The organism is Streptomyces sp. L2 (genome assembly GCF_004124325.1).
GTDB lineage: Bacteria > Actinomycetota > Actinomycetes > Streptomycetales > Streptomycetaceae > Streptomyces.
The window spans coordinates 5,645,315-5,756,226 of the sequence record NZ_QBDT01000001.1; the positions used below are offsets into that span (position 1 = coordinate 5,645,315).

The following is a 110,912-nucleotide window of genomic DNA, read 5'->3' on the forward strand; positions in this document are numbered from 1 at the left end:
TCCAGTCGCTCGCCGCCCCGCCAGGCGAGGCGGTAGGCGACCAGGTCACCGAGGACCGAGGCGGTGGCGGCGGACAGGATGAGGGCCAGCACGTCGGGCACCTCGTGCGGGACCTGGCCGGTCGCCGCGCCGGTGCCCGCGGCCGCCGCCGTGGCCGCGGTGATCACGAGGACACCGCTCGGCAGCACCGGCACGAACACGTCGAGCAGCACCGACACGGCCACCATGGCGTAGATCCATGGTCCCGCGGCCAGTGACCCCAGGCTCTCCCACACGACGACTCCCCGTTGACTCCCCCGATGACAGCCATACAGCGTACGCCCGGGTTGTGACAGGAAGTGTGCGGGGGGCCGGTGCGATCGGGGCGCGGGGAACAGGCGCTCACCGCGCTCACGGGTCCCGTGCACGACGGCGCCCTTCTCCGGTGGTTGGAGAAGGGCACCCGTGGGGATGTGCGGGTCAGGCCGCGACCGGGGTCTGGTCCGCGACCGGCTGCTGGTCGGCCGCCGGCCGCGCCGTCGACGTGCGCTGGGTGACGAACCGGTCCAGGCCGAGGGCGCCGGAGCCGGTGAAGACCAGCAGGAAGAAGGACCAGCAGAACAGGACGGACATCTCACCGCCGTTCTGTATGGGCCACAGCGCGTGCTGCTGATGGACGTCGAAGTACGCGAACGCCATCGAGCCCGAGGCGAGCAGCGCGGCGCCGCGCGTGCCGAGGCCGAGCAGGACGAGGGTGCCGGCGACCAGCTGGATCACGGCCGCGTACCAGCCGGGCCAGGTGCCGGCCTCGATCGTGCCGCCGTGGGTGCCCATGGCGCCGCCGAGGACACCGAAGAGCGAGGCGGCGCCGTGCACGGCGAACAACAGGCCGACGACGATGCGGAACAGACCGATGGCGTACGGCTGAGCGGTGTTGAGGCGTGCGGTCATGAGGGGAGGTCTCCTCTTCGGTGTCGGACCGACCGGCCGGGGGCAGCCGGTCGTGGGGGCGGCGGTACCGAATCGGAGCCCAGGCTAGGCAGACCTAATTCATACTTGCAAGTTCAAGTTCTAGCCATGGTGTATGCCTGCCTCTGCGGTGCCTTGCCGGTGCCGATCGCCCTCTGTACGGACATCGAAGCCCAAGTCCCTTGTGCCGGACTTAACTTGAGACTTGAAGCGCTTTGTCGCGCAGAAGCCCGCGCCTCCCGGGGCGCGGGCGTCCGCAACGCGGGGCGCGCGCTCAGCAGTTCGCCAGGTATCCCTGCAACGCGCTCTTCTCGGCGGGGTCCACGGAGAGGTCGTAGTAGTACTTCACCTGCACCCAGGCGCGGACGTACGTGCAGCGGTACGCCGTGCGGGACGGCATCCAGGTGGCCGGGTCCTGGTCGCCCTTGGACTGGTTGACGTTGTCGGTGACGGCGAGGAGCTGGGGCCGGGTGACGTCGTTGGCGAAGGCCTGGCGGTGCGCGGTGGTCCACTTGCTCGCGCCGGAGTCCCAGGCCTCGGCGAGCGGGACGAGGTGGTCGATGTCGACGTCGGACGGCGAGGACCAGGTCGCGCCGTCGTACGGCGAGTACCAGCTGCCGCTCGTCGGGTAGCAGGACGAGTTGGTCGTGACGTTCGAGCCGTCGCGCTTGAGGATCCACTCGCGGGTGTTGCAGGTGCCGGAGATGGTGATCCAGGTGGGGAACTTGCTGCGCTCGTAGCCGGTGCGGTTCTCGGCGGCCACGGTGAGCTGGGAGAGGTAGCTCCGGGCGGTCGCGCCGCTGACCGGGGTGGGCAGGGCGGCGGAGGCGCTGGGGGAGTTGAAGAGGGCGGCGGAGGCGATGAGTCCGGTGAGGGTCGCGAGTATGCTGAGCCGTCGACGCGCGTAGACTTTCCGCATGTGAACTTCCTTGTGGGGTGGGGGTTTTGGCTGCGGGCAGGGGAATGCTCGCGGTGTCGTGTGACCGGGGAGTGAGCGCTCGGTTAGACGCTAGTGACGCGTTCATGACACGACAAGGTTCACGGCGGAACTTTCGCGTCCCTTACTATGGAGGCGCAGAAGGGGAGTAGCTCTTCGCCGGACCGTCGACATACTGCTCAGCCAGCCTGAGCCGGCGCCCGGAGGCGGATCCCGCGCGGACCGCCCAGCGAGACCTTCGGCAAGCAGTGCACACCCGTGCCTCCATGGCGCGAGTGCCGAGTGCGCTGCCGTGCCGAGGTGTCTGAGGACGAGCTACAGCACTCTCGGTGGGGCGGCCCCGACCGATTGAGGAACCTTGATCAGCATCACCGTGACGGCGCTCGTGTTCGGCGTCATCTTCCTCGCCGAACTGCCGGACAAGACCGCGCTCGCCGGTCTCGTCCTCGGCACCCGCTACCGCGCCTCGTACGTCTTCGCGGGCGTCGCCGCCGCCTTCCTGCTGCATGTCGTGCTCGCCGTCGCGGCGGGCAGCGCGCTGACCCTGCTGCCGCAGCGGCTCGTGCACGCGCTGACCGGTGTGCTCTTCCTCGCCGGTGCGGCGGTGCTGGCGCTGAAGCGGGGCGAGGAGGAGGAAGAGGTCCGCAAGCCCGCCGACCAGTCCTTCTGGAAGGTCGCGGGGACCGGGTTCACGCTCATCCTGGTCGCGGAGTTCGGCGATCTGACCCAGATCATGACGGCGAACCTCGCCGCCCGCTACGACGACCCGATCTCGGTCGGTCTCGGCGCGGTGCTGGGGCTGTGGGCGGTGGCGGGACTCGGGATCGTCGGCGGGAAGGCGCTGATGAGGAAGGTGCCGCTGCGGCTGATCACGCAGATCGCGGCGCTGCTGATGCTGGGGCTCGGCGTGTGGAGCCTGTGGGAGGCGGTCGCGGGCTGAGGGTGGGGAACCGGCCGGCAGGTGGTGGGATCCGGCGGATGCCCGGGTCTGCGGCGTGGGTCTCCGGCGGGTCTGCGGCGTGGGTCTCCGGCGGGTCTGCGGCGTGGGTCTCCGGCGGGTCTGCGGCGTGGGTCTCCGACAGGTCTGCGGCGTGGGTCGCCGACGGGTCTGTTGCGTGAGTCTCCTGCGGGTCGGCGGTGGGGCTTGCGGGGGGTGGTGGTGGCGAGATCCGGCCGGGTTTTGTACCGTAGAGAAACAAAGTGGTCCCCGCCTGTTTTCCCTGACCGGCGGGCGGGGCCCGTTTTGTCCTCGTCTTCATCCCTCTGGAGCTGCCGATGCCGGCCACCGCCCTCACCGCCCGCGCCCTCCTGCTCGACATGGACGGCACCCTCGTGAACTCCAACGCCGTCGTCGAACGTGTCTGGCGGCGCTGGGCCGAGCGGCACGGGCTGGACGGCGATGAGGTGCTGAACGTCGTCCACGGTCGGCAGGGGCACGCCTCCATGGCCGTCCTGCTGCCGGAGCGGTCCCGGGAGCAGAACCTCGCCGACAACGCGCGCATGCTCGCCGAGGAGACCGCGGATCTTGAAGGCGTGGTCGAGGTGCCCGGCGCGGCTGCCTTCCTCGCCGCCCTGCGCGGCCTCCCGCACGCCCTGGTCACCTCGGCGGACGTCGCCCTCTCCACCGCCCGCATGGCCGCGGCGGGCCTCGTCCTGCCCGAGGTGCGCGTCACGGCCGAGTCGGTGGGCGCCAGCAAGCCCGACCCCGAGGGCTTCCTGAAGGGCGCGGCGGAACTGGGTGTGGACCCGGCGGACTGCGTCGTCTTCGAGGACTCCGAGGCTGGCGTCGCCGCCGGCCGCGCCGCCGGAATGCGGGTCGTGGGCGTGGGCCCGCGCGCCGGCCTGTACGGCCCGGACGCGGTCGTACCGGACCTGACCCAGGTGCGGACAGAACCCGCCGCCGACGGCACGATCAGGCTGCACCTGGGCTGAGGCCGGGGTTCTTGCCGGGGGCGTGCTCTTCGGGACGGCGCCGACGACACGGCGGCGTACCCACCCCGAGCTGGGCCGCACGCCCCCCGCGACCGGGCCCGCCCTTCCTGTCGGGGGCTCGTTTCCGTCCGGCGGTGTGCCGGGCATCACCGCCGTCGGCGGCCCGCGCTGCCACTACCACGTCTCCGACTCCAGGCTGCGCCGCGTCGCCGGGCCGTAGACCCCGGACGTGTCGGTGCGGATGCCGCGGGCCTGTTGGTATCGGCGTACCGCGTCCTCGACCGTGTCGGTGTAGACGCCGTTGACCTGGTCGTCGTAGAGGTTCAGCTCCGCCAGGCGGACCTGGAGGTCGACGACCGCGGGACCCGTGTCGCCGCGCCGCAGGGCCGGGTCGGCCGTCGTCGTCGCCGTCACCGAGGGGGACGGGGAGGCCGTACGGCTGCCGCTGCGGGAGGGCCGGGGTGTCGGCTCGGACGGCGAGGGGGCGCTGGACAAGGTGCGCGGCGGCGGCGCCGGGGGCGCGGACCGCACGGGCGGCCGGGACGAGACGGCCGGGGCCGCCGACGACGGGGACGCCGAGCGCGACGGCGTCACGTCCGGGACGCTCTGCCGTATCTCCGGCGCGGCCTGCCCCCGGGTCGGTTCCGCGTATGAGAACAGCCCGCTCGCCACCCCGGCCGCCGCCACGACGACGACCCCCGCGCCCGCCGCGCACAGCAGAACGGCCCGGCGGGTACGACGCCCTCGCCCGGACCCGACCGCCGGACCCGCAGCCGGGGAACTGCCCGCTCCCGCCACCGGGCCTACCGCCCGGGAGCCGCCCGCTGCCGCCGTCGGGTCCGGCGCCGTCGGGCCGTCCGCCGCCGGGCCTACCGTGCCTGGTCCGCCGTCCGGGAGTCGTCGGCTCCCGCCACCGGGCCCGCCGCCGTCCGGGAGCCGCCCGCCGCTGCCCCCGGACCTGCCGCTGCCTCCGGACCTGCCGCCGCCTCCGGGCCCGCCGACCGGGTGCCGTCCAACCCCGCCTCCGCCCCCGACGTCGCCTCCCCGGCACCCGGCGGCGCCGCTTCCTCCCCGTCGGCAGTCGTCCGGGCCGGGCCCTCCTCGCCCACCGCCACGTACGGCCGTATCCGCAGGGGATCGAAGTCCTCCGCCGCCGCTGCCTCCGCCGTGCGGGAGGCGTGCAGGGCCTCGGCGGTGCGCTCTCCGCAGTCGCAGGACGGGGTGTTGGACGGGCCTCTGGGCGCACCGCACCGCGGGCAGCCCGGGCCCTCGTTCTGCGTCATCTCCGCGTCCCCTCCCCGCGCGAACCACAGAGATTATGCGGACTTCCTCCATATCCGCAGGAGTCAACAGGCCATAAACGGTGACACCGACCAGGATGGAAGAGGTGCACCCGAGCCCGGGAGGTCTCCATGGTCCTGGATACGCACGGCACGGACGAGGACGTCACGCGCTCCGAACACGTGTCCGGCAACGTGCTCGTCTCGATCGGCGCCCTCCTGCTCGGGCTGCTGCTCGCCGCGCTCGACCAGACCATCGTGTCGACCGCGCTGCCCACCATCGTCAGTGACCTCGGCGGTCTGGAGCACCTGTCCTGGGTGGTCACCGCCTATCTCCTGGCGTCCACGGCGGCGACCCCCCTGTGGGGCAAACTCGGCGACCAGTACGGGCGCAAGCGGCTGTTCCAGACGGCGATCGTCATCTTCCTCATCGGCTCCGCCCTGTGCGGGGCCGCGCAGAACATGCCCCAGCTGATCGCGTTCCGCGCCCTACAAGGGCTGGGCGGCGGCGGGCTGATGGTGCTGTCGATGGCGATCGTCGGCGACATCGTGCCGCCCCGCGATCGCGGGCGCTACCAGGGCCTGTTCGGTGCCGTCTTCGGCGCGACCAGCGTGCTCGGACCGCTGCTCGGCGGACTGTTCACCGAGCACCTCAGCTGGCGCTGGGTGTTCTACGTCAACCTGCCCGTCGGCGTCGTCGCCCTCGCCGTGATCGCCACCGCCCTGCACATCCCGCGCCGCGCCGCCCACCACGTCATCGACTACCTCGGCACCTTCCTGATCGCCTCCGTCGCCACCTGCCTGGTCCTGGTGGCCTCGCTCGGCGGCACCACCTGGGCGTGGGGCTCGGTGCAGATCATCGCGCTCATCGTGCTCGGGGTCGTCCTCGCCGCCTGCTTCGTCGGCGTCGAGCGCCGGGCCGCCGAACCCGTTCTCCCGCTCAAGCTGTTCCGGCTGCGCACCTTCACCCTCGCCGCGATCATCAGCTTCATCGTCGGCTTCGCCATGTTCGGCGCGATGACCTACCTGCCGACGTTCCTCCAGGTCGTGCACGGCGTCACCCCGACCATGTCCGGCGTCTACATGCTGCCCATGGTCTTCGGCCTGCTGCTCTCCTCCACCGTCTCCGGGCAGATCGTCAGCCGCACCGGCCGCTGGAAGGTGTTCCCGATCGCCGGCACCGCCGTCACCGCCATCGGCCTGCTCCTGCTGCACCAGTTGGACGAGCACAGCGGCACCGCCGAGATGAGCGCCTACTTCTTCGTCTTCGGCCTCGGCCTCGGCCTCGTCATGCAGGTCCTCGTCCTCATCGTGCAGAACGCGGTGGCCTACGAGGACCTCGGCGTCGCCACCTCCGGCGCCACCTTCTTCCGCTCCATCGGCGCCTCCTTCGGCGTCGCCATCTTCGGCACGGTCTTCGCCACCCGCCTCGCGGACAAACTCACCGCCGCCTTCCGGGGCGTCCACCTGCCCCCGGGCGTCAGCGCCGACACGCTGAAGGCCGACCCGCGCGGCATCGGCGCCCTGCCCCCCGCGCTGCGCCCCGCCGCGCTGCACGCCTACGCGGCCTCCATCACCGACGTCTTCCTGTACGCCGCCCCGGTCGCCGCCCTCGGCTTCGTCCTGGCGTGGCTGCTGAAGGAGGACCGGCTGCGCGGCTCGGTCACCGCGCCGGACGTCTCCGAGACGCTCGCGCCCAACCCCGTGGAGCGGTCCTCCTACGACGAGGTGTGCCGCGCGCTGTCCCTGCTCGGCACCCGCGAGGGGCGCCGCGAGGTCTACCAGAAGATCACCGACCGGGCCGGGTACGACCTGCTCCCCGCCGCCGGCTGGATGCTGCTGCGCATCCGCAAGTTCGGCTCCGTGGAACCGGCCCAGCTCGCCGAGCGCAGCCCCGTACCGCTCCAGGCGGTCATGGCCGCCGCCCGCCAGGTCGAGGAGCGGCACCTCGCCGAACGCCGGGGCCCGGACCTGGTGCTGACCGAGGCCGGCCGCGAGGTCGCCGAACGGCTCGCGACGGCCCGCGAGGAGTCCCTGGCCGAGCTGCTGGGCGACTGGTGGGAGCCGGGCCGCTCCACCGACCTCACCCAGCTGGTGCACGAGCTGACCGGCGAACTGTGCGGTTCGGAACAGGAGCGCCCCCACAACGGAACGACCGCCACGCTCAGTTGACCGGCCTCTGGGCCGCTCGTCCCGCCCGGCTGCTACAGCTCCTTGCGGAACCAGTGCTCGGCGTACGGCACGTCGTTGTGGGGCTCGGTCTCCGCGTAGCCGAGCCGGGCGTACAGGGTGCGGGCCTCCACCAGGTCGCCGCGGGTGTCGAGCACGATGTGCCTGGCGCCCAGGGCGCGGGCGGCGTCCTCGGCCGCGGTGACGAGCAGCGCCGCCCCGCCCTTGCCGCGCATCGCCTCGTGCACGAAGACCCGGGTCAGTTCCGCCGTGGCCGGGTCCAGCAGCCGTACGCCCGCGGTACCGCCCGGCGTGCCGTCGTACCGGCCGACCATCAACTGCCCGGTCGGCGGGGCGAGTTCGGCGCCCGTGTTGGCCGCGATCTCCCGCTCCAGCTCGTCGGGGCCGGTGCGGCGCCCCTCGTACAGCAGGTACCAGCGGTCGCTGACCTCCGTGTAGTACGCCCGCCAGAGGGCGGCGGCGACCGGTGAGTCGTACGGCTCCGGGGCGATGGTCCAGCTCATGCCGCCCATTCTCGGCGGCGACCCGGGACGCGGCGCAAGCGAATTGTAGGGCGGTCCGGGCCGGGTCGCGGGCCGGGGCACGGGCGGGCCGTTTGTGGGCGCCCTTCCGGGTCACCCGAACAGGGAACCGGCCAGGTGGGCCGGTCCGACCGGAAGGCAATCATGTCCACAGGCATGATCATCACAGTGATCGTGATCGTGGTGGCCGTGCTCCTCGTCGCGGCCGCCCTGGTCTGGGGCGCCCGCGGACGGCGGCGCGGCGGACCGAGCCTGAAGCGGCGCTTCGGGCCGGAGTACGAGCGGACCGTCGCCCGGCACGACGGCGACGCCGAGGCGGCCGAGCGAGAGCTGGCCGAGCGCGTCGAACGCCACGGTGACCTGCGGGAACGTCCGCTTGAAGGCGGCGAGCGGGAGCGGTACGAGGCCCGCTGGACCGCCGTACAGGAACACTTCGTCGACTCGCCCCGCCAGGCGGTGGCCGAGGCCGACCAACTGCTCGCCGAGCTGGCCGGGCAGCGCGGCTACCCGGGCGGAGAGCGCTACGAGGAGCAGTTCGCCGCGCTGTCCGTGCACCACGCCGGCCATGTGGACGGCTACCGGCGCGTGCACCGGATGTCCCACATGGAGACGGGGACGGGCGTGGGCGCTGGCGGCGGGGCGAACGCGGCCGGCGCCGGGACGGAGGAGATGCGTTCGGCCCTGGTCTCGGCCCGGGCCCTCTTCGACGATCTGACCGGGACCGGAGACGGCGACCACGGCCGGCACCGGGCGCACGCCGGCGCCGCGCCCCGCCCCGCCGGAGCGGCCGGCACGCCGTCGCACGGCCACCATCTGCCGTGGACCGCCGACAAGAGCCGTCCGAAGGAGAGCTGAGCACCATGGCCGAGGACAGGACGACCGGCCGTCCGGACCCGGACGGCGACTACGCCGAACGCGACACCGGCACCGGCGCTTATACGGACCGGAACACCGGTGACTACACCGAACGCGACGCGGGGGCTCCCGGCTCCCGCTCGGTGCGGCTGCCGGGCACGGTGGCCCCCGGCGCGGAGGGCCTGACGGCCGACGACCGCACACCGGGCCCGCCCGGAACCGGCCGCGGCACCGGCGCCCGCATGCCCGACGACGGCCTCGGCGCGCCCTCCCCGGGCCGGACCGCCGCACGCGAGAGCGGAACGACCGAGCCCCGCTCGGGCGACACCTGGCCCACGGCACCCGGCGCACCGGGAACACCCGACGCGATCGGCACCGACGGCTCCGCCGGGACCGGTGCCGCCGGGGCGCCGCTGCTGGCGCATGACGAGACCGACCAGTGGGAGCAGCGGCTGCGGCACGCCGTCACGGAGTTCGTGGACGAGCCGCGGGCCGCCGTGGAGGAGGCCGACCGGGCGCTGGAGGAGATCGCGGCGCGCTTCACCGACGCCGTGACGCGCAGGCGCCGTACCCTGCGCTACTCCTGGCAGGACACCGAGAAGCGCCGCCCGGGGTCGGACGCCGACACCGAGCGGCTGCGGCTCGCCCTGCGTGACTACCGGGAGCTGGCGGGACGGCTGCTGCACAACTGAGAGGAGCGGCGCGGCGGGGGCTCAGCCCGGTGCGCCCTCGGGGGTGGCGGCAGCCCTGCGCTGCCGCCACTCCCGTACGACCTCCTCGACGTCGTACGGCTTCTTGCCGAGTGGCGGGCCGGGCGGCGGCTTGAACATCATCTCGCGGATCTTGACGTTGACGTCGGTGATGATCTGCCGCACGATCCGCTCCGAGGGCGCCGCGTACGCCGCCACGAGCGCGTCCTCGGCCTCTTTGCGCAGAGCCAGCGCCGGCGGCAGCGCGGCCAGGCCCTCGCGGGCCATCTTCCGCTTGATCCACCACAGTTCGTCGTACGGCGACTCGATGTCCGTGGGCAGCGGCTCGCCCGCGCCGGGCAGCGCGTCGAACTCACCGCGCCGCTGGGCGTCCCGGATCTGTTTGTCCGCCCAGGACTCGAACGGAACGCCGGGTGGCTTTCGCTCGGTCATGAACCCATTGTGCCGGACGCGGCCCGGCCGGGCGTTTTATCATGCGGCGGCGGTGTGCCCGGACGGGCACCGCGCAGGGACGTTCTGACATTTCGCCGCATCAGGGGGACGCACGTGCTCGAACTCACCATGGCCACCGTCTCGGGGGCCGACGCGGGTGCCACCGCCGGTATGACGATGGCCGACGCGCCCAGCGAGCCGGGTGCCGTGCTGCGGGTGGGCCGGGACGCCTCCGTGTGCCGCCTGGTCACGCCGGACGACTGGCTGTTCGTCTCGCGCGTCCACCTGGAGTTCCGCTGCGGCCCCGACGGGACGTGGCAGGTGGGCTGGCTGCGCGGCTCCCAGGCCGAGCCGTCCTCCGAAGTGCGGCTGATCGTCGGGGAGTACGCGCAGACCCTCACCTACGGCGGCATCGTCGCCCTCCCGCGGGGCGGCTCCGGTGAACTCGTCGTCCAGGACCGCACGGCGCCGCGCAGCGTCAACGTGGGCTTCTACCACGAGAGTTGAGAGCCCCGGGGCCCCGCGTCCCGCTACGGCTGTGCCACTACGGGCGGCTACGCCAGTACCCGGGCCAGCGCGAAGCCGTCGTGGCCCTTGCTGCCGACGGTCTGGATCGCCGTCCCGGTGAGCCTCGGGTGGGTGGCGATCAGGTCGAGGGCGGCGCGGGTGCCGACGACGTCCGGTTCGGTGCTGTCGGCGTTCAGCACCCGGCCGCCGCGCACCACGTTGTCCAGGACGATCAGGCTGCCCGCCCGGGTGAGGCGGAGCGCCCACTCCACGTAGTGCGCGTTGTTGGCCTTGTCGGCGTCGATGAACACCAGATCGAAGGGGGCCGGGTTCTCGTCGGCGAGCTTGGGCAGCGACTCCAGGGCTGGGCCCACCCGCACCTCCGCGACCCGTTCCAGGCCGGCCCGGGCCAGGTTGCGCGTGGCCACCTCGGCGTGCTTGGCGCTGTACTCCAGGGAGATGAGGCGGCCGTCCTCGGGGAGGGCGCGGCCCATCCAGATGGTGCTGTAGCCGCCGAGGGTGCCGATCTCCAGGATGGTGCGGGCGCCCTGGACCTGGGCGAGGATCTGGAGGAGCTTGCCCTGGGCCGGGGTGACGGAAATGGCCGGAAGTCCGGCGGCCTCACTGTCCCGCAACGCCGCCTCCAGCGCCTCGTCATCGGGTGAGAGGTGTCCAGAGAAGTAGTTGTCGACGTCGTCCCACAGCTGCGACCCGCTCATGCGTCTGCTGCCTTTCCCGAGTGGTCCCGAGTGTCCCCGAGGCTACTTAGCACTTCTAACTAGCTGTGCTAACGAAGGTAGTCGGGGTTCGGTTCCCGTGTCACCCGACTTCCGGGTGCCCGCAACGGGTACCGTCGGAACTCAGCCGATCGGCTCAGGTGGGTGTACGGGCGGCGGTGGCCGCACCGGCCGCCGGGAGTGCCGTACGGCGAGCAGGACGGCCGCCGCGACCAGCAGGAGCAGGGCGCCGCCGACGGTCAGCAGCCAGGCCGGCACACCGGCGAACTCCCTCAACCGGTCCTCGTAGACGACCTGCTGGTACGGCGTGTCGGTGGCAGCCGGGCGCAGTTCGTGGTCGCCGGTGATGCGGGAGGGGTCGTAGAACTCCTGGCTGAGGGCCGTCAGATACGGCGTTCCGTGCGCGAGCGTGGCGAGGGGGCCGACGGGGTCCTTGAGGTCCTTGAGCCGGCCGGCGAACAGCACGCGGGGTGCGGTGCCGCCGATGTCGGAGACGGGGCGCATGCGGTGCGCCGCGAGCACGTAGAGGCCGAGGGTCTGCGGCGTGCGGGCCAGCCGGGACAGGCGCATCGGGTAGACGGCGCGGTCGCTGGCGAAGGTGAGGTGCAGGGGGTCGAGGGCGCCGTGCAGGGGGGTGCCGGCGGTCTCGGGGGCGAGGCGGACTGCCACGTACTCCCAGTGCTGGTCGACGTACGGCTGGAGCGCCGTCCGCAGCCGGTCGGGGAAGGAGAAGCCGTGGGTGCGCAGCCAGGTGTCGAGAGCGGCCGGGTCGGTGGCGGTGAGCCGAGCCACGTCGAACGGGCCGAGCCGCTGCCGGCCGACCACGTGCACGCCGCCGGCGCCGCCCACCGGGGGCGGGGCGGCCGCGACGCCGTCCGAGGTGTCGTCGAAGGGCCAGTCGCCGTGCCGGGGCCAGAAGTGCGGGCGGATGCGGTGCACGGGGGCGGTGGCGGCGGACAGCTGGTCGAACAGGTGGGGGTCGCCGAGGCGGACGGTCGCGCGGTGCGGGACGGGCATGATCCAGGCGGCGCGGCGGGTGTCTCCCTCGACCGTCAGCCGCATCACGATCTGCTCCTGGCGGCCGTCCCAGCGGAGCACGGACTGCTCCTCGGCGACGGCGATCCGCTGCCGGGCGTCGGGAATCATGGCACCGCAGCCGCACGCGTACGCCGGGGCGATGAGCAGGCTCAGCTGGATGCCGAGGAGACTGAGAACCACCACCAGCGCGCGACGCCTCCGCCGAACGTGTTCCATGAACCGTGCCACCCCTCCACCGCGCCGTTGCCAGGGCTACAGACGGCGCGGATGTGAAATCGGTTCCGCTGCTCCGGGTGCCCGGGGGTGGGGCCGCTCACCGGCGCTGCCAGGCGCCGCCCCAGCGGCACGATTGCCCGCTGCCCGGGGTTGGCCGGGGGTGGACTCGCTCACCGGCGCTGCCAGGGTGCCGCTGCGCCCACCCGTGCCGCCCCGAGCGGCACGCATGCCCGCAGCTACGCACGCACGCGCCCCGTCAGGGGCGCGGGGAACTGCGCGGCCGGCCACGGCGTGCCCGCGCCGGGCGGACGGACGGGCCGGGGCGGCGGCGCCGTACAACGGGCGGGGTGGCAACCCCCCTAGGGGCGCGGGGAACTGCGCGATCAGCCACGGCGTGCCCGCACCGGGCGGACGGGCGAAGGCATCAGCGGCGCCATGCAGCGGGCGGGGGCTGCAACCCCCGAAGTCACCGAGGCGCCGCGCCCAGCGGTCAGTGGGGCTCGATCGAGGGGGCGGAGCCCGGCAGGGGCCGGCCCGCGGACTCGGTCATGCGCCACACCGCGACCCCGCCCACGACAGCCGCGGCCATCATGTAGTACGCGGGCATCATCATGTTCCCGGTCGCCCCGATCAGCGCGGTCACGACCAGCGGAGTCGTCCCGCCGAACAGGGACACGGACACGTTGAACCCGATCGACAGGGACCCGTACCGCACCCGGGTCGGGAAGAGAGCGGGCAGCGCGGCCGGCATGGCCGCCGTGAAGCAGACCAGGAGGAGGCCCAGCGCCGCCATGCCCAGCCCCACCGCCAGCAGACTGCCCTCACGGATCAGCAGCAGCGCCGGGATCGACAGGAACAGGAACCCCGCGCAGCCCGCGGCGATGACGGGCCGGCGCCCGACCCGGTCGCTGAGCGCGCCGGCGAACGGCTGGACGATCATCATCAGGGCCATCACGCCGAGCACCACCAGCAGCCCGTGCGTCGCGTCGTACTTCAGCTCACTGGTCAGATAGCTCGGCATGTACGACAGCAGCATGTAGTCGGTGACGTTGAAGACCAGCACCAGGCCCATGCACAGCAGCAGCGACTTCCACTGACCCGTGATCATCTCGCGCAGCGGCACCTTCGGCCGGGCGGCCTCCGCCTTCTCGACCTCGGCGGCGAAGGCGGGCGTCTCCTCCAGCTTCAGCCGCAGGTAGAGGCCGATGACACCCATCGGACCGGCGACCAGGAACGGGATCCGCCAGCCCCAGGACGTCAGATCGTGCGTGGAGAGCAGCGCCGTCAGCAGGGTGACCAGGCCCGCACCGCCGATGTACCCGGCGAGCGTGCCGAACTCCAGCCAGCTGCCGAAGAAGCCGCGCTTCTTGTCGGGCGCGTACTCGGCGATGAACGTCGACGCGCCCGCGTACTCGCCACCGGTGGAGAACCCCTGCACCAGCCGGGCCGCCAGCAGCAGCAGCGGTGCGCCGACGCCGATCGCGCCGTACGAGGGGATCAGCCCGATCGCGAACGTGCCGGCCGCCATCATGATCATCGTGACGGCGAGGACCTTCTGCCGCCCCACCCGGTCGCCGAGCGGGCCGAAGACCATGCCGCCGAGCGGGCGGACCAGGAAGGCCGCGGCGAAGGCGCCGAAGGTGGAGAGCAGCTGTGTGGTCGGGTTGCCGGACGGGAAGAAGACCTTGCCCAGGGTGACCGCGATGTAGCTGTAGACGCCGAAGTCGAACCACTCCATCGCGTTGCCCAGCGCGGCCGCCTTCACGGCACGCTTGACGAGCGCGGGATCGGTGACGGTGACGTCGGAGGAGACCCGTACGGGCTTCCGGGGCTTCACCAGGGGCGGGGAGACGGCTGTGGCGGTCGCCAAAACGAGGCTCGCCTACCTTTCGACGGGGACAGGGGCGCGGCCCGGCGGCGACGGTGCCGGAAAGCGGGCCGAAAAGCGACCATAGGGTGTGTTCGGCGCATTACGCATCGTGCACAACTCGATGCATGGGGCAGCTAAACGGCGCCTGTCCAGGCCCGTCCGCCCGCCCCCGGGCCGGCATTCCGGCCGTCCGCTGTGATCCTTCTCGCGCACCCCGCCTGCAACCGCAGACCGCGCGGACTATCGTCATCCGGACAAAAGGAGACCTGCGTCAGGCGAAGCGGGGGTGCCCCGCGTCTCCCCCGGGGGGCGTGCGGCCCCTCCATGGGTTCGCTGGAGGAACCCGGCGCGCGGACGCGCCCGGGACGACGGGGCGGAAGGCCGACGAGGCGTGGTGAACGTGGAGCACAGCGGGCGACCGGCGGATGCCTTCGGGGCGACGGCGATCGGAGCCCGCCTGAGAGCGGCCCGGCTCGCCCTGTGGGCGGTGGCCGCGCTCCTCTCGGTGCGCCAGGTCGCCGCCGTCCTGACCACCCCGAGCGGCGAACGGCTCACCGACCTGGAGACCTGGGTCGGCCCGAACGGCGTCCTGCACGTCAAGGGCTCGCTGTACGACTCGACCCAGTTCACCGGCACCCCGTTCGCCGGGCTCGTCCTCAGACCCCTCACCCACGCGGCCGAACAGGCCCTCGGCTGGGGCTGGACCTTCGGGACCCTGCTCCTCGTCGTCGCCGTCGGCCTGATCGCCGCCCGCGCGCTGCCCCAGCCCGTCAGCCGCCGCACCTCCCTGCTGGCCGCGCCGGTCGCGGTGAGCCTGCTGATGCTCTCCCTGCCGGTCCGCAACGCGCTCTGGCTCGGCCAGACCAGCGTCCTGCCGGTGCTGCTGGTGCTGGCCGGCTGCTTCACCGTGCGCGGGCAGCGGCTGAGCGGGCTGTGCGTCGGCCTGGCCGCCGCGTTCCAGCCCACCGTGCTGCTCTTCGCCCCGCTGCTGTGGTTCACCGGCCGCCGCCGGGCCGCCCTGTCCGCGCTCGCCGCGTTCGCCGCGAGCACGGCGCTGGCCTGGGCCGCGATGCCGCACGACTCGTACACCTACTGGGTGCACCACATGGCCGGCGCCGGACTCGGCGGCGAGGCCGACGACCTCGCCAACCAGTCCCTGCACGGCGGCCTGCTCCGCCTCGGCCTGACCGGCCCCCTGGAGATCGCCGTCTTCCTGCTGCTGGGCGCCGCCGTCGCCGCCCTCGCCCTGCGCCGCGCCGTCCGCTACGCCCACGACGGCCAGCTCCTGCTCGCCGTCGCCGTCACCGGCTGCGCCGCCGTCGCCGCGTCCCCGACCGCCTGGCAGCACCAGCTGCTGTGGGTGCTGCTCGCGGTCGTCGGCCGGGTCGGCAGACGGGCATCCGACCGCTGTGTCTGGCCGCTCGCGGTCGTCCTCGTCACCACGCTTCCGGCGAAGATGATGCTGCCGAACATGCAGGTGATGTTCCCGCTGCGGGACAACCTGGTGCTGCTCGCGGCGCTGTCCGCCGCCGTCGCCGTACCGTTTCTCTCCCGTACTTCGCCGTACTACCAGGAGCCCCTGCCGACGCGGTACGCCCCGCCGGTCCCCGCCCGTTTCCGGCACGTGCCGCTGCTGCCGTTCCTGCGCCGCGTGCTCACCCGCCCCAACCTGCTGCTGGAACTGCTCCTCATCCGCGTCACCTACGCCGCGTACCAGCAGGTCAGGCTGGCCGCGACCGGCGGCACCATCTCCGGCGGCCGGATCCGCGCCGAGCACCACGGGCACATCGTGCTCGGCATCGAGCGGTTCCTGCACATCGACATCGAGCACGGGGTCAACCACGCCGTCGTCAACATCGGATGGCTGCGTTCCTTCTTCGACTACTACTACGAAACCTTCCACTTCGTCGTCCCGCTGACCGTCCTCGCCGTCCTCTACTCGCGCCGCCCGGTCGACTACCGCTGGGCCCGCTCCAGTCTCGGCTTCGCCACTCTGCTCGCCCTGGTCGGGTTCTGGCTCTTCCCGCTGGCCCCGCCGCGCCTGATGCCCTCCCTCGGCATCATCGACACCGTCCACGGCGTCCAGGACTTCTCCAAGCCGAACTACGGCACCCTGACCGCGCTGACCAACCAGTACGCGGCGATGCCCTCGCTGCACTTCGGCTGGGCGCTGTGGTGCGGCGTCGTCATCGCGGTCGTCGCCCCCCGCTGGTGGATGAAGGCCCTCGGCCTGCTGCACCCCCTCTTCACGGTCTCGGCGATCGTCGCGACCGGCAACCACTGGGTGCTGGACGCGGTGGGCGGGGCCGCGGTGGTGAGCGCCGGGTTCGGGCTGTCGTACCTCTGCCAGGGGCCGCGCCCGGAGATCGTCAAGGCGGCGGCGCTCCGCCGGGAACCCGCGGCCGAGGACGCGCCGGCGCCGCGCTGACGCCGGCGGGTCCCCGGGTGAGGCCGTGGTCAGTCCGCGCTGACCGGGAGTTCCTTCACGCCGTTGATCCAGGCCGAGCGCAGTCGGCGAGGGTCGCCGGCGAGTTTCAGGCCGGGCATGGCGTCGGCGAGGGCGGTGAAGATCAGGTCGATCTCCAGGACCGCGAGGGACTTGCCGAGGCAGAAGTGCGGGCCGCCGCCGCCGAAGCCGAGGTGGGGATTGGGGTCCCGGGTGATGTCGAACGCGTCGGGGTCGGTGAAGACGTCGGGGTCGTGGTTGGCGGAGGCGTAGAAGAGGCCCACCCGGTCGCCCTTCCTGATCCGCGAACCGCCCAGTTCGGTGTCCTGCGTGGCCGTCCGCTGGAACGCGTTGACCGGGGTCGCCCAGCGGACGATCTCCTCCGCGGCGCTCGCCGGGCGCTCACGCTTGAACAGCTCCCACTGGTCAGGGTGGGTGAGGAAGGCGTGCATGCCGTGCGTGATGGCGTTGCGGGTGGTCTCGTTCCCGGCCACGGCGAGCATCAGCACGAAGAAGCCGAACTCGTCGGAGCTGAGGTTGCCCTCGTCCTCCGCCGCCACCAGCGTCGTCACGATGTCGTGCGCCGGGCACCGCTTGCGCTCGGCGGCCATGTTCATGGCGTAGGCGATGATCTCGGTGGCCGACTGGGCGCCGACCTCCTCGGTGATGGCGTACTCGGGGTCGTCGTACGCGATCATCTTGTTGGACCAGTCGAAGATCTTGGAGCGGTCCTCCTGGGGGACCCCGATCAGCTCGGCGATGGCCTGCAGCGGCAGTTCGCACGCCACCTCGGTGACGAAGTCGAAGGGGCCGGAGCGGGCGCGGGCGCCCTCGACGATCGCCCGGGCGCGGGCGCGCAGGCGCTCCTCCAGGGCGCGGATCGAGCGGGGAGTGAAGCCGCGCTGCACGATCTGGCGGACCCGGGTGTGCTCCGGCGGGTCCATGTTGAGCAGGATCAGCCGCTGGGCGTCGATGGCGTCGCGTTCGATGTGCTCGTTGAAGCGGATGATCGCCGTGTTGAGGTACGAGGAGAAGATCTCCGGGTGCGTGGAGACGTACTTGACGTCCGCGTGCCGGGTCACGGCCCAGTAGCCGTCGTCGTCGAAGCCCGCCAGGCCGTGCGGCTGCGGGATCCAGCGGACCGGCTCGGCCGCGCGCAGCCCGGCGAACTCCGGGAGCGGCACGCGGTGGTGCAGCAGGTCGGGGTCGGTGAGGTCGAACCCGTCGGGCAGCGCGGGGCAGTGCATCGGGGGCTCCCGTCGTTTCGTTCTGACGGACCACCGTCTGTTCTGACGGCCCATCAGGAAGGCAGGGCTGTCGCGAAGGTAGTAACGGGTTCTACAAGCCGCAAGACATCCGGCGGCACCGAACGCATGCGAAATTCACGCGGATCACGACTTCGGGGCCTGCACGACCCTTGCGGCACCGGACGGTCTGTCAGCAGACTGCAGGCAGAACTAGTACGCGTTCTAGTTCTGCGTGGCGGGCGGGCCGGGACGTCTCCGCGCCGCGCGGGCGACCGAGGAGAGGACGCACCCCCATGGCCGCGGAACCCGTGATCGTCGAAGCCGTACGCACCCCGATCGGCAGGCGCGGCGGCGCGCTCGCCAATCTGCACCCCGCCTATCTGCTGGGCGAGACCTACCGTGAACTCCTCGGCCGCACCGGCATACCCGCCGACGCGGTCGAGCAGATCGTCGGCGGCACGGTGACCCACGCCGGCGAGCAGTCCATGAACCCCGCGCGCACGGCGTGGCTCACCATGGGCCTCCCCTACGAGACGGCCGCGACGACCGTGGACTGCCAGTGCGGCTCCTCGCAGCAGGCCTCGCACATGGTGGCCAACATGGTCGCCGCCGGTGTGATCGACGTCGGCGTCAGCTGCGGGGTCGAGGCGATGTCCCGGGTGCCGCTCGGCTCCGGCTCCAAGCACGGGCCGGGCAAGCCGTTCCCGGACGAGTGGAACGTGGACCTGCCCAACCAGTTCGAGGCCGCCGAGCGGATCGCCCGGCACCGCGGCCTGACCCGGGAGGACGTGGACGGTCTCGGCCTGCTCTCCCAGGAGCGCGCCGCGCACGCCTGGGCGGAGGAACGTTTCAAGCGGGAGACCTTCGCCGTGCAGGTGCCCACCACCGAGGAGGAGCAGCACGCCGGGCAGGGCATGTGGCGGCTGGTCGACAAGGACGAGGGACTGCGGGACACCTCCGCGCAGGCGCTGGCCGGGCTCAAGCCGGTGATGCCGAGGGCCGTCCACACGGCCGGGAACTCCTCCCAGATCTCGGACGGCGCCGCCGCCATCATGTGGGCGTCGAAGCGGATGGCCCGCGCCCTGAAGCTGCGGCCGCGCGCGCGGATCGTCGCCCAGGCCCTGGTCGGCGCCGACCCGCACTTCCACCTCGACGGCCCCATCGACGCCACCAAGGCCGTCCTCGGCAAGGCGGGCATGTCCCTGAAGGACATCGACGTCGTCGAGATCAACGAGGCCTTCGCCTCCGTCGTCCTCAGCTGGGCCCAGGTCTTCGACCAGGACCTGGCCAAGGTCAACGTCAACGGCGGCGCGATCGCCCTCGGCCACCCCGTCGGCGCGACCGGCGCCCGGCTGATCACCACCGCCCTGCACGAGCTGGAACGCACCGACAAGGAGTTCGCGCTGGTCACGATGTGCGCGGGCGGGGGACTGGCGACGGGGACGATCATCCAGCGGCTGTGAGGACACTGCCGCCGGCCACCGGACGGCTGACGGATGGGGCGGGCCGGGTCACTCGCGGCCCGACGTCACCACCGCCAGTACGGCCGCGGTCGCCGCTGCGACGAGCAGCGGCAACGCGGGGCCGTGGTGCAGGACCAGCCAGGCGCCCAGGCAGGCACCGGCGAGCATGGCGAGGCCCGCGCCCGCGCGGCGCGGCGAGCGCCGGCTCGTCGCGTCGCCGAGCCGGGACTCGGAGAACAGGCCGGTCAGCGTCATGGTGAGGACGGTGGTGTTCAGGTCCGCGACGCCCAGTCTGCGGACCGCCGCGCTGCGCAGGCCCATCGCGAACGCCGTCAGCGCGATCAAGGCGTAGCCGGTGCCGCTCCCGGGGCCGGTGGCGTCAGGCCGGGCGAAGGCGAGCGCCGCCGCGCCCCCGGTCAGCACCGCCTCCAGGGCCAGGGTCAGTCGGGCGCGGGCCCGCCGGGACTCCGTGCGGTGCCACGCCGCCACCCGCCCGGACGCGGCCGCGCCCAGCAGGAACCCGGCGAGCGAGGTCGCCGTGTGCCCGGCCGAGAAGCCGGGCGCACGGGCCGCGGCGAAGCCGAGGATGACCACGTTGCCGGTCATGTTCGCCGTGAACACCCGGCCGAGTCCGAGGAAGCTCACCGCGTCGATCAGGCCGCTGACCGCGGTCAGCGCCAGGAACACGGCCACCAGCGGCACCCCGCGCGCCTCCGGATCCGGACTCCGGGCCGGCGCCGGGTCCGGGTCTGGGTCCGGGTCCGGGTCCGGCGCCGGTGTCGTCGAGGGCGGCATCGTCGTTTCCTCCGGGCGGTCGGACAGGGCGTGATCAGTCCATCACTCCTGGAGCCGTACCGGGGCGACCCGCACCGCACCGCACGCGCCCCGCACACACGCGAGCACCCCCGTCCGTGGGGGACGGGGGTGCTCGCTGGGCGGGGTCAGGTTCCGCCGGTTCGTGCGCGGCCGGCTCAGTACCAGCCGTTGGCCTGCCAGAAGCTCCAGGCGGCGACGGGGCTGCCGTAGCGGGACTTCATGTAGTCCAGGCCCCACTTGATCTGGGTGGCCGGGTTGGTCTTCCAGTCCGAGCCGGCCGAGGCCATCTTCGAGCCCGGCAGCGCCTGCACCAGGCCGTAGGCGCCGGAGGAGCCGTTGGTGGCGGAGACGTTCCAGCCGCTCTCGTGAGAGACGATCTTGTTGAACGCGTTGTACTGCGCGGCGTCCGGGATCATCTTGTGCGCGATCGCCTGAGCGGAGGAGGCCGAGGTCGGGGCGGCCTGGGCGGGCGCCGCGCTCAGCGCCATACCGGCGGTGGCGGCGGCCAGGGCGGCGGCGGTGATGGCCTTCTTCGGGGTGGCGATGCGGCGGATGAAGGAGACGGACACGGAGAACCTCTTGCGTCGGGGACGGTGGATCGCCCGTATGCCGTGACCCTCGCGTCGTGCGGTGGCCGCATACGTCGGCGCCGCGGCCCGTGAGGGCTCGTGGCGCCTGGCGACGTCGTCCAGAGAAGCAGGCCGGAACCGGGTCCGCAATGACCCCTTTTACTAGTTGTGGCCGGATCGACGGGAATCGTCGGCCGTGTGGCGTGGCTCTCAATGCGCAGGTCAGCAAGGGTGCGCGAAAGGATGTATCGGACATTTAGGACTACGGCCCCGGGTCGTAGGTGACCTGCGTCATGTGGGGTGGTTCACCGCGCCGCTGACGGGCCGGGTACGAGCCCTCACGCAGCGGGTGCGTCGAATGTGACCGCGGTCTCGAAAGCGGCCCGCCGGGTGGCCCGGCGCAGCGCGCGCAGCACCGCCGGGCCGAGGGCGAGGGTGAGCACGACCGTGCACAGGGCCCGGCCCAGGTCCCAGCCGAGGGAGGTGGCCAGGCAGTAGGCGACGAACCGGGACAGGTTGGCGGCCACCGCAGCATGCGGGTCGAAGGCGATGTTCGAGGCCAGGGCGCCCATGAAGGGCCAGCCCGACAGGTTCATCAGCGTGCCGTAGGCGAAGGCCGCGAGGAATCCGTACGCCGCCAGCAGGAGCAGCTCGGCCTTCCCCCGGACGCGGGAGCGGCCCGGGAGCAGCCCCGCGCCCATCGTGAACCAGCCCATCGCCAGCATCTGGAACGGCATCCAGGGCCCCACCCCGCCGGTGAGCAGGGCGGACGCGAACATCGTCAGCGAGCCGAGGACGAAGCCGAAGCCGGGGCCCAGCACCCGGCCGCTGAGCACCATCAGGAAGAACATCGGCTCGATGCCGGCGGTGCCCGCGCCGATCGGCCGCAGCGCGGCGCCGGTCGCGGCGAGCACGCCCAGCATCGCGACGGCCTTCGGGCCGAGCCCCGACTCGGAGATCGTCGCCGCGACGACCGCGACCAGCAGCACCAGCAGCCCCGCGAACAGCCAGGGCGCGTCCTGGGCATGCGCGCTCAGCCGCGAGGTGGGCGGCGCGAGGAACGGCCAGAAGAAGGCGACGGTGCCGACGGCCGAGACGAGCACCAGAGCGGCGAGGGAACGGGGGCCGAGGGGAACGGGGCGGGCGGCTCGGAGCCTGGGGGGATTCATGCCAGTGCCTCCCGTACCTGGGCCACCGTGAGCCATTCCTGCGGGGCGAGGATCTTGGTGACCTGCGGGGCGAAGGACGGGGAGGAGACCACGACGTCGGCCGTCGGACCGTCGGCGATCACCTCGCCCTCGGCGAGCAGGACCACCCGGTGGGCGATCTCGGCGGCCAGCTCCACGTCATGCGTGGCCAGCACCAGCGCGTGCCCCTCGGCGGCCAGCCCGCGCAGCACGCCCACCAGCCGCGCCTTGGCCGCGTAGTCGAGCCCGCGGGTCGGCTCGTCCAGCAGGAGCAGCGGCGGACGGGCGGCCAGCACGACGGCCAGGGCCAGCGCGAGCCGCTGGCCCTCGGAGAGGTCGCGGGGATGGGTGTCGTCGGTGATGCCGGGCAGCAGCTCGGACACCAGGGCCCGGCAGGTGCCCGGCTCCGCCCCCGCGTCCCGGTCGGCCGCCGCGCACTCCGCGCCGACGGTGTCGGCGTACAGCAGGTCCCGCGGCTCCTGCGGAACGAGCCCGACCCGGCGTACGAGGTCCCGGGGAGCGGTCCGATGCGGTACGGCCCCGCCGACGCGGACACCACCGGCGCTCGGCTCCACCAGCCCCACCAGCGAGCCGAGCAGCGTGGACTTCCCGGCCCCGTTGCGCCCCATGAGGGCGACCGTCTCGCCGGGGGCGACCGTGAGGTCGACGTGCCGCAGTGCGGCGACCCGGCCGCGGCGGACGGCGAGGGCGGAGACTTCGGCGACATAGGGGGTGAGCGGGGCGGCGACAGCGGAGGAACGCCGCCGGAAGAGGCCCTTTCTGCGGGGCCGCTCGCCCGGCTGCCCGTCCGACGGCCTGGCCGCCCGCTCGGTCGAGGGCCCGGGCCCGGGCCCGGGCTCCGGCCCTGGCCCGCCACTCGGGAGCGTGGCGCTCCCGCCAGGGCTGGTACTGGGGACCCGAGCAACGGCGGCGCTGCCGGGTGGCGTTGCGGTCCCGGCGGGCGTGGTGTTCGGGGCCGGTGTGAGGTGAGGTGTGGGCAGGGTGGCCAGGCGGTCGCGCAAGGGGGTCGCTCGGCGGCGGGCGTCGCGGACCGTCAGGGGGAGGGGGGACCAGCCCGCCAGCCGGCCCAGGTCCACCACCGGCGGGTACACCGGCGACACGGCCATCACCTCGGCCGGCGTGCCGAGCAGCGGCGCGGCGCCACGGGCGGGCAGCAGGGCGACCCGGTCGGCGTACTGGATCACCCGCTCCAGCCGGTGCTCGGCCAGCAGCACGGTCGTACCCAGGTCGTGCACCAGGCGCTGCAGCACGGCGAGCACCTCCTCCGCGGCGGCCGGGTCGAGCGCGGAGGTCGGCTCGTCGAGGACCAGCACCCGGGGGTGCGGGGTGAGGACCGAGCCGATCGCGGCCCGCTGCCGCTGGCCGCCGGAGAGCGTGGCGATGGGACGGTCCCGCAGGCCGGCCAGCCCCAGCAGGTCCAGGGTCTCCTCCACGCGGCGCCGCATCACGGCCGGGGCGAGCCCCAACGACTCCATGCCGTAGGCAAGTTCGTCCTCCACCACGTCGGTCACGAAGTGCGCGAGCGGATCCTGGCCCACCGTGCCCACCACGTCGGCGAGTTCGCGCGGCTTGTGGGTGCGGGTGTCCCGGCCGGCCACCGTGACGCGTCCGCTCAGGGTGCCGCCGGTGAAGTGCGGGACCAGACCGCTGACCGCGCCCAGCACCGTCGACTTGCCGACCCCCGACGGGCCGACGAGCAGCACGAGTTCGCCCTCCGGCACCTCGAAGTCCACGCCCCGGACAGCCGGTTCGGCCGACCCCTCGTACGTGACGCTGACATCCTCGAACCGGATCACGACGGCTCCTCGGGGGACTGGGTCCTGGCGGGAACGATGAACGCGGGCAGCAGACCCAGCAGCACGGCCGCGGCCGGCCACAGCGGCAGGGTCGGCGCGACCAGCGGTACGACACCGGGGTGCAGCGCGTCCGGGTCCCGTACCGAGGCGAGCGTGAGCAGTGCGGCGACGGCGGCGCCCGAGCCGGCCACCAGCCAGGCGCGCGCGTCCCACCGGTCGGGCCGGTACCGGGTGCGCGGGGAGCGCCGGCCGCCGAGACGCAGTCCCGCGAGCGCGGCCACGACCCCGGCCAGCAGCACCGGGACGCCGTACGTGCCGCCCGCCGCGGTGAGCAGCCCGTACGTTCCCGCGCACACGCCGATCAGGCCGCCGAGGGTGAGGGCGGCCGTGGTACGGCGCACCGGGGCGGGGACCTCGGCGGTACGGCCGTAACCCCGGGCGTCCATCGCGGCGGCCAGCGCGACCGAGCGCTCCAGCGCGCCCTCCAGGACCGGCAGTCCGACCTGGAGCAGGCCCCTGAGGCCCCGGTCCGGCCGGCCGCGCAGCCGGCGGGCGGCGCGCAGCCGCTGGACGTCGGCGATGAGGTGCGGGGCGAAGGTGAGCGCGACGACGACGGCCACGCCGATCTCGTACAGGGCGCCGGGGAGGGACTTCAGGAGGCGGGCCGGATTGGCGAGGGCGTTCGCGGCGCCGACACAGATCAGCAGGGCGGCGAGGCGGAGACCGTCGTAGGCGGCGAAGAGGAGCGCCTCGGCGGTGACCTCGCCGCCGAGGCGGATGCCCTGCGCCCAGCGGGGGAGGGGGACTTCGGGGAGCGTGAGGAGGGGGTGCGTGCCGGGGATGGGGGAGCCGAGGGCGGTGGCGAAGAGGAGGCGGATGAGGAGCACGGCGAGGGCGAGTTTCGCGAACGCGGTGTAGGCGGTGGGGGAATCGGGGGTGCGGTGCGCCGCCACGACGTATCCGGCGGTGGCTATCAGGAGGGCGAGAAGCAGCGGGTTGGTGGTACGCGTGGCGGCGGTCCCGAGCCCGAGAGACCAGAGCCACCAGGCCCCGGGATGCAGTTGCGCTGCGCGCCGGCGTGACCCGGGTGCAGCCCCGGCGCCGCCGCGCCCACCCGTGCCGCCCCAAGCAGCACGCCTGCCCGCGGCTACGAAGCGCCCCGAAGCGCCACGGCGAACAGCACCCTCGGCCCCCACGTCCCCAGCGTCGCGCCTGCCCCCGGCTACAACGTGCCCCAAAGGTGCGCGGGGAACTGCGCGCTCAGCTCCGACGGACTCGCGGCCGACGGAGGACGTCACCTCCTCAGGGGTGCGGCTGCCCTCGGCCGGGGAGTGCCCCGAAGGGGCGCGGGGAACTGTGCGCTCAGCCCCGACGGACTCGCGCTCGACGGAGGACGTCACCTCCTCAGGGGTGCGGCTGCCCTCGGCCGGGGAGTGCCCCGAAGGGGCGCGGGGAACTGCGCGCTCGGCCCCGGCGGGCCCGCGCTCGACGGCGGACGGGCCGTCCCCAGGGGCGCGGGGAACTGCGCGCTCTGCCCCCGCGGGCCCGCGCTCGACCGCGGACGGGACGTCCCCGGGGGCGCGGGGAACTGCGCGGGTGGTGGCGTCCGGTGCGGGCTCAGGCGGCATCGCGTCGCCGTCGTCGTGCCTGCCACACCCCCGCGCCCGCGAGCAGGGCGACCACTCCGACGCCGATCGGCAGCCCCAGGGAAGGTCCGCCGGACGAGTGACCCGCGGTCGGGGACGGGTCCGTACCGGAGTCTTCGCCGGCGGCGACCTGCTCGCCGCACCCCTTCGCCGGGTACCCGGCGATGGCGCACAACAGGGCGTTGGTGTCGTACCGCAGCGGCTTGGCCACGGCCGCCAGCGCCTCCGCCGCCGTGGCGTCGCCGGACACCCGCGCGCACGCGGTACGCCCCCGCGGCGGCCGCTCACCGGACGGCGCGTCCGCGGCCGTACCGAAGTCCAGCACGAAGGCCACCCGCTTCGTCCCCCGCTTCGCGGGGGTCCCCGCGCAGATCGCCCCGAAGTCCGCCGCGCCGCGCGGGCGCACCGCGCTCGCCGAGTCCGGGCTCACCGCGAAGCGGAACCCCTCGACCGCGCCGTCCTCGGGGCGGGCGGTCGACGGACCCTCGGTGGCATAGGTCCACCGGCCACCGTCGCGCTCCCAGAACGACCAGTAGCGGTACCCCGCGGCCCGCGCCTCGACCGCCGCGCCGGCGACCAGCACCAGCGCGGCGACCAGCAGGACCCCGGCACGGCGGACGGCGGTCACAGCTGCCGCTGCTTCCGGCGGGCGCTCATCAGGAAGCCCACGCCGATGCCGCCGACGAGCCCGACGCCGACGATCCACCAGACACTGTTGCCGGAACCGTCGTCCGACGTCTTCTCCTCGTCGGCGTGCGACGACGCGGCCGCCTGCTTCTGCGGGGCCGGACCCGACGCGTTCAGCGCGCTCACCAGATCCGTGCCCCCGAAGTCCGCCGGGTCGGCGCCGACCGCGTGCGCGGCCAGGATCAGCTGGGCGTAGGCGGCCGGGCCGCTCTGCTTCGCCCAGGCGCCGGCGTTCTTCTCCAGCCAGGCGTACGGCTTCTTCGCCTGCGCGAGGTAGCCGTCCGCGGCGAGCGCCACGACCGTGTCCGCGGTGTTGCCGAAGTCCGGCTGGTCCGCGGCGCCGGGCAGGGCCGAGGTGAGGTGGCCGGTCCTGGCGACGGCGTCCGCGAGGTACGCGGCACCGTTGTCCGCGACCCGCGCCGGAGCCGGCTTCCCGGGGGCGCAGGCGGGAGCCTTGCCCCGGTCGGCCCCGGCCTTCACCCCGAAGCCCTTGCCGAGCGCGCCGACGACACCCGCGGCCGTGGCGTCCGCGTTGGCGGTGAGCTTGCCCTTCTTGGGCTGGTAGGCGAGGGCGCCGCCGCCCTTCCCCCCGCAGGGGAGAGCGAACTCGGCCAGCAGGTCGTACGGCGACTTGCCGCCCGCCCGCACCTGCCCCGGGTCCTCGCCGGCCGCGGCGAGCGCGCCGATGACGACGGACGTGGAGTTGCTGTCGCTGGGCCCGCCGGGCGTGTAGCCCCAGCCACCGTCCTTGTTCTGCACCGACTTCAGCCAGCCGGCCGCCTTCTCGACGGCCGCGCCATGCCCGCCGGTCGCCTTGAGCGCCTGTACGGCGACGGCGGTGCTGTTGGTGTCCACCATCACCTTGGCGTCACACGCCTTGCCGGGGTCCGCGCGGAACGCGGCGAACGCACCGTTCGCGCACTGCTGCCCCGCGAGCCAGCCGACGGCCGCGGTCGCGGGCCGGTAGCCGAGCGTGTCCTGGGCGAGCAGGGTCAGCGACTGGCGCCAGACACCGTCGTACGTCGGGTCGGTGGTGCCGTACAGGCCGGACGGGACCGTCACCTTCGGCGACGCGGACGGGGACGGGCCCGCGGCCAGGGCGGGCGCGGCGGACCCGGCCGCGGCGATCACGCCCACGGCGGCGAGGACCGCGGCACTGCGGCGGACGTACATGATCGGCGACTGCCTCTCCTCGGAGAGCCGGGCAGCGCACGGGAACACCCCGGGCGGCTCGGCTCCGTGAACCTCGACGGTGCCGTGCGCGGCGGAACGCCGACGCACGTGAGCCGGTCAAAATCCCGTACGGGGCAGTCCGGCTCACCGTCCACCGGGGACGGCTCACGGTTGCGGGTCAGCGCCGGAATTGCACCGGCTTCCCCCCGTACGAGTGTGATGACGACACCGCCACTTTACCGGCAGCCGAACGGACCCCGAGGAGTGGCTGTGGGCACAGCCGCCCGGTGACTAGGGTCACGGCCATGACGACGACGGGGAGACTGCTCGGCTCGGGCCGTTCGGCGGACGTGTACGAGATGGACGACGCGTGGGTGCTGCGCCGCGACCGGGAGGGGTGGGGGGACGCGGCCGCCGAGGGCGCGGTGATGGCGTACGTGCGCGAGCACGGCTATCCGGTGCCCCGCGTACGGCCCTCCGCGTCCCGCACCGACCTGGTCCTGGAGCGGCTGTCCGGTCCGACGATGCTCGCCGCGCTCACCTCGGGCCTCATCGCCCCGGCCGAGGCGGGCACGCTGCTCGCCCGGCTGCTGCGCCAACTGCACGCGCTGCCCGGCCGGAACCCGGCCGACCCGGCCGCGCGGGTCCTGCACCTCGACCTCCACCCGGACAACGTCATCCTCACGGCCGACGGCCCCCGCGTCATAGACTGGTCCAACACCGAGGACGGCCCACCCGGCCTGGACTGGGCCATGTCCGCGATCATCCTGGCCCAGGTAGCCGCAGACGACACCCCTCTCACCACCCCGGCCCACACCATCCTGACAACCTTGCTGAGGGACCCTTCCCCCCTCACCCAATCCACCCTCACCGAGGCCCGCAACCGCCGCGCGGCCAACCCGACGATGAGCCCGCGAGAACTCGAACTGCTCGGTCCAGCAGAAGAGTTGGTCAGACTCCGGGCAACGTTCTAGACACGCGGCCGGGGGACGCGCCCCGAAAGGGGCGCGGGGCTGCGTCCGATATGCGGCTCCGCCGCGTGGGCGCGACCAGCCACAACGCACCCGCACCCGAAAACGCACCGAACCTCAGCGGAGCGTCACGCCGCGAACGTCCGACTCGGCGGCGAAACAGTAGCGCTCAGATGGACCGCCAACCCCCGCAATCCCCCCTCGCACTCACCCGGGTCCGCCCCCACCACCACCCAGTGCGCCAGCCGGTCACTCGCGTCGGCGTGCGACGCCGCCCGCACCAGCCCGCCCGGCTGCCGGCTGAGCACCATCCGCTCGGCGGACGGCTCCTGCGCGGCGGCCGGGGCCAGCGCCAGGTGGGTCAGCCGGCCGGTGGCCGCCGGGTAGGCGAACTGGATCGCCGCGGCCCGCTGCCGGGTCAGCGACACGTCCGGCACACCGCCCGTGGCGACGGCGGCCGCCGCCCGCGCGAGATCGACGCCGGTGGCCCGCTCGACCAGCAGCGGGATCAGATCGCCGGGCAGGCACGGGGCGGCACCGATGACGCGGGGGCCGCGCGGGGTGACGCGGAGCTCGACGTGGAGGACACCGTGGGTGAGGCCGAGTGCCCGGCCGGTGCGCTCCACGGCCTGCCGCAGGAACGGGTTGTGCAGCAGGCCGTCATGGGCGTACACGATGTGCCGCAGCGGCTGCCGGGCGGGCGGCGGCCCCGGGGTCGTACGGGTGATCGCGACGATGTGGACGTCCTCGTCGTGGACGACGGCCTCGGCGGCGACCAGCGGTCCCTCCAGATCGTCGCGGCCGGCCGGCGGCACCCCGTGCCGGGCGAGCAGCGTGCGCAGCGCGGCCGGGTCGGCACAGGCCAGTGCCGTCTCGTACGGCAGGCCCGGCAGCCCCAGCTGCCCGGCGACGCGCGCGGCGGTGACCAGGTGCTCCCGCGACCAGGTCAGCACCCCGGCGACCCGCTGCCGGGCGGCGAACCGCGCCACCACACCGGCCGTGTCCGCCTCCCGGTCGGGGTCGGCCACGAGATGACCGGCCAGGAGGGGGAGCGCCCACGCGGGCGGGGCCGCGCCCACCAGTACGACCGGGTGTACGGCGGCGATCCGCGCCAGCGGGAACTCGCCGTACGCGGCCTGACGTCCGGCCCCGAGGAGCAGCAGGGGCGACGGCATCGGCGCCTCACCTTCGTGTGGGAGAAGCCGAACAGAGATACACCCCGGGTGCCGCTCCCCCATAGGCGGCACCCGGGGCGGGTCAGATCAATCTTGCTCTCTGTGCTGTGATCCTCACCCACCGCACCCTCAACTGTCAACGATTACTGCCTTCTTGCGCAGGGGGTGTTGCCTCTCTGGTGACGCGGCGAGGGACCGGGTAGCCTCGCGTCCACTTGAGCCACGGAACGGACGACGCGCCCAGGGGGGACCTCGGTGAGTGACGCCTACGCCCCGCTGGCCGACGTGCTGGACCGGCTCGGCGAGCTGACCGGGCGGCCCGGACGGCTGCCGGAGGCCCTGGACGTGTCCGACCTCTCGCACCGGACCGGCATCCCCGTCGGCGTCGTCGTCGACCTGCTCGGGGGCGGCCGCGCACCGGAGGTCGGGCTGGCCGAACGGGTGCGGCAGCGGCTGGACTTCATCCGGGAGACCCGGCGCCGTCCCGACGGCAAGCGCTACTCGCTGGACGAACTGGCCAGGATCGCCGGGACCAGCCGGCAGTGGCTGAGCGAGTGGCGCAAGAGCGGCATGCCGAGCCTGGAACACGCCGACCGGCTGCGCAGGTACTTCGGCCTGTCGGCCGGCTTCTTCACCGCGGACGAACAGGAGGCGCTGCACGAGGCGTTGCAGCCGGTCCTGCAGTCCCTGGAGGCCGAGGCGGACCCGCTCCTGCGACTGCGCGAGTGCGGCCTCGTCCGGCTCGCCGCCCGGGCGCCGCAGATGAACGCCCGCCAGCTCACTACCCTCGCCGACCTGGCTGAAATGATCATCACGGCCGAGCACACGGCGAACCCGCCCCACCCGGCGGCCTCGGCCTCCGCCTGACGCGCCTGACACCCGCGCCCACCTTCCGGATGGGCCCGCCGGCCGGTTCAGACGGCCACGTAGCTCACCGGGTCGCTGCCCGCGACCGGCTCCGCCCGGCCCTGTTTCACCAGGTGCCGCACGTGGGCCTCGGCCTCGGAGACCGCGATGTTCCGGGAGCCGTAGGGGATCTCGTCCCAGGGGCGGTTCCACCGCATGCGCTCGGCGAGTTGCCATGGGGTGTGCGGAGTGGAAAGGAGGGCGAGCAGGGCGGTGAGCCGGTCCTCGTGGTGCGCGAGAAGCTGCCGTACGCGTGCCGGCGCGTCGCTGAAGGCGTACTGGTGGGCCGGGAGGACCTCGGCGGGGGACAGGCGGGCGACGCGTTCGAGGGAGTCGAGGTAGTCGCCGAGGGGGTCGGTGACCGTCGTGTCGTCCGGGTCCTCGTACAGGCCGATGTGCGGGGTGATCTCCGGGAGGAGGTGGTCGCCGGAGAACAGGCGTCCGCGCCCCGGCAGTTGAGCGGGGTGCCCCTCCTCCAGGTGCAGGCAGACGTGGCCGGGGGTGTGGCCCGGGGTCCAGATCGCGCGCAGGCGGCGGCCGGGCAGGTCGAGGAGGTCGCCGGGGGCGATCTCCCGGTCGGGCAGGGCGGGGGCGAGGCCGGGCAGGGCGGTGCGGCCGCGCGGCGAGCGGAGCGGGGCGATGTGCTCCTCGGGCGCGCCGGCCGCGGTGAGCTTGGCCGCCATGTAGGTGAACCAGCGCTCGGCCCGCGTCTCCCGCGTCCGCCGCACGATCGCCGCGTCGGCCGCGTGCAGCGCGATCCACGCACCGGAGACCTCCCGCACCCGAGCGGACAGGCCGTGGTGGTCGGGGTGGTGGTGGGTGACGACCACCCCGTACACCTCCTGGACTGCCGAACCGCAGTCCGCCAGTCCGGCCACCAGCGCGTCCCAGGACGCCGGGTCGTCCCACCCGGTGTCCACCAGCACCGGACCCCGGTCGGTGTCCACGACGTACACGAGAGTGTGGCCGAGCGGGTTGTCCGGGATGGGCACCTGGACGGACCGCACACCCCCGCCGTGATCGAACGTCCTCGTCCTCGTCATCAGCCCTCCGCCCCACGCCGTGCCGGACACCCCGGTGCCACCCACGCCTCACGAGGCCACCGCCCACTATAACTAGAACTGGTTCCAGTGGATGCCCAAGTCGACTGTCTCCTCCGGAGGTTGAAGCGGCCCGGACATGCAAGCCTCTCCGGACCCCGACCTCCTTCCTGGACGCCGGCCCGCCGCTACGGCCCCGGCCACCGGCCCACTCCGACCTCCCCCGGGGCACCGGCCCACTCCGACCTCCCCCGGGGCACCGGCCCACTCGGACCTCCCCCGGGGCACCGGCCCACTGCGACCGTCGGCCGGGGCTCCGGCCCATTGCGACCGTCCCCCGAGGTGCCGGCCCGCTGCGACCGTCGGCCGGGGCTCCGGCCCATTGCGACCGTCCCCCGAGGTGCCGGCCCGCTGCGACAGCCCTGGGATACCGGTCCCGCCAGCCCCCCCCGCCTCGGCAGAATGGCCCCATGGACGCTGGACTGGCCGCGCTGCTCGGTGCCGCCGTGGGATCACTCGCCACCCTCGGCTCCGCGATGGTCACCGGTCGCGCGGCCGCGCGCTCGCAGTTCGCGCAGTGGCGCCGCCAGCACCGCCGGGACGCCTACGTGGACTACCTGACCGCGGTGTACGACCGGGACGTCGCCCTGGACGCGGTGCGCGAAGCGCTGTGCGCGGACCGGCCGGACATGGGGGAGGTCGACCAGCGGATGGAGCGTTTCCGCGCCCAGGCCCGTGCCGTGCACCGGGCCGCGGAGTCCGTCGTACTCGAAGGGCCGCAGTCGGTGGCGGAGGCGCTGCACCGCGCGGTGCACGCGGCCGAGGGCCTGGCCGAGGTCGTGCGGCGCATGGTGCGTGACGCCCGCGCGGGCGACGCCTCCCGCAAGGAGGCCGGCACCGCGCTCGCCGCCGAGCGGGAGCACCTGCTGTACGAGGCGGTGAAGGGCCTCCGCGCGGTGGCCGCGGACGTCCTCGGCGACCGCCGGGATCCCGCCTCCCGCTGACCGGTGGCAGCACGCCCCCGGACCCGGTCTGACATGCCACCGGCCCCGGGAAGACGCTGTTCAGCGGCATCAGCGGCATTCTCGTCCTGTCCGTGGACTCCTGGAACTAGAACTGATATCAGTTCTGACATCGTGTCAGAAGCCGTACGGCGGGAGGCGGGGCGGTCATGACCCAGCTCGTGGAACACGGACAGCTGTTCATCGGCGGGGAGTTGACGGACCCCCTGGGCACGGACGTCATCGAGGTCGTCTCGCCGCACACCGAGGAGGTCATCGGCCGGGTGCCGCACGCCTCCCGGGCGGACGTGGACCGGGCCGTGGCAGTGGCGCGCCGCGCCTTCGACGAGGGGCCCTGGCCGCGGGCGAGCCTGGACGAGCGGATCGAGGTCGTCACCCGGATCAAGGACGGCATCGCCGTCCGGCACGAGGAGATCGCCCGGGTCATCTCCGCCGAGAACGGCTCCCCGTACTCCTGGAGCGTCCTCGCCCAGGCGCTCGGCGCGATGATGGTGTGGGACTCGGCGATCAGGGTCGCCCGGGACGTCCCCCAGGAGGAGCGGCGCGACGGCGTCCTCGGGCCGATCCTCGTCCGGCGCGAGCCCGTCGGGGTGGTCGCCGCCGTGGTCCCGTGGAACGTGCCGCAGTTCGTCGCCGCCGCCAAGCTCGCCCCCGCGCTGCTGGCCGGCTGCACGGTCGTACTGAAACCGTCCCCGGAATCCCCGCTCGACGCCTACCTCCTCGGGGAGATCGCGCGCGAGGCCGGGCTGCCCGAGGGCGTGCTGTCGATCCTGCCCGCCGACCGCGAGGTCAGCGAGTACCTGGTCGGGCACCCCGGCGTCGACAAGGTCTCCTTCACCGGCTCGGTCGCGGCCGGCAAGCGCGTGATGGAGGTCGCCGCCCGCAACCTCACCCGGGTCACGCTGGAGCTGGGCGGCAAGTCGGCCGCGATCGTCCTGCCGGACGCGGACACCGCGACCGCGGTCGCCGGCATCGTCCCGGCGGCCTGGATGAACAACGGGCAGGCCTGCGTCGCCCAGACCCGCATCCTCGTCCCGCGCTCCCGCTACGACGAGTTCGCGGACGCCCTCGCCCAGGCGGCCGGTGCGCTCAAGGTCGGCGACCCGCTCGACCCCGCCACCCAGGTCGGCCCGCTGGTCGCCCAGCGGCAGCAGCGGCGCAACCTCGACTACATCCGGATCGGCCAGGAGGAGGGCGCCAAGATCCTCACCGGCGGCGGCCGCCCGGCCGGACAGGAGCGCGGCTGGTACGTCGAGCCGACCCTCTTCGGCGACGTCGACAACACCATGCGCATCGCCCGCGAGGAGATCTTCGGCCCGGTCATCTGCCTGCTGCCGTACGGCGACGAGCGCGACGCGCTGCGGATCGCCAACGACTCCGACTACGGCCTGTCCGGCAGCGTCTGGACCTCCGACGTAGAGCACGGCGTCGAGATCGCCCGGCAGGTCCGCACCGGCACCTACTCCGTCAACACCTTCAGCCTGGACATGCTCGGCCCCTTCGGCGGCTACAAGAACTCCGGCCTGGGGCGGGAGTTCGGGCCCGAGGGGTACGGCGAGTACCTCGAACACAAGATGATCCACCTGCCGGCGGGGGCATAGGGATGGGCGACCGCTGGCACGTCGAGGTGGACCGGTCCGTCTGTATCGGCTCCGCCCAGTGCGTCCACCACGCACCCGGCGGCTTCCGGCTCGACCCCGCCCGCCAGTCCCACCCCGTCGAGCCCGACACGGACGCGAGCGAACAGGTCCTCGCGGCGGCGGAGGGCTGCCCGGTCGAGGCCATCGTCCTCACCCTCACCGGCAGCGGGGAGCCGGTGTTCCCGCCCGAGGAGTGAGGGTGCGACCGAGTCCGGAATTCCCCAAAAAATACGGTGCTGAGGGGTTCCATACCGGCTTGCGCGTTCTATCCTGTAATCAGCCTACGAGACGAGTGAGGGAGTCCGACCGGAGTAGCCGACTTCGGCGAGACGCACAGGCATCCGCCGGGGCCGACAGCGACGGTAGGGCTGAGAGGCCCGAAGGCGGCCGCAAAGCCGGAGGGCGACCCCCAGAACCTGATCCGGACCATACCGGCGCAGGGAACCCGTCTCGTAGGTCTTCGCTGTGCGCCGAGTTCTCTTCCCGCGGCTTTCGCACCCCGCCGAGGTGGCGCCCCAAAGGGGCGCGGGGCTGTGACGATATGCGGCTCCGCCGCGCGGGCGCGACCAGCCCCCACCGGCCCGCAGCCGAAGAACTCAGCCCTCCGCCCCTTCGGTCAGGTCGATCAACCTGCACACCGTCTCGATATCGATCTTCACCTGCGCTATCGAAGCCCGCCCCGACAGCCACGTGATCAGCGCCGAATGCCACGTGTGCTCGATCACCCGCACCGCGGACAACTGCTCGGCGCTCGGTGCCCCCGCCAGCCCCATCGCGTCCAGGATGATCGCCGTGGTCTGCCGGGACACCATGTCCACCTCGGGCGACACACTCCGGTCGGCGAACGTCAGCGCACGCACCATCGCGTCCGCCAGATGCGGCTCGCGCTGCAGCGCGCGGAACGCCCGCATCAGCGTCTCCGCGACCCGCTCGGCCGCCGACTCGCCCGCCGGCGGCTTCTTCCGCAGCGTGCCGTGCATGTGCTCCAGCTGGTCCTGCATGGTCGCCACCAGCAGGTGCACCTTGGACGGGAAGTACCGGTACAGCGTGCCGAGCGCGACCTGCGAGGACTCGGCGACCTCGCGCATCTGCACCGCGTCGAAACCGCCCCGGCTGGCCAGCTGCGCGCTCGCGTGCAGGATCCGGCGGCGGCGGGCCTCCTGCCGCTCGGTGAGCGGCGGGGAGACAGGCCGAGAGGTACTGGCTTCCGCAGGCATGGGTCCCGTTCCGTGACAGTCGTGACAGTCGGTGAGGGCATCATCGGGGCACGTGATCATCCAGGATGGCAGGGGCCCGCGCCGTGGCGCGAATCACCTGATCCACTGCTCACAGCACCCCTACCTGCCGGTAGATTCAGAGCCTCTTGAACGATCAAGTCTGTAACTTGTTCTACATTAGCGTCCCGTCATAGTCTCGCGGGACCAGGCAGCGAGAAGGGGGCCCAGAGTGACCGCTGAGGCCAGTCAGGCGGGGCTCCGGCAGGACCTCGCCGCCGACGGCGGGCGACCGCTCCACATCGCGCTCCTCACCTATAAAGGGAACCCGTTCTGCGGCGGCCAGGGCGTCTACGTACGGCACCTCTCGCGCGAACTGGCCCGTCTCGGCCACCGTGTCGAGGTCATCGGCTCCCAGCCCTACCCGGTCCTGGACGAGGGCCTCGACGGCCTCACCCTGACCGAGCTGCCGAGCCTCGACCTCTACCGCCAGCCCGACCCCTTCCGCACCCCGAAGCGGGACGAGTACCGGGACTGGATCGACGCCCTCGAAGTCGGCACGATGTGGACCGGCGGCTTCCCCGAACCGCTGACGTTCTCCCTGCGTGCCCGCCGCCATCTGCGCGCCCGGCGCGGCGAGTTCGACGTCGTGCACGACAACCAGACCCTCGGCTACGGCCTCCTCGGCGACCTCGGCGCCCCGCTGGTCACCACGATCCACCACCCCATCACCGTGGACCGGCGACTGGAACTGGACGCCGCCGAGAACCGGCGGCGCCGCTACTCGGTGCGCCGCTGGTACGCGTTCACCCGCATGCAGAAGCGCGTCGCCCGCCGGCTGCCCTCCGTGCTGACTGTCTCCGGCTCCTCCCGCCAGGAGATCGCCGACCACCTCGGCGTCCGCGACGACCGCGTCCACGTCGTCCACATCGGCGCCGACACCACCCTCTTCTCGCCCGATCCGGCGGTGCCCGTCGTGCCGGGCCGGATCGTCACCACCTCCAGCGCCGACGTGCCGCTCAAGGGCCTCGTCTTCCTCGTCGAGGCCCTCGCCAAGGTGCGCACCGAACACCCGGACGCCCACCTGGTCGTCGTCGGCAAGCGGCCCACGGAGGGCCCCGTCGCCCAGGCCATGGAGCGGTACGGCCTCGAAGACGCTGTCGACTTCGTCAAGGGCATCTCGGACGCCGAACTGGTCGACCTCATCCGCTCCGCCGAGATCGCCTGCGTGCCGTCCCTGTACGAGGGGTTCTCGCTGCCGGCCGCCGAGGCCATGGCCACGGGAACCCCGCTGGTCGCCACGACCGGCGGCGCGATCCCCGAGGTGGCCGGCCCGGACGGCGAGACGTGCCTCGCGGTCCCGCCCGGCGACCCGGGCGCGCTGGCCGCCGGACTCGGCCGGCTGCTGGCCGACCCCGCCCTGCGGGCCCGCCTCGGACAGGCCGGCCGCGAGCGGGTGCTCGCCCGGTTCACCTGGGCGCGCGCCGCCGAGGGCACCGTCGCCCACTACCGCGAGGCCATCGCCCGCGCCGCGGGCACCCGCCGCTCCGCGCCCGGCCCGCACCAGCCGGCCCCGGACCCCGACCGGCCGGCTCCCGGCCCCGGCCACCCCGCGCCCCAGAATCCCGGCCGCTCCGCGGCCCCGGCAAGTGTTGCAGGCGTCTCCTCCGAAAGCAGGGCCACGTGCTGACCGTCGACTTCTCCCGGTTCCCGCTCGCCCCGGGCGACCGCGTCCTGGACCTCGGATGCGGTGCCGGCCGGCACGCCTTCGAGTGCTACCGGCGCGGCGCGCAGGTCGTGGCCCTGGACCAGAACGGGGAGGAGATCCGCGAGGTCGCCAAGTGGTTCGCGGCGATGAAGGAGGCCGGCGAGGCGCCCGAGGGAGCCACCGCCACCGCCATGGAGGGCGACGCCCTCAACCTCCCTTTCCCCGACGAGTCCTTCGACGTCGTCATCATCTCCGAGGTGATGGAGCACATCCCCGACGACAAGGGCGTCCTCGCCGAGATGGTCCGCGTCCTCAAGCCCGGCGGACGCATCGCCGTCACCGTGCCGCGCTACGGCCCCGAGAAGGTCTGCTGGGCGCTGTCCGACGCCTACCACGAGGTCGAGGGCGGCCACATCCGCATCTACAAGGCCGACGAACTCCTCGCCAAGATCCGCGAGGCCGGCCTCAAGCCCTACGGCACCCACCACGCGCACGCCCTGCACGCGCCGTACTGGTGGCTGAAGTGCGCCTTCGGCGTCGACAACGACAAGGCGCTACCGGTGAAGGCGTACCACAAGCTGCTCGTCTGGGACATCATGAAGAAACCGCTGGCCACCCGGGTCGCCGAGCAGGCGCTGAACCCGCTGATCGGCAAGAGCTTCGTGGCGTACGCGACCAAGCCGCACCTGCCGACCCTGCCGCGCCTCGCGGGGACCGAGGCGGCCGCCCGGTGACCACTCCCCGGACAGAACACCTCGTCCTGCCCGGGGTCCTCACCGCCGACGAGGCCGCCGCCACCGTGCGCGGCATCCTCGCCGTACAGCGGGAGGACGGCGCGATCCCCTGGTTCCGCGGCCACCACCTCGACCCGTGGGACCACACCGAGGCCGCGATGGCCCTGGACGCGGCCGGCGAACACGGGGCCGCCGAGCGCGCCTACGCCTGGCTGGCCCGGCACCAGAACGAGGACGGCTCCTGGCACGCGGCCTACGCCGACGGCGCCCACGACGACGTCACCGACGCCGCCCGCGAGTCGAACTTCGTCGCCTACATAGCCGTAGGCGTCTGGCACCATTACCTGTCCACCGGCGACGACACGTTCCTGGACCGCATGTGGCCGTCCGTCTACGCGGCCGTGGAGTGGGTGCTGCGGCTCCAGCAGCCCGGCGGCCAGATCGGCTGGCGGCGCGACGACGACGGCACGCCCACCGCGGACGCGCTGCTGACGGGCAGCTCCTCCGTCCACCACGCGCTGCGCTGCGCGCTCGCCATCGCCGAGCAGCGCGAAGAGCCGCAGCCCGACTGGGAGTTGGCGGCCGGCGCGCTACGGCACGCGATCCGCCGGCATCCGGAGCGGTTCCTCGACAAGGGCCGCTACTCGATGGACTGGTACTACCCCGTCCTCGGCGGCGCCCTCACCGGCGCGGAGGCCAAGGCCCGCATCGAAGCCGACTGGGACCGCTTCGTCGTCCCCGGCCTCGGCGTGCGCTGCGTGGTGCCCAACCCCTGGGTGACCGGCGGCGAGTCCAGCGAACTCGCCCTGGCCCTCTGGGCGATGGGGGAGTCCGACCGGGCCCTGGAGATCCTGCAGTCCATCCAGCACCTGCGCGACCCCCGGACCGGCCTGTACTGGACGGGCTACGTCTTCGACGACGACGCGATATGGCCGCGCGAGCTCACCACATGGACGGCGGGTTCCCTGCTGCTCGCGGTCGCGGCCCTGGGCGGCCACGAGGCGACGTGCGCGGTGTTCGGCGGGGAGGGTCTGCCGACCGGCCTGGACCCGGACTGCTGTTGAGCACGGTCGTGTGGAACCTCTCGCGGTCGTAGCTCGGCTGCGGGTCCGATTCGGCTGGTCGCGCTCACGCGGCGGAGCCGCACATCGACCCAGTCCCGCGCCCCTTTGGGGCGCTTCAGCGGGCCGTGCTTTTCAATGCCGGTGCAGCCGGTTGGCGATGGCGTGGCCCACGAACAGATACACCACCGCCGCCAGCCCGTACCCGGCGAGCACACGAGCCCACCCCGCGTCGAAGGTGAACAGGTCGTGGGACCAGCCCGCGAGCCAGTTCGCCGCGCTGTGCACACCCTGCACCAAGCTGTTGGCGGGGTTCGCGTCGAACAGGTCCATCAGGATCCACAGACCCAGGATGACAGCCACGATGTCGGCGGCGATCGCGACGACCGTCCCGGCCTGATTGGTGCCGTTGCGATATCGAGGGGACATGCTCTCCGCGTTGCCCGTAAACCCTCCGTGAAACCCGAACGGGTTCCCCCGGCTGGCGCACACGCGCACCGCGGGTGAGGCTTCCGGAGGAACTGCCCGCTCGGGGAGACATACCGGAGGACCCCGTGCCCGTACCGATACGGCGCCTCGCCGTGGCGCTCACCCTCTGCTGTGCCCTTCTCGTCGGCACCACGGCCTGTGGAAGCAGCGCGAAGAGCGGCACGAAGCAGTCCGCCGCGGTCGCCGCCGTCGACGCCGACACCCCAAGCCCGAGCACCTCCGCCGAAAAGCAGAAGTTCGCCAAGACCCGGTTCGTGCTGAACGCGGGCCTCGCCGCCGGTGCGACCTACCAGTGGATCGTGAAGCCGTGGAAGGCCGGCAAGTTCAAGAAGGGCGCCCACGGCCGCACGCTCGCGCTGGTCAAGGCCGGTCTCGCCGGTGCCTTCACCTACAACCGGCTCAAGGCCGCCGTGAAGAACGCCCAGGGCGATCCCACGCTCTCCAAGGCGCTCGCGCCGCTCAACGCCGCTATCGCCTCCCTGAAGGACCTCCCCTCCAAGCTCCGCAAGGGCGACGGCGACGCCGCGAAGTCCTTCGACGACGTCATCAACAAGGTCAAGGACGCGGGTAAGAGCGCCGGTGCCGAGGTGAAGGAGAAGGTGCCCTCGGCGAGCGAACTCAAGAGCGGCTCCTAGGAGTTCGGCGGGCCTAGGAGTTCAGCTCCGCCAGCACCCGGAGCGTGTGCGGGTCCGGTGACAGGGCGAGCAGGTCCGTCACCGGGCCCTTGCGCCACAACTCCAGCCGTTCGGCGATGCGTTCGCGCGGGCCGACCAGGGAGATCTCGTCGGCGAAGGCGTCCGGCACGGCCAGCACCGCCTCCTCCCGGCGCCCGGCGAGGAACAACTCCTGTATCCGCCGGGCCTCTTCCGCGTACCCCATGCGTGCCATCAGGTCGGCGTGGAAGTTCCGGGCCGCGTGTCCCATTCCGCCGATGTAGAAGCCGAGCATGGCCTTCACGGGCAGCAGCCCCTCGGCCACGTCGGCACACACCTTCACCCGGGCCAGCGGAGCCACCAGGAACCCCTCGGGCAACGCGCGCACCACGTCCCCGTACACCTCGGGCCGGCTCGGCGCCCAGTACAGCGGCAGCCAGCCGTCGGCGATCCGGGCGGTCTGCGCCACGTTCTTGGGCCCCTCCGCACCCAGCAGCACGGGCAGTTCGGGCCGCAGCGGATGGGTGATCGGCTTCAGCGGCCGGCCCAGTCCGGTGCCGTCCGCGCCCCGGTACGGCAGCGGATGGAATCGCCCGCCGCACTCCACCGGCCCCTCGCGCCGCAGCACCTGCCGTACGACGTCCACGTACTCCCGGGTCGCGGTCAGCGGCGACGCCGGGAACGGCCGGCCGTACCAGCCCTCCACCACCTGCGGACCCGACAGCCCGAGCCCCAGTAGCACGCGGCCGCCGGAGAGGTGGTCCAGGGTGAGCGCGTGCATCGCCGTGGCCGTCGGCGACCGGGCCGCCATCTGCGCGACCGCCGTACCCAGCTTGATCCTTGAGGTCTGCGCGGCGATCCAGGTCAGGGGCGTGAAGACGTCCGACCCCCACGACTCCGCCGTCCACACCGAGTCGTAGCCGAGCCGCTCCGCCTCCCGGGCCAGCGCCACGTGCTGCGGATCGGGGCCGCGCCCCCAGTACCCGAGTGCCAGACCGAGCCGCATGCCACCATCTCCTGACGTATCGTCAGTTCCTGTTGCCGCGCAGGCGACTGTACGACAACGGCCCCCCGCCCGGAAGGGCGGGGGGCCGCGTGCGACGGTCGTCCGGATCAGCCGCGCTGGATGCCGGAGGTGTCCTGCAGGACGCCGCGACGGCCGTCCTGGGTCTGCGCGATCAGCTGGGCGCCGCGCTGCTCGACGGCCAGGTACCAGGTTCCCGGGGCCAGTTCGGCGATCGGGGTCGGCGCGCCGTCCTCCCCGAACAGCGGCCGGGTCACCGGCACGGCGAACCAGAACGGCGAGAAGTCCCCGTCACCGGAGGCCGCCTGCGGCGCCGGAGCGGGAGCGGCGGCCTGCTGCGCGGGCGCCGGCTGCTGCCCGAACGGCTGACCCGCCTGCGGCTGGGCGCCGTACGGCTGCGGCTGGGCACCCGGGTAGCCGTAACCACCGGCCGGCTGGGCGCCGTAGGGCTGCGGGGCGCCGGGCTTGGCCGCGGGGACCAGGGGGGCCTGGAGGGCGGGCGCCAGCGGCGTGCCGAGGGCGGCGGCGGCCATGAGCAGCGTGGCGATGAGGGCGAGGATCAGGCCGGTACCGGCGTCCGGGCCGTCGCTGCTCGTGTTGCCGATGTTGTTCGCGCCGCCAGAGGGGTCGATGACGTTGCCGAGGGCGCTCAGCGCGGCGAACACCATGAAGGCGGCGCCGAACTGCCCGAGGTCCAGGCCGGCCACCTTGCGGGGCTGCGGCTGGGAGCGGCTCACGATGAGGAGCGCGGCGCCGATGATCCCTGCCAGGACGACGCTGAGCAGGACCGGTCCGCTCTCCCAGAGGTTCGGCATGCTGACGTCGCCGTCGCCGTCGTATGAGTAGTTGTCGAAGAACGACGCGATGAACAGCAATACCGCTGCCCCGATCACCACGCCGTCGCCTCTAGTGAGGGAGCGGATATTCACTTCAGGTCCTTCGTAGGTCGTCTCGTCGTCGGTAGACACTATCGTCAGCGTGATCCGGCTGTCCGGCCGGTTCCGCCCCTCGGTCACGACTCGCGCAGGAAACTCACGATTCCCTCAGAGATCCCTTGCGCCGCCTTCTGCCGCCAGGCGCCGCTGGTCAACAGTGCCGCGTCCTTGCTATCCCGCATGTTGCCGCACTCGATGAACACCTTGGGAACTGTTGACAGATTGAGACCGCCCAGGTCCGTACGCGTGACAAGACCGGTACCGCCGCCGAGGTAGTTGGAGGGCGGCTCGCCCGTCACGCGGACGAAGTCGCCGGCGATGCGCTCACCGAGTTCGCGGGAGGGGCCGACGATCGCCCGGGTGTCCGCGGCACCGGCGTGCACCGAGCCGGGCATGATGACGTGGAAGCCGCGGTTGCCGGGCGCCGAGCCGTCGGCGTGGATGGAGATGGCGGCGTCCGCGCGCGCGGTGTTGCCGATCCGGGCCCGCTCGTTGACACAGGGACCCCAGGCGGGGCTGCCGTCGTCATGGGTCAGCTTCACCGTGGCGCCCTCCTTCTGCAGGATCGCGCGCAGCCGGTGGGCGACGTCGAGGGTGAACCGGGCCTCCGCGTAACCGGCGTTGGTGGACGTGCCGGTCGTGTCGCATTCCTTCGAGTTCGTCCCGATATCCACCTGGCGGTTGATCTCGGACGTGTGCCGGAAGTTGCCCGGGTTGTGCCCCGGATCGATGACGACGACCTTGCCCTTGAGCGACCCGGACCCGGCGGGCACGCCGTCGCTCTGCGTCGCCGCCGGCCCCTTGCCGTCCTCCGAGGAGGAAGGTGAGGCGGACCGTGCGGCGTCCGACGGCGAGGACGACACGGCCGCGGAGGGAGCCGAGGAGGCGGACGACGCGACGGGACCCGCCTGCCCCGAGCCGCCCCCGGAGCCCCCGCCCACCGCGTCGTACACCACCCATCCCAGCAGCGCGCCGGGCACCAGCGCGGCCAGCGCCACGGTCAGCGGGGCACGGCGCGTCCGGCGCGGCCGCGGGGGATCGAAGTCAGGACCTACGTACGACACGCCAGCGACTCTAACCGGGCCGCTCAGATCCCCGTGCCGGTTCGCCGCAGCACGCGGAGCGAACCGGTGGCCGAGACCTCGGTGAAGGCGCCCGATTCCAGGGCGCGGAGGTAGATCCGGTACGGCGCCTGGCCGGTGAACTCGTCCTCGGGGTGCGGGAAGACGTCGTGGATGGCGAGGAACCCGCCCTCGGCGACGTGCGGCGCCCAGCCCTCGTAGTCGGCACTCGCGTGCTCGTCAGTGTGCCCGCCGTCGACGAAGACCAGGCCGAGCGGGGAGTTCCAGATCGACGCGATCCGCGGGGACCGCCCGACCAGCGCGACCACGTGCTCCTCCAGCCCGGCCCGGAACAGCGTGCGCCGGAACGTGGGCAGCGTGTCCATGAGGCCGACCTCGGGGTCGACGGTCTCCGGGTCGTGGTACTCCCACCCGGGCTGCTGCTCCTCGCTGCCCCGGTGGTGGTCCACGGTCAGCACACTCACCCCGGACTGCCGGGCGGCATCGGCGAGCAACACCGTGGACCGCCCGCAGTACGTCCCCACCTCCAGCAACGGCAGCCCCAGCCCCCCCGCCTCCACCGCGACCGCATACAACGCCAGCCCCTCATCCACAGGCATGAACCCCTTGGCCGCCTCAAAGGCCGCCACAACTTCGGGCTTGGGCACGGTGGACATGGCAGGACCTTCCGGTAGTACGAGCCAACGACCGCCCATGCTGCCCTACTCGCGGGTCACTTATCGACAGGGGGCAGGGGAAGCGCCCCCGAAGGGGCGCGGGGCTGTGCCGATATGCGGCTCCGCCGCGTGGGCGCGAGAAACCACGACGGACCGGCACCCGCGCACCAACAGAACCCGGCACCCCCTCAGGCGCTCACAGCCTCCCCCGGCAGGGAAAGGTCGAGGTCAACCGCCCTCTCCTCACCGGAGTGAACAGCGGCGGAGGCAAGCGGCCCATGGCCGGAGGCCTTCGCGGCCAACACGTAGGCCCCCTCCGCCGGCACAGCCACGGAGTAACTCCCGTCGGCCCCCGACACCGTCGCCCCCGCCTGCCGCCCCCGCCGGTCGATCAACGTCACCTTGGCCCGCGCCACCGGCGCACCCCCGGCGTCCAGGACCCGCCCCCGGAACCCCCGCAGCGCCGCCTCGGCGCGCTCGATCCCGGCCTCCTCCTCGCTGCTGGCCCGCAGCTGCGTGTGCTGCTGACTGGGCCGCGAGGACTTCGGCAGGAACAGGGCGAGCAGCAGCCCCGCCGCCACCGCGGCGGTCGCGATGAGGAACGACACCCGGAACCCGTGCATCGTGGGGATCTCGATCCCGCCCACGTTCTGGCCCGTGTTGGCCAGCACCATCCCGACGACGGCGCTGGAGACGGACGTACCGATGGACCGCATCAGCGTGTTGAGGCCGTTGGCCGCACCGGTCTCCGAGGCTGGCACCGCACCGATGATCAGCGCGGGCAGCGAGGAGTAGGCGAGGCCGATGCCGGCGCCGAGGATCATCGAGATGACGAGGCTCTGCCAGGCCGCGCTCATCAGGCCGAGCCCGGCGCCGTAGCCGATCGCGATGATGATCAGGCCGAGGATCAGGGTGATCTTGGGGCCGTACTTGGCGGACAGCCGCGCGTAGACCGGCGCGGTGAACATCATCGTCAGGCCGAGGGGCGCGACGAGCAGCCCGGAGACGACCATGGACTGCCCGAGGCCGTACCCGGTGGCCGTCGGCAGCTGGAGCAGCTGCGGCAGGACCAGCGAGACGACGAAGAACGCGACGCCGACCATGATCGAGGCGAGGTTGGTGAAGAGCACGGCGGGACGCGCGGTGGTGCGCAGGTCGATCAGCGGGGCCTTCAGGCGCAGCTCCAGCACGCCCCACAGGACGAGGACGACCGCGGAGGCGGCGAACAGGCCGAGCGTGGTGGCGGAGGTCCAGCCCCAGTCGCTGCCCTTGCTGATCGGCAGCAGGAAGAGGACGAGACCGGTGGACAGGCCGAGCGCCCCGAGCACGTCGAACGTGCCCTCGGCGCGCATCGGGGACTCCGGTACGACGAGGAGGGTGAGGGCGATGGAGACGACGCCGAGACCGGCGGCGCCGTAGTACAGGGCGTGCCAGTCGGCGTGCTGGGCGACCAGGGCCGCGGCGGGCAGGGCGAGGCCGCCGCCGACGCCGATGGAGGAGCTCATCAGGGCCATCGCCGAGCCGAGCTTCTCGCGCGGCAGCATGTCCCGCATCAGGCTGATGCCGAGCGGGATGGCTCCCATCGCGAAGCCCTGGAGGGTGCGGCCCACGATCATGGTGAGCAGGTCGCTGGTGAGCGCGCTGATCACGGCGCCCACGACCATCACGGCGAGGCTGGCTATCAGCATCCGGCGCTTGCCGTACAGGTCGCCGAGCCGGCCCATGATCGGGGTGGCGACGGCCCCCGACAGCAGGGTGGAGGTCAGGACCCAGCTGGCGTTGCTGGGGCTGGCGTCGAGCAGCTGCGGCAGGTCCTTGATGACCGGCACGAGCAGCGTCTGCATCACCGCGACCACGATGCCCGCGAAGGCGAGCACGGGGACCACGGCCCCGTTCACCGCCCGGGTGGGCTGTTCGGTCGTCGTGTCCGTCATGGTGTGAGGCCTCCCGCGTCGATAAGTGCTGGGTAAACCTCGTATGCACAGGCAACTATTCCGTTGCTTCGGGCCTCTAACGGATTCTTGACCGGTTCATGGGTTTCTGACCACTCGTCAGGGGCTGGTCACTTTGTGGAACACGTTCTACTCTGCGCGCCATGAAGGCTTACGTCGCCGGTGTCGGGATGACCAGGTTCGAGAAGCCCGAGACCCGCCAGTGGCAATACTGGGACATGGTGCGGGAAGCGGGCGGCAGGGCGCTCGCGGACGCCGGGATCTCCTACACCGAGGTGGAACAGGTTCCTGTCGGCTACTGCTTCCAGCCCTCCACCGCCGGCCAGCGCGCCGCCTACGAACTCGGGCTGACCGGCGTCCCCGTCTACAACGTCAACAACAACTGCGCCACTGGCGCGACCGCGCTCATGCTGGCCCGGCAGCTCGTCGAGGGCGGCGCCGCCGACTGCGTGCTCGCCCTCGGCTTCGAGAAGATGAAGAAGGGCGCGCTGGGCGGAGGCGCCGACGGCGGGGACTTCGCCACGTCACCCGTCGCCCGGCACTACGGCGTCATGGCCGCCCGGCACGGCTTCGAGGCGAGCCCGCCGACCGCCCAGATCTTCGGCGCCGCCGCCCGTGAGCACATGGAGCGGTACGGCACCACCGAGGCCCAGCTCGCCGCCGTCGCCGCCAAGAACCACCGGCACTCCGCGCACAACCCGTACGCCCAGTTCCGGGACGTGTACGACGTCGACGACATCCTCGCCGCCCGCACGGTGCACCGGCCGCTGACCAAGCTCCAGTGCTCGCCGACCTCGGACGGCGCGGCCGCGGCCGTGGTGGTGTCGGAGCGGTTCGCCGAGCGGCGCGCCCTGACCGGACTCGTCGAGATCGCCGGACAGGCCATGGCCACGGACACCGAGGAGTCCTTCGCCTCCGGCTCGTGCGTCGACGTCGTAGGACAGCCCATGTCCCGCGAGGCGGCCCGGCAGGCGTACGAGAGGGCGGGGCTCGGCATCGAGAACGTGGACGTCGTCGAACTGCACGACTGCTTCTCCGTCAACGAGCTGCTGACGTACGAGGCGCTCGGCATGTGCGCGCCGGGGGAGTCCGGCAAGCTCGTCGAGTCGGGCGCGACGACGTATGGCGGCCGGTGGGTGGTGAACTCCTCCGGCGGGCTGATCTCCAAGGGTCACCCGCTGGGCGCGACGGGCCTGGCGCAGGCCGCCGAACTGGTCTGGCAGCTGCGCGGGGACGCGGCGGAACGGCAGGTACCGGGCGCCCGCGTCGGCCTCGCCCACAACATCGGCCTGGGCGGCGCGGCGGTGGTGACCCTGCTGCGGGCGGTACGGGACGGGGGCTGACCCGGCGCCGCGACGGGGCTGGCCCGGCGCCGCGACGGGCGCTGACCCGGCCGTACCGCTGGGCGTCCGGTCGTACGACCCCGGACCCAGGACCGCGTCCGGCGAAATGCCGATGCAAGGACCGTAACCGGCTTGAGAGCATGACACTCATGCTCGAAGCCGCCGACACCTCGCCCGCCTCACCCCTCATATCCCGTCGTACGACACCCCCCACCTGGCTGGTGGTGGCCCTGGCCTGCGCCGGACAGTTCCTGGTCGTCCTCGACGTGTCCGTCGTCAACGTCGCCCTGCCGTCGATGCGGACCGACCTGGGGCTGAGCGCGTCCGGCCTGCAGTGGGTGGTGAACGCGTACGCCATCGCCTTCGCCGGGTTCATGCTCCTCGGCGGCCGGGCCGGCGACCTGTACGGCCGCAAGCGCATGTTCCTCGTCGGCCTCGCCCTGTTCACGCTGGCGTCGCTGGGCGGCGGCCTGGCCCAGGAGGGCTGGCAGCTGCTGCTGGCGCGGGCCGTGCAGGGCCTCGGCGCGGCCGTGCTGGCGCCCTCGACGCTGACGCTGCTGACCGCGGCGGTACCGGAGGGCCCGGCCCGCGCGCGGGCCGTCGCCACCTGGACCGCGGTGGGCGCGGGCGGCGGGGCCGCCGGGGGACTGGTCGGCGGGGTGCTGGTGGACGTGCTGTCCTGGCGGTGGGTGCTGCTGATCAACGTGCCGGTCGGCGCGGTCGTGCTGGCCGGCTCCGTGCTCTGGCTCACGGAGAGCCGCGCCGGGGACGGACGCCGGCTCGACCTCCCGGGCGCGCTGCTGGCGACGGCGGGACTGGCCACCCTGGCCTACGGCATCGTGCAGACCGAGGCCGAGGGCTGGACCGCCGCGGCGACGCTGGCACCACTGCTCGCCGGGCTCGCGCTGCTCGGCCTGTTCCTGCTCGTGGAATCCCGCACCGCGGCACCGCTGATGCCTCTGGGCCTGCTGCGGATCAGGTCGGTGGCCTCGGCGAACGCGGCGATGCTGGTGTCCGGCTCGGCCATGTTCTGCATGTGGTACTTCATGACCCTCTACGCGCAGAACGTCCTCGGCTACACACCGCTGGAGGCCGGGTTCGCCCTGGTGCCCAGCTCGCTGTCCGTCATCATCGGCTCCAAACTGGCCCCGCGCCTGATGCGGGTGGCGGGCGCCAGGACCGTGGCGACGTCGGGCACCCTGCTCGCGGCGGCCGGCTTCGCCTGGCAGTCCACGATGAGCCCCCACGGCGCCTACGTCACCGCCATCATGATCCCCGGCATCCTCATGATGCTCGGCGCCGGCCTGGCCGCGACCCCGCTCGCCTCCCTGGCCACCTCCGGCGCGGCCCCCGAGGAGGCCGGACTCGTCTCCGGCCTCATCAACACCTCCCGCACCATGGGCGGCTCCCTGGGCCTCGCGGTCATGTCCACCATCGCGGCGGCCCGCACGAGCCGCAACGCCCACACCGGCGCCGCCGAGTCCCTCACCGACGGCTACGCCCTCGCCTTCCGCACCAGCGCGATCCTGCTGCTGGCAGCAGCCGCCCTGATGCTGGCGTGGCTCCCGCGAAAAAATTCGCAGACGACTGCGAAGTGAGGCAACGATCCGGTGGGTCCGTGGACTCCTTTTGACATCTAGGAGGTGCCCATGGGGGATCGGAAGCAGGCTCGGAGCGAGGAGTTCCAGGGCTTTGTGGTCAGCCGCTGGCCGCGGCTGGTGCGTACGGCGTTTCTCCTCACAGGGGAGCAGCACGCCGCGGAGGACCTGGTCCAGACGACGCTCGAACAGGCTTTCGTGGCCTGGCGCAAGGTCGGCTCGGCGGACGATCCCGACGCCTACGTACGCCGCGTGATGGTCAACGCGCACGCGCGCAAGCACAGAAGAAGGCTCAAGGAGTTCCTGGCCCCGAAGGACGACTCCGGCCTGGTGCACGAGGTGGCCGACACCGGCGACGTGATCGGCCAGGCCGAGGACCGCAGCGCCCTGCTCACCGCGCTCGCCCAGCTGCCCCCGCGGCAGCGCGAGGCGGTGGTCCTGCGCTACTGGGAGGACCTGACGGAGACCCAGGCGGCCGCGGCGATGGGCTGTTCGGTCGGCACGGTCAAGAGCAACGCGGCCAAGGGGATCGCGAAACTCCGCACCATACCGGGCTTGGCCGACATGGTGACGCAGGGAGGGCGAAAGTGACGAGCGCGGACAGGGAGAGCAGGCACGACATGAAGCAGACGGACATCGCCCTCCTCCTCGCGGACGCCGCGGAGGACGTCGAGATCGGCATAGCCCCCGTGGACGCGGTCGTCCGGGGCGGCCGCCGCCGCAGGGCGCGGCGCTGGGCCGTGGTGGCGGCGACGGCTGTGGTCCTGGCGGGGTCGACCGGGGCGACGCTGGCGGTGACCGGGCTGCCGGGCCGCAACACCGCGGACGAGGCCAGCAGAGGAGCCTCGGTGGAGGAACGGCATGTGTACGAGCCGTGGATCACGCACATTGCCGTTGGTAAGTACGAGGGCAAGGGCTGGGGCGTGGGCATCAAGGTCTGGGGTCCGCCACGCAACCGGGCCGAGGCCGTCAAGCAGGTGAAGGCGCTGGCCGAATGGGGGCTCGTCCCCGCCGGCACGGGGAGTCCCTCCGATCTCATCGGCAAGACCAGCTACTACGTCACCAGCCACTACGACCAGCAGGGGATCAGGACGGTCACGTGGGACACCGTCGCGATGCCCCATCTCAAGGGCGCTGACCTGCGGGCTTTCCCGGCTCCCCTGACCGCGGACTCAGGCCCTTCGCGCCTGGTCGTGGGTCAGGTCGCGACGTCGGCCAAGCAGGTCACCTGCCACTGGAAGGACGGCAGGTCGACCGTGGGCAATTTGCTCCCCGACAACACCCCTAATGATCTGACGCAGGCGCAGATCAAGTCGGTGTACGGCTTCCCCGGGGCCAACTGGTTCGCGTGCGTGGCCCCCGGCGACACGACCTACAAGTCGGCGGAGGTGACCAAGTAGCCCTCGGGCCGGTTCACAGCCACCCCCGCTGCCGGGCCTCCCGGACCGCTTCCGTGCGGTTGCGGGTGGCTGTTTTGCCGATGGCCGAGGAGAGGTAGTTGCGGACGGTGGACTCGGACAGGTGCAGGCGGCTCGCGATGTCGGCGACCGTCGCGCCGTCCACCGAGGCCTCCAGCACCTCGCGTTCACGGGCCGTCAGCGGATTCGGTCCGGCGCTGAGGGCGGCGGCGGCCAGGGCCGGGTCCACCACGGTCTCGCCGGTGAGCACGCGGCGGATCGACGCGGCGAGTTCCTCCACCGGGCCGTCCTTGACGAGGAAGCCGGCGGCGCCCGCCTCCATGGCCCGGCGCAGGTAGCCGGGCCGGCCGAAGGTGGTCAGGATCAGCACCCGGCAGTCGGGCGCCCGCGTGCGCAGGTCCTCCGCCGCGTCCAGGCCACTCCTGCCCGGGAGTTCGATGTCCAGCAGGGCGACGTCCGGGCGGTGCAGCAGGACGGCGTCCACGATCGCGTCGCCCCGCCCGACCTGGGCGACCACCTCGATGTCGTCCTCCATGCCGAGCAGCAGGGCCAGGGCGCCGCGCATCATGCCCTGGTCCTCGGCGAGCAGCACGCGGATGTCGGTCACGTCCCGAGTCTAGCCATTCCAGCGGCTCGTTCTCGTCGTTCCACGGGTCTTGACGCGGACTCAGGATGCCAAAACAATCGCCTCTGAATTTCCCGCTATTCGTTCGGTATTTCGGCGAAGAAGGGAGTTCGGTATTTCGATCGAACGTTGTCCGGTATTTCGATCAGAGATCAGAGGTGCCCCGTGTTCCCCATAGCCCCCCGCCCGCCGCTCAGGCTCCGCCCCCACGCGCTGAGAAGCGCCGCGCTCTCCCTCCTCGCCGTCTGCGCCACCCTCGCCGGGCTGCTCCTCGGCGCCGGCGCCCCGCCCGCGGCCGCCGCGGGTTCGCTGCCCTGTGACGTCTACGGCGCCGCGGGCACCCCGTGCGTCGCCGCCCACAGCCTCGTGCGGGCGCTGTACTCCTCGTACGACGGCCCCCTGTACCAGGTGCGGCGCGCCTCCGACGGAGCCACCAGGAACATCGGTCCGCTGACGGCCGGCGGGTACGCCGACGCGGCCGCGCAGGACTCCTTCTGCTCCGGCACGACCTGCGTCATCACCGAGATACACGACCAGTCCCCCCGCCACAACGACCTCACCGTCGAGGGCGCCGGCGGCGCCGGCGCGGCCAACGTCGCCGCGCCCGCGGACGCGCTGCCGGTGACCGTCGGCGGCCACCAGGTCTACGGCCTGGAGATCTCCGCCGGCATGGGCTACCGGGACAACACCACCTCGGGCGTGGCCGTGAACGGGCAGGCCGAGGGGATGTACATGGTGACCTCGGGCACGCACGTCAACGGCCGCTGCTGCTTCGACTACGGCAATGCCGAGACCAACAACATGGACACCGGCAACGGGCACATGGACGCCATCAACTTCGGCACCGAATGCTGGTTCGCCCCCTGCTACGGCAAGGGCCCCTGGGTACAGGCCGACCTGGAGAACGGGCTGTTCCAGTCCGACGCCGGATACAGCAGGAACACCGCGAACACCGGCACCGGACCCGTCCCGTTCGTGACGGCCCTGCTGAAGAACAACGGGCAGAACCATTTCGCGCTGAAATACGGCAACGCGCAGTCGGGCGGACTGACCACCACCTATTCCGGAGGTGAGCCGACCCGGAGCGGCTACTCGCCGATGCACCAGGAGGGCGCCATCGTCCTCGGCACCGGCGGGGACAACAGCAACGGCTCCATCGGCTCCTTCTTCGAGGGCGTCATGACCTCCGGCATCCCGACGGACGCCGCCGACGACGCCGTCCAGGCGAACATCGTCTCCGCCGGCTACGGCGGCCCGACCGGCACCACCGGCACCCTGAACCCCGGCTCCGAGATCTCCCTTCGCGCGACGACCTCCTGCTGCACCGGCGACTACGTCCGGCACCAGAACGACGCGGCCGTCATCTCCCCGGTGACGTCGGGCAGTTCCGCCCTCGACAGGAACGACGCCACCTGGATCGTCCGCCGCGGCCTCGCGGACGGCTCCTGCGTCTCCTTCGAGTCCCGGAACTATCCCGGCGACTTCCTGCGCCACTTCGACTTCAAGCTGTCCCGGCAGCCCATGGACGGCACGGCCCAGTTCAGGGCCGACGCCACGTTCTGCCCGCAGAGCGGCAAGAACGGCTCGGGCACGTCGTTCGCCTCGTACAACTACCCGACGCGCTACCTGCGCCACTACGACTACAACGTCTACATAGCGAGCGACGGCGGCTCCAACGCCTGGGACAGCACAGCCTCCTGGGCCGCCGACGTGACATGGGCGGTCAGTTCGCCCTGGGCGCCGTAGCCGATCCGGCCGATCCGGCCGATCCGGCCGATCCGGCCGATCCCGCTGATCCAGCTATCCAGCCGATCCCACTGATCCGGCCGGTCCGGACGACGGCACTTCCGCCGGCTCCACCGGGAGTTCGGCGGTCACGGTGAAGCCGCCGCGCGGCGACGGGCCGGCCCGGAGGGAGCCGCCCGCCGCCGCGAGGCGCTCGGTCAGCCCCTTCAGGCCGGTCCCGCCGATGCCGCCGGACTCCCGGGGCGGGGCGACGGCCGTACCGCTGCCGTCGTCGGTGACGGTGAGCCGGACCAGCCCGGCGCTGCTCTCGACCGTGATCTCGCAGCGCCCGGCGTCGCTGTGCCGGACCACGTTGGTGACCGCCTCGCGCACCACCCAGCCGAGCAGCGCCTCCGTCTGCGGGGTGAGCGGCGTCCCCGACTGACGCACCACCGGTTCCACGCTGGCCGCCGACAGCGCCGAGCGGGCCCGGGTCAGCTCGGTGGCCAGACTGCCCTCGCGGTAGCCGGTCACCGCCTCGCGGATCTCGGTGAGGGCCTGCCGCCCCACCGACTCGATGTCGCCGATCTGCGACAGCGCGGCGTCCATGTTCCGCGGGGCCAGCCGCCGGGCCGCCTCCGACTTCACGACGATCACCGACAGGGTGTGCCCGAGCAGATCGTGCAGATCGCGGGAGAACCGCAGCCGCTCTTCCTCCACCGCGTTCCGGGCCAGCTCCTCCCTGGCCGCGCGCAGCTCCCGTACGGCCTCGGACAGGCCGAGGATCGCCGCGGTCACCATGCTGGACAGGAACGTGGCGTACGCGATGTTCACCCCGTCGGAGCCGTCGTGGTAGGCGGAGATCAGGCCCGCGTACACGGCCAGCAGGAGGCCCACCTTGCCCAGCCAGGGGCCGCGCAGCGTGGCGCCCGTGGCGAGGCCGAGCAGCGGGAACAGCGTCAGCCAGTTGCCGCCGTAGCAGAGTGCGAGCCCCGTGGTCAGCAGGGCCATCAGGAGGAGCGCCACCCGGGTGGGCACCGCCTCGCGCTTGCTCCGGTCGAAGGTGCGGAAGGTGACGTAGACGTACAGGACGCCGAAGGCGAGCAGGCCCGCGCCGCCGAGCCACGGCTCGGCGGCCTTGCCCTGCAGCACGTCGGACACCGCGCCGGAGACCATCAGCAGCCAGGGCAGCAGGGTGAACCCGGTGGGCGGCGGGCCCGGATGGTCCACCGCGGGCGTCTCGCCGTTCTTCCGGGCCGCCCGCTGCGCCGCCCGGAACCGCTCCATGTCCTCGCGCCAGCGCGCCCGCGCCTCCTGCCAGGCGGCAACCTGGCCCTTCACTCTCAGCCACCACGTCATGTCGGAATGTCCCCCGGTCAGATGGTCCCGCACCGCGCCGGTGCGAGAGCACAGCGTACGAACTCCCACGAGGCTAGGAGCGCGCGGCCCGCGCGCGGCAGAGGCGGATGTACGCAGCCGGGCGGGACAAATGTCACGGGTGCCGCCCGGCCCGCCCGCCCCACCGACTGATCTGACACAACGTCAGGAGCCTTCACAAGTGCCGAGCCCTCGGCTATACAGAGGGCGCCGGACTGGAACCCGTTCTAGATCCGCCCATGCGCGACCTCGGTGCGGCCGACGGTGCGGACGTCCGCACCGAGGTCTTGAGACCCGTCAGGAGCCCCATGCCCATCGACGCAGCCGCCGCCCTCGCCGCCGAGCCCCGGACCGGTGGGATCAGCTGGACCGCCAAGGACGTCCAGCTCTACCACCTCGGCATCGGCGCCGGCACCGACCCGGACAAGGAGAGCCCGGCCACCGACCCCGACGAGCTGCGCTACACCCTGGAGTCCCGGCTGCACGTGCTGCCGAGCTTCGCCACCGTCGCCGGCTCCGGCTCGCCCGGGGTGATCAGCGGCCTGTCCATGCCCGGCGTGGACGTCGACCTCGCCACGGTGCTGCACGGCGGCCAGACCCTCACGATCCACCGGCCCCTGCCGACCGCGGGCGCCGCCACCGCCACCGGCCGCATCGCCGCCGTGTACGACAAGGGCAAGGCCGCCGTCCTCGTGATGCGCACCGAGGTCGCCGACGCCGAGGGTCCCCTGTGGACCAACGACGCGCAGATCTTCGTACGCGGCGAGGGCGGCTGGGGCGGCGACCGCGGGCCCTCCGCCCGGCCCGAACCGCCCACCGGCGAGCCCGACCGGACCGTCGAGCGGCCCGTCCGCCCCGACCAGGCCCTGCTCTACCGCCTCTCCGGCGACCTCAACCCCCTTCACGCCGACCCGGAGTTCGCCAAGCTCGCCGGGTTCGACAAGCCCATCCTGCACGGGCTGTGTACCTACGGGATCACCCTGAAGGCGGTTGTCGACTCCCTCCTCGGCGGCGACGTGACCCGCGTGCGGTGCTACAGCACCCGGTTCGCCGGGGTCGTGTTCCCGGGGGAGACCCTGCGCGTCCGCATGTGGCGGGGCGACGGCCGGATCCAGGTGACCGTGAGCGCCGTCGAGAGGGAGGACGCGCCGGTCCTCGCCGACACCATCGTCCAGCACTCCTGAGAGGCCGTGCCCGAGAGGCCGTGCCTGAGAGGCCGTGCCTGAGGGGCCGTGCCTGAGGGGCCGTGCCTGAGGGGTCTGTGCCTGGCCGGCCCGTACCTGAGAGGCCCGTACCTGAGAAGCCCGTGAGGGGAGCCGCACCATGCGCGCAGCCGTACTGCACGAGATCGGCCAGGACAAGCTGGAGGTCCACGACGACGTCGAGGCCGTCGGCTTCGGCCCCGGCAGGGTCCGGGTCCGGATCCGGGCCACCGGACTGTGCCACTCGGACCTGTCCGCGATGAACGGCGTGCTGCCCCAGCCCGCCCCGTTCGTACCCGGCCACGAGGGCGCCGGCGAGATCATCGACGTCGGCGACAACGTCAGTCACGTGAAGCCCGGCGACCGGGTCGTCCTGTGCTGGCTGCCCGCCTGCGGCGCCTGCCCCGCCTGCAGACGCGGCCAGACCGAACTGTGCCTGGCCGGCTTCATGAACGCCGGCACCCCCAACTTCAAGCGCTCCGGCGGCGACCTGTTCGGCTTCGCGGGCACCGGCACCTTCGCCGAGGAGGTCGTCGTCGACGCGGGCTGCGCCGTGCCCATCCCCGACGACGTGCCCTTCGACATCGCCGCCCTCATCGGCTGCGGCGTCACCACCGGACTCGGCGCCGCCCTCAACACCGCCGACGTGGAGGCCGGTTCGTCCGTCGCCGTGATCGGCTGCGGAGGCGTCGGCATCTCCGCCGTGCAAGGGGCCAGGCTCAGGGGCGCCGCCGAGATCGTCGCCGTCGACCCGGTCGCCTCCCGGCGCGCGTCCGCCCTGAGGTTCGGCGCCACGAGGGCCGTGGCCCCCGAGGAACTGGCCGACGCCAAACAGCAGGTCACCGGGGGCGAGGGCTTCGACTACGTCTTCGAGGTCGTCGGCCGCTCCGCCACCGCCCGCACTGCCTACGAGAACACCCGGCGCGGCGGCACCCTCGTCGTCGTCGGCGCCGGCGCCATGGACGACCACCTCCAGCTCAACATGTTCGAGCTGTTCTTCGACGAGAAGCGCATCCTGCCCTCCATGTACGGCGGCGGCGACGTGCTGCGCTCCTACGAGCGCACGATCGCCCTGTGGCGGGCCGGCCGCATCGACCTGGAAGGGCTGATCACCCACCGGGTACCGCTGGCGGAGATCAACGAGGCACTGGACCAGATGCGCACCGGCACGGCCCTGCGCACCTGCATCGAGATCTGACGACGGACGGACACCTGCCATGACACGGACACCTGCCACGACACTGCCACTCGAAGGGCTGTCCGCCGTCGTCACCGGCGCGGGGCGCGGCCTCGGCCGGGCCGAGGCGCTGGAACTCGCCCGGCTCGGCGCGTCCGTCGTCGTCAACGACTACGGACAGCCCGGCCGGGACGGTTCCGGTGCCGCCTCCGCCGGTCCCGCCGAGGAGGTCGCCGCCGAGATCCGCGCGGCCGGCGGCCGGGCCGTCGCCCACACCGGTGACATAGCCGACCACCAACAGGCCGGGGAACTCGTCGGGTTGGCCGTCCGCGAGTACGGCAGGCTCGACATCCTCGTCAACAACGCGGGCATCCTGCGCGACCGCATGATCTTCTCCATGTCGGAGGACGAGTGGGACACGGTGATCCGCGTCCACCTCAAGGGCCACTTCAACACCACCCACTTCGCGGCCGCGCACTGGCGGGAGCGGTCCAAGGCGGCCGGGGCGCCGGTGTACGGCCGGATCGTGAACACCTCCTCGGAGGCGTTCCTCGCGGGCTCCGCCGGACAGCCCAACTACGCGGCGGCGAAGGGCGGGATCGTCGGCCTCACCACCTCCACCGCGCTCGCCCTCGCCAAGTACGGCGTCACCGCGAACGCGATCTGCCCGCGCGCCCGCACCCGGATGACCGAGGACGTCTTCGCGGGCTTCCAGGAACCGGACGCAGGCCGCCTGGACCCCCTCGCCCCCGAACACGTCGCCCCGCTCGTCGGCTACCTGGCCTCACCGGCCGCCGCCCCGGTCAACGGCCAGCTGCTCGTCGTCCACGGCGGCATGGTCGCGATCGTCGAACGGCCCCGGGTGCGGGCGAAGTTCGACAGCAAGCAGGAGACGTTCGGCTACGGCGAACTCGACGCGCTGCTCACCCCGCACTACGCGGACCGGCCGCCGGGGGAGACGTTCGCCGCCGCCGAGGTCCTCGCGCTCAAGCGGGAGTGACGGGGGTGACAGGGGTGTCGGGAGTGACCCCGGGGTGACACAGGTGAGGGGGCGTCCGCCGACCGGTGGACGCCCCCTCATGTGTGACCTGTACGACCGTCAGACAGCCGCCTCGGCCTTGTCGTCCGCCGGCTTGCGGTGCCGGCCGCGCGGGCTCGACTCGTCGTCCTGGGCCGCGACCGGACCCCGGTGCCGGCCGTGGCCGTCCACGTCGGAAGAGCCGGCAGACAGCGGTTGCGTCGTGCTGGTGTCGCTCATCGGAAGAATTCACCCCGTCAACATGATCTCTTACAGCCGGGCGAGTGTAACCGGCACACCTCGGGCCGAATCCAGGCGGGCACGCCGACCGGTGCTACTTCGTTACAAGTCCCCCCAATGGCGCCTGCTGCAACGGCACGGGACGCCTCGCGGCGGGCCCCGGCGGGTCCCTGTCCGCCGGTTCTTCGGACACGTCGGGGACCGGGGCCGGAGCCGGGGAAGCGCCGGACGCGTCGGCCTTCCCGCACGCGTCCCCCACGCCACCCGTCTCGGCCGGCGCCGTCAAGTCCCCCATACCGCAAGGGACCTCTTCCGCACCGCACCGCACCTCCGCCACACCGCACCGCACCTCCTCCGTGGCGTACGGCAGCCGCAGCACCCCGTCCCGCGTCCACAGACCCGCCCCCGTCAACCAGCCGTCGGGCGCCGGAAGGTGACGGACCCGCCCCCCGGCCGGCCGCCACACGCCGACCCAGCTGCCGAACGGCCCGTCGATCCGCAGCGCCACCGAGCAGCTCTCCGGCATCAGCACCTGCCCCGGCTGGATCGCGAACGGTGTGACCGCGCAGTCCGGGACGCGCAGGCTCTCCGGGGAGCGCACCGGCAGCGTGCTGCCGAGCACCCCCCAGCCGAGCCGTGCCCGCCCCGGGGACGGCGCGTCCGAGGAGATGAGCAGCAGCCCGCTGTCGGGATCGGCGAGCAGCAGCCGGTCGTCGCTGCCGGCCGCGATCTGCAGCAGCGGCGAGAGTTCCCCGCCGCGCTCCAGGTCCAGCACCACGGTCTTGGTCCGGCCGCCCAGCTCCCGGTCCAGCGCGAGCATCCGGCCGGCGCGGTCCAGCCACACCCCGCCCGAGCAGTGCCCCGGCACCTCGGTCAGCCGCTCCGGTCCGAAGGTGCCGCCCGCCACCAGCCACAGCGCCGTGGTCCGCGGGCCCGCGGCGAGGGCGTAGGCCCGCGTGCCGTCGGGGGCCGGGGGCAGCAGCGTCAGCCGGGTGCCGGGCTCCGGGCACTCCACCGCGCCCAGCGGCAGCTCGCCGGTGCCGGGCCCGGTCGGGTACAGCAGGGAGAACGCGTGCCGCTGCTCCACCAGCCGGTGGATGAGCACCCGCCCGTCGCCCATCGGCTGCACCTCGGTGCCGGGCTCCTCGGGCTGGTTGCCGGGCAGCGGCACCGCGTACGGCTCCGGGCCGTCCAGCGTCCAGCGCTCCGGGAACCAGGAGTCGCCGTCCCGGGCGAGGCGGGCGCCGTACGCGCCGTCCGCCGTGATGGCGCACCCGGCCTCCGGCGCACCGTCACCGGGAGCCGCTGACGGGGGTTCGATCGCACAGGCCGTCATGGTTCGGTCACCTCCGGCGACGAAGCTAGTTTTCGTACGCACGGGCGTGGGACCGGCCGACCCCACTTCACACATACGGGTGGTGCAGAAGCGATTCAGCTGAGGGTGCGGGGGCGGGTGTGCTGAGCCCGAGCGGTACGCCGGACGCGGTACGGCACCGCAGGACAGCCAGGTAGCCTTGGCCCGTGCCCCGTCTGTCTGAAGTCATCGCCGCGCTGGAGAACCTGTGGCCCGCCGAGCGTGCCGAGTCCTGGGACGCGGTCGGCACCGTCGTGGGCGACCCCGACCAGGAGATCACCCGGGTCCTCTTCGCCGTGGACCCCGTAGGGGAGATCGTCGACGAGGCGGTGAAGCTCGGCGCCGACCTGCTCGTCACCCACCACCCGCTCTACCTGCGCGGTACGACGACCGTGGCGGCGTCCACCTTCAAGGGCCGGGTCGTGCACACGCTGATCAAGAACGACATCGCGCTGCACGTCGCCCACACCAACGCCGACACCGCCGACCCCGGCGTCTCGGACGCGCTCGCCGGAGCGCTCGACCTCCGCGTGGTACGACCGCTCGTCCCGGACCCCACCGACCCGGCCGGCTGCCGGGGCCTCGGCCGCGTCTGCGAGCTGGACCACCCGCTCACCGTGCGCGAGCTGGCCGCCCGCGCCGCCGAGCGGCTGCCCGCCACCGCTCAGGGCATCCGGGTGGCCGGCGACCCCGAGGCGCTCGTCCGCACGGTCGCCGTCAGCGGCGGGTCCGGCGACAGCCTCTTCGACCACGTCCGCGCGGCCGGCGTGGACGCCTTCCTCACCGCCGACCTGCGCCACCACCCCGCCTCCGAGGCGGTGGCCCACAGCCCCCTCGCGCTGCTCGACGCGGCGCACTGGGCCACCGAGTGGCCCTGGTGCGAGCTGGCCGCGAGCCAGCTCGACGAGATCTCCGACCGCCACGGCTGGGACCTCAGGGTCCACGTCTCCAAGACGGTCACCGACCCCTGGACCGCCCACGCGGCGTCCACCGCCACCGACAACCAGTAGGAGCCCCCAACTGAACGCCGCGCCCGCCGACCAGATCCGACTCCTCGACGTCCAGGCCCTCGACGTCCGCCTGCAGCAGCTCGCGCACAAGCGGAAGTCGCTGCCCGAGCACGCCGAGATCGAGTCGCTGACCAAGGACCTCACGCAGCTGCGCGACCTGCTCGTGGCCGCGCAGACCGAGGAGAGCGACTGCGCCCGCGAGCAGACGAAGGCCGAGCAGGACGTGGACCAGGTGCGCCGGCGCGCCGCCCGCGACCAGCAGCGCCTGGACTCCGGCGCGGTCACCTCGCCGAAGGACCTGTCCAACCTCCAGCACGAGATCGCCTCCCTCGCCAAGCGGCAGGGCGACCTGGAGGACATCGTCCTGGAGGTCATGGAGCGCCGCGAGGGCGCGCAGGAGCGGGTCGCCGAGCTGACCGAGCGGGTCGGTTCCGTGCAGTCGAAGATCGACGACGCGACCGGCCGCCGGGACACGGTGTTCGAGGAACTCGACGCCGAGGCCTCCTCGGTCACCAAGGAGCGCGAGGTCATCGCCGGCTCCGTCCCCGCGGACCTGCTCAAGCTGTACGACAAGCTGCGCGAGCAGCAGGGCGGCATCGGCGCGGCCAAGCTGTACCAGCGCACCTGCCAGGGCTGCCGCCAGGAGCTGGCGATCACCGAGCTGAACGAGATCCGCTCGGCCGCGCCGGACACCGTGGTCCGCTGCGAGAACTGCCGCCGCATCCTGGTGCGCACGGCCGAGTCGGGTCTGTAGCCGGGGGCCCGGGCCGGTGCGGGAGTTCATCGTCGAGGCCGACGGCGGGTCACGGGGCAACCCCGGGCCCGCCGGCTACGGCGCGGTCGTGATCGACGCGGCGACGGGGGAGACCCTGGCGGAGGCCGCCGAGTACCTCGGTGTCGTCACCAACAACGTCGCCGAGTACCGCGGCCTCCTCGCCGGCCTGAGCGCCGCCCACGCCCTGGACCCCATGGCCCGCGTCCACGTCCGCATGGACTCCAAGCTGGTCGTCGAGCAGATGTCGGGCCGCTGGAAGATCAAACACCCCGACATGAAGCCCCTCGCCACCCAGGCCCGAGCCGCCCACCCCCCGACCCACGTCACCTACGAGTGGATCCCCCGCTCCCAGAACACCCACGCGGACCGCCTGGCCAACGAGGCGATGGACGCGGGCCCACCCCCCGGCACGGCAACCACTCACGCCGCCGGCGCAACCACGGCCACTCACGCCGCCGAAACCGCGACGGCGGACAGCGCCGCCCCCGAGCAGGCCCCCCCATCCCCGCTAGCCGCCGGCAGCGCCGCCGCCGAGTCGGCCTCCCCACCCCACGCAGCTGCGGGCAGCGCCGCTGCCGAGCCGCCCACCTCACCCCACGCAGCTGCGGGCAATCGTGCCGCTGGGGCGGCACGGGTGGGCGCAGCGGCACCTCACAGCGAGCAGCACCCATCCCCCCCGACCGACCCGCACCAGCACACCCCGGCCCACCGGAACCCCGCCCCAACCACCTCGCACCAGCACACCCCGGCCCACCAGAACCCCGCCCCGACCCAGTCCACCCGGGGTTGGTCCAAAGCCCCGGACCTCGGCGCCCCCACCACCCTCGTCCTCCTGCGCCACGGCGAAACCCCCCTGACCCCCCAGAAACGCTTCTCCGGCAGCGGCGGCACCAACCCCTCCCTCTCCGACGCCGGCCGCGACCAGGCCCACCGCGCCGCCACCGCCCTCGCCGCCCGCGGCACGATCCAGGCCGTCGTCGCCTCCCCCCTCGCCCGCACCCAGGAGACCGCCCGCATCGTCGCCGCACGCCTCGGCCTGGACGTGGAGACGGACGACGGCCTCAGGGAGACCGACTTCGGCGCCTGGGAGGGCCTCACCTTCGGCGAGGTCCACACCCGCCACCCCGACGACCTCACCGCCTGGCTCGCCGACCCGGAGGCCCACCCCACCGGCGGCGGCGAGAGCTTCGCCGAGACGGCCGTGCGCATCGCCGCCGCCCGCGACCGCCTGATCGCGGCTCGCGCCGGCCGCACGGTCCTCCTGGTCACGCACGTCACCCCGGTCAAGACCCTGATCCAGCTCGCCCTGGGCGCCCCACCGGAGTCCCTGTTCCGCATGGAACTCTCGGCGGCCTCCCTCTCGGCCGTGGCCTACTACGCGGACGGCAACGCGAGCGTCCGGCTCTTCAACGACACGTCCCACCTGCGCGCCTAGGCGCGCCCAGCGCCGCCGCGGCCCGCGCCAGCGCCTCCACCCGGCCCCAGTCCCCGGCGGCGACGGCGTCCGCCGGCACCATCCAACTCCCGCCCACACACCCGACGTTGGGCAGCGCCAGGTACTCGGGCGCGGTCGTCGGCCCGATCCCGCCCGTCGGGCAGAAGCGGGCCTGCGGCAGCGGCCCGGCCAGTGACGTCAGATACGCCGTCCCGCCCGCCGCCTGCGCCGGGAAGAACTTCATCTCCCGCACCCCGCGCTCCAGCAGCGCGACCACCTCCGAAGCGGTCGACACCCCGGGCAGGAACGGCACCCCGGCCCCCCGCATCGCCGCCAGCAGCGCGTCCGTCCACCCCGGGCTGACCAGGAACCGCGCCCCGGCGTCCACGCACCGCGTCACCTGCTCGGGGGTGAGGACCGTGCCCGCACCGACCACCGCGTCCGGTACCTCCTCGGCGATCGACCGGATCGCGTCCGGCGCGGCCGGGGTCCGCAGCGTCACCTCGATCGCGGGCAGCCCGCCGGCCACCAGCGCCCGCGCCAGCGGTACGGCCCGGGAGGCGTCGGACACGACCACCACGGGCACGACGGGCGCGAGATCCAGCACGGAGGCAGCCGAAGGGGAGGGCGTCATGCCCTCATCGTGCCGAGCCGCTGCACCACCCGCAACGAACGTTGCACATACTGCAATGCCCGCTCGATGTGCTCAGTGGATCTCGTCCACCAGCACATCCAGCGCCCACGGCTTCCCGTCCTTGCCCGGCGCCTCCGCCTCCACCACGTACCCCAGGTCCCGCAGCGCTTCCACCAGCTCCGCCGGCTTCTTCGGCGCGGTCCCGGCCGACAGCAGGCTCCGTACGATCCGGCCCTTGGTCGCCTTGTTGAAGTGGCTGACGACCTTCCGGGTCGGCGCGTGCAGCACCCGTACGGTCGCGGTCCGCCCGGCGACCTCGCCCTTCGGCTTCCACGCCGCCGCGTACGCCGCCGACCGCAGGTCCAGCACCAGCCCGCCGCCCGCGGCCTCCGGCAGCACCTCGGCCATCGGCGCCCGCCAGTGCCCCGCCAGCGCGCCGAGCCCGGGCAGCTTCACGCCCATCGAGCAGCGGTAGGAGGGGATACGGTCCGTGACCCGCACCGCCCCCCACAGCCCCGAGAAGACCAGCAGCGAGCCCGCCGCCCGCCGCTTCGCCGCCGCGTCCAGCGTGGCCAGGCCGAGGGCGTCGTACAGGACACCGGTGTAGATCTCCCCGGCGGGCCGCGCCCCGGCCGTCCGGAGTCCGGTGTTCTTCGCGACCTCCCCGCGCAGCCCCTCGCTCAGCCCCAGCACCTCACGCGCCTTCTCCTCGTCGGCGGCGCACAGCTCGACCAGTTCGTCGAGCACGGCCTCCCGCGCGGCCGAAAGCCCCGGCAGGGACAGCGACTCGGGCTTCAGCGGGGCGCCCTTCCCGGAGGGCGCCTTGCCTTCCGAGGGCGGCAGCAGGACCAGCACCAGGTACTCCTTCTCTTCGGCTCAGCGCCAGGGTACGGGGTGCCTGCCACCCGCCCCCGACCTACGCTCGGGAGTATGCCCCGCCGCCCCATCCGCGTGACCGGCACCCCCGAGGCCCCCCTCAGGGCCGCCCTCACCGCGCTCCGAGCCGAACTCGGCGTCCCGGAGACCTTCCCCGCCGAGGCGCAGGCGGAGGCCGAGCAGTCGGCGAAGGCCCCCGCCCTCACCTCCCACGACTCCCACGACGCCACCGACCTCCCCTTCTTCACTCTCGACCCTCCCGCCCGTCGCCCGCCACCACCCTTCCAAAGAGTCGCTGCGCGACCACCTCTTGATTCCACCGACCTCGACCAGGCCACCCACCTCTCCCGGCACGGCACCGGCTACCGCGTCCGGTACGCCATCGCCGACGTCGCCGCCTTCGTCGTACCCGGCGGCCACCTCGACGCCGAGACGCACCGCCGGGTGAACACCCTCTACTTCCCCGACGAACGCGTCCCGCTGCACCCCGCCGTGCTCAGCGAGGGCGCCGCGAGCCTGCTCCCGGACGGCGTCCGCCCGGCGGTGCTGTGGACGATCGACCTGGACGCGGACGGCCGTACCGGCGCTGTCGACGTACGCCGGGCCCTGGTCCGCAGCCGCGCCCGGCTGGACTACGCGACCGTGCAGCAGCGGATCGACAGCGGCCGGGCCGAGGAACCGCTCGCCCTCCTCAAGGAGATCGGCGAGGCCCGCGAGCGGCTGGAGGTCGAACGCGGCGGCATCTCCCTGAACGTGCCCGAGCAGGAGATCACCGAGCAGGACCACACCTACCACCTCGCCTACCGCGCCCCGCTGCCCGCCGAGGGCTGGAACGCCCAGCTCTCCCTGCTCACCGGCATGGCCGCCGCCGACCTGATGCTGGCCCACGGCACCGGCGTCCTGCGCACCCTCCCGGTCGCCCCGGACGGCGCCGTCGCCCGGCTGCGCCGTACCGCCGTCGCCCTGCACGTCGACTGGCCGCACCACCTGTCGTACGCGGGCCTCATCCGCGGCCTCGACCCGCACCGCCCGAACCACGCGGCCTTCCTCCAGGAGTGCACCACCCTCCTGCGCGGCGCCGGCTACACCGTCTTCCGGGATGGCGTCCTGCCCGGCATCACCACCCACTCCGCCGTCGCCGCCCCCTACGCCCACTGCACGGCACCGCTGCGCCGCCTCGTCGACCGCTACGCCTCCGAGATCTGCCTCGCCGCCGTAGCCGGGCAGGCCCCGCCCGACTGGGTGCTCGCCGCGCTCCCCGCTCTCCCGCACGAGATGGCCGACGGCGCCCGGCGCGCGGGCACGGTCGAACGGGAGTGCGTCGACATCGTCGAGGCCGCCCTGCTCAAGGACCGGGTGGGGGAGGTCTTCGACGGCTGCGTGGTCGAACTCTCCGACCACCAGCCGACCGTCGGCACCGTCCAGCTGGACTCCCCGGCGGTCATCGGCCGCATCGAGGGCGAGCACCTGCCGCTCGGCCGGCGCCTGCGGGTCCGCCTCACCCGGGCGGACCCGGGCACGGCGAAGATCCTGTTCGCACCCGCGTGAGCCCGCCGCTCTCGTGTCCGCCGACGGCGGCCGGGGCTCAGGGGGCGCCGACCGGGTCCCGCTCGCCCAGCCACTGACGCAGGGCATCGCCCAACTCCTGCGCCTTCGTGCCGTCCGTGCCCTCCGCGGTGTCCGCCGCCCAGGCCACGAAGCCGTCCGGGCGGACGAACAGGGCGGCGAGACGGGGCCGTTCCGGGCAGGCGACGGTGCGGACGTCCAGCCGGTCGGCGTACCCCTCGGCGCGGGCGCGCAGCGCGCCGTCGTCGGCGAGGTCGAGCAGCAGGGCGCGGCCGGTGTGCAGGTGGTCGCCGAGCCGGGTGCCGTCGGTCAGGGCGAGGTCGGGGGCGCTGCGGCCGGTCAGCGGGTGGCCGCCGGGAAGGTCGTAGTGCTGCCAGATGCCCGAGATCCGCGTGACCAGGTGGGTGGTGCCGTCGGTGGTGTGCGCCAGGTCGGTCATCACGCGGCGCAGGGCGCGGGCGTGCGGGTCGGGCCGCATCACCGCGATCTGCGCCCGGGTCCAGTCGAGCACCCAGGCGCCGATGGGATGCCGTTCGGCGGTGTAGCTGTCGAGCAGCGTCTCCGGCGCCCGCCCGGCCACCACGGCGGCGAGCTTCCAGCCCAGGTTCATCGCGTCGCCGATGCCGAGGTTGAGCCCCTGCCCGCCGAACGGCGAGTGCACATGGGCCGCGTCCCCGGCGAGCAGCACCCGGCCCTTGCGGTACTCGGAGACCTGGCGGGCGTTGTCCGTGAACCGCGTCGCCGAGACGACCTTCTCGACGCTCACCTCGGGCACCCCCGTCACCCGGCGCAGGCTCGCCTGCAACTCCTCGGCGGTGACCGCCGCGGACCGGTCGGCGGGGGGCCCGTCGAACTCCACGGTGAGGATGCGGCCGGGGAAGGGACCGTGGACGTACGTCCCCACGTCCGTGGTGTTCCAGCCGGGCAGGAGCCGCTCGTCGCCGGTCATCTCGACGATCGCCTGGTAGCCGGTGATCTCCGGGTCGGTGCCGGGGAAGCCGAACCCGGCGAGCTTGCGGACCGTGCTCCGGCCGCCGTCGCAGCCGACCAGCCAGCCGGCCCGCACCGGGCCCCTGCCCGTCCGTACGGTCACCCCGTCGTCGTCGGCCTCGAAGCCGGTCACCTCCACGCCCCGGCGCACCTCGACGCCCAGCTCGGCGGCCCGGCGGCCCAGGATCCGCTCCAGCTCGGCCTGCGGCACGACGAGGCCGGCCTCACGGGCGGGGCCGAGGTCGGCCCAGGCGGGGTCGGAGCCGTCGAACAGGTCCGCGCCCATCATGATCCCGGCGAAGTGGCCGAGGAACTTCGCCGGCGGACGGGCCGGTTCGCCCTTCTCCCCCTGACGGTCCCTGAAGGCGCGCAGGTGCTCCAGCGCCGCCTCCCACACCGCGTTCAGCTCCGGCAGCAGGCCCCGCCGGTAGAACGACACCGCGCTCGGCACGTTGACCGAGCCGGCCTTGATCGTCTCGTCCACCTCGGTGAGCCGCTCCACGGCCAGCACCCGAGCCCCGCCCAGCCGCAGCTCGCACGCGAGGAAGAGCCCCACCGGCCCCGCACCGGCCACCACCACGTCGTAATCCGTCACCCGCACAATGTAGTCACTAAATCTTTTGACTGGCTACACTTTCGGACTGTCGGGCCCCGGACTATCGTCCCCCCATGGACGAGTCCCCGCCCCAGGAGCCGCGGTCCCTGCGCGAACGCAAGAAGAGACAGACCCGGCAGCGGATCTCGGACATCGCCACGCTCCTGTTCCGCGAGCGCGGCTTCGACAAGGTGACCGTGGCGGAAGTGGCAGCCGCCGCTGGAGTCTCCACGATGACCGTCTTCAACTACTTCCCGCGCAAGGAGGACCTGTTCCTCGACCGCATCCCCGAGGCCGCCGCCCTGTTCGCCGGCGCCGTACGCGACCGCGCGCCGGGCGAACCCCCGCTCGCCGCGCTGCGCCGCCTCACCCTCCGCCTCCTCGACGAACGGCACCCGCTGGGCGGGGTGGGGGAGACGCTCCCGCCGTTCTGGCGGATCGTCGCCGCGTCACCCGCGCTGCGGGCCCGCGCCCGCGAGGGCCTCGACGAGGTCGAGACGGCCCTGGCCGCGGCCCTCACCGAAGCGGCCTCCGCCGACCCGGGCGTGCCGGCGGCCGACCCCGTCCTCCTCGCCGCGCTCACGATCGCCGCGTACCGCACGGTGGTCACCGCCTCCCTGCGCCGCCTGTCCGCCGGGGATCCCGTGGAGGAGGTGGCCGAGGACCACCGGGCGCGACTGGGGTCGGCGTTCGACGCGCTGGAGCGGATGACGGGCTAGGCCGGCGGGCCCGTGCGGACCGCACCGGCCGACCCGTGCACCGGCCGACCCGTGCACCGGCCGACCCGTGCACCGGCCGACCCGTGCGCCGGCGGGCCCGTGCGGACCGCACCGGCCGACCCGTGCGAGCCCGCGGGTATGGAAGTGCCCCCGCCAGGTGTTGCACCCCGTACGCGACTGACGGGCTTCGCTCGGTGGGCCGTCGCGACCGACGGGCTTCGCTCGGTGGGCCGTACGAAGAAGGGGGTGCCCATGGCAGAACAGGCGCTGTGGACGAGGGCCCGGCTGGGCCGCTGCGGCCCCCCGCTCGACCTGCTCACCGCGAACTTCCGCCGGCACACCTACGCCCCGCACGCCCACGACGAGTACACGATCGGCGTCTGCGTCGGCGGCTCCGAGATCATCGACTACCGGGGCGGCCACATCCGCACCGGCCCCGGCTCGATCGTCGTCCTCGACCCCGGCGAGATGCACACCGGCGGCCCCCAGAACGCCACCGACGGGTACGCCTACCGCGCCCTGTACGCCGACCCGTCCCTCCTGGCCGACGGCACCCTCGGCGGCCTCCCGCACTTCCGCGAGCCCCTCCTCGACGACCCAGAGCTGACCGCCGCCCTGTGCCGCGCCCACACCGAACTCAGCGCCTGCCCCGATTCGTTGGAGGCCGAGTCCCGCCTGCCCTGGCTGCTGACCGCCCTGGCCCGCCGCCACTCCACGGCACGTTCGGCGCCCGACCTCATTCCCGGCGCCGGGGCGATAGCGCGCACCGTCCGCGACCGCCTGGCGGACGAACTGACGGCACCCCCCTCCCTCGCGCTCCTCGCGTCGGACCTGGGCCTGTCCCGCTACCAACTCCTCCGGGCCTTCCGTACGACCATGGGCATACCGCCGTACGCCTGGCTCGCCCAGCACCGGGTGGCCAGGGCGCGGGAGCTGCTGGCGGCCGGACTGCGCCCCGCCGAGGTCGCCCCCCTCGTGGGCTTCGCGGACCAGGCCCACCTGACCCGCTGGTTCCGCCGGGTGCTCGGGGTGACGCCGGCGGCGTACCGCAACAGCGTTCAAGACTCACGCCGCTGACCTGTCCGAAACTCGCCGTATGACTGCACGCGGCTGGTTCCTGTTCTCCCTGATGGGAGTGATCTGGGGGATCCCCTACCTGATGATCAAGGTGGCGGTGGACTCGGTGTCCCCGCCCGTGGTGGTGTTCACGCGCTGCGCGCTGGGCGCGGCCCTGCTCCTCCCCTTCGCGCTCCGCCAGGGCGGCCTCGGCACCACGGTCCGCACCCACTGGCGCCCCCTGCTGGCCTTCGCGTGCCTGGAGATCATGGTCCCCTGGTTCACCCTGACCGACGCGGAACGGCACCTGTCCAGCTCGACGTCGGGCCTGCTGATCGCGGGCGTACCGATCGTCGGAGTCGTCGCCGCCCGCTTCTTCGGCCAGACGGAACGCCTGGGCCCCCGCCGCGTCACGGGTCTGGCCCTGGGTTTGGCTGGCGTCACGGTCCTCACCCTCCCGCACCTCACGGGCGGCGACACCCGCTCCCTCTTCGAGGTCTTCCTGACGGTGGTGGGCTACGCGACGGCCCCCCTCATAGCCGCGCGCAGCCTGAAGGACGTCCCGTCCCTGCACCTCACCGCGGCCTGCCTGACCCTGGCGGCCCTGGTCTACGCCCCGGCGGCGGCCCTCACCCGCCCTGCGTCCGTCCCCGCCCCCTCCGTCCTGGCCGCGCTGGCCGGCCTGGGCGTGATCTGCACGGCGGTCGCGTTCGTGGCGTTCCTGGAGCTGATCAAGGAGACGGGCCCGACGCGGGCGACGGTGATCACGTACGTCAACCCGGCGGTCGCCGTCGCGGCAGGCGCCCTCTTCCTGAACGAGAGCCTCACCCTCCCCGTCCTGGCCGCGTTCGCCCTGATCCTGGCCGGCTCGGTCCTCGCGACCGCCGCCGCACCGACCAGGCGCGGACGCCCGGTACCATGGTCCACACGGCAGACGAGCCGGGCGGACGGCCGCGTGGAATCCCCTTAGGGGACTCCCCGAGGAACGTCCGGGCTCCACAGGGCAGGGTGATGGCTAACGGCCACCCGGGGTGACCCGCGGGACAGTGCCACAGAAAACAGACCGCCGGAGACTTCGGTCCCCGGTAAGGGTGAAACGGTGGTGTAAGAGACCACCAGTGCCCAGGGCGACCTGGGCAGCTAGGTAAACCCCACCCGGAGCAAGGTCAAAAGGAAACACCCCGGTGTTTCTGCGCGGACGTTCGAGGGCTGCCCGCCCGAGTCCGCGGGTAGACCGCACGAGGCCGGTGGCAACACCGGCCCTAGATGGATGGCCGTCGCCCCGGCGTCCGCGAGGACCCCGGGGAACAGAACCCGGCGTACAGCCCGACTCGTCTGCCGCTATGTGCGCCTTGTCCCGGAAGGGGCCTCCGACCCGCGTCGGAGGCCCCTTCTGCTGCTCCACCGGTTGTCAGGGCAGCGGAAGGCAGGCCCAGACCGTCTTGCCCGACGGTGGGTACGGGGCGGTGCCCCAGCGGGTCGCCAGCGTGTCGACCAGGAGCAGGCCGCGGCCGGACTCGGCGGTGGGGGCGGTGTCGCGGGGCCGGGGCGGGCGGTCGCCCCGGGGGTCGGCGACCTCCACGCGGAGTGTGCGCGGGGTGTCCAGAGTGAGGCTGAGGCGGAAGCAGCGGCCTCTCACCCTGCCGTGGGTCACCGCGTTCGCGGCCAGCTCGGCGACGACGAGTAGCGCCGACTCGACAGGCGTACTGGAGGCCGGCCGGCCCCACTCCACCAGCTGATGAGCCGTCAACAACCTCGCCAGACGGGCACCGCGGGGCGTCGCGCTGAGGAGCTGAGTGAAGCGGGGCGGAGTGGGAGCGGTGAACCGGGGGGTGGAGATTTGTGACTTCATGTCACCGAGCGTGCTCGGCTCGTTCTAACCTGACCAGGAATTCCCTTGGTACGGAGGGTGTGCGTACCGGTACGGAACGTGTGCCGTACCGGGTGTCGGCCGTGACCTGGCAGGGCGGAGGACGGGGTGTCGGAAACACCGGAGCCGTACGACGACGGTGAGTTGAGCAGTGACCTGGTGCGGGCCATCGGCAAGCAGGTGAGGCTGCTGCGCGAGCGGGCCGGGCTCACCCAGAAGGAGTTGGGGGACCGGCTCGGCTACAGCGAGGACCTCATCTCCTCGCTGGAACGGGGCAGGCGCACGCCCCAGGCCGAGTTCCTGATCGCCGCGGACGAAGTGCTGGGCGCGGGCGGCATGTTGAAGGCCGTCATCGAGGACATCGAGAAGGCCAAGGCGCGGGCTCGGGTCCGGCATCCGGCGTGGTTCAAGGATTACGCCCGGCTGGAGCGGGAGGCCGTGGAGATCAACGACTACAGCTGCCATGACATCCCCGGGCTGTTCCAGACCGAGCGACGGATCCGGGCGCTGTACGAGATGCGGAAGCCTTTGCTGGACGAGGAGACCATCGAACTCCGGGTGGCCTCGCGGCTGGCGAGGCAGGAGATCCTGACCCACTGGCCGCCACCCATGATCAGCTGCGTCATCGACGAGTCCGTGCTACGACGGCCCCTTGGCGGCCCGGCGGTGCACATGGAGCAGTTGCAGCACCTGCTCCGGCTGGCTGGTCTGCGCAATGTGGAGCTGCAGATCATGCCGACCGAGCGGACCGAACACGCCGGAATGGGCGGGTCGTTCATCCTGCTGACACCCAAGGGGAAACGGCAGGTTGGGTACACCGAGGTGCAGGACTCCGCCCGCTTGTCCACTGACCCGGAGGAAGTACGTATCCTGGCCGCACGCTACGGAAGCATCAGGGCTCAGGCGCTCACCATGCAGGAGTCCATCGCCTTGATCGAGAGCATGCTGGGGGATTGATGAGCACCGCCGAGCCCGAGCACCTGGCCTGGTTCAAAAGCAGCTACAGCGGCAACGAGGGTGGCGCTTGCCTGGAAGTCGCACTTGCCTGGGTAAAAAGCAGCTACAGCGGCAACGAGGGCGGCGAATGCCTCGAAGCCGCCGCCACCCCCCACGCCGTCCACATCCGGGACTCCAAGGCCCCCGCCCGTGCCCAACTGCGCTTTGGCGCCCCGCAGTGGACCGCCTTCGTGAGGTTCGCCGGAACCCGCTGACGTCAGCGCGGAGCCTGGTCACGCGGCCCGAGCGGTCGCTGCCGTACGGCCGACAGGTGCTCCTCGAACACCGCCCGTGCCTCCGGTGTCAGCGTGCGGAGCGCCACCAGCGCGGTGATGGCCACGTCGCAGAGTTCGGACTGGACGTCGTCCCAGGTGTGGGTGACGCCCTTGCGGGGGTTCTGGCCGGTCGCGCCGATGACCGCCTCGGCCACCTCGCCGACCTCCTCGGAGAGTTTCAGGATGCGGAGCAGGACGCCTTCCCGGCCGGCGTGCGCGCGGGTCGCCTCCAGGCGGGTCCAGAGGTCGTCGACGGAGGTCCACAGGTCCGGGTGGTGTGTGTCGTCGGTCATGGCGTGCAGGGTGCCATGAGGGGGTGACATTCCGCTCCCGCGGCAAGCGTCAGTCCTCGAACAGGGGCTCCTGCTCCGGCTCCTCCTTGTGGTGGACCCGCCTCGCCCGCATGCCGATCACCACGGCCGTGGCCGCCGCCGTCACGCCCATCGCCGCCGGGACCATCCAGCCCCGGTCGACGACGTGGCCGAGGGCGTGGTCGAGGGAGTAGCGGCCGGGGCCGGTGATGGCGAGGCCGGCCGCGGCGAGGCCGAGGCTGGCCGCGTGCTCGTAGCCGCCCTCGGCGGCGAAGAAGCCGTTGGGCATGTGGACCGCCGACGCCCCGGCCATCGCGCCGACCGCCGCCGCGCCCGCCGCCGGGGTCGCCAGGCCCAGCGCCAGCAGGGTGCCGCCGCCCGCCTCCGCGAGGCCCGCCATCGTCGCGCTCGCCTTGCCCGGCGCGTAGCCGACGGACTCCATGAACTGGCCCGTGCCCTCCAGGCCGTGCCCGCCGAACCAGCCGAACAGCTTCTGCGCGCCGTGCGCGGCGAGCACCCCGCCGGTGCCCAGCCGGAGCAGCAGCAGGCCCAGGTCACGTCGGTTGGTCGCGGTCGCGGTCACGGTGACTCCCCAGCAGCAGAGACGAGTGGTGGTGGTCGGGAGACCAGTCGGTCGGGAGACCAGTTGTCCCCTCCCGCGTTTCCACCCTCACACCCCTCACACCATCGGGCGCGCCCGCGATGCCGTTCGGGTGGTGGGAGTGGCGGCGGCGGGGGAGCGGTGTGAGCCTGGCGCCATGCCGATTCAGCCAGCCAAGCTCTCGGACCCCTCCGTCCGCGCCTTCGTCACCGCCGTCAACGCGCACGACCGCGAGGGCTTCATGTCCCTCCTCTCGCCCGACGCCACCATGGCCGACGACGGCTCCGACCGTGACCTCGCCCAGTGGATCGACCAGGAGATCTTCTCCTCCCACGGCCACATGGACGTCGACAACGAGTCCAACGGCGGCCACTCCCTCATCGCCCGCTACCGCAACGACACCTGGGGCGAGATGCGCACCCGGTGGAGCTTCACCGTGGAGGATGATGGCCGGATCTCGCGGTTCGAGACCGGGCAGGCGTAACGGCGGAGACGGTGCGGCGAGCGTCGAGAAAATCGGTTCTTCATAAGACAGCAAAGTCCTGGCCCAATGAGGTGCTCCCCCTCGGAAGGCCCTGTTGGATGCGGTGTACGGTCCCGGGATGCGCGATTGTTCCCGGCTCAGCCGGCGTGCCGCCCTCGGGCTGACGGCCGCCGCCCTTCCCCTGTCCGAGACCACCCCCGCGGCGGCCGCCCCGGCCGCGGCCTCGACCGTCATCGGGGGCGAGCGGCTCGCCCGCGGCGGGGTCCAGCTGCGCGGTGCGACCGGACTGCCCAAGAAGCTCAACGCCCGCGCCTGGCTCCTCGCCGACTGCGACAGCGGCGATGTGCTCGCCTCGTTCAACGCGCACCGGCGCCTGGCGCCCGCGTCCACGCTGAAGATGCTGTTCGCGGACACCGTGCTGAAGAAGTTCGACCGTACCGACCGGCACAAGGTCACCGACGCAGACCTGGCGGACATCCCGGCCGGCTCCAGCCTCGTCGGCATCAAGCCTGGCATCACCTACACCGTCGAGCAGCTCTGGCAGGGCGTGTTCCTGCGCTCGGGCAACGACGCCGTGCACGTGCTCGCCCACATGAACGGCGGGGTCGCGCGGACGGTCGCCGAGATGCAGGCCAAGGCGGAGGACCTGCAGGCGCTGGACACCCACGTGATGAGTCCGGACGGCTTCGACCACAAGGGGCAGTACTCGTCGGCGTACGACCTCACGCTCTTCGCCCGCCACGGGCTGAAGGACCCCGACTTCCGCGGCTACTGCGGCACCCGGACCGCCGACTTCCCGGCGGGCGGGAAGAAGACGTTCCAGATCCAGAACACCGACCGCCTGCTGACCGGCGCGTGGGGACTGAAGACGTACGACGGCCTGATCGGGGTGAAGAACGGCTACACCAGCCACGCCGGCAACACGTTCACCGGCGCGGCCACGCGGAACGGGCGGACCCTGCTGGTCACCGTGATGCACCCGGCCGTCGGCACGAACGCCGTCTACGAGGAGACCGCCGCGCTGCTCGACTGGGGCTTCGGCAAGGGGAGTTCGGCGCAGGCGGTGGGCACGCTGGTGAAGCCGATCAGCGAGGGCGGGGCGCCGAGCGCGAGTCCGGCGCCCACGCGGAAGACGGCCCACGGGGCGGCCGGCGCCCCCGGCGCCTCCGGCGGCTCCGCGTCCGGCAGGCCGTCCACCTGGCGGCTGCTGGAGGGCGCCGCCGGCACGGTGGTGCTGCTCGGCGCCGGAACCTGGGCGCTGCGCCGGCGGCGCTCGGCGGCAAAGGCGACCGCGACGGCAGCCGCAACCGCAACGGCAACGGCAACCGCGGCGGGCTCGACGGCGGCGGGCTCGACCGGCTCGACGGCGACGGGCGGCACGCCTTCCCGTCAGGAACCGGAGTCCGGCGGCAAGCACCGGCGTTGAAGGCCGCGGCAGCCGTTCCACCCACCGGTGTGTACCCGCGTTCCGGCGCGGGTCCACCCCCAACCCCGGTCGGTGGAACGGCTGCCGACTCCCCCCTCGGTATGGCACGGAGACAAGTGCTCCAACTGTGAAGCTCTTGTGGAGGAAAGTTGACCATACCTCCCCGACCGGCCGCAATAGCACGGACGTTCAAATTCCGTTTGTGCCAAGCTGGTCGGTTCGCAGAGGGGAGGCGGGACCCGCGGCCGGCTCAGCCGCGCCCCACGTACGGCATCGCCGTCGCCAGCACCGTCGCGAACTGCACGTTCGCCGCCAGCGGCAGCTCCGCCATGTGCCGCACCGTGCGGGCCACGTCGGCCACGTCCATCACGGGCTCCGGGGCGACCTCCCCGTTGGCCTGCAGCGCACCCGTCTGCATCCGGGCCGTCATGTCGGTCGCCGCGTTGCCGATGTCGATCTGCCCGACCGCGATGTCGTACGGCCGCCCGTCCAGCGACAGTGACTTGGTCAGGCCGGTCAGCGCGTGCTTGGTCGCCGTGTAGGCCACCGAGTGCGGGCGGGGCGTGTGCGCGGAGATGGAGCCGTTGTTGATGATCCGGCCGCCGCGCGGGTCCTGGCCCTTCATCTGCCGGTACGCCGCCTGCGCGCACAGGAACGCCCCGTTGAGGTTGGTGTCCACCACGTGCCGCCAGGCGTCGTAGGGCAGGTCCTCGACGGGGACTCCGCCGGGCCCGAAGGTGCCCGCGTTGTTGAACAGCAGGTCGACCCGGCCGAACCGGGCGACGGTCGCCGCGAACAGCGCGTCCACGTCCGCCGGCCGGGACACGTCGGTGCGCACCGCGAGCCACGGGCCGCCCGGCGCCTGTTCCGCCGTCTCCTCCAGCGTGTCGGTGTGCCGGCCGGCCAGGGCCACCGACCAGCCGGCGCCCAGCAGTTCCACGGCGACGGCCCGCCCGATGCCGGAACCGGCACCGGTCACCACCGCGATCTTCGTCTGCCTGTCAGTCTTGGCCTCAGTCATGGCCGCAGGGTAAGCGGGAAGTCCGCCATGCGGAATCAGGTATCCGCCATACGGTCAGCCGCAGGGACGCGGCCACGGCCACCCGGCACCGGACACGGTCACCCGGCGACGGCCGGCACCCGCTCCTCCCCCGGATAGCGCACCCCGATCCGCTCCCGGATCGCGTCCAGCGTCCGCATCACCGCGAGACTGCCCTCCAGCGGCACCAGCGCCGACTCCCTCTCACCCGCCCGCAGCGCCCGCATCACCTCGACCGCCTCGTGCCGCAGGCTGGTGCGGGGCCCGTCGGCCGGGTCGGCGGTGAACTCCTCCGCATCACGGCCGTCGCGGTGCAGGACGAACCGCTCCGGGTGGAAGAAACCGGCCGGGACGTCGATCCGGCCGAGCGTGCCGGTGACCGACGCGGTCGTCCCCGTACCGCCCGTGATCGAACAGTGCACCGAGGCCAGCGCGCCGCTGTCCCAGGAGAGCAGGGCGCCCGTCTGGAGGTCGACGCCCTCCTCGGACAGCGTCGCGCTCGCGGCGATCCCGTCAGGCTCGCCCAGCAGTAGCTGCGCGAACGACACCGGGTACACGCCGAGGTCCAGCAGCGCCCCGCCGCCCATCGCCGGGTCCCGCAGCCGGTGCGCCGGCGGGAAGGGTCCCGCCAGCCCGAAATCGGCCTGCACCGTGCGCACCGCACCGATCGCGCCGTCGTCCACCAGTGCGCGCAGCCGCCGGACCAGCGGATTGCAGTACATCCACATGGCCTCCATCAGGAAGCGGTCGTGCTCCCGGGCCAGCGCCACCAGCTCCGCCGCCTCGCGCGCGTTCAGCGTGAACGCCTTCTCGCACAGCACGTTCCGCCCCGCCTCCAGGCACAGCCCGGCCGCCGCCCGGTGCGCCGCGTGCGGAGTGGCGACGTAGACGACGTCGACGTCCTCGTCCCGGGCGAGGGACTCCCAGTCGCCGTACGCCCGCGGGGCCCCGAACCGGTCGGCGAACGCACGGGCCGACTCCTGGCGCCGCGAGGCCACCGCCACGATCTCCGCGTCCGGGAGATCGACCAGGTCCGCGGCGAAAGCGGCCGCGATGCCGCCGGTCGCCAGGATGCCCCACCGCACGCTCTTTTCCGCCATCCCCGCCCCACCCTCGCTCATGTGTGCCTCGGCAGCCTGTACGAGCTGAGAGCATAGGTCCCGATTGGTTGAAACAGGGAGGGAAACATGCGCGAGCGCGCGCCGGCACCGGACAGGGGCGGTACGACGAAGGGCACGGCAAAGGTCACGCCTACGCCTGCGCCGACGACCACCGACCGCCGCCGTACCGGACTGCTCGTCACCCTCGTCCTCGGTGGCCTCACCGCCACGCCCCCGCTCGCGATGGACATGTACCTCCCGTCCCTGCCGGAGGTCACCCGCTCCCTGCACGCGCCCGCCGCCACCGTCCAGCTCACCCTCACCGCCTGCCTGCTCGGCATGGCGCTCGGACAGCTCGTCGTCGGCCCGATGAGCGACCGCTGGGGACGCCGCCGCCCCCTCCTCGCCGGCCTAGCCGTCTACCTCGTCGCCACCGCGCTGTGCGCGTTCGCGCCCACCGTGGAGACCCTGGTCGTCTTCCGGCTGGCCCAGGGCCTCGCCGGCGCCGCCGGGATCGTTATCGCGCGGGCCGTCGTACGCGACCTGTACGACGGCGACGCCATGGCCCGCTTCTTCTCCACCCTGATGCTGATCTCCGGGGCCGCGCCGATCGTGGCACCGCTCATCGGCGGGCAGATCCTGCGGGTGACGGACTGGCGGGGCGTGTTCGTGGTCCTCACCGTCGTCGGGGCCGCCCTCGCCACGCTGGTCTGGCTGCGGCTGCCCGAGACCGTGCCACCCGCCGAGCGGCATTCCGGGGGAGTCGGCGACGCCCTGCGCGCCATGCGCGGCCTCCTCGCCGACCTGCCCTTCACCGGCTACATGCTGGCCGGCGGCTTCGCCTTCGCCGCGCTGTTCGCCTACATATCCGCGTCCCCGTTCGTCATCCAGGAGATCTACGGCGCCTCCCCGCAGACCTTCAGCCTGCTGTTCGGACTCAACTCCGTCGGGCTCGTCGTCGCCGGGCAGATCAACGGCAAGGTGCTGGTCGGCCGGGTCAGCCTGGACAAGGTGCTCGCCGTCGGCCTCACCGTGATCGTGCTCGCCGCGACCGCCCTGCTGCTGATGTCCACCGGCGCCCTCGGCCACGTCGGCCTGGCCCCGATCGCCGCCGCCCTGTTCGTCCTGATGTCGGCGATGGGCATCACCCTCCCCAACGCCCAGTCACTCGCCCTCCTGCGCACCCGGCACGCCGCCGGCTCCGCCTCCGCGCTGCTCGGCACCTCCTCCTTCCTCGTCGGCGCGGTCGCCTCCCCGCTCGTCGGCGTAGCGGGCGAGCACACCGCCGTACCGATGGCGATCGTCCAACTGGCGGGTGCGCTGGTCGCCACGGCCTGCTTCGTGGGAATGTGCCGTCCCTGGAGGGAGACGGCCGCGCCGGAGGGAGAGCGGAACTGAGCGCACCGAGACTGCGCGTCGACACCCCGGACCGGGCCGGACTCGACGCCGGCCGACTCGGGCACCTGGTCGCCGAGGTGCACGGCCTCACCACGGGGGACCGCCCCTGGGCGGCCGGCGCCGTGGTGCTGGCCGGGCGCGGCCCCGTCACCGCGGTCGCCGAGGCCGCCGGCTGGGCCGTGCGGTACGCCTCCTACGACCCGCACACCGGCACCGGCGTCGAACTGCCGCCCGCCGCCCGGGTCCCGATGACCGTCGGCACGCCCTTCGACCTGGCCTCGCTCACCAAGCTGTTCACGTCCGCCGCCGCCGTGCAGCAGATCGAACGCGGCACCCTCGGCATCGACGCCCGCGTGGGCGCCTACCTGCCCGAGTTCACCGCCGCCGCGGAACACGGCGTCACCGTACGGCAGCTGCTCACCCACACCTCCGGTCTGCGCCCCGAACTCCCGCTGTACGACTGCCCGGACGACACCGCCCGCCTGGACCTGCTCCGCGCCGAGGCACCCACCACCCCACCCGGCACCTACGTCTACTCCGACCTGAACATGCTCCTGCTGCAGCTCGTGCTGGAGCGGATCACCGGCCGGACCCTCGACGTCCTCGTCCGGGACGGCATCACCCGCCCGCTCGGCATGACCGCGACCCGCTTCGGCCCCTGCCCGGGGGCCGCCGCCACCGAGGACCAGCGACGGCCCTGGGCCAAGGCGGACCGGGGCATGCTGCGGGGCGTGGTGCACGACGAGAACGCCTGGGCGCTCGGCGGGGTCGCCGGCCACGCCGGGCTCTTCTCCACGGCCCGCGACCTCGCCGTGTTCTGCCGCACCCTGCTCGCCGGCGGCGCCTACGGCCCCGCGCGCATCCTCGGCCCCGACTACGTCGACCTCCTGCTGACCCCGCCCGGCCTGGGCTTCGCCGTCGACCAGCCCTGGTTCATGGGCGAACTCGCGGGCCGGGGAGCGGCCGGCCACACCGGGTTCACCGGCACCTCCCTGGTCCTGGACCGCGCCACCGACACGTTCCTGGTCCTCCTGGCCAACACGGTCCACCCCCGCCGCCGCCCACCCGACAGCACCCCCCGGTCCACCACCGCGACCCACCTGGCCCGCGCGGTCCACAACACCTCCCCGGCTTGCGACCCGGGCCGGGACGGGGAGCCGCCGGGGGAGCGGGAGGGGCCGCTGCCGGAGGGGCGGGAGGGGCCGACGGGCCAAGGATGAGCCAGCCTGCCGCCGGTCGTGGCTTCACGATGACGGCCTGCGGCGGCATGGGGCCCCGGGCGGTCCCGCGCTCCTGCCGGCCCCGGGGTTCCCAGCGGCCCAGGGCTCCGGGCGGTCCAGGGCTCCCGGCGGTCCAGGGCCCCCGCGGTCCAGGGCTCCCGGCGGTCCAGGGCTCCGGGCGGTCCAGGGCCCCCGCGGTCCAGGGCTCCGGGCGGTCCAGGGCTCCCGGCGGTCCAGGGCCCCCGCGGTCCAGGGCTCCGGGCGGTCCAGAGCTCCCCGCCGTCCCGGGTTCCTGCCCGGTTCAGTGCGCCCCGGGCCCGCCATAGAATCGCCGGGTGAACGACCCCGTTGCCCCGGCCGAAGCGTCCGCCGAAGCGCCGCCCGCCGAAGCGTCCGTCGAAGCGCCGCCGGCCGAAGCGTCTGCCGATGCCCTGCGCAGGGCGCTGTCCGCGCTGCTCGACGGGCTGCCGCCCCGGCAGGCCACGGGTGCGGTGGAGCGGCTGATCGCAAACTACCGGGGCGCGACCCCGACCGACGCCCCGATCCTGCGGGACCGCGCCGACGTCGCCGCGTACGCCGCCTACCGGATGCCGGCCACCTTCGAGGCGGTGCGCTCCGCGCTGGAGGCGTTCGCAGAGGCCGTGCCCGGCTGGGCGCCCGGCAGCCACGTGGACGTCGGCGGCGGCACCGGCGCGGCGACCTGGGCCGTCACCGCCACCTGGGACGGCGTCCGGCCGGTCACCGTGCTCGACTGGGCGGAGCCCGCCCTTGCCCTCGGCCGGGAGCTCGCCGCCGCCAACCCGGCCCTCGCCGGCGCCCACTGGCAGCGCGCCCGGATCGGAGCGGCCCTCACCCTCGGCGGCACCGACCTAGTCACGGTGTCGTACGTCCTCAACGAGCTCGCCGACACCGACCGCGCCGCCCTCGTCGACGCCGCCGCGGCCGCCGCGCGGTCGGTCGTGATCGTCGAGGCCGGCACGCCCGCCGGATACGCGCGCGTCATCGAGGCCCGCGACCGGCTGGTCCGCGCCGGGTTCCGGATCGCCGCGCCCTGCCCGCACAGCGCCGCCTGCCCCATCGCCCCCGGCGCGGACTGGTGCCACTTCTCCGCCCGGGTCAGCCGCTCCTCCCTGCACCGCCAGGTCAAGGGCGGCTCACTGCCGTACGAGGACGAGAAGTTCAGCTACGTCGCCGCGACCCGCCTGCCCGCCGCCCCGGCCCCCGCCCGCGTGGTCCGGCGCCCGCAGATCCGCAAGGGCCAGGTGCTCCTCGACCTGTGCGAGCCCGACGGACGGCTCGGCCGTACGACCGTCACCAAGCGGCACGGCGACCTCTACCGGTCGGCCCGCGACACCGCCTGGGGCGACCCCTGGCCACCCGCGGACCGGCCGACTGACCCCCCGGCCCAGGTGTGAGGCGCATCTCCCCACGGCCCCCCACATCCGCGGTCCGGCCACCCCGAAGCACGCGAAGGTGGGACCATGGGGCATGCTGTGGGCACACCAGCGAGGCGAGGGGATAGATGAGCGCGACGTTCGGCGGTCGGAGTGGTCGGCAGGGCAAACTCTCCCAGTGGCTGTTCGGACGCCGCCCCAAGGAGGCAGCCGGCGACGACGGCCGTGAGGCCCTCCTGCTCGCCGCCGCCGCGGCGGGACTGCCCCTCGCGCCCGCCGCGCACCCCGGATCCGGCTACGGCTGCTCCTGCGACCGCGTCGGCTGCCCCACCCCCGCCCGGCACCCGGTGTCGTTCGCCTGGCAGACCCAGTCGACCACCGACCGCTCCCAGATCGAACGCTGGGCCCGGCACCAGCCGCAGGCCAACTTCATCACCGCGACCGGAATGACGCACGACGTCCTGGACGTACCCCTGGAGGCCGGCCGGGAGGCGCTGGAGCGGCTGCTGGAGGCCGGCGTCGAGGTCGGACCGGTCGCCGAGAGCGACGACGGCCGCCTGCTGTTCTTCACCCTCACCCGGGGCACCCCCGAGGACGAGGACGAGTGGTGGCCCTGCGAGCTGGACTGCCACCCCGAGACGATGGACGAGCACCCGGGGCTGCGGTGGCACTGCCGGGGGTCGTACGTGCTGGTGCCGCCCGCGCGGCTGCCCGGCGACGACGGGCGGGCCGTGCGGTGGGTGCGGGGGGTGGAGTTCGCGCTGCCGGATCCGCTGAGTCTGCTGGAAGTTCTCACGGACGCGTGTGCGCGATGCGGTGACCATGCTGGTGAGGCTTGGCCGTTGCGCCATTGAGGGTGCGCGTTGCTGCGCGGGCGCGGCTGGCGGGTGCGTTGTGGCTTGTCGCGCCCACGCGGCGGCAGCCGCACATCAGACACAGCCCCGCGCCCCTTTCAGGGGCGTTTTCCTGCGGTGGCTTTTTAGGCGCCCTGGGCTGATGTCAGGCCCTGTACTCGGCCGAGTAGGGAGATGGGGGCCGCCCCCGCCGGGTCCAGGGCTGTTTCGTTGGAGATGAACTCCATCGTCAGAGACTGTTTGATCTCGCCCTTGGTGAGGGCCTGGACGCTCTTGTTCGGGGTGGGGACCGAGGTGCCCGGAGCGGCGGTCTGCTTCTGGTAGTGGTGCGTGGTGAAGAAGACCAGCGCGCCGCCGTCCGCCGTGCGCAGCGCCAGCGGCGCGTAGTCACCGTTCGTCAGCGGCTTGTCGATGAACTGGGTGACCAGGCCCGGCTTTTGGGCCACCCGGGCGCGGTTCGCCCGCTCGACGCTGGTGAACGCGCCGTTCGCGAACGTCTTCCCGCCGTCCTCCAGATAGCCGGTGTAGGACTCGCTCAGTTTGCCGGGGGACACGGCGAGACCGGTCGAGTCGGCCGGTACCGCCTCCGCCCAGCCGTCCGCGTCCGTCTTGAACTTCGGTATGTCATCGGGCGCGACCAGCGTCAGGTACGCCACCTGCCAGGGGTCGGTGAGGTCGTCGCGGGTGAACACCAGCAGCCAGTGCGCGCTGCCGCCCTTGTTGCTCCGGGTGTCGGCGACGAACCAGCGGGGCCAGCCGGCCTTCTTCGGGATGGTGAACTTGGCGTCGGTCAGCTTGAGCGGGGTGTGGTAGGCGTTGCCGCTCGGGCTGTTGGCGTGCCCGGCCCGCAGTCGCGCGGAGTCGATGTCGGAGAGCGGCCCGGTGACGTAGTTCTCGTCCAGGGACGTGTCGTAGGCCTTGTCCGCCTTGTTGTACGCGGCGGTGAACGCGGCGAGCGCCTTGGCCGCCTCGGCGCGGGTGGCGGTCGGCAGCACCTCGCGCTCCCCGTGCACCACCACGCACCCGCTCGCCGTCAGCGACACGGCGGTCAGCAAGACGGCTATGAGTGCGTCGCGGCCACGCCTGCCAAGCCCCGGATGCCTGCCGAGCCCCGGACGTACGCGAAGCCCACGACGGCTGTGAAGCCCGAGTCGACTGCGAAGCCCACGTCGCCCGCGAAGCCCACGACGACTGCGATCCCTGCTCATGACGTGCCTTCACCTTCCCCTTCCCGGAGGCGAACCCTACCGGGACGGGGAGAGGGCCGGGTGGCCGGTTCCCTCACTCCGACGCCGGGACCCCGTCCGCGACGGGGGCGGCCTGCTTGCCCGGGCCGCCGCCGCGCAGGCGCGCGCGGAACTCCGGGGTGAGGAGGAAGACGCCCAGGGTCGGCACCAGGTACACCGCCCACAGCGTCAGCTGTACGACCGTCGGGTCCGGCTGGAAGTTGAAGACGCCCTTCAGCAGGGTGCCGTACCAGCTGTCCGGCGGGATCGTGTCGCTGATGTCGAACGCCAGGTGGTTGATGCCCGGGATCCAGTTGGCCTCCTGGAGGTCGTGGAAGCCGTACGCCAGCACGCCCGCCGCGACCACGACCAGCATGCCACCGGTCCAGGTGAAGAACTTCGCCAGGTTGATCTTCAGGGCGCCCCGGTAGAACAGCCAGCCGAGCAGCACCGCCGTGGCCAGGCCCAGCGCGACGCCGATCAGCGGGCGCGGGGTGCCGTCGCTCGCCGCGTGCACCGAGGCCCACACGAACAGCGCGGTCTCCAGGCCCTCCCGGCCGACGGCCAGGAACGCGGTGGCGACGAGGGCGCCGGTACCCAGCGCGAGGGCCGCGTCCAGCTTGCCGTGCAGCTCGGACTTCAGGTGCCGGGCGGTGCGCCGCATCCAGAACACCATCCAGGTCACCAGGCCGACGGCGACGATGGACAGCGAGCCGCCGAGCGCCTCCTGCGCCTCGAACGTCATCTCCTGCGAGCCGAACTCCAGCGCGCAGCCGAAGCCCATCGCGATGAGGACGGCGGCGCCGATGCCCAGCCAGATCGGCTTCAGGGCGTCCCGGCGGCCGGTCTTGACCAGATAGGCGATGAGGATGCAGACGACGAGGGACGCCTCCAGGCCCTCGCGCAGACCGATCAGGTAGTTGGAGAACACGGGCTACGCCTCCTCGGTGAACAGCGTGCGGCCCCACCAGTCGCCGGAGTCCCGGACGCCGGGCGGGATCGCGAAGACCGCCGAACCCACGTGCTGGATGTACTCGTTGAGCGCGTCGTGCGCGGACAGCTTGCGCTGCAGCGGGATGAACCCCTCGCGCGGGTCGCGCTGGTAGGCCAGGAAGAACAGGCCGGCGTCGAGCCGGCCCAGGCCGTCGGTGCCGTCGGTGAAGGAGTAGCCCCGGCGCAGGATCGTGATCCCGTGGTTGGAGTCGGGGTGCGCGAGCCGGACGTGCGCGTCGGGCTTCATCGCCTTCAGGAACGGCTTGTCGTGCTCGTGCGCCTTGCCGACGGGGGCGCCCTCGCGCTTGTCCCGGCCGAACACGTCCTCCTGCTCCTGGAGCGAGGTGCGGTCCCAGGTCTCGATGTTCATCCGGATCCGCCGGGCGACCAGGTACGACCCGCCGGTCATCCAGTCGGGTCCGTCGCCGTCTCCGACCCACACGTACTTCTTCAGCCGGTCGGTCTCGGTGCCCGCGATGTTGCGGGTGCCGTCCTTGAAGCCCAGCAGGTTGCGCGGGGTCTGCGCGTTCGGGGTGGTGGAGGAGGTCTTGCCGAAGCCGAGCTGCGACCAGCGGATGGCGACCGTGCCGAAGCCGATGCGGGCCAGGTTCCGGATGGCGTGCACCGCGACCTGCGGGTCGTCCGCGCAGGCCTGGACGCACAGGTCCCCGCCGCTGCGGGACTTGTCCAGGTTGTCCCCGGCGAACCGGGGCAGGTCGACGAGCGCCTCGGGCCGCTTGCCGTGCAGCCCGAACTTCTCGAACAGCGACGGACCGAAGCCGATGGTCAGCGTCAGCCGGGACGGCTTGAGGCCCAGCGCCTCACCGGTGTCGTCCGGCGGCGCCTCGGGCAGCCCGCCGTACGCGCCGTCGCCGACCGTCTTGCCGCCGGTCATCCGGTGGGCGGCGGCCGTCCACTCCTTCAGCATGCGGACGAACGCGTCGCGGTCGTCGGTCTTCACGTCGAACGCGGCGAAGTGCAGCCGGTCCTGCACCGCGGTGGCGATGCCGGCCTGGTGGGCGCCGTGGAAGTCCACCGCCGCGCCCATGTCGGCGCCGGCCGGGTCCGCGTCGCCGCCCGCGTCCGCCGCGGCCACCGCGCCGCCGGCCACGGCGGCACCGAGCGCGAGCCCGGCACCGCCCCAGCCGATCAGCGCGCGGCGCGAGGGACCGCCGTTCCCGGTCGCTTGCGTGTCCTGAGTGTCCTGCGTCTCGGTCATCGCCCTGCCCCCTTGCTTACTTCACGACCGCTGCGGCGAGCTTGGACAGCGGCTCGGCGAGCGCGTTCACCGCGTCGGAGAGCTGCTTGCGCTGTGCCTCAGTGACCTTGTCGTAGGAGACGAACTCGTCGGAGGACTTGCCCGTGCGGTAGGTGTCCAGCTGGGTGTTCAGGGCGCTGAACTGCTTGTCCAGCTCCTTGGTCAGCGCCGGGTCGTTCTTGGCCGCGACGGGCTTCAGCAGCTCGTACGCCTTCTGCGCGCCCTCGACGTTGGCCTTGAAGTCGCTCAGGTCGGTGTGCGAGTAGCGGTCCTCCTCACCGGTGACCTTGCCGGTGGCGACCTCGTCCAGCAGCTCCTTGGCGCCGTTGGCCATGGAGGTGGGGGTGATCTCGGCCTTGCCGACCCGCTGCTGCCAGTCCTTGAGGTCGGTGACGAGCTGGGCCGCGAGCGTCTTCTGCGCCGGGCCGATCTTCTTGTCCTGCCACAGCGCCTTCTCCAGCGCGTGCCAGCCCGTCCACTTCTGGCCCTTCTCCAGGCCGTCGGCGCGGGTGTCGGTCTTGGGGTCGATGTCCCCGAAGGACTCGGCGATCGGCTCGGTGCGCTCCCAGCCGACGCGGGAGGGGGCGTACGCCTTCTTGGCGGCTTCCAGGTCGCCGGCCTCGACGGCCTTGGCGAAGGTCTCCACCTTCGGGATCGTCGCGTCGGCCTGCTCCTGCGCGTACTCGCGGTAGGCGGCGACGGCCTTGTCCAGCGCGGGGTCCCGCTTCGCGGTCGCGTGGCCGCCGGTGACGGTGAGCTTCTGGCGGACGCCGTGGCCCTTCATGCCGGGCCGGCAGGCGATCTCGTACGACCCCGCCTTCACCTCGGCGGTCAGCGTGTACTTGGTGCCGGGGCCGATGTTCTCCTTCTCGGAGACGATCCGGTCGTCCGGGAAGAGGATCTCGACCTCGGTCGCCTTCGAGCCCGTGTTCTGGATCTTCAGGGTGACCTGGCCGGCCGGCACGGACTTCGCGGAGGTGTCGCACGTCGAGTCGGCGGCCGTGACCTTGATGGCTTCGCCGTCCTTGGCGTCGCTCTTCGCGGTGCAGGCCGAGAGGGCGGTCAGGGCCGCCACGGCGGTGGCGGCGGTGACGGTCAGTCGGACGGCTCGCATGCGGACTCCTGCGGAGGTGGTGTGGTGAGGCTGCCCTAACTTAACCCAGGCTTACCTCACTGCTACCCACCGGGGTGGGGATTCAGCTCCACGGAAAGATCACAGACACGGCTTGATGTCGACGGCTTGAAGAGAGCGCCAATAACCGGTAAGGGGCGCGCCAAGGGGTGGGAGGGTGGCCGGTATGGGGAACGGGATCGCACGCGGGGAAGCGCTGGGCGGCCGGCTGGTGCTGGAGATCGAGGGGCGGCCGGGCCCACCCGGGCTGCGCTTCGAGTGGGCGGACGCCGGCCGGCTGCTGCTCAGGCAGTCCGGGCGGCCGCTGCTGCTGGGCCGGACCGACGGCGACGCCTGCTGCCCGGAGCTGTATCTGCACCGCCTCGACGGCTACGGCTCCCCCCTGCCGCCCATCCGCTCCACGGAGGCGAGATCGGCGCGCAACTGGGTGCACGCGTACGCCCGCCACCTCGAACAGGCCGACGGCACCCCGCTGAGCGACGGCCGCTGGGAGTTCGCCCTGCGCACCGGCACCCCGCGGTACATCTGGACCTCCGACTTCGTCAGCGAGTGGCCAGGCGGTCGGCTGGGCCTGTACTGCGGCGGAGGCTGGAGCGGTGTCCTGCCCCTGCGCCGGCTGTCGTCACCCCAGGCCGGCCGGGTGAAGGCATACCGCAAGCACGCCCGCGAGGGCACACTCGCACCCGTGCTCCTGTGGTGGGTGTCCTTCCTGAACGGCTGCGTCCTGCTCGACGGCCACGACCGCGCGGTGGCCGCACTGGCGGAGGGCCGGACGCCCGACTGCGTCATGGTGACCCGGGTGGCCGACGGCGACGCGTGGCAGCGGAGCATCGCCTCGGTCCACGACGCCTACGCGCAGCAGCTCGCACAGTTCGCCACACGCCCACCCGGGCCGGGAACGGACCGCCAGCGAGCCGCCGTCGAGAAGGGCTACGGCGACACACTCGCGGAGCTGCCCTACTGCTCGGAACACACCCGAACCTGGGACCTCCCGGGCGGAGCCCCCGCCTGGGACGCGCTCGCGAAGGCCGCGATGTTTCAATTCCCGGGTGACTGACTACGACGTACTCCGCGTCTTCTGCGGCCCCGACGGCGGCTACGGCAACGAACTCGGCGTCGTCCGCGAGGGCTCCCACCTCCCCGAGCGGGGCGACCGGCAGGAACTCGCCGCCAAACTCGGCTTCAGCGAGACCGTGTTCGTGGACGACCCCGAGCGCGGCGTCATCGACATCTACACCCCCACCCTGCGCCTGCCGTTCGCCGGTCACCCCTGCGTCGGCACGGCCTGGCTCCTCGACGTCCCCGAACTGGTCACCCCCGCCGGCGTGGTCGGCACCCGCCTGGACGGCGAGTTCACCTGGATCGAGGCCCGCGCGGAGTGGGCCCCACCCCGCACCCTGCGCCAGTACGGCACGGCAGCCGAGGTCGACTTGCTCCCCGTCCCCCCGCCCGGCGACTGGCTCTACGCCTGGGCCTGGGAGGACGAGTCCGCCGGCCGCATCCGCGCCCGCGCCTTCCCCGGCCGCGACGACGGCATCACCGAGGACGAGGCCACCGGCGCCGCCGCCCTCCTCCTCACCGACCAACTCGGCCGCGCCCTCAACATCACCCAGGGCAAGGGCTCCCAGATCCTCACGGCACCCCAGCCGCACGGGTGGGTGGAGGTCGGGGGGCGGGTGATCCTGGAACGCTGACATCACCGGGCGTCCCGGTGCTACCAGCCGCGCACCGTGAAGATCATGGCGAGCCCGGCGACGAACAGCGTCCCTCCGCCGCCGCCCAGGAGGTACACGGCAAGGCGCTCGCCCTTGTACTCGATGTCCCCGCGAGTTCCGGTCTTGGCACGCTCGGGCCGGCTGGGATCGTAGATGGCCGCAACCACGTCGCCCGGCGAACCCATCGGCTCCAGGAGTACTTCGCAGAACTCGCCGCCGGCTTCGTCCCCCGGCAGCTTCACCGCGAAGAAGCACCGAAGCAGCAGCCCGCGTCCGGGCGCCGTACGGACGATGGTCGCCTCACCCTCGATCCCGTGCCGCTCCAGCCTGCGCAAGCGTCGGTAGTCCACAAAGCTCTGCGCCTGGATGAGCAGACCGCAGGTGCCCAGAAACACGAAAAATATGCCCGCGAGATCGACCGGGCCGCCTGGCTCCCACATTGTGCATCCCCCTCCGCGAAGCCCAAACCGGGTGAGGATGATTCAACAGGCAAGGGACACCTGGATCAACCGAACGGGCAACGGCCGCCGCGTCGCGAAGCAGGGCCGTCAGGGCAGCGAGGCCACGGCCGTCACGGTCCGGGAAGGCGAGTGACACGGCAGGCGTAACGAAGTGCACGTGGCGTATCGCGGGTGGACATGTCGCGGTATTAGCCCGGATCAGGATTTTCAAGCCCAGTTAATCGGGCGACTCCGCCCTCGCCTTCCGTCGCTTGCCTGTCCGGACGGGGCAAATTTCGGCGCGCCCCCGACATGCACAATATCCGCTCTACCAGTGGGAGTTGAGTACATGCCTCGCGCGCGGGGTGGGGGAGACGTGGTACGGCCGCTTTCGGCAGATCTGGGCGGCGTCGGGGTCTGAGGGCTTCGGTGGCCGCCTTCGCTGTTTTTGCGGCCGTGTTGTCGCTGCCCGCGCAGCAGGCGTCTGCGGCTCTGGGTGGGTCGGATCCGGCGCCGTTGTCGGAGGGGCAGCAGGCGTTGGCGGACGCGCAGGAGTCCGGTCAGCAGGTCGAGGTGATGAGTCAGCGCACGGACCGGACGACGGTGTTCGCCAATCCGGACGGCTATTCGTTCACGCTGCATGAGTCGAGTGTTCCGATTCGGGTGGCGACGGCTGGTGGTGGCTGGCAGGCGCCTGATGCCACGCTGGAGAAGCGGTCCGACGGGTCGGTGGCGCCGAAGGCCTCGGCCGTGGGGATGACGTTCTCCGGTGGCGGTGACAAGGCGCCGCTGGCTCGGATCACCGATGAGGGCCGGTCTTTGGAGCTGTCCTGGCCGGGCAGCCTGCCGGCACCGAAGCTCGACGGCACCAGCGCCGTGTACCCGGATGTCCTGCCGGGTGTTGACCTTCAGCTGAACGCGACGCCGGAGAGTTTCGAGACGGTGTTCGTGGTGAAGACGGCTGAGGCCGCGGCGAACGATCAGTTGAAGAAGCTGACGTTCGGGATGACGGCGGACGGCCTGGCTGTGCGTGAGGGCCCGTCGGGGAACCTCGCGGCGGTGGATGGCAGCGGCCTTACGGTGTTCAAGGCCCCCCCGGCCCAGATGTGGGACTCGGCGGGCCAGGCATCCGGGACGCAGCCGCAGCTGATGCGAACCGAGGCTGTCGGTACGGACGGTTCCGGGCCGGCCGGCACGTCGGTGACGGCGCCGGCGGACGCGGGTGTGGAACCCGGCCAGGGCGACACCGTGGCACGCATGGACATGGAGGTCGGCAAGAACTCACTGTCCGTCGTACCGGACGCGAAGATGCTCGACGAGACGGCCGCCTCGGCGTTCCCGGTGTTCATCGACCCGCCGGTGACCTGGGGCGAGTCGGAGCGCAACCTGCTGCGCAGTGACGGTTACGAGTCCTACGCGTGGGGCAACGGCGACGACGACCAGGGCAAGGGCGCGGGTAAATGCGGTACGTGGAGCGGCTACTACTGCGGTCCGGGGTATGTGCAGCGCCTGTACTTCGAGTTCTCCCCTGCGAATCTGAAGGGCAAGAAGGTTCTGGATGCCACGTTCCAGGTGACGGAGCCTTGGGCGTTCCAGTGTGATCCGCGTGTGGTGGATCTGGAGCGGACGAACAACATCTCCTCGTCCACGACGTGGTCGACGCGGCCGAAGCAGTTGGACCTGATGGTGGACCAGACCGTGTCGGCGGGGCGCGGGTCGTTGTGTGATCCGGACTCGCCGACGAAGCCGATCGAGTTCAACGACAGTGCCGCGGAGTCGAACGAGAATCTGACTCCGACGGTGAAGGATTTCGCGGCGGGCAAGTTCTCCCGTCTGACGCTGGAGCTCCGTGCGGCTGACGAGTCGGACACCTCGGCGTGGAAGCGGTTCAGGAACGACGCGGAACTCGTGGTGCAGTATGTGGGCCTGCCGGACAAGGCGACCGGGGTCGGGCTGAACGTGAACAGCAAGCCGGTGTGCGAGCACGACGAGTCGGACCCTCCTTTTGGCTGCCATTTGGCAGTCCATCACCAGTGTCAAAATAAACCCCAGAGGGCCTACCGGATTTGTTTCCGGTCGGGCCCCCGGGTTGTCTGAGGACAGTAGTTGACGGCAACGTCAGTGGACAGGTGCTACGCAAGGCGAAGGCGGGTCGTCTCCGTCGTCGCTCTCGACTCGGTCGCCGAGCGCGTATCCGAGGAGGTCAATGACTTGGCGCTGGAGGCGGAGTCGTACGTGGGCGTACAGCGTTGCGGTCACGCCGATGTGGGCATACCCCAGCAACTCCTTGATGACGTCGAGTTCGACGCCCTGTTCCAGTAGCAGGCTTGTCTGTTCGCGATACAACTCCAGGTACGGGTTCATCGAGTGGGTGGCGGATGGCGACTTGGAAGTTACAAACGTCACAGGATCTTCTCGCGACCGGGAACTGACGAGTTGATCCGGAAATCCTTGCTGATTACATGGTTGATCGGCAGGTGATGCACCGAATTGCGCGACTGTGCGAAATTATTTTTGACGCACTTGAGGTCGTCATTGGTGCAGAAGAGGGCGAGGCGGTCGCCGAAGAGGCGTACCACTACGAAGACCCAGCCTGAAGCCCGTTACTGTAGTCGAGAGAGACTAGCGGCTCTGCGGGAGCGTATTCGCACTGAACGCCGTGATTCTCATGGGCCCCACCGAGAAATCTCGGTGGGGCCCATGAGAATCACCCCGGGGTTCGGTAGAGACCCTGCTGATCAACCTTCCCGGAGCACGGGTCTACAGCGATGCGTAGACCCGTGGGCGAATCCGTTTGGGTGCAGTTCTTTCGAGGGCCTCTGGTGCTCCGACCTGCGCTTCGCCGCATGTCGGTCTATCCGCGATGTGCGGCGAACCCTGAGAAGAGTCGCGCTCCAGCCGGTTCGTCAGGGCAGGGTGAGGATGTCCGCGCCGGTGGCCGTGACGACCAGGGTGTGTTCGAACTGGGCTGTGCGTTTGCGGTCCTTGGTGACGACCGTCCAGCCGTCGTCCCACATGTCGTACTCGTGGGTGCCGAGGGTCAGCATGGGCTCGATGGTGAAGGTCATGCCGGGCTGCATGACCGTCGTCGCGTGGGGGCTGTCGTAGTGCGGGATGATCAGGCCGGAGTGGAACGCGGAGCTGATGCCGTGGCCGGTGAAGTCGCGTACGACGCCGTAGCCGAAGCGCTTGGCGTACGACTCGATGACCCGGCCGATGATGTTGATCTGCCGGCCCGGCCGGACCGCCTTGATCGCCCGGTTGAGGGACTCGCGGGTCCGCTCCACCAGCAGCCGCGACTCCTCGTCCACGTCGCCGACGAGATAGGTCGCGTTGTTGTCGCCGTGCACCCCGCCGATGTACGCCGTCACGTCCAGGTTGACGATGTCGCCGTCACGCAGGACCGTCGAGTCCGGGATGCCGTGGCAGATGACCTCGTTGACGCTGGTGCACAGCGACTTGGGGAAGCCGCGGTAGCCGAGGGTGGAGGGGTAGGCGCCGTGGTCGCACATAAACTCGTGGGCGACCTTGTCCAGTTGGTCGGTGGTGACGCCGGGGGCGATGAGCTTCGCCGCCTCCTCCATCGCCTGCGCGGCGATCCGCCCTGCGATCCGCATCGCCTCCACGGTCTGAGGGGTCTGCACCTCCGGTCCGGTGTACGGCGCCGGCGCGGGCTTGCCCACGTACTCGGGGCGGCGGATGTTTCCCGGGACCGAACGGGTGGGAGAAAGCTCCCCTGGTACGAGCAGCGACTGGCCAGACATGCCAGCGAGTCTAACCAGCGGGCATGGGGGAACATGTCGACGGCGAGAGGAGCTGATCATGGCCCTGTTCAAGAAGCGCACGGTGGGCAAGCCCGGCGAGTGGTACTACTGCCTGCGGCACAAGAAGGTCGAGGAGGGCCCCGAGTGCCCGGCGAAGGACCGCTTCGGGCCGTACGCCAGCCCCCAGGAGGCCGCGCGGGCCATGGACCTCGTGCGCGAGCGCAACCTGGAGTGGGAGAACGATCCGCGGTGGCACGATCGCGCGGAGGGTGATGAGGGCGAGAGCTGATCAGCCGGTGATCGGCTCGGCGACGTCCTTGGGGGCGGGTGGCGTGGCGGCCGCTCGGCGCTCTCGCATGCGGATCGCGTGCTCGTCCGTCCTGGCGTCGTACCTCATCAGGCCCGGCAGGCACAGCGCCAGCAGGCCGATCGCGCCCGCGCAGGCCAGGCCGCCGGACCAGACGGAGGCCCGTACGCCCGCCCAGGCGGCCACGCCGCCCGCGCGGACCTGGCCCAGCTGCGGGCCCACCGAGTAGGACAACAGTTCGATCCCGGCGAGGCGGCCGCGCAGCTCGTCCGGGATCGTCTGGTTCCACATCGCGGACCGGAAGACCCCGCTGACCATGTCGAAGGCGCCGCTCGCCGCCAGGAGCAGCAGTACCAGCCAGACGTTCCGGCAGAGTCCGGCCCCCGCGACCGCGACGCCGAAGCCAGTGGCCGCGAGGGCGACCATCCGGCCGTGCCGGTGGACGCGCGAGGTCCAGCCGCTGGTCAGGCTCACCAGCAGCGCGCCGGCCGGGAGGGCCGCGTACATCAGGCCCAGGGACCAGGGGGCGTCCAGGTCGTCCGCGAGGAACGGCAGCACCGCGAGCGGCATGGCGAGGAACATCGCCGCGAGGTCGACGGCGTACGTGCCGAGGAGGTCCTTGCGGCTCCAGGCGTAGCGGGCGCCCTCCGCGATGGCCTGCAGCGAGGGCTTCGCCGCCTCGTGGGAGGCGGGGGAGGGGGCGATGCGCACCATGAACGCCAGCGAGACGGCGAAGGTCAGCAGGTCGGTGGCGTAGGCCCAGCCGAGGCCCGCGTACGCGACGACCACACCGGCGAGGGCCGGGCCGGCGACTCCGCCGACGGTCCACCGGAAAGAGTTCAGGGAGGCCGCGGCGGCCATGTCGTCGTGGGCGACGATGCGGGGCCACAGGGAGTCCAGGGCGGGGCGCTGTACGGCGCCCATCGCGGAGGACAGCGCGGCCACGAGGTACAGCGGCCAGACAGCGGGGTGCGGGAGCAGGGCGTTGCCCAGCAGGGCCACGCTGAGCAGGCCCTGGCCGGCCTCGGTCCACACGATCAGGCGGCGCTTGTCGAAGGCGTCGGCGAGGGCGCCGCCGTACAGGCCGCAGAGGATCAGGGGGAGCAGTTCTACGGCGCCGATCGCGCCGACGGCTGCCGCCGAGCCGGTGAGGTCCTTCAGCTGGACGGGGAGGGCGACGAAGGTCAGGAAGCTGCCGAAGTTGCTGATCAGGCCGGAGAGCCAGAGTCTGCGGAAGTCGAGCGAGGCTTTCCAGGGGGCGAGGTCGGGCAGCAGGGTCACGGGGAGCCATGTTCGATCGCCGCCCGGCGGCAAGCAAATACTTTTCCCGCCCACCCACCCGACTCGGCCTGCTGAGAAGTGGGCCGAAAAACTACCAGGGCGCCGGCGGCGGCGCCGTCAGCGCTTCGGCGAGGCGCGTCAGCCGGTCGCGGAAGCGCCGGCGGGACCGCGGGGGCCCCGCGTTCTCCCCGGCCGCCGCGCTCACCAGGTGCTGGACGCTGTCCAGGTCCAGCTCGGCCCCGGCCGGCACGGCCAGCGTGTCGTGGGACATCGCCGCCAGCTCACCCCCGCCCGCCCCCAACGACAACACCGTCACCCCGGCCCGCCGCGCCGAATGCACCCACTCCAGCAACTTCACCGGCTCTGCCGACCCCGGCCCCTGCCCTGTTCCCGGCCCCTGCCCCGGACCTGTTCCCGGCCTCGGCCCCGAACCCGGCCTCGGCCCCGAACCCGGCCTCGGCCCCGAACCCGGCCTCGGACCCGGACCCGGCCCCGGCCCCGGCCTCGGACCCACACCTGACGTCGACCCCGGGCCCCAACCTGACAGCGACCCCGGCCCCGGCCCTGCTCCCGGCCCCGGCCCTGCTCCCGGCCCCGAACCCGACCCCGACCCGGGCCCCGAACCCGATGCGCGCCCCGGCCCCCAACCTGGCTCCGACCCCGGACCCAAGCCCGCCCCCGCCCCCGACCCCACTTCCCTCACCCCCGGCGTCACCACCAACAGCGTCTCGCCGCGGCGGGCCGCCTCGATTCGGCCCGGGCCGACCGCGAGGTGGGCCGGGTCGGTCGGGCGGGCGTGGTGACGTACCAGGGTCGGGGCGAGCTCGGGGGTGCCGGACCACGCGGCCTCGTCCACGAGGTGGGCGGCCAGGTGCCACGGCTCGTACTCAGCCGTGCCCACCAGCAGCAGGCCGCCGCCGTGCGCCACCACCGACCCCCGCAGCACCCCCGCGAAGCGGCGCGTGGCGTCCAGCCACTCGGTTCCGGCGAGCACTTCGCGCAGCAGCGCGACCCGTACGGCGTCCATGCGACCGCATCCTGTACCAACCCCGCGCCCGCCACCCGCCGTTCACCCCGAATTCGCCCGCCCCGGTGACGCTCCCCGCGGCGGCGCCGATCACCGTAGAGTCGGCGTATGACCTCAACGACCTCCAGCGAGACCGGCGGCGCGGCGCAGAAGGCCCCCGCCAAGGACCCCTGGGACCTGCCCGACGTCTCCGGCCTCGTCGTCGGCGTGCTCGGCGGCACCGGACCGCAGGGCAAGGGCCTCGCCTACCGCCTCGCCAAGGCCGGCCAGAAGGTGATCATCGGCTCCCGTGCCGCCGAGCGCGCGCAGGCCGCCGCCGAGGAACTCGGTCACGGTGTCGAGGGCGCCGACAACGCCGAGACCGCGCGCCGCAGCGACATCGTGATCGTCGCCGTACCGTGGGACGGCCACGGCGAGACCCTGGCCTCGCTGCGCGCGGACCTGGCCGGCAAGCTCGTCGTGGACTGCGTCAATCCGCTCGGCTTCGACAAGAAGGGGGCGTACGCCCTCAAGCCCGAGGAGGGCAGCGCCGCCGAGCAGGCCGCCGCCCTGCTGCCGGACAGCCGGGTCGCCGCCGCCTTCCACCACCTCTCCGCCGTCCTGCTCCAGGACCCGGACATCGACGAGATCGACACCGACGTGATGGTGCTGGGCGAGGAGCGGGCGGACGTGGAGATCGTGCAGGCGCTGGCCGGCCGCATCGCCGGCATGCGCGGCGTCTTCGCGGGCCGGCTGCGCAACGCCCACCAGGTCGAGTCGCTGGTCGCGAACCTGATCTCCGTCAACCGCCGGTACAAGGCGCACGCCGGGCTCCGCGTCACCGACGTGTGAGCCGGGGAGAGGGATGAGGGACACTGGTCGGCGAAGCGGTACGGCAGAGCAGTACCGCCGCAGTCCGACCCGTGTCCCCGACAGGAGCCCGACCCCCATGCCCCGGATCGCCCTCTACACCCTCGTCGTCTGCGTCCTCGCCGTGGCCGCCGCCGTCGTCTCCTTCGCCCAGGGCAGCTGGCTCGGGATCGTCTGGGTGCTGCTGGCGGGCCTCACGTCCAACATGACCTGGTACTACGTCAAGCGTGCCAAGGCGACGAAGTCCGTCACCGGCTGATCCAGCCCATCACCGGCTGACCCGCTACACGCCGGGCGTGCACATGTCCGGCGTGCCCTCCCAGAAGCGGTACAGCCAGTAGCCGCAGTCCGAGAAGCCCGTGTCCACGTGCAGGCCGCGCAGCACCGCGTCGACCAGGTCGAAGAACGCCAGGTTGATCGACGGCACCCACAGCAGCGCGAACACGAACAGCAGGCCGTACGGCGCGAAGGGCTGGATCTGGCGCTTGACGCCGTACGACAGCCAGGGCTCGATTACGCCGTAGCCGTCCAGGCCCGGGACCGGCAGGAAGTTCAGGATCGCCGCCGACACCTGGAGCAGCGCCAGGAACGCCAGCGCGTACCGGAAGTCGCTCGGTACGCCGTCCAGAGCGTGCAGCCAGAACGGGGCCGTGCAGACCAGGGCGAACAGGACGTTCGTCAGCGGGCCCGCCGCCGAGATCAGGCTGTGCCGCCAGCGGCCCCGGATGCGGTCCCGCTCGATGAACACCGCGCCGCCCGGCAGACCGATGCCGCCCATGATCACGAACAGCACCGGGAGTACGACGCTCAGCAGGGCGTGCGTGTACTTCATCGGGTTCAGTGTGAGGTAGCCCTTCGCGCCGATCGAGATGTCCCCGCTGTGCAGAGCGGTCCGGGCGTGCGCGTACTCGTGCAGGCACAGGGAGACCAGCCAGGCCGCCGTCACGAACAGGAACACCGCGACGCCCCGCTGCTCGGCGAACCCCGTCCAGGTCGCCCACCCGGTCACGCCCGTGACGGCCAGGATCCCGACGAACACGGGACTGACCCGGCGGTCGCTGCGGCGGGTGGCGGCGGTCGTCATGGGCGGGACTCCTGGGGTGCGTCGGTGGGGTGTGTCGGTGAGGTGCGCGGGGTCGACCGTACAGGTGCGGAGGGAAGGCCGACCGTACCCGGCCGGAGAACGGCGACCACCAGCGCGGCCCGGACCGGTCCCTTCGGCCGGAGATCGAGGTCCCCGTAGCCGACGGACCCTCACCCTCGACTCCTCCCGGTTCACGCGCGTCTGAAACCCGGAAGCGGTGACCCGGCGTCCCCGGTGACAATGGACCCCGTGCGATACCGCCTCCTCGGACCCACCCAGGCGCTCCGCCCCGACGGCACGGCCGTCCCCGTCGGCGGGGCGCGCCTGCGTGCCCTGCTGTGCGTGCTCGCCCTGCGGGCGGGGCGTACCGTGCCGACGGGAGTGCTCGTCGACGAGGTGTGGGGCGCCGATCCGCCCGCCGACGCGGCCGGTGCCCTCCAGGCGCTGGTCGGCCGGCTGCGCCGGGCCCTCGGCGCGGACGCCGTCGCCTCCGCCGAGGGCGGCTACCGGCTCACCGCCACCCCGGACGACGTCGACCTGACCCGTTTCGACCGGCTCACCGGCGACGGCCTGCGTGCCCTCGCCGACGGCGACGCGGCCAAGGCCGCCGCCGTCCTGGACGACTCCCTCGCCCTGTGGCACGGCCCGCCGCTGGCCGACCTGCCCGACCGCACCGCGGACGCCGCCCGCTGGGAGACCCGCCGCCTCGACGCCCTGCGCGGCCGGCACACCGCCGCCCTCGCCCTCGGCCAGGCCGAACAGGCGCTGCCCGAACTGGCCGCCCTGTGCGACGGCCACCCCCTGGACGAGCCTCTCCAGGCGCTCCGGCTGCGCGCCCTGCGCGACGCGGGCCGCCCCGCCGAGGCGCTGGCCGCCTACGAGGACGTACGACGGCTCCTCGCGGACCGGCTCGGCTCCGACCCCGGACCCGAACTGCGCGCCCTGCACGCCGCGTTGCTGACCGAACCCGAACCTGCGCCCAAACCCGCACCCGGCCCCGCCGCCCCGGCGCTCGGCAACCTGCCCGCCCGGCTCACCTCCTTCGTCGGCCGGGAGACCGACATCGCGGCCATCGGCGCCGACCTCGCCGCCGCCCGGCTGGTCACGCTGCTCGGCCCCGGCGGCGCCGGCAAGACCCGGCTGTCCCAGGAGGCGGCCGACGCCGTACGGCACACCGTCCGCGACGGCGTGTGGCTGGCCGAACTCGCGCCCGTGGACGACCCCGACGCCGTACCTCGGGCCGTCCTCACCGCGATCGGCGCCCGCGAGACGGTGCTGCACGGGGCGGGCGTGGAGACCATGCGTGCCGTGTCCGAGCGCAGCGACGACCCCGTCGCGCGGCTTTTGGAGCACTGCGCCCGGCGCCGCATGCTGATCATCCTCGACAACTGCGAGCACGTCGTCGAGGCCGCAGCCCACCTCGCCCAGCTCCTCCTGGCCCGCTGCCCCGGACTGACCGTGCTCGCCACCAGCCGCGAACCCCTGGGCGTGCCGGGGGAGTTGGTGCGGCCCGTGGACCCGCTCCCGGAGCCGGTCGCGCTGCGCCTGCTCGCCGACCGGGGCGCCGCCGCCCGGCCGGACTTCCAGGTGGCCGGTGACCCGGCGGCCTGCGCCGAGATCTGCCGCCGCCTGGACGGCCTGCCCCTGGCGATCGAGCTGGCGGCGGCCCGGCTGCGCATGCTGACACCCCGCCAGATAGCTGACCGGCTCGACGACCGCTTCCGGCTGCTCACCTCCGGCAGCCGCACCGTGCTGCCCCGCCAGCAGACCCTGCGCGCCGTCGTCGACTGGTCATGGGAGCTGCTCGACGCGGACGAACGCGAGGTCCTGGCCCGGCTGTCGGTGTTCGCCGGCGGCTGCGACCTGGCCGCCGCCGAAGCCGTGTGCGGGCCCGCCGCGCTCGACGCGCTCGGCTCCCTCGTCGACAAGTCCCTCGTGGTCGCCGCCCCGTCGGCGGACGGCGCGATGCGCTACCGGCTGCTGGAGACCGTCGCCGAGTACGCCGCCGAACGGCTCGACGAGACCGGCGACCGGACCGTCGCCGAGCGCGCCCATCTGACGTACTACCGTGAACTCGCCCGCACCACCGACCCGTTGCTGCGCGGCTCCGGACAGCGCGCCGCCATCGAACGGCTCCAGCTGGAGTACGAGAACCTGCGCACCGCCCTGCGGCACGCCGTCGCCGTACGCGACGAGCAGGAGGGCCTGTCGCTCGTGCTTTCCATGGTCTGGTTCTGGCAGATGCGCGACCTGCGCATCGAGACCCGCACCTGGTGCAGCGAGGTCATGGCGCTCGGCCCCGACCCGTTCACCGAGCCGGTGCGCCGCGCCGAGCCGGTCTGGCAGCGCTGCACCGACGTCCCGCCCCCGCTCACCGGGGAACTCCTCGCCGAGGCCCGGCGCGGCGTCCACCTCGCCCATCTCGCCTGCATGGACACCGAACTCGACCTGTGGCAGACCCCCGAGGCCCAGGCCAAGCTGCGCGTCATCACCCAGGTCTACGAGCCCGGCCTGCCGCAGACCTGCCGCACCCCGGGCATGGTGTGGTTCTTCGCCGAGATGCTCACCAACGGCGTGGACCGGCTGCGTGTCATCCTCGACGCCGCCGTGGAGACCTGCCGGAGCCTCGACGGCTACGAGTGGGAGCTGGCCGGGGCCCTCCAGTTGCGCGCCAACCTCCTCGCCAACCGCACCGCGTGGGCGGGCGACGCCGGCCGGGACGCCGACGAGGCCCTGGAGATCTACCAGCGCCTCGGTGACGTCTGGGGCGCCGCCGAGGCGCTGTCCGCCCGCGGCGAGGCCCATGAACGCAAGGGCGACCACCAGCGGGCCGTCTCCGCCTACTCGGCGGCCGTCGAACTCGCCGAACGCCTCGGCGCCCGCGCCCAGATGGCGGTGCTCAACGCCCGGCTCGGCAACGTGCTCATGGAGACCGGCGAGGCGGAGCGCGGTGAGCGGCTGCTGCGGGACGTCCTCGCCCGTGACGACGGCAGCGGCAGCGAGGCGCGGCCCGCCGCCCGCCTCTTCCTCGCCTGCTGGCTCTCCCTGACCGACCGGGCCGGTGAGGCCCGTGAGCAACTACGGCTGCTGCGCGAGGACTTCAGGATCGCCCACTTCGTCGTCTTCGACGCGCTGATCCTCAGCCAGGAGGCCTGGCTGGACGCGCTCGACGGGGCGCCCGAGGACGCCCGCACCCGCATCCGCGACGCGCTGCGGCTCGCCGGCGACCCGCTGTCCCAGGCCATCACCCCGCACCTGAACAGCATCTGCCTCACCGTCGCCGCGATGGCCCTCGCCCGCGTCGACGGCGGCGTTCGCGCCCGCGACGCCGCCCGCTGCCTGGCCACCGCGGACGCCCTGCTGCCCGACGGCCACGTCCCCTCCGGGGTGGAGCGGCGGGTGTACGACCGCACGGTGAGCCGGATCCGGGAGGCCCTGGACGAGGAGGCGTACCGGACCGCGTACGCCGAGGGCGGCGGCCTCTCCCTCGCGGAGGCCACCGCCCTGGTGTGAGCCGCCCACGGGCCGGCTCCGACGTCAGCTCTTCGTGCGGAAGGACGTCAGCTCTTCGTGCGGAACTTGTGGATCGCGACCGGCGCCATCACCGCGGTGATCCCCACGGACCAGGCCAGCGTCACCCACAGGTCGTGGGCGACCGGACCGCCCACCATCAGCCCGCGGGCCGAGTCGGCCAGCGTGGACAGCGGGTTGTAGTCGGTGAAGGTCTGGAGCCAGCCCGGCATCGACTTCGTCGGCGCGAAGATCGACGAGCCGAACTGCAGCGGGAACAGCACCAGGAAGCCCATGGCCTGCACGGACTGCGCGTTCTTCAGCATCACGCCGAGGGTGAGGAACACCCACATGATCGACGAGGCGAACGCCGCGGACAGCCCGACGGTCGCGAACAGCCCCGCCCAGTGACGGATGTGGAAACCGACCAGGACGGCGACGACCATCAGCACCGCCGTCGCGAACAGCATCCGGCCCAGCTCCACCGCGATCTTCGCGAACAGCACCGAGCCGCGCCCGATCGGCAGCGACCGGAAACGGTCCATGACCCCGCTGTTGAAGTCCTGGCTGAACCCGGTGCCGACGCCCTGGGAGAGGGTCATGCTCATCATCGCCAGCATGCCGGGGATGACGTACTGGACGTATCTCTCCTGACCGCCGCCGAGCGCCTGCCCGATCGAGCCGCCGAAGACGTACACGAACAGCAGGGTGAACACGATCGGCATCAGCAGCGCGTCGAACATCGACTCGGGGTCCTGGCGGATCCACAGCAGGTTGCGGCGGATCAGCGCGCCGGTGTGCCGCAGGTGGCCGCGCAGGGAGATACGGGGGTCGGCGGGGACGTGCGTGGTCGTGACGGCGCTCATACGGCGACCTCCTGGCGGGCGTCGGCGGGGACGGACTCCTGCGGGGCACTGGCACGGTGGCCGGTGAGGGACAGGAACACCTCGTCCAGGCTGGGCAGTTCGGTGGTGATGGAGGACAGGGTGATGCCGCGCGCGGTGACGGCGCCGACCACGGCGGTCAGCTGCTCGTCGCTGAGGATCGGCACCAGCAGCGTCCCGGTCTCGACGTCGACCGTGGTGCTCGCGAGGCCGGTGATGCCCAGCTCGTCCAGCATCCCGGCGAGCGGGCGCAGCTCCATCGGGTCCAGCGGCCGGACGCGCAGGCTGCGCCCGCCGACCCTGGCCTTCAGCTCCTCGATGCCGCCGTTCGCGATGACCTTGCCGCGGTCCACGACGGTCAGCTCGGAGGCGAGCTGCTCGGCCTCCTCCATGTACTGGGTGGTGAGCAGCACGGTGACGCCGTCGCCGACCATGGTCTTCACCTCGTCCCAGACCTCGTTGCGAGTACGGGGGTCGAGGCCGGTCGTCGGCTCGTCCAGGTACAGCACGGCGGGCCGGCCGATCATGGAGGCGGCCAGGTCGAGGCGGCGCCGCATGCCGCCGGAGTAGGTGCTCGCGGGGCGCTTGGCGGCCTCGGTCAGCGAGAACCGCTCCAGCAGCTCGTCGGCGCGGGCGCGGGCCTCCTTGCGGGGGAGGTCGAGCAGCCGCCCGATCATGTAGAGGTTCTCCCACCCGGGGAGCTTCTCGTCCACGGACGCGTACTGGCCGGTGAGGCCGATCACCCGGCGCAGCTGGCGGGGCTGGCGTACGACGTCGTAGCCGGCCACGGTCGCATGGCCGGAGTCGGGGGCCAGGAGGGTGGAGAGGATCCGTACCAGGGTGGTCTTGCCGGCGCCGTTCGGCCCGAGCACACCCATCACGGTGCCCTCGCGCACGTCCAGGTCGACGCCGTCCAGCGCCTTAGTCTCGCCGTAGTGCTTGACCAGTCCCCGTACGGTCACGGCGTGGTGTACGCCGGCGGGGTTGTCGTCGATGCGTGTCATGGAGACGACAGTGCCAGCGCCCGCCGACAAACAGCCGACAACGAACCGACAGCCACCGACAGCCACCGACAGCCACCGACAACTTCCCGACGATCAAAAGGCCGCCCCCGCCGACGGGGGACGGTCGGCGGGGGCGGCCAGGTGTTGCCGCAGTGGCTCAGTGGACGGAGTTCTCCTCCTGGGGGAACGTCCCGGAGACGACGTCCTCGGCGAACTCCTTCACCGCGTTCCCCATGACCTCACGCAGGTTCGCGTACTTCTTGACGAACTTCGGCACCCGGCCCGGCGTCAGCCCCAGCATGTCGGTCCACACCAGCACCTGCGCGTCCGTCTCCGGGCCGGCGCCGATGCCGACGGTCGGGATGTGCAGCACCCGGGTGACCTCGGCCGCCAGCTCCGCCGGAACCAGCTCCAGGACGACCGCGAACGCGCCCGCGTCCTGCACGGCCTTGGCGTCGCGCAGCATCTGCTGCGCGGCCTCCTCACCGCGCCCCTGGACGCGGTAGCCCATCGCGTTGACGGACTGCGGGGTCAGCCCGATGTGGGCCATGACCGGGATACCGGACTCCACCAGCAGCCGGATCTGCTCGTGCGACCGTTCGCCGCCCTCCAGCTTGACCGCGCCGACCCCGGCGTCCTTCACCAGCCGGGTCGCCGAGCGCAGCGCCTGCACCGGGCCCTCCTGGTAGGAGCCGAAGGGCAGGTCGCCGACGATCAGGGAGCGGGTCGTCCCGCGGACGACGGCCGCCGACAGCATGGTCATCTCGTCGAGGGTGACGGGCACGGTGGTCTCGTATCCGAGGTGGCAGTTGCCCGCCGAGTCGCCGACGAGGATCACCGGGATACCGGCCTCGTCGAAGACGGACGCGGTCATCGCGTCGTAGGCGGTCAGCATGGGCCACTTCTCGCCCCGCTCCTTGGCGAGGGCGATGTCGCGGACGGTGATGCGGCGCGTGCCCTTGCCCCCGTACAGCGCCTTGCTGCCGTCGGAGGGCTTGTTCTGGGCAGCCGAAAGCTGCGTCATTGCAACGCTCCTTCAGTCATCTCGAGGCGCCCTGACGGCGTCCCCGGATCCCCTCCATGGTGGCACCTCGTGTCAGGGAGGGCCAGGGGGCCCGCCTGTGATCCCTGAGGCGCGGCAAACTCCCCGGTGAGTAAGGTCTGGGTAAAGTAATTCAGATACGAGACGGTGCCGTATTGAAATGGCCGTAGGCTCGAACACATGACAACCTCCGCCCCTGCCTCCCGGATACCGGAAGCGGTGCACCGGCGCCGCTGGGCCATCCTCGGCGTCCTCATGCTGAGCCTGCTCATCGTGGTGCTCGACAACTCGATCCTGAACGTCGCCATCAAGACGATCTCCAGCCCGGCGCCCACCGGTCTGGGTGCCACCCAGAGCGAGATCGAGTGGGCGATCAACGCCTACACCCTGGTCTTCGCGGGTCTGCTGTTCACCGCCGGGCTGGTCGGCGACCGCGTCGGCCGCAAGAAGGTGCTGCTCGGCGGCATCCTGCTGTTCGGCATCGGCTCGGCCCTGGCCGCGGAGTCCGGCTCGCCGGACCAGCTGATCGCCTACCGCGCGGTGATGGCGCTCGGCGCGGCCTTCGTGATGCCCGCCACCCTCGCCGTGCTGATGAACGTCTTCGAGCGCGAGGAGCAGCCCAAGGCGATCGGCATCTGGGCCGGCGGTGTCGGCCTGGCCATCGCCATCGGCCCGATCACCGGCGGCGAGCTGCTGGACCACTTCTGGTGGGGCTCCGTCTTCTTCGTCAACGTGCCGATCGTGATCCTCGCGTTCGTGCTGATGCTGTGGCTGGTGCCGGACTCCCGCGACCCCAAGCCGGGCCGCCTCGACCCCATCGGCGTGGTCCTGTCCGTCGTCGGCCTGGTCCTGCTGGTCTACGGCATCATCAAGGGCGGCGAGCTGGCCGACTTCACCGACCCGAAGGTGCTCGCGGCCATCCTCGGCGGTGCCGCCGTGCTCGCCGCGTTCATCGTCTTCGAGAAGCGCAGCGACCACCCGTCGCTGGACGTCACCTACTTCAAGAACAAGGTCTTCTCGGCCGCCATGGCCGCCATCGCGCTGGTCTTCTTCGCGCTGATGGGCGTCACCTTCTTCTCCGTCTTCTACATCCAGAGCGTGCGCGGCTACTCGCCGCTCCAGGCCGGCCTGATGATGCTGCCGCTGGCCGCCGCGCAGATGATCTTCGCGCCGCGCGCCCGGCTGGTCGTCGACCGGTTCGGCAACAAGGCGACCACCACCGGCGGGCTGGTGCTGATCGCCGCGACCCTGGCCACGTTCGCGACCTTCGAGGCCGACACGCCGATCTGGATCCTGGAGGTCATCTTCTTCCTCATGGGCACCGGCATGGCGCACATCATGACGCCGACCTCCGTCGTCATCATGCAGGCCCTGCCGCGCGAGAAGGCCGGCTCCGCCTCCGCGCTCAGCAACACCTTCCGCCAGGTCGGCGGCGCGCTCGGCATCGCCGTCCTCGGCTCGGTGCTGTCCACGGCCTACCGCAACGGCATCGAGGGCAAGCTCGGCGCGCTGCCGCCGAACCTGCGGGACACCGCCGGCGAGTCCATCGAGGCCACCCTCGGCATCGCCGAGAAGCTCGGCCGGGGCGGCCAGGCGCTGATCACCCCCGCCAACGACGCCTTCCTGCACGCCATGCACGTCACCGCCCTGTGGGGTACGGGTGTCGCGCTCGTCGGCGCCGTGGTGGTCGCCGCGTTCCTGCCGGGCAAGCCGCCGGCCGGCCGGCAGGACGAGGAGGAGCCGCAGTTGGTCGCCGCGGGCGAGTGACGCGGCCCGGCCGACGGGGGAGCCGGCCACCGCGAGCGAGTGAACGACGGAGGCGTCACTACGGGGGGAGGAGGCGGCTGCGGGAGAATTCCCGCAGCACAGTGAAGGGACGAATGACGTGAGTCTTGCCGCCGGCCGGCCCCGCACGGACGGCCCCGCCCGGGGACGCCCCCGCAGCGAGGCGGTGGAACGGGCCATCATCGAGGGCGTGATGAAACTCCTGGAGGACGGCGTCCCCTTCGCCGAACTCTCCATCGAGCGCGTCGCCCGCACCGCCGGTGTCGGCAAGGCCACCATCTACCGCCGCTGGGCCGGCAAGGAGGAGCTCTTCGTCGACGTCGTCCGCGCCGCCGAACCCGCCGAGCCCGAACTCCCCGGCACCTCCATGCGCGACGACCTCGTCGTCCTGCTGGAGTCCCTGCGCCTGCGCGGTCTGGCCCACCGCTCCTCGGCGATCCTGCACAACGTCCACGCCCAGATCAAGAGCAGCCCCAAGCTGTGGGAGGCGTACCACGCGGGCGTCATACTGCCCCGGCGCAACCTCGGCCTGGAGGTGCTGCGGCGGGGTCAGCGCGACGGCGAACTCCGCACGGACGTCGACCTGGAACTGGCCAACGACATGTTCGTCGGCCCGATCCTCGTCCGCAGCGTCATGCGCCCCGACGCCGACCTGCCGGATGACCTCGCCGAGAGGGTCGTCGACACGGTCCTGGCCGGACTGCGCCCGCCCGACGCGACACGGCCGTAGTCGGGTCAGGTCCGCCTCACCGTCGCAGTCAGGTCCGCCTCACGGCCGTAGTCAGGTCCGCCTCACGGCCCGTCAGCCGAGGTCCACAGCCCGTCAGCTCGACAATGCCGTAGCGCCCATGTGCGCGTTTCGTCACAGACCCGCCCGCACCACCGGCCACCGGAACCCTCCGTACCGCCCTGTTCGTCCTCGACTTGCGTAGGGCCGTCATGGGACGGCGGGAACGGAACCGGTCATCCCCTAGGGTCGGACGGACACGGGGGAGCGAACGGTGTGTACGGCGGGCAGTGAGGCAGACGGTATGGCGCAGCAGGCGTACGTGACGGAGACGGACAACCCGGGCCCGGCGCCCGAGCGACCGGGAACCCGGCTGCGCCGCCTGGCATCGAGACTGCTCGACGGCTGGCGCGGCGACCCGCGCGTCTGGCGCCGGGGGATCGTCCTCGCTCTGCTCGCCCTGCTGCTCGCCCTGGTGATGGTGCTGCACGCGCACGTGCCCAACCGGATCGGCAACCTGGGCAGCCTCACCGAGACGTTCCTGCCCTGGTTCGGCGTGTTCATCCCGGTGCTGCTCGTCCTCGCCGTGGTGCGCAAGTCGGCGACGGCGCTGATCGCCGTCGTGCTCCCGGCCCTGGTGTGGCTGAACCTGTTCGGCGGGCTGCTCACCGCCAAGACGGACGGCGGCGGCGACTTCATGGTGGCCACGCACAACGTCAACGCCGACAACCCCGACCCGACGGCCACCGCCCAGGACGTCGCCTCCTCCGGCGCCGACGTGCTGGCCCTGGAGGAGGTGCCCGCCGCCGACGTGCCGGTGTACGAGAAGGCGCTGGCGCCGACGTACAAGTACCACGCGGTCGAGGGCACCGTCGGGCTGTGGAGCAAGTATCCGATGACGGGCGTGCGGGCCGTCGACATCAGGCTCGGCTGGAAGCGCGCCATGCGGGCCACCGTGGCGACCCCCGAGGGGCCGCTGGCGGTCTACGTCGCCCACCTGCCCTCGGTCCGGGTGAAGGTGGAGGCCGGCTTCACCGCCCGGCAGCGCGACCGGAGCGCGGACGCGCTGGGCCAGGCGATCGCCGACGAGCCGGTCAAGCGGGTGGTGTTGCTCGGCGACCTCAACGGCACGACGAACGACCGCTCGCTCAACGCCGTCACCTCCCAGATGCGCTCCACGCAGGGCGCCGCGGGCAGCGGGTTCGGCTTCAGCTGGCCGGCGTCGTTCCCGATGGCGCGGATCGACCACATCATGGTGAGGGGCGTCGACCCGGTCAGCTCCTGGACCCTGCCGCGCACCGCCAGCGACCACCTCCCGGTGGCCGCCCGTGTGAACCTCGACACGACCTCGTAACCCGCTGGAATGCTGGGCGTGAGAGACTTTGTTCCGTAGCTGAACATAAGCGTGACGGAACTCCCCGAAAGGTCTCTCCCTCCATGCCCCTGGCTCTGCTCGCCCTGGCCGTCGGCGCCTTCGGCATCGGTACCACGGAGTTCGTGATGATGGGCCTGCTGCCCGACGTCGCGGACGACCTGCACGTGTCCATACCGAGTGCCGGGCACCTGGTCTCGGCGTACGCGCTCGGCGTCGTCATCGGCGCCCCGCTGCTCGCCGCGCTCACCGCCCGGCTGTCCCGCCGCACGGTCCTCATCGCCCTCATGGCCCTGTTCGTCGCCGGGAACGCGATCTCCGCGCTCGCCCCCGGCTACGACTCCCTGCTCGCCGCACGTTTCCTCAGCGGACTGCCGCACGGCGCGTTCTTCGGCGTCGGCGCCGTGGTCGCCACCGGCATGGTCGCGCCGGAGCGCAAGGCCCGCTCGGTGTCCCTGATGTTCCTCGGGCTGACCGTCGCCAACGTCGCGGGCGTGCCCGTGGCCACGCTGATGGGCCAGCACCTGGGCTGGCGGGCCACCTTCCTCGCCGTCAGCGCGATCGGCCTCGCCGCGATTGCCTCCCTGGCCGCCCTCATTCCCCACGACCACGCGCACGCGGCCCCGGCGACCGGCCTGCGCGGCGAACTGGCCGCCCTGCGCTCCCTGCCCGTCTGGCTGGCCCTCGGTACGACGGTGGCGGGCTTCGGCGCCCTCTTCGCGGCCTACAGCTACGTCACCCCGATGCTGACCGACTCCGCCGGGTTCGCCGAGTCCAGCGTGACCCTCCTGCTGGCCCTGTTCGGCGTGGGCGCGACCGCGGGCAACCTGCTGGGCGGCCGCCTCGCCGACCACTCCCTGCGCGGCACCCTCTTCGGCGGCCTCGCCTTCCTCGGCGCCGTGCTCCTCCTCTTCCCCCTTCTCATGCGCGCGGAGTGGAGCGCGGCCCTCGGGGTGACCCTCCTCGGCATGGCGGCGTTCATCACCGGTTCCCCGCTCCAGCTGATGGTCATGGAGAAGGCCGCCGCCGCGCCCTCCCTCGCCTCCTCGGCCAACCAGGCGGCCTTCAACCTCGCCAACGCCGGCGGCGCCTGGATCGGCGGCGTCGCCCTGGCGGCGGGCTTCGGCAACACCTCCCCGGCCCTCGCCGGCGCGGCCCTCGCGGTCCTGGGGCTCGGCGTGGCCGCCGTGGCCTACGCGGTGGACCGGCGAGCGGCCGCCCCTTCCGCGGGCCGGGTCGTGACCGGGCACCTGCCCGCACCCCAGGACGCGGTACGGCACTGAGCCGGTCCGGCACTGGCCGGTCCGGCCTCAGTCGGCCACCTCGCACCACACCGTCTTGCTGTCGCCGGCCAGTTCGACGCCCCACCGGACGGCCAGCGCGTCGAGCAGGGCCATCCCCCGCCCCGACTCCGCCGCCGGCCCGGCGCACAGCAGGACGGGCAGGGCACGCGGATCGGGGTCGGTGACCTCCACGCGGGTACGACCCCGCCCCGGCGCCCCGATCACCCGGATCGTGACCGGCGTGCCCTCTCCCACGTGGCGGATCACGTTGGCCAGCAACTCCGTGGCGCACAGCTGCACATCGAAGCCGTGCTCACGCAGATGGTGACGCAACTCCGGCACGGCCTTCGGAGTCGCGAGCAGCCGCAGTTCCGGCACGGTCATCACTCGGCCGCCGCCTTCCGCAGCACGACGGCCAGCGCGTGCGCCGTGGTCGCGTTGCAGTTCCCGAGCGCGACGAGACCGGCGGGCGGCGCGTACGACCCGGCGAAGCTCGGCAGATCCGCCCGCAGCGAGGGCAGCACGATGCCGTGCAGGGCGAGGGCGGCGCGGAGGTTCTCCACGCAGAGGGTGATGTCGTAGGAGGTGGGGGAGGGGGGATTGGACATGGGGGGCGGCAGCCTTCTGTTCGATGCGGTCAGTGACGAACACATCACAGGCTGTCCCTCAACTCGCTAGCCTGTAAGAGAGTTCGCGTGAGCGACGCGAACAGCGGAATTGGCACAGTGAGTTACGGCGGTGAGCGCGCGTGGTCCGACGCAAGGACATCGACGGTTCGATGAGCGTCCCGGGCTTTTATGGCAAGGAGCTGCGCTGGAAGCGGGAGGAGGCGGGGCTGTCGCTGGAAGCGTTCCTGGAGGGCAGCTTCTACGGCAAGACCTACCTCAGCGACATCGAGCACGGAGAGCGACGGATGCCGGTCGACCTGGCCCGCCACGCGGATCGGGTACTGAAGACGGACGGGTTCTTCGAACGGCGCTGCGAGGATGTACGGAAGGCGCGGAGAGCGGGGCACGCCGCGTACTTCGAAAAGGTCCTGGAGGCGGAGAAGCATGCTCTGACCATCGAGGAGTGGTGCCCGATGCTGTTGCCGGGCCTGCTCCAGACCCCGGCATACGCGCGGGCCGTCATCCTGGCGGGCCTTCCGCTGTCCTCCGACGCCGAGGTGGAAGAGAAGGTCAGTGCCCGAATGGCGCGGGCGAGCCTTTTCGAGGCGGACCAGCAGACTCCCGAGTACTGGGTGATCGTTCACGAGTCACTCATCACCGAACCACTCCTGGGCGCCCAGGGCATGACCGAACAGCTGGACCACATCGCTGACTTGGCGGACCGGCGCAGGATCACTCCGCAAATCGTTCCGCGGAAGCAAAGGGCGTACCCCCTCATGGCCGCCGCGATCATGATCATGACGTTTCCGGACGCCCCACCACTGATCTACACCGAGGCGTCGTACAGCGGCGACACCGTAGACGATCCGGCCCTCGTGCAGCAGTACCGCAAGGCATACGATCGTCTCAGGGCCGTCGCGCTGTCACCGGACGAGTCCCTGGCCATGATCAAGGCAGCGGCAGAGGATTACCGAAATGGCGAGCAATCGCATCGACTTGAGTGACGCGCTCTGGTTCAAGAGCAGCCACAGCAACGGGGACGGCGGTGAATGCGTGGAGGTAGCCAGCGACTTCCCCGGCGCGGCCCTCTGGCGCAAGTCCAGCTACAGCAACGAAAGCGGCGGCAACTGCCTCGAAGTAGCCGACGACATCCCCGGACTCGTCCCCGTGCGTGACTCGAAGAGGCCGCACGGCCCCGCTCTCCTCCTCACGGCCGCCGCCTGGGCTCCCTTCGTCGCCGCGCTCAAGGCAGAGCCCGGCACGCACTGAACCCGGGAACACCTGGGCCCCGGCAGGGCAGCCTTCTCGGTGGCCGTGCCGGGGCGGTCAGTGGTGTTGCTAGATGTTCGGGTTGATCGGCGTGCTGCTGTCGGAGTGGTGCCAGTCGAACTGCTGGTAGATGCTCGCCGACGTGCCCTTGCCGGAGCCGAAGAGGTGGTACGAACTGCGGGGGAACGGCGCGCCGGTGGCCGCGAGGCAGGCGCCGGCCGCGTTGCAGACGGAGTGGTCGGTGCCCAGGGTCCAGCGCTGGTGCGTGTCGGCGCTGTTGCAGTTGCGGGCGACCGCGTCCGGGTGGTCGCTCGGGTCGGCGGCCCAGTGCGCCCACAGGCACCGCCCGTCGTTGGTGCTGTGGATCAGGCCGTTGCCGTCCCAGACCCAGAACTGGTTCCAGGAACCGTTGCAGGGCCGCAGGACGACCGGACGGCCGTCGCCGTTGATCTGGCGGTACTCGTCCATGCAGAAGTACGTGCCGTTGCTGGACGGCGGCTTGTAGAGCGCCGCGAGGAAGCCGTAGCCGGAGGGCTGGGGCTTGGCCGGGGTGGCTTCGGCGGCGGCCGGCAGGGCCATGCCCAGGCCGAGCGCGAGCGCCAGCGGGGCGACGACCCTCTTGATGAACCGTCTCATCGGTTTCCCTTCCGTACCCGATGTCGACGCGCCGGATGGCGTGTCGAGCCGGGAGCGGCCGGCGCACGGGCAGGCGCGGGCGTGCATGGTGGAGGGTGCGGCGGTCGTCGGCGGTTCCCCCGTCGCCGGCCCGGTCCGGTCCCCCCGCGCTGCCGCGGTCGACGTCCAGCGCTCCCGGAGCGTCGGCCGTGTCGGCCGACGGGCCCAGCCTCACGCCCCGGGCCGCACCCCGGCGAGCATCCCGAACGAACCCGAACAGTGGCCGCCGCCCGCTGCCCGCGCCTGGTGGAGTGCCGCGTGCTCCGGCCGGCCCATGGCCTGCAGAGCGTCCGCGAACCGCTGGTGCACGCACGCCAGTTGATGTGGATCACCCAGCGCCTCCGCCACGCTGAGCGCCTCGCCGTAGTACCGCTCGGCCGACGCGTGGTCGCCCGTACCGGCCGCCGCCGCACCGAGGGTCGTCAGCGCGAGGGCCTGGGTGGAGCGGTCCTCGGTGCCGATGGCGATGGCCAGCGCCGTACGGGCGTGC

The 110,912-nt window shown here is 72.6% G+C and carries 107 protein-coding genes, 1 other RNA gene, 3 pseudogenes and 1 riboswitch (2 of these 112 running past the window's edge); of the genes and pseudogenes, 54 read left to right on the forward strand and 57 right to left on the reverse strand.

Features of this window, described 5'->3' with window-relative positions; all coding sequences use genetic code 11:
• From DBP14_RS25175 to DBP14_RS25185, 3 genes are all read right to left on the reverse strand, one after another.
• Positions 1-227, reverse strand: partial view of a VTT domain-containing protein gene (locus DBP14_RS25175; RefSeq protein WP_129312084.1) — the 5' portion only. The gene continues 337 nt to the left of window position 1, outside the view; the window shows 227 of its 564 coding nt (coding positions 1-227); the start codon lies at positions 225-227; its stop codon lies beyond the left edge, outside the window.
• A gap of 232 nt (positions 228-459) precedes the next feature.
• Positions 460-930 (reverse strand): DoxX family protein, encoded by a 471-nt coding sequence (locus tag DBP14_RS25180; protein ID WP_129309389.1) that lies wholly within the window; start codon positions 928-930, stop codon positions 460-462.
• A 292-nt stretch (positions 931-1,222) separates the two neighbouring features.
• The gene (locus tag DBP14_RS25185; RefSeq protein ID WP_129309390.1) at positions 1,223-1,867 is read right to left on the reverse strand and encodes an HNH endonuclease family protein; all 645 of its coding nucleotides are present in this window, start codon (positions 1,865-1,867) and stop codon (positions 1,223-1,225) included.
• Between the two features lie 376 nt (positions 1,868-2,243).
• Here DBP14_RS25185 and DBP14_RS25190 point away from each other — a divergent pair, with 376 nt between their 5' ends.
• Positions 2,244-2,825 carry a TMEM165/GDT1 family protein gene (locus DBP14_RS25190; protein WP_129309391.1) on the forward strand — a complete coding sequence of 194 codons (582 nt, stop codon included), beginning with the start codon at positions 2,244-2,246 and terminating at the stop codon, positions 2,823-2,825.
• Between the two features lie 335 nt (positions 2,826-3,160).
• On the forward strand, positions 3,161-3,817 hold the full coding sequence (locus tag DBP14_RS25195) for an HAD-IA family hydrolase (protein ID WP_129309392.1): 657 nt from the start codon (positions 3,161-3,163) through the stop codon (positions 3,815-3,817).
• Positions 3,818-3,991: 174 nt separating this feature from the next.
• Here DBP14_RS25195 and DBP14_RS37005 read toward each other — a convergent pair whose 3' ends face one another.
• Positions 3,992-4,504, reverse strand: a complete 513-nt coding sequence (locus DBP14_RS37005) for a peptidoglycan-binding domain-containing protein (protein WP_241741033.1) — start codon at positions 4,502-4,504, stop codon at positions 3,992-3,994.
• A gap of 182 nt (positions 4,505-4,686) precedes the next feature.
• Complete coding sequence (locus tag DBP14_RS37010; protein WP_241741034.1) at positions 4,687-5,100, reverse strand: hypothetical protein; 414 nt, start codon at positions 5,098-5,100, stop codon at positions 4,687-4,689.
• 129 nt (positions 5,101-5,229) lie between these two features.
• Here DBP14_RS37010 and DBP14_RS25205 point away from each other — a divergent pair, with 129 nt between their 5' ends.
• Positions 5,230-7,269 carry an MDR family MFS transporter gene (locus DBP14_RS25205; RefSeq protein ID WP_129309393.1) on the forward strand — a complete coding sequence of 680 codons (2,040 nt, stop codon included), beginning with the start codon at positions 5,230-5,232 and terminating at the stop codon, positions 7,267-7,269.
• A 32-nt stretch (positions 7,270-7,301) separates the two neighbouring features.
• On the opposite strand, the gene DBP14_RS25210 is transcribed toward DBP14_RS25205, so the two are convergent.
• A complete protein-coding gene (locus DBP14_RS25210; RefSeq protein WP_129309394.1) occupies positions 7,302-7,799 on the reverse strand; it encodes a GNAT family N-acetyltransferase in 498 nt (165 codons plus the stop codon).
• A 153-nt stretch (positions 7,800-7,952) separates the two neighbouring features.
• Between DBP14_RS25210 and DBP14_RS25215 the strand changes: the two genes are divergently transcribed.
• Together DBP14_RS25215 and DBP14_RS25220 are read left to right on the forward strand one after the other, a co-directional pair.
• Positions 7,953-8,663 carry a hypothetical protein gene (locus DBP14_RS25215; RefSeq protein ID WP_129309395.1) on the forward strand — a complete coding sequence of 237 codons (711 nt, stop codon included), beginning with the start codon at positions 7,953-7,955 and terminating at the stop codon, positions 8,661-8,663.
• A gap of 5 nt (positions 8,664-8,668) precedes the next feature.
• Complete coding sequence (locus DBP14_RS25220; protein WP_347239673.1) at positions 8,669-9,355, forward strand: hypothetical protein; 687 nt, start codon at positions 8,669-8,671, stop codon at positions 9,353-9,355.
• Between the two features lie 21 nt (positions 9,356-9,376).
• Here DBP14_RS25220 and DBP14_RS25225 read toward each other — a convergent pair whose 3' ends face one another.
• The gene (locus DBP14_RS25225) at positions 9,377-9,805 is read right to left on the reverse strand and encodes a DUF1992 domain-containing protein (protein ID WP_129309396.1); all 429 of its coding nucleotides are present in this window, start codon (positions 9,803-9,805) and stop codon (positions 9,377-9,379) included.
• A gap of 114 nt (positions 9,806-9,919) precedes the next feature.
• Between DBP14_RS25225 and DBP14_RS25230 the strand changes: the two genes are divergently transcribed.
• On the forward strand, positions 9,920-10,312 hold the full coding sequence (locus DBP14_RS25230; RefSeq protein ID WP_129309397.1) for an FHA domain-containing protein: 393 nt from the start codon (positions 9,920-9,922) through the stop codon (positions 10,310-10,312).
• Between the two features lie 47 nt (positions 10,313-10,359).
• On the opposite strand, the gene DBP14_RS25235 is transcribed toward DBP14_RS25230, so the two are convergent.
• The 3 genes from DBP14_RS25235 to proP all read right to left on the reverse strand — a co-directional run bounded on the left by DBP14_RS25235 (position 10,360) and on the right by proP (position 14,143).
• Positions 10,360-11,031 carry an O-methyltransferase gene (locus tag DBP14_RS25235; RefSeq protein ID WP_129309398.1) on the reverse strand — a complete coding sequence of 224 codons (672 nt, stop codon included), beginning with the start codon at positions 11,029-11,031 and terminating at the stop codon, positions 10,360-10,362.
• 141 nt (positions 11,032-11,172) lie between these two features.
• Positions 11,173-12,303: a DUF2330 domain-containing protein gene (locus DBP14_RS25240; RefSeq protein WP_129309399.1), complete on the reverse strand. Its 1,131-nt coding sequence runs from the start codon at positions 12,301-12,303 to the stop codon at positions 11,173-11,175.
• A 490-nt stretch (positions 12,304-12,793) separates the two neighbouring features.
• Positions 12,794-14,143 carry a glycine betaine/L-proline transporter ProP gene (gene proP, locus DBP14_RS25245; RefSeq protein ID WP_241741284.1) on the reverse strand — a complete coding sequence of 450 codons (1,350 nt, stop codon included), beginning with the start codon at positions 14,141-14,143 and terminating at the stop codon, positions 12,794-12,796.
• A 421-nt stretch (positions 14,144-14,564) separates the two neighbouring features.
• Here proP and DBP14_RS25250 point away from each other — a divergent pair, with 421 nt between their 5' ends.
• Positions 14,565-16,601 (forward strand): bifunctional glycosyltransferase 87/phosphatase PAP2 family protein, encoded by a 2,037-nt coding sequence (locus tag DBP14_RS25250; protein ID WP_129309401.1) that lies wholly within the window; start codon positions 14,565-14,567, stop codon positions 16,599-16,601.
• A 29-nt stretch (positions 16,602-16,630) separates the two neighbouring features.
• Here DBP14_RS25250 and DBP14_RS25255 read toward each other — a convergent pair whose 3' ends face one another.
• The gene (locus DBP14_RS25255; protein ID WP_129309402.1) at positions 16,631-17,866 is read right to left on the reverse strand and encodes a cytochrome P450; all 1,236 of its coding nucleotides are present in this window, start codon (positions 17,864-17,866) and stop codon (positions 16,631-16,633) included.
• 293 nt (positions 17,867-18,159) lie between these two features.
• On the opposite strand from DBP14_RS25255, the gene DBP14_RS25260 reads away from it, so the two are divergent.
• Positions 18,160-19,329 (forward strand): steroid 3-ketoacyl-CoA thiolase, encoded by a 1,170-nt coding sequence (locus DBP14_RS25260; protein WP_129309403.1) that lies wholly within the window; start codon positions 18,160-18,162, stop codon positions 19,327-19,329.
• Between the two features lie 48 nt (positions 19,330-19,377).
• Here DBP14_RS25260 and DBP14_RS25265 read toward each other — a convergent pair whose 3' ends face one another.
• The 7 genes from DBP14_RS25265 to DBP14_RS25295 form a co-directional block, all read right to left on the reverse strand.
• Complete coding sequence (locus DBP14_RS25265) at positions 19,378-20,124, reverse strand: YoaK family protein (RefSeq protein ID WP_129309404.1); 747 nt, start codon at positions 20,122-20,124, stop codon at positions 19,378-19,380.
• A gap of 176 nt (positions 20,125-20,300) precedes the next feature.
• Positions 20,301-20,714 carry a transglycosylase SLT domain-containing protein gene (locus DBP14_RS25270; protein WP_129309405.1) on the reverse strand — a complete coding sequence of 138 codons (414 nt, stop codon included), beginning with the start codon at positions 20,712-20,714 and terminating at the stop codon, positions 20,301-20,303.
• Positions 20,715-21,052: 338 nt separating this feature from the next.
• On the reverse strand, positions 21,053-21,883 hold the full coding sequence (locus tag DBP14_RS25275) for an ECF transporter S component (RefSeq protein WP_164992404.1): 831 nt from the start codon (positions 21,881-21,883) through the stop codon (positions 21,053-21,055).
• Entirely contained in the window at positions 21,880-23,718 is a 1,839-nt protein-coding gene (locus tag DBP14_RS25280) for an ABC transporter ATP-binding protein (RefSeq protein WP_129309407.1), read from the reverse strand. The genes DBP14_RS25275 and DBP14_RS25280 overlap by 4 nt, the downstream gene beginning before the upstream one ends.
• The gene (locus DBP14_RS25285) at positions 23,715-24,779 is read right to left on the reverse strand and encodes a CbiQ family ECF transporter T component (protein WP_129312086.1); all 1,065 of its coding nucleotides are present in this window, start codon (positions 24,777-24,779) and stop codon (positions 23,715-23,717) included. Before DBP14_RS25285 ends, DBP14_RS25280 begins: the two co-directional genes overlap by 4 nt.
• A gap of 556 nt (positions 24,780-25,335) precedes the next feature.
• Positions 25,336-25,992: an SCO2322 family protein gene (locus DBP14_RS25290; protein ID WP_129309408.1), complete on the reverse strand. Its 657-nt coding sequence runs from the start codon at positions 25,990-25,992 to the stop codon at positions 25,336-25,338.
• Positions 25,989-27,224 (reverse strand): prenyltransferase/squalene oxidase repeat-containing protein, encoded by a 1,236-nt coding sequence (locus DBP14_RS25295; protein WP_129312087.1) that lies wholly within the window; start codon positions 27,222-27,224, stop codon positions 25,989-25,991. The genes DBP14_RS25290 and DBP14_RS25295 overlap by 4 nt, the downstream gene beginning before the upstream one ends.
• Positions 27,225-27,339: 115 nt before the next feature.
• A riboswitch (cobalamin riboswitch) is annotated at positions 27,340-27,470 on the reverse strand.
• Positions 27,471-27,529: 59 nt separating this feature from the next.
• Between DBP14_RS25295 and DBP14_RS25300 the strand changes: the two genes are divergently transcribed.
• Positions 27,530-28,198 (forward strand): aminoglycoside phosphotransferase family protein, encoded by a 669-nt coding sequence (locus tag DBP14_RS25300; protein WP_129309409.1) that lies wholly within the window; start codon positions 27,530-27,532, stop codon positions 28,196-28,198.
• 125 nt (positions 28,199-28,323) lie between these two features.
• Here DBP14_RS25300 and DBP14_RS25305 read toward each other — a convergent pair whose 3' ends face one another.
• Positions 28,324-29,370 (reverse strand): hypothetical protein, encoded by a 1,047-nt coding sequence (locus DBP14_RS25305; RefSeq protein ID WP_129309410.1) that lies wholly within the window; start codon positions 29,368-29,370, stop codon positions 28,324-28,326.
• A 255-nt stretch (positions 29,371-29,625) separates the two neighbouring features.
• Here DBP14_RS25305 and DBP14_RS25310 point away from each other — a divergent pair, with 255 nt between their 5' ends.
• The gene (locus DBP14_RS25310; protein ID WP_129309411.1) at positions 29,626-30,237 is read left to right on the forward strand and encodes an XRE family transcriptional regulator; all 612 of its coding nucleotides are present in this window, start codon (positions 29,626-29,628) and stop codon (positions 30,235-30,237) included.
• Between the two features lie 47 nt (positions 30,238-30,284).
• Here the strand turns inward: DBP14_RS25310 and DBP14_RS25315 are convergent, their stop codons facing one another.
• A complete protein-coding gene (locus DBP14_RS25315; protein ID WP_129309412.1) occupies positions 30,285-31,319 on the reverse strand; it encodes an MBL fold metallo-hydrolase in 1,035 nt (344 codons plus the stop codon).
• Positions 31,320-31,786: 467 nt separating this feature from the next.
• On the opposite strand from DBP14_RS25315, the gene DBP14_RS25320 reads away from it, so the two are divergent.
• The 3 genes from DBP14_RS25320 (at position 31,787) to DBP14_RS25330 (ending at position 34,175) form a co-directional block, all read left to right on the forward strand.
• On the forward strand, positions 31,787-32,320 hold the full coding sequence (locus tag DBP14_RS25320; protein WP_129309413.1) for a proline dehydrogenase: 534 nt from the start codon (positions 31,787-31,789) through the stop codon (positions 32,318-32,320).
• A 167-nt stretch (positions 32,321-32,487) separates the two neighbouring features.
• Entirely contained in the window at positions 32,488-33,939 is a 1,452-nt protein-coding gene (locus DBP14_RS25325; protein WP_129309414.1) for an aldehyde dehydrogenase, read from the forward strand.
• 2 nt (positions 33,940-33,941) lie between these two features.
• Positions 33,942-34,175 carry a ferredoxin gene (locus DBP14_RS25330; protein ID WP_129309415.1) on the forward strand — a complete coding sequence of 78 codons (234 nt, stop codon included), beginning with the start codon at positions 33,942-33,944 and terminating at the stop codon, positions 34,173-34,175.
• Positions 34,176-34,574: 399 nt separating this feature from the next.
• On the opposite strand, the gene DBP14_RS25335 is transcribed toward DBP14_RS25330, so the two are convergent.
• Positions 34,575-35,195, reverse strand: a complete 621-nt coding sequence (locus tag DBP14_RS25335; RefSeq protein ID WP_129309416.1) for a TetR family transcriptional regulator — start codon at positions 35,193-35,195, stop codon at positions 34,575-34,577.
• 229 nt (positions 35,196-35,424) lie between these two features.
• On the opposite strand from DBP14_RS25335, the gene DBP14_RS25340 reads away from it, so the two are divergent.
• From DBP14_RS25340 to DBP14_RS25350, 3 genes are read left to right on the forward strand one after another with little or no spacing between them, the layout of a single operon-like run.
• A complete protein-coding gene (locus DBP14_RS25340; protein ID WP_129309417.1) occupies positions 35,425-36,882 on the forward strand; it encodes a glycosyltransferase family 4 protein in 1,458 nt (485 codons plus the stop codon).
• Positions 36,876-37,634, forward strand: a complete 759-nt coding sequence (locus DBP14_RS25345; RefSeq protein WP_129309418.1) for a class I SAM-dependent methyltransferase — start codon at positions 36,876-36,878, stop codon at positions 37,632-37,634. The genes DBP14_RS25340 and DBP14_RS25345 overlap by 7 nt, the downstream gene beginning before the upstream one ends.
• Positions 37,631-38,698, forward strand: a complete 1,068-nt coding sequence (locus tag DBP14_RS25350) for a prenyltransferase (RefSeq protein WP_129309419.1) — start codon at positions 37,631-37,633, stop codon at positions 38,696-38,698. Before DBP14_RS25345 ends, DBP14_RS25350 begins: the two co-directional genes overlap by 4 nt.
• A 132-nt stretch (positions 38,699-38,830) precedes the next feature.
• On the opposite strand, the gene DBP14_RS25355 is transcribed toward DBP14_RS25350, so the two are convergent.
• Positions 38,831-39,124, reverse strand: coding sequence for a hypothetical protein (locus DBP14_RS25355; protein WP_129309420.1), 294 nt, complete (start codon positions 39,122-39,124; stop codon positions 38,831-38,833).
• Between the two features lie 125 nt (positions 39,125-39,249).
• Between DBP14_RS25355 and DBP14_RS25360 the strand changes: the two genes are divergently transcribed.
• Positions 39,250-39,819, forward strand: coding sequence for a hypothetical protein (locus DBP14_RS25360; protein ID WP_129309421.1), 570 nt, complete (start codon positions 39,250-39,252; stop codon positions 39,817-39,819).
• A gap of 13 nt (positions 39,820-39,832) precedes the next feature.
• Here DBP14_RS25360 and DBP14_RS25365 read toward each other — a convergent pair whose 3' ends face one another.
• The 5 genes from DBP14_RS25365 to DBP14_RS25385 all read right to left on the reverse strand — a co-directional run bounded on the left by DBP14_RS25365 (position 39,833) and on the right by DBP14_RS25385 (position 45,468).
• A complete protein-coding gene (locus DBP14_RS25365; protein WP_129309422.1) occupies positions 39,833-40,843 on the reverse strand; it encodes an LLM class F420-dependent oxidoreductase in 1,011 nt (336 codons plus the stop codon).
• A 107-nt stretch (positions 40,844-40,950) separates the two neighbouring features.
• Positions 40,951-41,790, reverse strand: coding sequence for a DUF5336 domain-containing protein (locus DBP14_RS25370; RefSeq protein WP_129312088.1), 840 nt, complete (start codon positions 41,788-41,790; stop codon positions 40,951-40,953).
• Positions 41,791-41,873: 83 nt separating this feature from the next.
• Positions 41,874-42,860: an N-acetylmuramoyl-L-alanine amidase gene (locus DBP14_RS25375; RefSeq protein WP_129309423.1), complete on the reverse strand. Its 987-nt coding sequence runs from the start codon at positions 42,858-42,860 to the stop codon at positions 41,874-41,876.
• 23 nt (positions 42,861-42,883) lie between these two features.
• Positions 42,884-43,534 (reverse strand): class I SAM-dependent methyltransferase, encoded by a 651-nt coding sequence (locus DBP14_RS25380; RefSeq protein WP_129309424.1) that lies wholly within the window; start codon positions 43,532-43,534, stop codon positions 42,884-42,886.
• A 188-nt stretch (positions 43,535-43,722) separates the two neighbouring features.
• Positions 43,723-45,468 (reverse strand): MFS transporter, encoded by a 1,746-nt coding sequence (locus tag DBP14_RS25385; protein WP_129309425.1) that lies wholly within the window; start codon positions 45,466-45,468, stop codon positions 43,723-43,725.
• A 161-nt stretch (positions 45,469-45,629) separates the two neighbouring features.
• Between DBP14_RS25385 and DBP14_RS25390 the strand changes: the two genes are divergently transcribed.
• From DBP14_RS25390 to DBP14_RS25405, 4 genes are all read left to right on the forward strand, one after another.
• Entirely contained in the window at positions 45,630-46,829 is a 1,200-nt protein-coding gene (locus DBP14_RS25390) for a lipid-transfer protein (protein WP_129309426.1), read from the forward strand.
• A 149-nt stretch (positions 46,830-46,978) separates the two neighbouring features.
• Entirely contained in the window at positions 46,979-48,427 is a 1,449-nt protein-coding gene (locus DBP14_RS25395; RefSeq protein ID WP_164992405.1) for an MFS transporter, read from the forward strand.
• A gap of 51 nt (positions 48,428-48,478) precedes the next feature.
• Positions 48,479-49,018: a SigE family RNA polymerase sigma factor gene (locus DBP14_RS25400; protein WP_129309428.1), complete on the forward strand. Its 540-nt coding sequence runs from the start codon at positions 48,479-48,481 to the stop codon at positions 49,016-49,018.
• Between the two features lie 29 nt (positions 49,019-49,047).
• The gene (locus DBP14_RS25405) at positions 49,048-49,827 is read left to right on the forward strand and encodes a hypothetical protein (RefSeq protein WP_241741035.1); all 780 of its coding nucleotides are present in this window, start codon (positions 49,048-49,050) and stop codon (positions 49,825-49,827) included.
• Between the two features lie 13 nt (positions 49,828-49,840).
• Here DBP14_RS25405 and DBP14_RS25410 read toward each other — a convergent pair whose 3' ends face one another.
• Positions 49,841-50,452 carry a response regulator transcription factor gene (locus DBP14_RS25410; protein WP_129309430.1) on the reverse strand — a complete coding sequence of 204 codons (612 nt, stop codon included), beginning with the start codon at positions 50,450-50,452 and terminating at the stop codon, positions 49,841-49,843.
• Between the two features lie 192 nt (positions 50,453-50,644).
• Between DBP14_RS25410 and DBP14_RS25415 the strand changes: the two genes are divergently transcribed.
• A complete protein-coding gene (locus DBP14_RS25415) occupies positions 50,645-52,216 on the forward strand; it encodes an alpha-L-arabinofuranosidase B (protein ID WP_129312089.1) in 1,572 nt (523 codons plus the stop codon).
• A gap of 54 nt (positions 52,217-52,270) precedes the next feature.
• Here DBP14_RS25415 and DBP14_RS25420 read toward each other — a convergent pair whose 3' ends face one another.
• Positions 52,271-53,554 (reverse strand): sensor histidine kinase, encoded by a 1,284-nt coding sequence (locus DBP14_RS25420; RefSeq protein WP_129309431.1) that lies wholly within the window; start codon positions 53,552-53,554, stop codon positions 52,271-52,273.
• A gap of 326 nt (positions 53,555-53,880) precedes the next feature.
• Between DBP14_RS25420 and DBP14_RS25425 the strand changes: the two genes are divergently transcribed.
• The 3 genes from DBP14_RS25425 to DBP14_RS25435 all read left to right on the forward strand — a co-directional run bounded on the left by DBP14_RS25425 (position 53,881) and on the right by DBP14_RS25435 (position 56,951).
• Positions 53,881-54,756 (forward strand): MaoC/PaaZ C-terminal domain-containing protein, encoded by an 876-nt coding sequence (locus DBP14_RS25425; protein ID WP_129309432.1) that lies wholly within the window; start codon positions 53,881-53,883, stop codon positions 54,754-54,756.
• A gap of 139 nt (positions 54,757-54,895) precedes the next feature.
• Positions 54,896-55,972 (forward strand): Zn-dependent alcohol dehydrogenase, encoded by a 1,077-nt coding sequence (locus tag DBP14_RS25430; protein ID WP_129309433.1) that lies wholly within the window; start codon positions 54,896-54,898, stop codon positions 55,970-55,972.
• 19 nt (positions 55,973-55,991) lie between these two features.
• The gene (locus tag DBP14_RS25435; protein ID WP_129309434.1) at positions 55,992-56,951 is read left to right on the forward strand and encodes a 3-oxoacyl-ACP reductase; all 960 of its coding nucleotides are present in this window, start codon (positions 55,992-55,994) and stop codon (positions 56,949-56,951) included.
• Positions 56,952-57,050: 99 nt separating this feature from the next.
• On the opposite strand, the gene DBP14_RS36215 is transcribed toward DBP14_RS25435, so the two are convergent.
• Positions 57,051-57,209 carry a hypothetical protein gene (locus tag DBP14_RS36215; protein ID WP_164992407.1) on the reverse strand — a complete coding sequence of 53 codons (159 nt, stop codon included), beginning with the start codon at positions 57,207-57,209 and terminating at the stop codon, positions 57,051-57,053.
• 94 nt (positions 57,210-57,303) lie between these two features.
• The gene (locus DBP14_RS25440) at positions 57,304-58,545 is read right to left on the reverse strand and encodes a hypothetical protein (RefSeq protein WP_129309435.1); all 1,242 of its coding nucleotides are present in this window, start codon (positions 58,543-58,545) and stop codon (positions 57,304-57,306) included.
• 185 nt (positions 58,546-58,730) lie between these two features.
• Between DBP14_RS25440 and DBP14_RS25445 the strand changes: the two genes are divergently transcribed.
• From DBP14_RS25445 to DBP14_RS25455, 3 genes are read left to right on the forward strand one after another with little or no spacing between them, the layout of a single operon-like run.
• Entirely contained in the window at positions 58,731-59,573 is an 843-nt protein-coding gene (locus tag DBP14_RS25445; RefSeq protein ID WP_129309436.1) for a Nif3-like dinuclear metal center hexameric protein, read from the forward strand.
• A gap of 10 nt (positions 59,574-59,583) precedes the next feature.
• Positions 59,584-60,327 carry a C4-type zinc ribbon domain-containing protein gene (locus DBP14_RS25450; protein WP_129309437.1) on the forward strand — a complete coding sequence of 248 codons (744 nt, stop codon included), beginning with the start codon at positions 59,584-59,586 and terminating at the stop codon, positions 60,325-60,327.
• A 16-nt stretch (positions 60,328-60,343) separates the two neighbouring features.
• Positions 60,344-61,783, forward strand: a complete 1,440-nt coding sequence (locus DBP14_RS25455; RefSeq protein WP_129309438.1) for a bifunctional RNase H/acid phosphatase — start codon at positions 60,344-60,346, stop codon at positions 61,781-61,783.
• On the opposite strand, the gene eda is transcribed toward DBP14_RS25455, so the two are convergent.
• Complete coding sequence (gene eda, locus DBP14_RS25460) at positions 61,755-62,417, reverse strand: bifunctional 4-hydroxy-2-oxoglutarate aldolase/2-dehydro-3-deoxy-phosphogluconate aldolase (RefSeq protein WP_129309439.1); 663 nt, start codon at positions 62,415-62,417, stop codon at positions 61,755-61,757. The genes DBP14_RS25455 and eda overlap by 29 nt on opposite strands.
• Positions 62,418-62,489: 72 nt before the next feature.
• The gene (yaaA, locus tag DBP14_RS25465) at positions 62,490-63,272 is read right to left on the reverse strand and encodes a peroxide stress protein YaaA (protein WP_129309440.1); all 783 of its coding nucleotides are present in this window, start codon (positions 63,270-63,272) and stop codon (positions 62,490-62,492) included.
• Positions 63,273-63,347: 75 nt separating this feature from the next.
• Between yaaA and DBP14_RS25470 the strand changes: the two genes are divergently transcribed.
• A complete protein-coding gene (locus DBP14_RS25470) occupies positions 63,348-64,841 on the forward strand; it encodes an RNB domain-containing ribonuclease (RefSeq protein ID WP_129309441.1) in 1,494 nt (497 codons plus the stop codon).
• Between the two features lie 37 nt (positions 64,842-64,878).
• On the opposite strand, the gene DBP14_RS25475 is transcribed toward DBP14_RS25470, so the two are convergent.
• A complete protein-coding gene (locus DBP14_RS25475) occupies positions 64,879-66,444 on the reverse strand; it encodes an FAD-dependent oxidoreductase (protein ID WP_241741037.1) in 1,566 nt (521 codons plus the stop codon).
• A gap of 74 nt (positions 66,445-66,518) precedes the next feature.
• Here DBP14_RS25475 and DBP14_RS25480 point away from each other — a divergent pair, with 74 nt between their 5' ends.
• The 3 genes from DBP14_RS25480 (at position 66,519) to rnpB (ending at position 69,557) form a co-directional block, all read left to right on the forward strand.
• Positions 66,519-67,163: a TetR/AcrR family transcriptional regulator gene (locus DBP14_RS25480; RefSeq protein ID WP_129309442.1), complete on the forward strand. Its 645-nt coding sequence runs from the start codon at positions 66,519-66,521 to the stop codon at positions 67,161-67,163.
• Positions 67,164-67,415: 252 nt separating this feature from the next.
• On the forward strand, positions 67,416-68,240 hold the full coding sequence (locus DBP14_RS25485; RefSeq protein ID WP_129309443.1) for an AraC family transcriptional regulator: 825 nt from the start codon (positions 67,416-67,418) through the stop codon (positions 68,238-68,240).
• A 914-nt stretch (positions 68,241-69,154) separates the two neighbouring features.
• Positions 69,155-69,557: RNase P RNA component class A (gene rnpB, locus DBP14_RS25495), an RNA gene on the forward strand.
• Between the two features lie 73 nt (positions 69,558-69,630).
• Here the strand turns inward: rnpB and DBP14_RS25500 are convergent.
• Entirely contained in the window at positions 69,631-70,071 is a 441-nt protein-coding gene (locus DBP14_RS25500) for an ATP-binding protein (protein WP_129309444.1), read from the reverse strand.
• 126 nt (positions 70,072-70,197) lie between these two features.
• Between DBP14_RS25500 and DBP14_RS25505 the strand changes: the two genes are divergently transcribed.
• Positions 70,198-71,046 (forward strand): helix-turn-helix transcriptional regulator, encoded by an 849-nt coding sequence (locus tag DBP14_RS25505; protein ID WP_129309445.1) that lies wholly within the window; start codon positions 70,198-70,200, stop codon positions 71,044-71,046.
• The gene (locus DBP14_RS25510; protein ID WP_129309446.1) at positions 71,046-71,300 is read left to right on the forward strand and encodes a DUF397 domain-containing protein; all 255 of its coding nucleotides are present in this window, start codon (positions 71,046-71,048) and stop codon (positions 71,298-71,300) included. The genes DBP14_RS25505 and DBP14_RS25510 overlap by 1 nt, the downstream gene beginning before the upstream one ends.
• A 2-nt stretch (positions 71,301-71,302) precedes the next feature.
• On the opposite strand, the gene DBP14_RS25515 is transcribed toward DBP14_RS25510, so the two are convergent.
• Together DBP14_RS25515 and DBP14_RS25520 are read right to left on the reverse strand one after the other, a co-directional pair.
• Positions 71,303-71,653, reverse strand: a complete 351-nt coding sequence (locus DBP14_RS25515; protein WP_129309447.1) for a MazG-like family protein — start codon at positions 71,651-71,653, stop codon at positions 71,303-71,305.
• 49 nt (positions 71,654-71,702) lie between these two features.
• Positions 71,703-72,254, reverse strand: a complete 552-nt coding sequence (locus tag DBP14_RS25520; protein WP_129309448.1) for a DoxX family membrane protein — start codon at positions 72,252-72,254, stop codon at positions 71,703-71,705.
• A 175-nt stretch (positions 72,255-72,429) separates the two neighbouring features.
• Here DBP14_RS25520 and DBP14_RS25525 point away from each other — a divergent pair, with 175 nt between their 5' ends.
• Complete coding sequence (locus DBP14_RS25525; RefSeq protein WP_129309449.1) at positions 72,430-72,756, forward strand: nuclear transport factor 2 family protein; 327 nt, start codon at positions 72,430-72,432, stop codon at positions 72,754-72,756.
• A gap of 118 nt (positions 72,757-72,874) precedes the next feature.
• Positions 72,875-74,182 (forward strand): serine hydrolase, encoded by a 1,308-nt coding sequence (locus DBP14_RS25530; RefSeq protein ID WP_129309450.1) that lies wholly within the window; start codon positions 72,875-72,877, stop codon positions 74,180-74,182.
• A 250-nt stretch (positions 74,183-74,432) separates the two neighbouring features.
• Here the strand turns inward: DBP14_RS25530 and DBP14_RS25535 are convergent, their stop codons facing one another.
• Together DBP14_RS25535 and DBP14_RS25540 are read right to left on the reverse strand one after the other, a co-directional pair.
• On the reverse strand, positions 74,433-75,203 hold the full coding sequence (locus DBP14_RS25535) for an SDR family oxidoreductase (protein ID WP_129309451.1): 771 nt from the start codon (positions 75,201-75,203) through the stop codon (positions 74,433-74,435).
• A 98-nt stretch (positions 75,204-75,301) separates the two neighbouring features.
• Entirely contained in the window at positions 75,302-76,321 is a 1,020-nt protein-coding gene (locus DBP14_RS25540; protein ID WP_206739346.1) for a Gfo/Idh/MocA family oxidoreductase, read from the reverse strand.
• 87 nt (positions 76,322-76,408) lie between these two features.
• Here DBP14_RS25540 and DBP14_RS25545 point away from each other — a divergent pair, with 87 nt between their 5' ends.
• The 4 genes from DBP14_RS25545 to DBP14_RS25560 all read left to right on the forward strand — a co-directional run bounded on the left by DBP14_RS25545 (position 76,409) and on the right by DBP14_RS25560 (position 81,187).
• Positions 76,409-77,719: a multidrug effflux MFS transporter gene (locus DBP14_RS25545; RefSeq protein WP_129309452.1), complete on the forward strand. Its 1,311-nt coding sequence runs from the start codon at positions 76,409-76,411 to the stop codon at positions 77,717-77,719.
• Positions 77,671-78,939: a serine hydrolase domain-containing protein gene (locus tag DBP14_RS25550; RefSeq protein WP_206739347.1), complete on the forward strand. Its 1,269-nt coding sequence runs from the start codon at positions 77,671-77,673 to the stop codon at positions 78,937-78,939. Before DBP14_RS25545 ends, DBP14_RS25550 begins: the two co-directional genes overlap by 49 nt.
• Positions 78,940-79,370: 431 nt before the next feature.
• Positions 79,371-80,354, forward strand: coding sequence for a small ribosomal subunit Rsm22 family protein (locus DBP14_RS25555; RefSeq protein ID WP_241741286.1), 984 nt, complete (start codon positions 79,371-79,373; stop codon positions 80,352-80,354).
• 107 nt (positions 80,355-80,461) lie between these two features.
• The gene (locus tag DBP14_RS25560) at positions 80,462-81,187 is read left to right on the forward strand and encodes a bifunctional DNA primase/polymerase (RefSeq protein ID WP_129309454.1); all 726 of its coding nucleotides are present in this window, start codon (positions 80,462-80,464) and stop codon (positions 81,185-81,187) included.
• A gap of 125 nt (positions 81,188-81,312) precedes the next feature.
• Here DBP14_RS25560 and DBP14_RS25565 read toward each other — a convergent pair whose 3' ends face one another.
• From DBP14_RS25565 to efeO, 4 genes are all read right to left on the reverse strand, one after another.
• Positions 81,313-82,239 carry a hypothetical protein gene (locus DBP14_RS25565; RefSeq protein ID WP_241741287.1) on the reverse strand — a complete coding sequence of 309 codons (927 nt, stop codon included), beginning with the start codon at positions 82,237-82,239 and terminating at the stop codon, positions 81,313-81,315.
• Between the two features lie 229 nt (positions 82,240-82,468).
• Positions 82,469-83,344, reverse strand: a complete 876-nt coding sequence (efeU, locus tag DBP14_RS25570) for an iron uptake transporter permease EfeU (protein WP_129309455.1) — start codon at positions 83,342-83,344, stop codon at positions 82,469-82,471.
• Between the two features lie 3 nt (positions 83,345-83,347).
• Positions 83,348-84,625 (reverse strand): iron uptake transporter deferrochelatase/peroxidase subunit, encoded by a 1,278-nt coding sequence (gene efeB / locus DBP14_RS25575; protein WP_129309456.1) that lies wholly within the window; start codon positions 84,623-84,625, stop codon positions 83,348-83,350.
• A 16-nt stretch (positions 84,626-84,641) separates the two neighbouring features.
• Positions 84,642-85,778 (reverse strand): iron uptake system protein EfeO, encoded by a 1,137-nt coding sequence (gene efeO, locus DBP14_RS25580; protein WP_129309457.1) that lies wholly within the window; start codon positions 85,776-85,778, stop codon positions 84,642-84,644.
• A 184-nt stretch (positions 85,779-85,962) separates the two neighbouring features.
• Between efeO and DBP14_RS25585 the strand changes: the two genes are divergently transcribed.
• A complete protein-coding gene (locus DBP14_RS25585) occupies positions 85,963-86,853 on the forward strand; it encodes a hypothetical protein (protein ID WP_129309458.1) in 891 nt (296 codons plus the stop codon).
• A complete protein-coding gene (locus DBP14_RS25590) occupies positions 86,846-87,490 on the forward strand; it encodes a PhzF family phenazine biosynthesis protein (RefSeq protein ID WP_129309459.1) in 645 nt (214 codons plus the stop codon). Before DBP14_RS25585 ends, DBP14_RS25590 begins: the two co-directional genes overlap by 8 nt.
• Positions 87,491-87,510: 20 nt before the next feature.
• Here the strand turns inward: DBP14_RS25590 and DBP14_RS25595 are convergent, their stop codons facing one another.
• On the reverse strand, positions 87,511-87,951 hold the full coding sequence (locus DBP14_RS25595; RefSeq protein WP_129309460.1) for a DUF3592 domain-containing protein: 441 nt from the start codon (positions 87,949-87,951) through the stop codon (positions 87,511-87,513).
• Between the two features lie 429 nt (positions 87,952-88,380).
• On the opposite strand from DBP14_RS25595, the gene DBP14_RS25600 reads away from it, so the two are divergent.
• On the forward strand, positions 88,381-90,048 hold the full coding sequence (locus DBP14_RS25600; RefSeq protein WP_206739348.1) for a hypothetical protein: 1,668 nt from the start codon (positions 88,381-88,383) through the stop codon (positions 90,046-90,048).
• Between the two features lie 21 nt (positions 90,049-90,069).
• Here the strand turns inward: DBP14_RS25600 and DBP14_RS25605 are convergent.
• Positions 90,070-90,279 (reverse strand): annotated as a pseudogene (locus DBP14_RS25605) (site-specific integrase); the annotation flags it as partial.
• A gap of 134 nt (positions 90,280-90,413) precedes the next feature.
• Between DBP14_RS25605 and DBP14_RS37335 the strand changes: the two are divergent.
• Positions 90,414-90,548 carry a hypothetical protein gene (locus DBP14_RS37335; protein WP_277752732.1) on the forward strand — a complete coding sequence of 45 codons (135 nt, stop codon included), beginning with the start codon at positions 90,414-90,416 and terminating at the stop codon, positions 90,546-90,548.
• Positions 90,549-90,857: 309 nt separating this feature from the next.
• Here DBP14_RS37335 and map read toward each other — a convergent pair whose 3' ends face one another.
• The gene (gene map / locus DBP14_RS25610) at positions 90,858-91,715 is read right to left on the reverse strand and encodes a type I methionyl aminopeptidase (protein WP_129309461.1); all 858 of its coding nucleotides are present in this window, start codon (positions 91,713-91,715) and stop codon (positions 90,858-90,860) included.
• A 58-nt stretch (positions 91,716-91,773) separates the two neighbouring features.
• Here map and DBP14_RS25615 point away from each other — a divergent pair, with 58 nt between their 5' ends.
• Positions 91,774-92,004, forward strand: a complete 231-nt coding sequence (locus tag DBP14_RS25615; RefSeq protein ID WP_129309462.1) for a hypothetical protein — start codon at positions 91,774-91,776, stop codon at positions 92,002-92,004.
• Here DBP14_RS25615 and DBP14_RS25620 read toward each other — a convergent pair whose 3' ends face one another.
• The 3 genes and pseudogenes from DBP14_RS25620 to DBP14_RS25635 all read right to left on the reverse strand — a co-directional run.
• On the reverse strand, positions 92,005-93,303 hold the full coding sequence (locus tag DBP14_RS25620; protein WP_129309463.1) for an MFS transporter: 1,299 nt from the start codon (positions 93,301-93,303) through the stop codon (positions 92,005-92,007). It lies immediately after the preceding gene.
• Between the two features lie 91 nt (positions 93,304-93,394).
• A pseudogene (locus tag DBP14_RS25625) lies at positions 93,395-93,655 on the reverse strand (hypothetical protein); the annotation flags it as partial.
• A gap of 354 nt (positions 93,656-94,009) precedes the next feature.
• A pseudogene (locus DBP14_RS25635) lies at positions 94,010-94,330 on the reverse strand (hypothetical protein); the annotation flags it as partial.
• A gap of 108 nt (positions 94,331-94,438) precedes the next feature.
• On the opposite strand from DBP14_RS25635, the gene npdG reads away from it, so the two are divergent.
• Positions 94,439-95,161 (forward strand): NADPH-dependent F420 reductase, encoded by a 723-nt coding sequence (npdG, locus tag DBP14_RS25640; RefSeq protein ID WP_129309464.1) that lies wholly within the window; start codon positions 94,439-94,441, stop codon positions 95,159-95,161.
• 97 nt (positions 95,162-95,258) lie between these two features.
• Positions 95,259-95,438, forward strand: a complete 180-nt coding sequence (locus DBP14_RS25645; RefSeq protein WP_129309465.1) for a hypothetical protein — start codon at positions 95,259-95,261, stop codon at positions 95,436-95,438.
• Positions 95,439-95,462: 24 nt separating this feature from the next.
• Here DBP14_RS25645 and DBP14_RS25650 read toward each other — a convergent pair whose 3' ends face one another.
• Positions 95,463-96,263, reverse strand: a complete 801-nt coding sequence (locus DBP14_RS25650) for a site-2 protease family protein (protein ID WP_129309466.1) — start codon at positions 96,261-96,263, stop codon at positions 95,463-95,465.
• Positions 96,264-96,503: 240 nt separating this feature from the next.
• Here DBP14_RS25650 and DBP14_RS25655 point away from each other — a divergent pair, with 240 nt between their 5' ends.
• The gene (locus DBP14_RS25655) at positions 96,504-99,776 is read left to right on the forward strand and encodes a BTAD domain-containing putative transcriptional regulator (RefSeq protein WP_129309467.1); all 3,273 of its coding nucleotides are present in this window, start codon (positions 96,504-96,506) and stop codon (positions 99,774-99,776) included.
• A 47-nt stretch (positions 99,777-99,823) separates the two neighbouring features.
• On the opposite strand, the gene DBP14_RS25660 is transcribed toward DBP14_RS25655, so the two are convergent.
• The 3 genes from DBP14_RS25660 to panB form a co-directional block, all read right to left on the reverse strand.
• Positions 99,824-100,639, reverse strand: a complete 816-nt coding sequence (locus DBP14_RS25660; protein WP_129309468.1) for an ABC transporter permease — start codon at positions 100,637-100,639, stop codon at positions 99,824-99,826.
• Positions 100,636-101,661 (reverse strand): ATP-binding cassette domain-containing protein, encoded by a 1,026-nt coding sequence (locus DBP14_RS25665; protein WP_164992408.1) that lies wholly within the window; start codon positions 101,659-101,661, stop codon positions 100,636-100,638. Before DBP14_RS25665 ends, DBP14_RS25660 begins: the two co-directional genes overlap by 4 nt.
• A 157-nt stretch (positions 101,662-101,818) precedes the next feature.
• Positions 101,819-102,685 carry a 3-methyl-2-oxobutanoate hydroxymethyltransferase gene (gene panB, locus DBP14_RS25670; protein ID WP_129309470.1) on the reverse strand — a complete coding sequence of 289 codons (867 nt, stop codon included), beginning with the start codon at positions 102,683-102,685 and terminating at the stop codon, positions 101,819-101,821.
• Positions 102,686-102,883: 198 nt separating this feature from the next.
• Between panB and DBP14_RS25675 the strand changes: the two genes are divergently transcribed.
• The 4 genes from DBP14_RS25675 to DBP14_RS25690 all read left to right on the forward strand — a co-directional run bounded on the left by DBP14_RS25675 (position 102,884) and on the right by DBP14_RS25690 (position 107,870).
• Positions 102,884-104,470: an MFS transporter gene (locus DBP14_RS25675; protein ID WP_206739350.1), complete on the forward strand. Its 1,587-nt coding sequence runs from the start codon at positions 102,884-102,886 to the stop codon at positions 104,468-104,470.
• Between the two features lie 118 nt (positions 104,471-104,588).
• Positions 104,589-105,218 (forward strand): TetR/AcrR family transcriptional regulator, encoded by a 630-nt coding sequence (locus DBP14_RS25680; protein WP_129309471.1) that lies wholly within the window; start codon positions 104,589-104,591, stop codon positions 105,216-105,218.
• Between the two features lie 301 nt (positions 105,219-105,519).
• On the forward strand, positions 105,520-106,569 hold the full coding sequence (locus DBP14_RS25685) for an endonuclease/exonuclease/phosphatase family protein (protein WP_129309472.1): 1,050 nt from the start codon (positions 105,520-105,522) through the stop codon (positions 106,567-106,569).
• Between the two features lie 83 nt (positions 106,570-106,652).
• The gene (locus DBP14_RS25690; protein ID WP_129309473.1) at positions 106,653-107,870 is read left to right on the forward strand and encodes an MFS transporter; all 1,218 of its coding nucleotides are present in this window, start codon (positions 106,653-106,655) and stop codon (positions 107,868-107,870) included.
• 27 nt (positions 107,871-107,897) lie between these two features.
• Here the strand turns inward: DBP14_RS25690 and DBP14_RS25695 are convergent, their stop codons facing one another.
• Both DBP14_RS25695 and DBP14_RS25700 read right to left on the reverse strand, forming a co-directional pair.
• Positions 107,898-108,254 carry an ATP-binding protein gene (locus DBP14_RS25695; RefSeq protein ID WP_206739351.1) on the reverse strand — a complete coding sequence of 119 codons (357 nt, stop codon included), beginning with the start codon at positions 108,252-108,254 and terminating at the stop codon, positions 107,898-107,900.
• On the reverse strand, positions 108,254-108,478 hold the full coding sequence (locus DBP14_RS25700) for a hypothetical protein (RefSeq protein WP_129309475.1): 225 nt from the start codon (positions 108,476-108,478) through the stop codon (positions 108,254-108,256). The genes DBP14_RS25695 and DBP14_RS25700 overlap by 1 nt, the downstream gene beginning before the upstream one ends.
• Positions 108,479-108,618: 140 nt before the next feature.
• Here DBP14_RS25700 and DBP14_RS25705 point away from each other — a divergent pair, with 140 nt between their 5' ends.
• The gene (locus tag DBP14_RS25705) at positions 108,619-109,482 is read left to right on the forward strand and encodes a helix-turn-helix transcriptional regulator (RefSeq protein ID WP_241741039.1); all 864 of its coding nucleotides are present in this window, start codon (positions 108,619-108,621) and stop codon (positions 109,480-109,482) included.
• On the forward strand, positions 109,454-109,747 hold the full coding sequence (locus DBP14_RS25710) for a DUF397 domain-containing protein (protein ID WP_129309476.1): 294 nt from the start codon (positions 109,454-109,456) through the stop codon (positions 109,745-109,747). Before DBP14_RS25705 ends, DBP14_RS25710 begins: the two co-directional genes overlap by 29 nt.
• A 69-nt stretch (positions 109,748-109,816) precedes the next feature.
• On the opposite strand, the gene DBP14_RS25715 is transcribed toward DBP14_RS25710, so the two are convergent.
• Positions 109,817-110,383, reverse strand: a complete 567-nt coding sequence (locus DBP14_RS25715; RefSeq protein ID WP_129309477.1) for an RICIN domain-containing protein — start codon at positions 110,381-110,383, stop codon at positions 109,817-109,819.
• Positions 110,384-110,593: 210 nt separating this feature from the next.
• Positions 110,594-110,912: the 3' end of a hypothetical protein gene (locus tag DBP14_RS25720; protein WP_206739352.1), read on the reverse strand. 857 nt of this gene lie beyond the right edge of the window; 319 of the gene's 1,176 nt are visible here — the last part of the coding sequence; the start codon falls outside the window, past its right edge — the gene reads right to left on this strand; its stop codon occupies positions 110,594-110,596.

What these genes read in the sequence shown, in the direction of transcription:
- DBP14_RS25180 (WP_129309389.1), bottom strand. Translation starts at nt 930, where the DNA reads ATGACCGCACGCCTCAACACCGCTCAGCCGTACGCCATCGGTCTGTTC.
- DBP14_RS25185 (WP_129309390.1), bottom strand. Translation starts at nt 1,867, where the DNA reads ATGCGGAAAGTCTACGCGCGTCGACGGCTCAGCATACTCGCGACCCTC.
- DBP14_RS25195 (WP_129309392.1), top strand. Translation starts at nt 3,161, where the DNA reads ATGCCGGCCACCGCCCTCACCGCCCGCGCCCTCCTGCTCGACATGGAC.
- DBP14_RS37010 (WP_241741034.1), bottom strand. Translation starts at nt 5,100, where the DNA reads ATGACGCAGAACGAGGGCCCGGGCTGCCCGCGGTGCGGTGCGCCCAGA.
- DBP14_RS25205 (WP_129309393.1), top strand. Translation starts at nt 5,230, where the DNA reads ATGGTCCTGGATACGCACGGCACGGACGAGGACGTCACGCGCTCCGAA.
- DBP14_RS25210 (WP_129309394.1), bottom strand. Translation starts at nt 7,799, where the DNA reads ATGGGCGGCATGAGCTGGACCATCGCCCCGGAGCCGTACGACTCACCG.
- DBP14_RS25215 (WP_129309395.1), top strand. Translation starts at nt 7,953, where the DNA reads ATGTCCACAGGCATGATCATCACAGTGATCGTGATCGTGGTGGCCGTG.
- DBP14_RS25220 (WP_347239673.1), top strand. Translation starts at nt 8,669, where the DNA reads ATGGCCGAGGACAGGACGACCGGCCGTCCGGACCCGGACGGCGACTAC.
- DBP14_RS25225 (WP_129309396.1), bottom strand. Translation starts at nt 9,805, where the DNA reads ATGACCGAGCGAAAGCCACCCGGCGTTCCGTTCGAGTCCTGGGCGGAC.
- DBP14_RS25235 (WP_129309398.1), bottom strand. Translation starts at nt 11,031, where the DNA reads ATGAGCGGGTCGCAGCTGTGGGACGACGTCGACAACTACTTCTCTGGA.
- DBP14_RS25240 (WP_129309399.1), bottom strand. Translation starts at nt 12,303, where the DNA reads ATGGAACACGTTCGGCGGAGGCGTCGCGCGCTGGTGGTGGTTCTCAGT.
- DBP14_RS25255 (WP_129309402.1), bottom strand. Translation starts at nt 17,866, where the DNA reads ATGCACTGCCCCGCGCTGCCCGACGGGTTCGACCTCACCGACCCCGAC.
- DBP14_RS25260 (WP_129309403.1), top strand. Translation starts at nt 18,160, where the DNA reads ATGGCCGCGGAACCCGTGATCGTCGAAGCCGTACGCACCCCGATCGGC.
- DBP14_RS25265 (WP_129309404.1), bottom strand. Translation starts at nt 20,124, where the DNA reads ATGCCGCCCTCGACGACACCGGCGCCGGACCCGGACCCGGACCCAGAC.
- DBP14_RS25275 (WP_164992404.1), bottom strand. Translation starts at nt 21,883, where the DNA reads ATGAATCCCCCCAGGCTCCGAGCCGCCCGCCCCGTTCCCCTCGGCCCC.
- DBP14_RS25295 (WP_129312087.1), bottom strand. Translation starts at nt 27,224, where the DNA reads ATGTACGTCCGCCGCAGTGCCGCGGTCCTCGCCGCCGTGGGCGTGATC.
- DBP14_RS25300 (WP_129309409.1), top strand. Translation starts at nt 27,530, where the DNA reads ATGACGACGACGGGGAGACTGCTCGGCTCGGGCCGTTCGGCGGACGTG.
- DBP14_RS25305 (WP_129309410.1), bottom strand. Translation starts at nt 29,370, where the DNA reads ATGCCGTCGCCCCTGCTGCTCCTCGGGGCCGGACGTCAGGCCGCGTAC.
- DBP14_RS25315 (WP_129309412.1), bottom strand. Translation starts at nt 31,319, where the DNA reads ATGACGAGGACGAGGACGTTCGATCACGGCGGGGGTGTGCGGTCCGTC.
- DBP14_RS25320 (WP_129309413.1), top strand. Translation starts at nt 31,787, where the DNA reads ATGGACGCTGGACTGGCCGCGCTGCTCGGTGCCGCCGTGGGATCACTC.
- DBP14_RS25325 (WP_129309414.1), top strand. Translation starts at nt 32,488, where the DNA reads ATGACCCAGCTCGTGGAACACGGACAGCTGTTCATCGGCGGGGAGTTG.
- DBP14_RS25330 (WP_129309415.1), top strand. Translation starts at nt 33,942, where the DNA reads ATGGGCGACCGCTGGCACGTCGAGGTGGACCGGTCCGTCTGTATCGGC.
- DBP14_RS25335 (WP_129309416.1), bottom strand. Translation starts at nt 35,195, where the DNA reads ATGCCTGCGGAAGCCAGTACCTCTCGGCCTGTCTCCCCGCCGCTCACC.
- DBP14_RS25355 (WP_129309420.1), bottom strand. Translation starts at nt 39,124, where the DNA reads ATGTCCCCTCGATATCGCAACGGCACCAATCAGGCCGGGACGGTCGTC.
- DBP14_RS25365 (WP_129309422.1), bottom strand. Translation starts at nt 40,843, where the DNA reads ATGCGGCTCGGTCTGGCACTCGGGTACTGGGGGCGCGGCCCCGATCCG.
- DBP14_RS25380 (WP_129309424.1), bottom strand. Translation starts at nt 43,534, where the DNA reads ATGTCCACCGTGCCCAAGCCCGAAGTTGTGGCGGCCTTTGAGGCGGCC.
- DBP14_RS25385 (WP_129309425.1), bottom strand. Translation starts at nt 45,468, where the DNA reads ATGACGGACACGACGACCGAACAGCCCACCCGGGCGGTGAACGGGGCC.
- DBP14_RS25390 (WP_129309426.1), top strand. Translation starts at nt 45,630, where the DNA reads ATGAAGGCTTACGTCGCCGGTGTCGGGATGACCAGGTTCGAGAAGCCC.
- DBP14_RS25395 (WP_164992405.1), top strand. Translation starts at nt 46,979, where the DNA reads ATGCTCGAAGCCGCCGACACCTCGCCCGCCTCACCCCTCATATCCCGT.
- DBP14_RS25400 (WP_129309428.1), top strand. Translation starts at nt 48,479, where the DNA reads ATGGGGGATCGGAAGCAGGCTCGGAGCGAGGAGTTCCAGGGCTTTGTG.
- DBP14_RS25405 (WP_241741035.1), top strand. Translation starts at nt 49,048, where the DNA reads ATGAAGCAGACGGACATCGCCCTCCTCCTCGCGGACGCCGCGGAGGAC.
- DBP14_RS25420 (WP_129309431.1), bottom strand. Translation starts at nt 53,554, where the DNA reads ATGACGTGGTGGCTGAGAGTGAAGGGCCAGGTTGCCGCCTGGCAGGAG.
- DBP14_RS25425 (WP_129309432.1), top strand. Translation starts at nt 53,881, where the DNA reads ATGCCCATCGACGCAGCCGCCGCCCTCGCCGCCGAGCCCCGGACCGGT.
- DBP14_RS25430 (WP_129309433.1), top strand. Translation starts at nt 54,896, where the DNA reads ATGCGCGCAGCCGTACTGCACGAGATCGGCCAGGACAAGCTGGAGGTC.
- DBP14_RS25435 (WP_129309434.1), top strand. Translation starts at nt 55,992, where the DNA reads ATGACACGGACACCTGCCACGACACTGCCACTCGAAGGGCTGTCCGCC.
- DBP14_RS36215 (WP_164992407.1), bottom strand. Translation starts at nt 57,209, where the DNA reads ATGAGCGACACCAGCACGACGCAACCGCTGTCTGCCGGCTCTTCCGAC.
- DBP14_RS25440 (WP_129309435.1), bottom strand. Translation starts at nt 58,545, where the DNA reads ATGACGGCCTGTGCGATCGAACCCCCGTCAGCGGCTCCCGGTGACGGT.
- eda (WP_129309439.1), bottom strand. Translation starts at nt 62,417, where the DNA reads ATGACGCCCTCCCCTTCGGCTGCCTCCGTGCTGGATCTCGCGCCCGTC.
- DBP14_RS25470 (WP_129309441.1), top strand. Translation starts at nt 63,348, where the DNA reads ATGCCCCGCCGCCCCATCCGCGTGACCGGCACCCCCGAGGCCCCCCTC.
- DBP14_RS25480 (WP_129309442.1), top strand. Translation starts at nt 66,519, where the DNA reads ATGGACGAGTCCCCGCCCCAGGAGCCGCGGTCCCTGCGCGAACGCAAG.
- DBP14_RS25485 (WP_129309443.1), top strand. Translation starts at nt 67,416, where the DNA reads ATGGCAGAACAGGCGCTGTGGACGAGGGCCCGGCTGGGCCGCTGCGGC.
- DBP14_RS25500 (WP_129309444.1), bottom strand. Translation starts at nt 70,071, where the DNA reads ATGAAGTCACAAATCTCCACCCCCCGGTTCACCGCTCCCACTCCGCCC.
- DBP14_RS25510 (WP_129309446.1), top strand. Translation starts at nt 71,046, where the DNA reads ATGAGCACCGCCGAGCCCGAGCACCTGGCCTGGTTCAAAAGCAGCTAC.
- DBP14_RS25515 (WP_129309447.1), bottom strand. Translation starts at nt 71,653, where the DNA reads ATGACCGACGACACACACCACCCGGACCTGTGGACCTCCGTCGACGAC.
- DBP14_RS25525 (WP_129309449.1), top strand. Translation starts at nt 72,430, where the DNA reads ATGCCGATTCAGCCAGCCAAGCTCTCGGACCCCTCCGTCCGCGCCTTC.
- DBP14_RS25530 (WP_129309450.1), top strand. Translation starts at nt 72,875, where the DNA reads ATGCGCGATTGTTCCCGGCTCAGCCGGCGTGCCGCCCTCGGGCTGACG.
- DBP14_RS25535 (WP_129309451.1), bottom strand. Translation starts at nt 75,203, where the DNA reads ATGACTGAGGCCAAGACTGACAGGCAGACGAAGATCGCGGTGGTGACC.
- DBP14_RS25540 (WP_206739346.1), bottom strand. Translation starts at nt 76,321, where the DNA reads ATGGCGGAAAAGAGCGTGCGGTGGGGCATCCTGGCGACCGGCGGCATC.
- DBP14_RS25545 (WP_129309452.1), top strand. Translation starts at nt 76,409, where the DNA reads ATGCGCGAGCGCGCGCCGGCACCGGACAGGGGCGGTACGACGAAGGGC.
- DBP14_RS25560 (WP_129309454.1), top strand. Translation starts at nt 80,462, where the DNA reads ATGAGCGCGACGTTCGGCGGTCGGAGTGGTCGGCAGGGCAAACTCTCC.
- efeB (WP_129309456.1), bottom strand. Translation starts at nt 84,625, where the DNA reads ATGACCGAGACGCAGGACACTCAGGACACGCAAGCGACCGGGAACGGC.
- efeO (WP_129309457.1), bottom strand. Translation starts at nt 85,778, where the DNA reads ATGCGAGCCGTCCGACTGACCGTCACCGCCGCCACCGCCGTGGCGGCC.
- DBP14_RS25585 (WP_129309458.1), top strand. Translation starts at nt 85,963, where the DNA reads ATGGGGAACGGGATCGCACGCGGGGAAGCGCTGGGCGGCCGGCTGGTG.
- DBP14_RS25595 (WP_129309460.1), bottom strand. Translation starts at nt 87,951, where the DNA reads ATGTGGGAGCCAGGCGGCCCGGTCGATCTCGCGGGCATATTTTTCGTG.
- DBP14_RS37335 (WP_277752732.1), top strand. Translation starts at nt 90,414, where the DNA reads ATGGTTGATCGGCAGGTGATGCACCGAATTGCGCGACTGTGCGAAATT.
- map (WP_129309461.1), bottom strand. Translation starts at nt 91,715, where the DNA reads ATGTCTGGCCAGTCGCTGCTCGTACCAGGGGAGCTTTCTCCCACCCGT.
- DBP14_RS25615 (WP_129309462.1), top strand. Translation starts at nt 91,774, where the DNA reads ATGGCCCTGTTCAAGAAGCGCACGGTGGGCAAGCCCGGCGAGTGGTAC.
- npdG (WP_129309464.1), top strand. Translation starts at nt 94,439, where the DNA reads ATGACCTCAACGACCTCCAGCGAGACCGGCGGCGCGGCGCAGAAGGCC.
- DBP14_RS25645 (WP_129309465.1), top strand. Translation starts at nt 95,259, where the DNA reads ATGCCCCGGATCGCCCTCTACACCCTCGTCGTCTGCGTCCTCGCCGTG.
- DBP14_RS25650 (WP_129309466.1), bottom strand. Translation starts at nt 96,263, where the DNA reads ATGACGACCGCCGCCACCCGCCGCAGCGACCGCCGGGTCAGTCCCGTG.
- DBP14_RS25655 (WP_129309467.1), top strand. Translation starts at nt 96,504, where the DNA reads ATGGACCCCGTGCGATACCGCCTCCTCGGACCCACCCAGGCGCTCCGC.
- DBP14_RS25660 (WP_129309468.1), bottom strand. Translation starts at nt 100,639, where the DNA reads ATGAGCGCCGTCACGACCACGCACGTCCCCGCCGACCCCCGTATCTCC.
- DBP14_RS25665 (WP_164992408.1), bottom strand. Translation starts at nt 101,661, where the DNA reads ATGACACGCATCGACGACAACCCCGCCGGCGTACACCACGCCGTGACC.
- panB (WP_129309470.1), bottom strand. Translation starts at nt 102,685, where the DNA reads ATGACGCAGCTTTCGGCTGCCCAGAACAAGCCCTCCGACGGCAGCAAG.
- DBP14_RS25675 (WP_206739350.1), top strand. Translation starts at nt 102,884, where the DNA reads ATGACAACCTCCGCCCCTGCCTCCCGGATACCGGAAGCGGTGCACCGG.
- DBP14_RS25685 (WP_129309472.1), top strand. Translation starts at nt 105,520, where the DNA reads ATGGCGCAGCAGGCGTACGTGACGGAGACGGACAACCCGGGCCCGGCG.
- DBP14_RS25690 (WP_129309473.1), top strand. Translation starts at nt 106,653, where the DNA reads ATGCCCCTGGCTCTGCTCGCCCTGGCCGTCGGCGCCTTCGGCATCGGT.
- DBP14_RS25695 (WP_206739351.1), bottom strand. Translation starts at nt 108,254, where the DNA reads ATGACCGTGCCGGAACTGCGGCTGCTCGCGACTCCGAAGGCCGTGCCG.
- DBP14_RS25700 (WP_129309475.1), bottom strand. Translation starts at nt 108,478, where the DNA reads ATGTCCAATCCCCCCTCCCCCACCTCCTACGACATCACCCTCTGCGTG.
- DBP14_RS25710 (WP_129309476.1), top strand. Translation starts at nt 109,454, where the DNA reads ATGGCGAGCAATCGCATCGACTTGAGTGACGCGCTCTGGTTCAAGAGC.
- DBP14_RS25715 (WP_129309477.1), bottom strand. Translation starts at nt 110,383, where the DNA reads ATGAGACGGTTCATCAAGAGGGTCGTCGCCCCGCTGGCGCTCGCGCTC.